This is a genomic window from Paludibacter sp. 221 (genome assembly GCF_010501035.1).
Lineage (GTDB): Bacteria > Bacteroidota > Bacteroidia > Bacteroidales > Paludibacteraceae > QVMH01.
Map to the genome: position 1 here is coordinate 1 of NZ_QVMH01000014.1, position 99757 is coordinate 99757.

At 42.1% G+C, this 99757-nt stretch carries 47 protein-coding genes, 1 tRNA gene and 1 pseudogene; 19 read left to right on the forward strand and 30 right to left on the reverse strand.

Annotated elements, in window-relative coordinates; all coding sequences use genetic code 11:
* On the forward strand, nucleotides 1–4558 hold a 4558-nt coding region (locus D0T49_RS04935; protein WP_163629482.1), incomplete at its 5' end, for a T9SS type A sorting domain-containing protein.
* Nucleotides 4559–4581: 23 nt separating this feature from the next.
* A complete protein-coding gene (locus D0T49_RS04940; protein ID WP_163629483.1) occupies nucleotides 4582–5280 on the forward strand; it encodes a hypothetical protein in 699 nt (232 codons plus the stop codon).
* A gap of 166 nt (nucleotides 5281–5446) precedes the next feature.
* On the opposite strand, the gene D0T49_RS04945 is transcribed toward D0T49_RS04940, so the two are convergent.
* Nucleotides 5447–5626 (reverse strand): hypothetical protein, encoded by a 180-nt coding sequence (locus tag D0T49_RS04945; protein WP_163629484.1) that lies wholly within the window; start codon nucleotides 5624–5626, stop codon nucleotides 5447–5449.
* Nucleotides 5627–6048: 422 nt separating this feature from the next.
* On the opposite strand from D0T49_RS04945, the gene D0T49_RS04950 reads away from it, so the two are divergent.
* The gene (locus tag D0T49_RS04950; RefSeq protein ID WP_163629485.1) at nucleotides 6049–8712 is read left to right on the forward strand and encodes a calcium-translocating P-type ATPase, PMCA-type; all 2664 of its coding nucleotides are present in this window, start codon (nucleotides 6049–6051) and stop codon (nucleotides 8710–8712) included.
* Between the two features lie 424 nt (nucleotides 8713–9136).
* Here D0T49_RS04950 and mnmA read toward each other — a convergent pair whose 3' ends face one another.
* From mnmA to D0T49_RS04965, 3 genes are all read right to left on the reverse strand, one after another.
* Complete coding sequence (gene mnmA, locus D0T49_RS04955; protein WP_163629486.1) at nucleotides 9137–10177, reverse strand: tRNA 2-thiouridine(34) synthase MnmA; 1041 nt, start codon at nucleotides 10175–10177, stop codon at nucleotides 9137–9139.
* A gap of 37 nt (nucleotides 10178–10214) precedes the next feature.
* Nucleotides 10215–10571 (reverse strand): DUF3127 domain-containing protein, encoded by a 357-nt coding sequence (locus D0T49_RS04960; protein ID WP_163629487.1) that lies wholly within the window; start codon nucleotides 10569–10571, stop codon nucleotides 10215–10217.
* A gap of 139 nt (nucleotides 10572–10710) precedes the next feature.
* Nucleotides 10711–11844 carry an aldose epimerase family protein gene (locus D0T49_RS04965; RefSeq protein ID WP_163629488.1) on the reverse strand — a complete coding sequence of 378 codons (1134 nt, stop codon included), beginning with the start codon at nucleotides 11842–11844 and terminating at the stop codon, nucleotides 10711–10713.
* A gap of 254 nt (nucleotides 11845–12098) precedes the next feature.
* Here D0T49_RS04965 and gap point away from each other — a divergent pair, with 254 nt between their 5' ends.
* Nucleotides 12099–13100 carry a type I glyceraldehyde-3-phosphate dehydrogenase gene (gap, locus tag D0T49_RS04970; RefSeq protein ID WP_163629489.1) on the forward strand — a complete coding sequence of 334 codons (1002 nt, stop codon included), beginning with the start codon at nucleotides 12099–12101 and terminating at the stop codon, nucleotides 13098–13100.
* A gap of 166 nt (nucleotides 13101–13266) precedes the next feature.
* Here gap and D0T49_RS04975 read toward each other — a convergent pair whose 3' ends face one another.
* The 5 genes from D0T49_RS04975 to topA form a co-directional block, all read right to left on the reverse strand.
* Entirely contained in the window at nucleotides 13267–13479 is a 213-nt protein-coding gene (locus D0T49_RS04975) for a hypothetical protein (RefSeq protein WP_163629490.1), read from the reverse strand.
* Nucleotides 13480–14035: 556 nt separating this feature from the next.
* Nucleotides 14036–14983: a glycosyltransferase gene (locus D0T49_RS04980; protein WP_163629491.1), complete on the reverse strand. Its 948-nt coding sequence runs from the start codon at nucleotides 14981–14983 to the stop codon at nucleotides 14036–14038.
* A gap of 132 nt (nucleotides 14984–15115) precedes the next feature.
* The gene (locus D0T49_RS04985; RefSeq protein WP_163629492.1) at nucleotides 15116–15892 is read right to left on the reverse strand and encodes a radical SAM protein; all 777 of its coding nucleotides are present in this window, start codon (nucleotides 15890–15892) and stop codon (nucleotides 15116–15118) included.
* 197 nt (nucleotides 15893–16089) lie between these two features.
* Nucleotides 16090–17148: a DUF4831 family protein gene (locus tag D0T49_RS04990; protein WP_163629493.1), complete on the reverse strand. Its 1059-nt coding sequence runs from the start codon at nucleotides 17146–17148 to the stop codon at nucleotides 16090–16092.
* A 158-nt stretch (nucleotides 17149–17306) separates the two neighbouring features.
* A complete protein-coding gene (topA, locus tag D0T49_RS04995; RefSeq protein WP_163629494.1) occupies nucleotides 17307–19646 on the reverse strand; it encodes a type I DNA topoisomerase in 2340 nt (779 codons plus the stop codon).
* Between the two features lie 361 nt (nucleotides 19647–20007).
* On the opposite strand from topA, the gene nspC reads away from it, so the two are divergent.
* On the forward strand, nucleotides 20008–21135 hold the full coding sequence (gene nspC, locus D0T49_RS05000; protein WP_163629495.1) for a carboxynorspermidine decarboxylase: 1128 nt from the start codon (nucleotides 20008–20010) through the stop codon (nucleotides 21133–21135).
* An 842-nt stretch (nucleotides 21136–21977) separates the two neighbouring features.
* On the opposite strand, the gene D0T49_RS05005 is transcribed toward nspC, so the two are convergent.
* Nucleotides 21978–23303 carry a deoxyguanosinetriphosphate triphosphohydrolase gene (locus tag D0T49_RS05005; protein WP_163629496.1) on the reverse strand — a complete coding sequence of 442 codons (1326 nt, stop codon included), beginning with the start codon at nucleotides 23301–23303 and terminating at the stop codon, nucleotides 21978–21980.
* Nucleotides 23304–23379: 76 nt separating this feature from the next.
* A complete protein-coding gene (locus tag D0T49_RS05010) occupies nucleotides 23380–24093 on the reverse strand; it encodes a M48 family metallopeptidase (RefSeq protein ID WP_163629497.1) in 714 nt (237 codons plus the stop codon).
* A 115-nt stretch (nucleotides 24094–24208) separates the two neighbouring features.
* Here D0T49_RS05010 and D0T49_RS05015 point away from each other — a divergent pair, with 115 nt between their 5' ends.
* Together D0T49_RS05015 and D0T49_RS05020 are read left to right on the forward strand one after the other, a co-directional pair.
* Entirely contained in the window at nucleotides 24209–24922 is a 714-nt protein-coding gene (locus tag D0T49_RS05015; RefSeq protein WP_163629498.1) for a ThiF family adenylyltransferase, read from the forward strand.
* A 325-nt stretch (nucleotides 24923–25247) separates the two neighbouring features.
* Nucleotides 25248–25901: an ABC transporter ATP-binding protein gene (locus D0T49_RS05020; protein ID WP_163629499.1), complete on the forward strand. Its 654-nt coding sequence runs from the start codon at nucleotides 25248–25250 to the stop codon at nucleotides 25899–25901.
* A gap of 146 nt (nucleotides 25902–26047) precedes the next feature.
* Here the strand turns inward: D0T49_RS05020 and D0T49_RS05025 are convergent, their stop codons facing one another.
* Both D0T49_RS05025 and D0T49_RS05030 read right to left on the reverse strand, forming a co-directional pair.
* The gene (locus D0T49_RS05025; protein WP_163629500.1) at nucleotides 26048–26785 is read right to left on the reverse strand and encodes a 2-phosphosulfolactate phosphatase; all 738 of its coding nucleotides are present in this window, start codon (nucleotides 26783–26785) and stop codon (nucleotides 26048–26050) included.
* Nucleotides 26786–26911: 126 nt separating this feature from the next.
* Nucleotides 26912–26984 (reverse strand) — tRNA-Pro (locus D0T49_RS05030).
* 148 nt (nucleotides 26985–27132) lie between these two features.
* On the opposite strand from D0T49_RS05030, the gene D0T49_RS05035 reads away from it, so the two are divergent.
* The 6 genes from D0T49_RS05035 (at nucleotide 27133) to D0T49_RS05060 (ending at nucleotide 32568) form a co-directional block, all read left to right on the forward strand.
* Nucleotides 27133–27855 (forward strand): HAD family phosphatase, encoded by a 723-nt coding sequence (locus D0T49_RS05035; RefSeq protein WP_163629501.1) that lies wholly within the window; start codon nucleotides 27133–27135, stop codon nucleotides 27853–27855.
* Between the two features lie 31 nt (nucleotides 27856–27886).
* Entirely contained in the window at nucleotides 27887–28222 is a 336-nt protein-coding gene (locus D0T49_RS05040; protein ID WP_163629502.1) for a TM2 domain-containing protein, read from the forward strand.
* 34 nt (nucleotides 28223–28256) lie between these two features.
* Nucleotides 28257–28577 carry a DUF2752 domain-containing protein gene (locus tag D0T49_RS05045; RefSeq protein ID WP_163629503.1) on the forward strand — a complete coding sequence of 107 codons (321 nt, stop codon included), beginning with the start codon at nucleotides 28257–28259 and terminating at the stop codon, nucleotides 28575–28577.
* A 5-nt stretch (nucleotides 28578–28582) separates the two neighbouring features.
* Nucleotides 28583–29863, forward strand: a complete 1281-nt coding sequence (hisD, locus tag D0T49_RS05050) for a histidinol dehydrogenase (protein WP_163629504.1) — start codon at nucleotides 28583–28585, stop codon at nucleotides 29861–29863.
* 394 nt (nucleotides 29864–30257) lie between these two features.
* On the forward strand, nucleotides 30258–31052 hold the full coding sequence (gene zupT, locus D0T49_RS05055; protein WP_163629505.1) for a zinc transporter ZupT: 795 nt from the start codon (nucleotides 30258–30260) through the stop codon (nucleotides 31050–31052).
* A 583-nt stretch (nucleotides 31053–31635) separates the two neighbouring features.
* A complete protein-coding gene (locus D0T49_RS05060; protein ID WP_163629506.1) occupies nucleotides 31636–32568 on the forward strand; it encodes a vitamin B12 dependent-methionine synthase activation domain-containing protein in 933 nt (310 codons plus the stop codon).
* 172 nt (nucleotides 32569–32740) lie between these two features.
* On the opposite strand, the gene D0T49_RS05065 is transcribed toward D0T49_RS05060, so the two are convergent.
* Nucleotides 32741–35014: a BamA/TamA family outer membrane protein gene (locus D0T49_RS05065; RefSeq protein WP_163629507.1), complete on the reverse strand. Its 2274-nt coding sequence runs from the start codon at nucleotides 35012–35014 to the stop codon at nucleotides 32741–32743.
* A 138-nt stretch (nucleotides 35015–35152) separates the two neighbouring features.
* On the opposite strand from D0T49_RS05065, the gene D0T49_RS05070 reads away from it, so the two are divergent.
* Nucleotides 35153–35911, forward strand: a complete 759-nt coding sequence (locus D0T49_RS05070) for an RNA methyltransferase (RefSeq protein ID WP_163629508.1) — start codon at nucleotides 35153–35155, stop codon at nucleotides 35909–35911.
* Nucleotides 35912–35923: 12 nt separating this feature from the next.
* Here the strand turns inward: D0T49_RS05070 and D0T49_RS05075 are convergent, their stop codons facing one another.
* The 3 genes from D0T49_RS05075 to D0T49_RS05085 all read right to left on the reverse strand — a co-directional run bounded on the left by D0T49_RS05075 (nucleotide 35924) and on the right by D0T49_RS05085 (nucleotide 40104).
* Entirely contained in the window at nucleotides 35924–36895 is a 972-nt protein-coding gene (locus D0T49_RS05075; RefSeq protein ID WP_163629509.1) for a Gfo/Idh/MocA family protein, read from the reverse strand.
* A 90-nt stretch (nucleotides 36896–36985) separates the two neighbouring features.
* The gene (locus tag D0T49_RS05080) at nucleotides 36986–39301 is read right to left on the reverse strand and encodes a GumC family protein (RefSeq protein ID WP_163629510.1); all 2316 of its coding nucleotides are present in this window, start codon (nucleotides 39299–39301) and stop codon (nucleotides 36986–36988) included.
* A 20-nt stretch (nucleotides 39302–39321) separates the two neighbouring features.
* Nucleotides 39322–40104, reverse strand: a complete 783-nt coding sequence (locus D0T49_RS05085) for a polysaccharide biosynthesis/export family protein (protein ID WP_163629511.1) — start codon at nucleotides 40102–40104, stop codon at nucleotides 39322–39324.
* Nucleotides 40105–40463: 359 nt separating this feature from the next.
* Here D0T49_RS05085 and D0T49_RS05090 point away from each other — a divergent pair, with 359 nt between their 5' ends.
* The 3 genes from D0T49_RS05090 to D0T49_RS05100 all read left to right on the forward strand — a co-directional run bounded on the left by D0T49_RS05090 (nucleotide 40464) and on the right by D0T49_RS05100 (nucleotide 43597).
* Nucleotides 40464–41825 carry a dipeptidase gene (locus D0T49_RS05090; RefSeq protein WP_163629512.1) on the forward strand — a complete coding sequence of 454 codons (1362 nt, stop codon included), beginning with the start codon at nucleotides 40464–40466 and terminating at the stop codon, nucleotides 41823–41825.
* Between the two features lie 109 nt (nucleotides 41826–41934).
* Complete coding sequence (locus tag D0T49_RS05095) at nucleotides 41935–42639, forward strand: rhomboid family intramembrane serine protease (RefSeq protein WP_163629513.1); 705 nt, start codon at nucleotides 41935–41937, stop codon at nucleotides 42637–42639.
* A complete protein-coding gene (locus D0T49_RS05100; protein ID WP_163629514.1) occupies nucleotides 42632–43597 on the forward strand; it encodes a hypothetical protein in 966 nt (321 codons plus the stop codon). The genes D0T49_RS05095 and D0T49_RS05100 overlap by 8 nt, the downstream gene beginning before the upstream one ends.
* Nucleotides 43598–43654: 57 nt before the next feature.
* Here D0T49_RS05100 and D0T49_RS05105 read toward each other — a convergent pair whose 3' ends face one another.
* From D0T49_RS05105 to D0T49_RS05130, 6 genes are all read right to left on the reverse strand, one after another.
* Complete coding sequence (locus D0T49_RS05105) at nucleotides 43655–44554, reverse strand: cation diffusion facilitator family transporter (protein WP_163629515.1); 900 nt, start codon at nucleotides 44552–44554, stop codon at nucleotides 43655–43657.
* Between the two features lie 469 nt (nucleotides 44555–45023).
* Entirely contained in the window at nucleotides 45024–46067 is a 1044-nt protein-coding gene (locus D0T49_RS05110) for a tyrosine-protein phosphatase (protein WP_163629516.1), read from the reverse strand.
* A 47-nt stretch (nucleotides 46068–46114) separates the two neighbouring features.
* Nucleotides 46115–47707 (reverse strand): glycoside hydrolase family 31 protein, encoded by a 1593-nt coding sequence (locus tag D0T49_RS05115; protein ID WP_163629517.1) that lies wholly within the window; start codon nucleotides 47705–47707, stop codon nucleotides 46115–46117.
* 386 nt (nucleotides 47708–48093) lie between these two features.
* The gene (locus tag D0T49_RS05120; protein ID WP_163629518.1) at nucleotides 48094–48819 is read right to left on the reverse strand and encodes a hypothetical protein; all 726 of its coding nucleotides are present in this window, start codon (nucleotides 48817–48819) and stop codon (nucleotides 48094–48096) included.
* A gap of 94 nt (nucleotides 48820–48913) precedes the next feature.
* Nucleotides 48914–56167: a choice-of-anchor Q domain-containing protein gene (locus tag D0T49_RS05125; RefSeq protein ID WP_163629519.1), complete on the reverse strand. Its 7254-nt coding sequence runs from the start codon at nucleotides 56165–56167 to the stop codon at nucleotides 48914–48916.
* Nucleotides 56136–69653 (reverse strand): right-handed parallel beta-helix repeat-containing protein, encoded by a 13518-nt coding sequence (locus D0T49_RS05130; protein ID WP_163629520.1) that lies wholly within the window; start codon nucleotides 69651–69653, stop codon nucleotides 56136–56138. The genes D0T49_RS05125 and D0T49_RS05130 overlap by 32 nt, the downstream gene beginning before the upstream one ends.
* 1390 nt (nucleotides 69654–71043) lie before the next feature.
* Here D0T49_RS05130 and D0T49_RS05135 point away from each other — a divergent pair.
* Nucleotides 71044–72042 carry an iron ABC transporter permease gene (locus tag D0T49_RS05135; protein WP_163629521.1) on the forward strand — a complete coding sequence of 333 codons (999 nt, stop codon included), beginning with the start codon at nucleotides 71044–71046 and terminating at the stop codon, nucleotides 72040–72042.
* Nucleotides 72015–73040, forward strand: a complete 1026-nt coding sequence (locus D0T49_RS05140) for an ABC transporter ATP-binding protein (protein ID WP_163629522.1) — start codon at nucleotides 72015–72017, stop codon at nucleotides 73038–73040. Before D0T49_RS05135 ends, D0T49_RS05140 begins: the two co-directional genes overlap by 28 nt.
* A 330-nt stretch (nucleotides 73041–73370) precedes the next feature.
* On the opposite strand, the gene D0T49_RS05145 is transcribed toward D0T49_RS05140, so the two are convergent.
* The 7 genes and pseudogenes from D0T49_RS05145 to D0T49_RS05170 form a co-directional block, all read right to left on the reverse strand.
* Nucleotides 73371–75098: an AMP-binding protein gene (locus D0T49_RS05145; RefSeq protein WP_163629523.1), complete on the reverse strand. Its 1728-nt coding sequence runs from the start codon at nucleotides 75096–75098 to the stop codon at nucleotides 73371–73373.
* A gap of 122 nt (nucleotides 75099–75220) precedes the next feature.
* Nucleotides 75221–75844, reverse strand: coding sequence for a hypothetical protein (locus D0T49_RS05150; protein ID WP_163629524.1), 624 nt, complete (start codon nucleotides 75842–75844; stop codon nucleotides 75221–75223).
* Between the two features lie 1219 nt (nucleotides 75845–77063).
* Nucleotides 77064–77768 carry a hypothetical protein gene (locus D0T49_RS05155; RefSeq protein WP_163629525.1) on the reverse strand — a complete coding sequence of 235 codons (705 nt, stop codon included), beginning with the start codon at nucleotides 77766–77768 and terminating at the stop codon, nucleotides 77064–77066.
* 87 nt (nucleotides 77769–77855) lie between these two features.
* Entirely contained in the window at nucleotides 77856–91031 is a 13176-nt protein-coding gene (locus D0T49_RS05160) for a choice-of-anchor Q domain-containing protein (RefSeq protein ID WP_370519608.1), read from the reverse strand.
* Nucleotides 91032–91241: 210 nt separating this feature from the next.
* Nucleotides 91242–95153: pseudogene (locus D0T49_RS13200) on the reverse strand (choice-of-anchor Q domain-containing protein); the annotation flags it as partial.
* A 1336-nt stretch (nucleotides 95154–96489) separates the two neighbouring features.
* Nucleotides 96490–98397, reverse strand: coding sequence for a long-chain fatty acid--CoA ligase (locus tag D0T49_RS05165; RefSeq protein ID WP_163629527.1), 1908 nt, complete (start codon nucleotides 98395–98397; stop codon nucleotides 96490–96492).
* A gap of 217 nt (nucleotides 98398–98614) precedes the next feature.
* Nucleotides 98615–99757, reverse strand: a 1143-nt coding sequence (locus D0T49_RS05170; RefSeq protein WP_203583419.1) for an FISUMP domain-containing protein, incomplete at its 5' end; no start/stop codon positions are given.

Sequence of the window (99757 nt, forward strand, 5' to 3'; positions counted from 1 at the left end):
AAAATTAGTATCTTCCGCTTTTCAGGCAACTGCCGGAGAAGGTGATGTATTCGAAATTTTGCCTATTTATTCAGGAGATTATGCCGGAAAAATAGCTATCAAGCGTAAAGCTACTACAGCTAAAAATGCCTTTAATCCAACAGGAGGTTCAAACGCAGGTAACCCAATCGGCGAGTTTCAGCTTTATGATGGTGGCTGTGCTATCAGATTCGTAAAAAAAGAAGAACCGATAATAGATGCTACAGTGTCAGATTTAAATTTTGGCAATGTGACTCTTAACTTGAATTCAGAAACAAAAGAAATAATAATCACAGGACTTGATTTAAAAGAAAATATTTCTTACGAAGTTACAGGTACCGATAAAGATTTGTTTACTGTGACCGAAAAAGCATGGGATGCAACAACAGGCGGAACGCTGGCTGTGAAAATTATTCCAATCGAGGAAAAAACATATACAGCCAATCTTGTTTTAACATCGGGAGAGGCTACTAAAACAATCGTTTTGAAAGCAGTAGGTGAAACATCTCCTGTAACAATAAGTCCTGCTGATGGAAGTGCAGATGTTTGGTATTATATCGAAAACGGGCATAGTGCCGACGGTAACTCCAGTAGCAAAGCAGGAAAATACATTGCAGACCAAGACGGACGGTTCTGTACTCTGCTTACTTATAATGGAACTGAAAAGCAGTGTGGCGACTTTTTGAGGCCTACAGGCACTCCTCGTAACGCACAATTGTGGAAAGTAGTTGCCGGCACTAATGCAGGTTGCTGCAAGTTGATAAATAAAGATGGCAATACATTTACATATGGAACTTCGGGAACAACCGACGAGTTCAAAATAAAGATGTTTAAGGCAAATGCCGATGGCGATGGCGTTATAACCGACATACCTATTAATACTACTTACACTACTATTCAACGATATGGAAGCACCAGCTATATTGGAGAAACAGGAGCAGCTGATAATTTTGTTCTTACAGAAGCAGCAGCTCCGCCTTACTATTGGTCAAGTACAGGATTGAATGGGAGCCCTCGTGCATGGCGTTTTGTGGAACAAGCCGAGTTGGACGATTTTTATGTAAATTCGTATGAATCCATATCAAGCACCAACGAAATTGTAAAATGGTATCGTATTAAAAGTTTGAATAAAGCAGGAGGTACCAATAACGGTTTGTACGAAAAATACTTAACATGGGATGGAACAGCTTTTGCTTTGGGCGATAAAGATGAAAGCGAGGCTTCTCAGCTATTCGGCTTTATAAAGAAAAACGATTATTCAACATCCGGTCTCAAAGGCACCACTTACAATATATACTCAAAAGAAGCTGATTCGTATCTCCGTGTGACTTCTACTACTGTTGCCGATTCGCCTCTCATTACGGGCGATGCTACCGAATGGATAATGGCACACGTATATTCCCCCGCTATAAGTAACTCCAAGGGGTCGAACCTACAGGCCAATATCCGCACAGGTTCCAGAGGTTCCAGTTCGGGCTTAGGTAGTACAACTTTCCTTACCAGTGCTTTAAAACTGGAAAAGCCTAATTATCCGTCTGGTGCTTCTAAAACAAATGAAAATACAAGCGACAGTAAATTTGCATGGGAATTTGAGTTGGCCACATTTACAGTGGAGGTAACAAAAGGAGACAATGCTACAATAACTTCTACTACTACATCCACAACATGTGATTCGGGAGATCCGTTTACTGTTACTTACAGTGTAACAAACGGATATATTCCGGTGATAACGATTAACAGCGAGCTAAGCTCTAATGTTGGTACTACTTCGGATAACATAAACTATACGTTTACAATAGATAATATTGCGGCAAATACCATTATCAACATTTCAGCCGAAGCACCGAACACCGTAACTTTCAATTTGACAAATGCACCCGGTGTTACAATAACATCTCCCACACCACTTACAGACAACAAGTATATTGCCGGTACTAGCTTGGGAATAGAGATTACGTTGGATGATGCTTACGAACAGTTGACAGTTGTTGGCGATGCTAATTCAACCGTAGAGCTACCTGTATTTTTAGGAAACAACAAATACACTGTTGCTGTACATAGCATAACAGGCGACACAGAACTTACGTTCACAACTAGTATGATTACATTCGATATCAGTACAAGCAAGCTTACAGGTGTTACCTTTGTAAATGCTCCTGCCACTGTGAATTATGATGATACATACGAACTTACATTCACATTGGAAAACGACTATCACCTGCCTCATGTTAGTGTTGACGGAGTTTTCGACCACAGCTTTACCGAACAATCGGGAACATATACCGTAACACTAAGCAATGTAAAAGCAAATAGAACAATTTCGGTAGGTGCATTCCCAAAAAATGTGATTCCGGTAACGGCCGACACCTATGTAAGTGGAACAAGTACAGGCTCTAACTATTTTACGAATAAAGAATTGAATGTTCAGCAATATCGGTCAGAGAGTGCAACTAGTAGCCATAATCGTAGAAGCTATCTGGAATTTAATACTCCGTCGGATATTTCGGCATATAACAAAGTTACATTACGACTATTTGTACAAAGGAGACAATATCTCTCTCAAACATCAAAAATAGAGGCAAGAACGGTTACCTCAAGCCTGCCTATTGCGGATATGACATGGACGAAGAATAACGAAGATAATCTCAATAAATTGGGCACAGTTCTTTCAAACGAAGTAACTATTGCTTCGGAAACAGCAGCCGGTTCTCCTATAAACATAGAGTTATACTCCTCTGTTTTTGAGAATTTAGGTAATACGCTTCGTTTGCAAGTTGCCGGAATTTACGTAAATGGGGGCGACGGATTTACTTATTTCCACTCGATGGAAGGTGCTGCTGAGACTGACTTAAGCTACATGCCTGTATTGATATTCGAAAAAGTAGAGGTAACAGACGAATGGATTGGTGACGATACTTCGGATGGTAATTTATGGAACGTTGCAAGCAACTGGAATTCAGGCACTGTACCTCCACCGGCAAGCAATATTACCATCGGCTCATCAGCTGTAGCCGATCTCCATATCAATGGCAAATATACAGCTGCCGACTTTACAAATGCTACAGATCGTAATATTGTAATTTTACCGGATGCAGCGTTTACCATTAGCGGCACTGTAAGCAATACCGGTAGCGGCAAGTTCATAATTAAAGCCGGAGATGCAACTGCATCTACTCCTACCAAAAACGGTAGCCTGATAGTGCCTCCTGCTACAAGTATAAATACCGATGTGGAATTTAAAGTACACCGTGCTACTACAGATGGAAAATACACCCAAAACGAACTTGTATGGCAATACTTCGGTATACCGGTACAGGGACCAGTGCCTGTAATTCCTACTCTGTACAACACTTTCGTACGTAGCTATAATAGCACCAACGACGAAGCACCTTGGACAGTGATGACGAACAGTGACCCTCTAATAGCGGGTATGGGTTATCAGATAGCCGTATGGAATAAATTCAACAACCAGCCATTTACATTTAGCGGCACGCTGAATACTTCGGATGTTGATGTTACATTGCCAAAAACCAATAGCGGATACGTACTAAGCAACCCATTCGCAGCAGGTTTGGATATCCAAAGCGGTATCGATTTTGGCAGTGAACTGGAAAAAGCTGTTTACCTATACCATAGCGGTAGCATGTTAGAGTGGCAAGCATTGGAAGGCCAAGGTCAAGGAACTATAGATGCCGGAGCTACAGCAGCTCCCGGTCAGTACCTCGCGCTTCCAAACGCAACTATGGGTGCAGGCTTCAAACTGCCATCGATGCAAGGATTTGTGGTGTTGCCAGTCAGCACAGGTATGACAGCTGCAAGCAGTGTTAAATTCAAATATAATGCTGTAGCACCTAATAGCACTCACCAACGTGTAGCCCGTGTAGACGACCAAGTGTACAGTAAAATAAGCCTGAGCAGCGACGACCAACTGAAAGACTGCGCATGGATATTTACCGATGCAGCGGCTACCTACGATTACGACAACGGTTACGACGGACGCAAAATGTTTGCTTCGCAAGACCGGGCTCAACTCTACTTCAGCGAAAGAGGAAATGATTGTCAGGTAAATGCACTGCCCAAAATAGAAAACAACGTGATAATGTTTAAACCTGAGGCGGGAGTTGACGAATATACGCTAACATTCAACCACAAGAATCTGGAGACAGAGTATGATGCCTTGTACTTAACCGATACGCAAACCGGCACTACTGTCGACATCACTGCCGAAGGTAGCCAGTACAGCTTTACAGCCGACGGACAAGCTACTGCAGCCAGTGCACGTTTCCAACTGAAACTGACCAACAGTAGCCAAACTACAGGGTTGATAGATGTTTATCAAAGAGATGGTAATATATACATCAACAACTATTCGGGTAAAAAAACAAAGTTGACACTATACGATATCACCGGTTTGCAACTTTACAGCTATACTATCGAAGGTAACGAGAATGTTATTCGTCCTAACCTTACTACAGGTGTTTACTTACTGAATACGGTACAAGGTGACATAGAGGAAACATTTAAAGTATTAATCCAGTAACAACATACAAATTTAATAACAACATGAAAAATATAATGATATTCATATTCGGTGCTTTTATAGGTTATGCTGTTTCAGGGATTCATCCGAAGGCTTATGCCGAAAAAACATCTTATCACAGCTCTGTAGAGCAACAACAGTATAATACATCTACAACGTTGCAGGGACCTCTCAGTACTTTTAAAAGTACCACTCCCTCGCCCGTTGTGGGCAACACAAATGATATGCCTATAGCTCCATCTTCGTCGCTTAGCAGCAATTCGGGCAGCACCATGCAGCTCGACTTCGCAGGAATGTTTTCGTCCGGAACTACCAATGGTGGTGGTTCCAGGCAAGGTGCCATTATTAGCAATGGTGCTGAACTTAATATAAATGTGAACAAAAAAAGGTCGCAGGATATACAGATTGCACAAGCCATGCAGCAAATTCCTAATCTGCCGCTCATTAGCCAGATGAGTTTACAATCGACCAAAGCAGCAAGCAAAGTTGTTAGTGAGAATAGCTATTCGCCACGCAATGAAAATTTCAGTACTATCAGCCAGAGCAATACAGCAGACAGGCTGCGCGATTTCAACACACAGACTAGTTTTTCTCCCGGTAATAGTGGTACAGGAGAAGTTGCCGTGATTACGATGACACAACCGGTAGGTGATGGACTGGTGCTGTTAGTAGTATTCTCGCTGCTGTTTGGTGTATTCAAAGCAAGGAAAATGCTTCGATAGGTTAATTATATACTACAAAGAGTATTAGTAAAAAAGCAAGTGGGAAAAATGGTAAATCATCCATTTTTCCCACTTTTTTTAGGCGTAACTCCGGCAAATTCCATGAGTGCTTAGTTATTATTTCCATCCGAGGGGAGCTGAAGTATTGAGGGGAGTGTAGATATATTTAAAACCGGTATTGTAGCCTGAGGGAGAACACATTGGCTTCTTTCGCATCTACACCGGCTACATTTGCCGTATTTTCAAAATCCACAATATCATAATAGGCTTGTATACGAACGCTTTTGGTAGCCTGCCACAAAATACCGAAACCTATCGTGTTTTTCCATCTTAGAGGTTGTTTCAAACAATAAATTTGTTTGTATAAATATTATATCACAAATATAGTGAAAGGTGAGAGCAATTGGAGAATACTTGTTTTCGCAGAATTGCCGAACCGCATCCTATATTCTACAAATATAGTTAAAAAACGACTTTTAAAACATTTTTAAAGCAAAAGGAAGTATTGAACATACTATAAAAGACATTTATATTTGCATATCTTAAAAAAACAAACTAAAAATACAGAATAGCAACAATTAACCACCTGCACTATGCCACCATAAAATATATCCGATTGCTTTTCTTTCCTATTAAAAAATTTGTAGTTAAATTTGGCTTAGATATAAGAGCTTGTCTAAATTTAGCTTACCTGATAAATTTAGACAACCTCCAAAACTATCCATGCCAATATATTGTTACAGTAAAAATATAAACCATATACAAACGATGGAAACAGATAAATTCTATAATTACTCTCCCGAACAAACCGAACAGCATTTCAAAACAAGCATACATTCAGGGCTCAGCAATAAGGAAGCAAAAGAACGGCTACAGAAAAACGGCTACAACGAGTTTGAAAAGAAAAAGCACAAAAGCCTTATTGCCAAATTCTTCGACCAGTTCAAGAGTTTCATGATTATTGTATTGCTCGTGGCAGCCATCATCTCAGGCGTGGTAGGAGTATTGCACGGCGAAGGATTCAGCGACGCAATCATTATTTTGATAATCGTGATACTGAATGCAGTGATAGGTGTATTTCAGGAAGCAAAAGCCGAAAAATCGCTCGATGCACTCGAAAAAATGTCGTCCCCGCAATGCAAAGTCATCCGCGATGGTCAAACACAGGTAATTGCATCGCGCGAATTGGTAGTTGGCGATATCGTAATACTCGAAACCGGAGATTCTGTCCCCGCCGATATACGCCTGATAGAAGCTATAAACTTAAAACTACAGGAAGCTGCGCTGACAGGCGAATCAGTTCCCGAAGAAAAAATTACACATAAAATAGAAGGAGAAGTATCCTTAGGCGACCGCGACAACATGGCTTATGCATCCAGCAGCGTAACTTACGGACGAGGCAAAGGAATTGTTGTTGCTACAGGCATGCACTCCGAAGTAGGCAAAATAGCCTCGATGATACAGTCAGTTCCCGACACTAAAACACCCATGCAGCAACGTCTGGATAAATTGGGAAAAATTCTTGCTATTGCCGCTTTAAGCATCTGTGTAATAATATTCATCGTTGGCGTATTGTACGGGCGTGATATACTGGATATGTTTATGACTGCGGTGAGCTTGGCTGCCGCTGCCATCCCCGAAGGGCTTCCGGCCGTATCCACCATTGTATTGGCAGTAGGCGTTCAACGCTTGGCCAAACGGAATGCAATAGTACGTAAACTTCCGTCGGTAGAAACATTAGGTAGCACCAGTGTAATATGCTCCGACAAAACAGGAACTCTTACCCAAAACCGTATGACGGTAACAAAAGTTTATGTAAACGGAGAAATACAGGATTTAAACAATATCTCAAAAGAAGAAATAGACACGGATAAAGAGCTGATGACTATATCCATACTTGCCAACGATGCTAAACTTAGCAAAAAGAACGGCAAATGGGAAAGCATTGGCGACCCTACCGAAACTGCCCTTTTGGATATGGGACTGAAATATAATGTGGTAAAAGACGAGATTGAAAAGAACTTACCACGTGTGGCCGAAATCCCGTTCGATTCGGAACGAAAACTGATGAGTACAGTTCATAAAAAAGGAGAAATTCTCACTGTAGCAGTAAAAGGAGGAGTAGACGAGTTGCTCGCGTGCTGCAACAGGATATACGACAGGGGGAAAATCCGCGAGATAACAACGAAAGACAAAAAAGAAATTGCCAATGCCAACCTCCAAATGGCAGAAAACGCATTGCGTGTGCTTGCTATGGCTACTAAAGAGATTAACTCACTTCCCAAGGAGATTACCCCCTCTACTATCGAAACGGAACTTGTATTCGTGGGTATGGTGGGTATGATTGACCCTCCGCGCGAAGAAGTAAAAGCTGCTGTTGAAAAATGCCGCAAAGCAGGCATAAAACCCGTAATGATAACGGGCGACCATAAAATAACAGCAGTAGCCATTGCTAAATCGCTCGGAATCATGGACGACAACGACAAAGCGCTGACGGGTATTGATGTAGAAAAAATGTCGGACGAAGATTTACAAGCCAATGCCAATCAAATTGCCGTTTACGCCCGTGTATCGCCCGAACATAAAGTGCGTATCGTGAAAGCGTTTCAGGCAAACAGTAATATCGTTGCCATGACGGGCGACGGTGTTAATGACGCTCCGGCTTTGAAACTGGCCGACATAGGCGTAGCAATGGGAATTACAGGAACCGACGTATCGAAAGAAGCGGCCGACGTAGTGCTTACCGACGACAATTTTGCCACCATAGTGTCAGCCGTGGAAGAAGGACGCCGTATATACGACAATATACTGAAAGCAATACAATTCCTGCTTTCGACTAATATCGGTGAAATTCTGGTGCTTTTCGTAGCTGTGATGGCAAACTGGGTATCTCCCCTCCTACCTATTCATATCTTATGGATTAACCTTGTGACCGACAGCCTACCCGCGCTTGCTCTAAGTGTAGAACCGGCCGAAGGAGATATTATGGAGCGTAAGCCCATCGACTCGCGTAAAGGCATCATGACAAGACCTTTCACCATACGTATTTTTCTGCAAGGTATACTGATAGCCTTATTGACACTTACGGCTTACAACATTGGGGTACACAGCAGCGTGGAGGTAGCTCAAACAATGACGTTCGCGACACTGGCTTTCTCGCAGATGGTTATTATATTCGGAATACGTACAGGCAACCACTCTGCATTCAAAGGCATATTTAAAAACAAGCACCTGCTTGGCGCTATTGCGATAGTATTTCTATTAATGCTGGTTGTACTCTTTATACCGTCATTAGGAGAGATATTCCATGTTGTAAAACTTACCGCCACACAATGGTGGTGGGTAGCAGGACTATCGTTAGCACCGCTTCCGGTTACTGAAATCGCCAAGTTGATACGAAAAATATTCAGCAAAAAACAAAATAGGAAGTAATCTACAGAGACTATAAAACACGTTTAGCTATCGGCAACAATTGAATGCTGATAGCCCTGAATAGACTAAAGAATCAAGATGAAAGAAATAAGAATGAGGAAAACGGTGAAAGGGAAAAGTATAAAGTTACTTAATTGACTCTTACTCCCTACTTCTTATCTCAAACTTGTAACTCGTAACTATTAACTTTTGTCTCATCGGATTTGCAATCCGATGATATACTAATAACGGATTTTAAAATCCGTAGATAATAGCTTTCGGATTGCAAATCCGAAAGTATAAAGGCATTACCCGTAAAGCGGACTTGAAGCCGCTATACAGAACGGAAACAAATAATAATTAAACATTAATAATTAACCCCGTGTCTTGGTGTCTCCGTGTTTAAAGAATAATAATTAAGCATTAACAACTAATAATTTATTGTTCACTCAATAAATCCTCCACCCAGCACTTTACCGTTGCGGTAGAATACGGCAGTTTGTCCGGGAGCAATGGATTCGAGTGGCTCAGCAAGTTCCACTTTCATCCGGTTGTTTCCGGCAAATATTATTCTACTCAAAGTGTTTTGTTTGCGGTAGCGTATCCGGGTGATGGTGTCGAAATTGGGAGAAAATAAATTTTTATCGACCACATTGAAATCGCGGACATAAAATTCGGTTTGGTACAGGCTTTTTAGCGGAGCAAGTACCACTTCGTTTGTCTGTGTACGGATTTCTTTTACAAACACGGCGCGATTGAGGTAAATAAGCCCCCGGCGTTGTCCTACAGTATAGAGCGGATAACCTTGGTGCTGTCCAAGTATATTGCCTTCCTCGTCAACGAAATTGCCGGGGAAAATGTATTTTTTATAATCTTTGAGGTATTCACGAAGGAAGTCGCGGTAATCGCCCGAACAGAAACAAACTCCGAGACTGTCTTTTTTATTTGCTACCGATTCAAATCCCCGTTCTTGAGCAAACCGGCGTACCTGTGTCTTTGTTAGGTTTCCTAACGGAAATATGATTCGTGATAATTGCTCCTGCCGCAATCCCCAAAGAAAAAACGACTGGTCTTTGTCCCGATCTACTCCTTCGGAGATAAAATAATGGCTGTTTTCTTTTACGATATTTACATAATGCCCCATCGAAACAAAGTCGCAACCAAGTCTGTCGGCTTCCTGAAAAATCAGTTCCCATTTCAACTCGTTGTTGCATTTTGCACAAGGAAACGGAGTACGCCCTGCAAGGTATTCGCCAACGAAATACTGTACGATTTTTTCTCTGAACACTTCTCTTGCATCGTAAACAATATGTTTTATTCCAAGCCGATGGGCAAGCGATATGGCATCTTGTAGATGTGTGTTTTCTTCCTCTTCCCAAAAGCGAAACGTGATTCCGGTGACTTCGTAACCTTGCTGTAATAAAATCATGGCAGCAACCGAGCTATCGGTGCCGCCACTCATGCCAAGCAAAACGCTTTGTTTCATATTGCAGTTACAGTCCCTGAATCTTGATTCTCAACCATTAAAAAGGCAGATCGCTTCCGTCGTTGCTGCTTGCATCTTCGGGGTTGAACGGAGGGAACTGACCTACAGGCGGTGGAGGTGCTACGTTTTGGTCTTTTTTTGCAACCTTCCATGCGCGGATTGTTGTGTACCAGCGTCCGTTGTACTCGCGGCTTTCGATGTCGAAACTAACTTCTACGTCGTCGCCTATAGCTATAGAGAATTGGTCGATGCGGTCGTTAAATAAGTTGAAGCATACTTTGCGCGGATATTGGTCGTAAGTTTCCAATACATAATCTTGCGAACGCCATGTTCCGTTTTTACCCTCGCCTGTTGCAAGAGGCAAAACGGCAATAATTTTTCCTGAAATTTCCATATCTGTCTAAATCTTTTTTTATAATCAAGCAAAGGTAATTATTAATTAAGAACTGACCAAGTTACTTCATATTTTGAAAAATATTTTGGAGTTTTTTTGAACGTATAATAATTTCTTTGTGAAAAAAATCAACAGTTTCTTACTCTATAATTGAAAACCGGAATTCGCAGATATGATAATACGTCTCGCCTGCGCGAAGTATATATGCGGGAAAAGCAGGTTGGTTAATGCCGTCGGGATAATGCATGGTTTCCATGCAGAATCCCGCACGGTTTCCGTATTCTTTTCCGCCTTTTCCTGTTTTTGGCGACGATGATTTAGATGTGTAAAAATGCAGGCAGGGCTGGTTAGTAAAAACATCCATTTTTCTTCCGCTATTAGGGTCGTAAATGCCGGCTGCAAAAGACAGTTCTTCTCCCCCTTTTTTATCGATTACCCAAGTGTGGTCGTAGCCTTTCGCATATTGTATCTGTGGGAATGAGCTATTTATACCATCCCCTACACGCTTGTATGTTCTGAAATCGAAGGGAGTGCCTGCCACCGTGTTTATTTCGCCCGTATTAATAGTAGTTGGCAATATAGGTAGGTAAGCGGCCGAATTGATTTCTAATATATGGTTTTCTACATTGCCGTTACCAGCCCCTGCCAGATTGAAAAATGAGTGGTGAGTCAGGTTTACAAGCGTAGGTTTGTCGGTGGTTGCGTCGTAGGTTATCCGAAAAATATTTTCATCAGTAAGTTCATACTTCATTATTGTTTTCAGTGTACCCGGATAGCCTTCTTCGCCATCGGCCGATGTGTATTGAAGCGTTATGCTATTCTTATTATGCTCCAGTACATCCCATACCACTTTGTCGAATCCCTTGTAGCCACCGTGCGAATGAAAGTTTCGTTCGTTAACCTGACGAAGTTTGTAAGCATTGCCGTCTATTTCAAACTGCCCGCCACTTATTCTACCAGCTACACGGCCTACCACCGAGCCTGTCATTTTTTTTATGGGGTTCAGATAGTCGGCTAAACTGTCGTAACCAAGTATAATATCGTCGGAATTGTTGTTTTTGTCTTTCACATAAAACGAAACCACTTTTGCCCCATAGTTGCACACGGTCATTTCCATTCCGTTTTTATTTGTCAGCAAGTAGAGATTTACAGGTTTTCCGTCAATTTCTCCGGCGAAATTTTCAGGATTTAATTTTGGTGCCTGAACAGGATTGTTGCACCCTGTAAAAACCAGTAACAGAATGAGGTAAGATAAGAGAATATATTGTTTCATATTGGTTGTGCGTGTCAAAATTATTTATCGTTTATGCCAGAGCTCTGTTTTACAAAAAAACAATGATTTGATTTTTTTAATGGGTAATTTCTGACAGAAAAAGGACATATTTAACCACAACCCTGCAAATTGTAATCTCCATTTTGCAATTCTGAGAAATTACATAATTAGTTTTAAAGTATTTTTGTCAAATAGGTATGAAATTTGTAATTTTGCAGCGGATTTCAGAAACTTAATTTTAAAACAAAAATAAAATGATTAAAGTAGGTATTAATGGTTTTGGTCGCATCGGACGTTTAGTATTCCGTGCCGCTCAAGAAAGAAACGACATTCAAGTTGTTGCAGTAAATGACCCATTCTTGGATCTTGACTATTTGATTTACATGTTGAAATACGATACAGTACATGGCAGATTTAACGGTACTGCAGAAAACAAAGACGGCAAACTTTTTGTAAACGGTAAAGAAGTTGCTTTCTACACTTCTATGAATCCTGAAGAAATTGCATGGGGAAAAGCTGGTGCTGACTATGTGGTTGAATCTACAGGTGTTTTCACTACTACTGAAAAAGCAAGCGCTCACATCAAAGGTGGTGCAAAGAAAGTAATTATCTCTGCTCCTTCTGCCGACGCTCCTATGTTCGTTTGCGGTGTTAACCTTGATGCTTACACTAAAGACATGGACGTTGTTTCTAACGCTTCTTGTACTACTAACTGTTTGGCTCCTTTAGCTAAAGTTATCAATGATAAATTTGGTATCGTTGAAGGTTTGATGACAACTGTTCACGCTGCTACTAATACTCAAAAAACTGTTGACGCTCCATCTAAAAAAGACTGGAGAGGTGGCCGTTCTATCTTAGGAAACATCATCCCTTCTTCTACAGGTGCTGCTAAAGCTGTAGGTAAAGTTATCCCTGCGTTGAACGGTAAACTTACAGGTATGTCAATGCGTGTTCCTACTGCTGACGTATCAGTGGTTGACCTGACAGTACGTTTGGAAAAATCAGCTACTTACGACGAAATCAAAGCTGCTGTAAAAGCTGCTTCTGAAAACGAAATGAAAGGTATCCTTGGTTATACTGAAGATTCAGTTGTATCAAGCGACTTTATCACCGATCCACGTACTTCTATCTTCGATGCAGGTGCAGGTATCGCGTTGAACGGTAACTTTGTAAAACTTGTTAGCTGGTACGACAATGAGTGGGGTTATTCAAACAAAGTGTTGGATCTTATCGCACATATGGATACTGTAAAATAAGTTTCTTATTTTATGATATAACGCAAAACGAGCCGGACTTCTCCGGCTCGTTTTTGTTTGTAATCCCAAAAGATAACTACTCGATACAGAGGCAGTTATCTTTTTTTATGTTTTTACTGAAAATAGTCAATCCCTTTGACATATCTTTCTTGGCTTCCTCAATGCCTTACAGTTGGGTTGTTAGTGCAGCACGTTCAGTATAATTTAGTTGCGGCAAACGTACTCCACCGGTATTACTTATCAGTTCTAAGAGAGAGTAATTCTCCGGTTCTTTATCAGCCCCGATAGTTACCTGTGCATTCGCATTAAAAATAAAAAACGAAAATTGAAAAATACAGACGAAAAAAAATGTCTGACGAAAAAATTGTTTTCTGTTCATGAGTTGATAATGTTTAATTGTTAGTTATTAATTATTATTTAGTTTTTAAAAACACGGAGACACTAAGACACTGAGATTGTTTTCTTCGGAAGCCGCTGGGTATGTGTAGTAAATATCCCACAAAGCCACACAAAGAAAAACACGGAGCTTCGCCAGAGGTAAAAAACTCTCTGTGAAACTCCGTGAACGGCTCTGTGTGGCTCTGTGAAACACACAACCAACATTCATTATACATGAATAGAAAACAAGGGAATACAAACAACGGTAGGGGCGAAAAATCTTTCGACCTATAATAGTTNCAAACATTTTAACGTTTGCAAAAGCATTTTTTTGAGGTGTTATTTGCTGAGAGAAAGTCATATTGCATTAAAAAAGACAAAAAGAACAAAAGATAAAGGACAAGACTTATAGCTTGTAGCTGATAACTTGTAGCTAACTAAATCATTCCTCTTTTTTGCTCGAAGAATGTGAAAACAAAAGTAAGACACTTACAAATCTATCACAAACTTTTAACGGTTAAACACATACTTTCGGAACTTAGGCGAAAACATTTTACTCAGAGTGTTAACCTATTAATATGCTGTGCAAGATACTCTTGTTCCGTTTGTCCGGGAGTAGGAATAAATTCGGCCTTATCCAAGCAACCCAATACGTGTAAATCCATGATGGTGGAATAGCCCGAACGTGATACAATCTTTTTAGCTCCCAACAGAATCGCGGCTAATTCTTCATCCTCTGTATGAGATACAATAGTTACACCGTTTATATGCTGTACAACCTTCTTTTCCTGCGGTTGTCCTTGTACAATTAAGGTCTTTCCCGACACGTTTGCAAAACGGGTAATCATGTTCTCCTCAAATATCGAGCGTTGTGGCTCTACTCCGGAAAGAATAACCACAGTTTCATATTCTCGGTTCGGGCTTATCCCATTTAGCAAACTAAAACGCGACAATGCTCCTATAAACCCGGCATTAGCCGGTAAAGGGTATTTATGCGACAAATCGCCTGAAAGATTCTTCTCGCCCCGTAAGTCGGGAATCCAACATTCATCGTATTTCAATATAAAAAAACGATGAAGCCGCCACACCACCGATTCCATAAACCTCAAAGCCTTTGGCATTTTAACCATTAGCTGGTGAGTAATGTAAACCGATTTTGTATTGCTGCTCCAAAGCCCGAAGCGATTATCTGAGATAACCATATCAAAATGCTCTGTTGCTTGTATTCTCTTTAGCCATTGGTGTTCGGCTACTATTTTACGTACTATCGCAGGGAAACACCGCAGCATAGCAAATACCTGCGATTTACCCTTTGAATAGGATATAGGATAAGAAGAATATTCGATATAAGGGAGATTGGGAAATTCTTGTTGAAGAAATTGGAGGGGGAAGCCATCAGCAGCTACCGTTACGCTATCACCCTTATCTATCAGCCGCCTGATGATTGGGACACAGCGTGTAGCGTGCCCTAAACCCCAGTTCAACGGACAAATAAGGACTTTCATATTCTCTAATAGTTACAAGTTACTTCGTCCTTCGGACAGTTACGAGTTACAAGGTAAAAGTATTTTTCCCTTTATCTTTTTACTCTATCTTCCCCTTCTTACTTTTACCTTTCAACTTACCAATAAACTCTTTCACCCTGCTACCGAAATATCAAAACCTCTCTGACGTACTCTGTTGGCAATAGAATTTAATTCGTCCAACGAGATACGCTCAATGTTCTCGATAGGCGTTTTACGGTCGAGCGTATAAATCATCACTTGCGAAGGGCGTATTTGCTCCAACGCGTTGAGCCAAGCCGTGATTTCCTCGTCAGTGGTATTATCAAACTTTTCGCCCTTATGCTCACCCCGTGTAAACATGGTTTGAATAATCAACTTACCATTAAACTGTTTAAAATGTTCAATCAGCCAATCTACCGTCAGGTTTTTATCTTTCCCTACAGGCTGGTCTAACAATTGGTAAGTCCTATCTATAGCCGAGTCGAATTTCAGTATATTATTATCTACTTTCAGAAGCGCATTGAATACCTCCGGCTTGCCAATACGCGTAGAATTAGACAGCACACTGACCTTTGCCTCAGGATAAAACTTATTACGCAATTCTATTGTATCATCAATAATACCGGCAAAATCGGCATGCAGGGTAGGCTCGCCATTTCCGGCAAAGGTAATGACATCCAAAGGCTCCGAAGATGCCCGCATATCCTCCAGTTTCGCCCCCAACATCTGCTTTACCTGCTCACGTGTAGGTATAGGAGCTTCGCGCATAGTGGTATTAAACCCGCACTCGCAATAGATACAATTATACGAACAGATTTTCGCATCAATAGGCAACAGATTAACCCCCAGCGAGATGCCCAACCTCCGGCTACGGATAGGCCCGAATATTACTTGGTCAAACAAAATCATCTTTAAATAATTATTAATTGTTAATTTTCAATGATTATCAAGTATTAATAAAAAATCTGATAATCATTACGACAACAATTTGTAGGTGTTTTTTAAAAGTATGCTCATGCCTGAAAAGGCTGACTTTTCAAGTCATTATACTTTTTAAAATGCATCCAACGATTTAATCATTAATAATTGATAATTAATAACTAACATCATTCTGCCCTGAGCAGCCGCCCTGTTTGTTCGTCAATGTATACCTTAGCATTTTCTTTTTGTAAATACGCTTGCGGAACCGGTACTACATGTCCGAACTGTGGCATAACAAACTCACCACTAAAGAAAATATTGCGTCCGTCGCCTACGTTTATTTTCGCTTCGGCAGGTAGCAACGAATATATTTGCAATGCTTCCGAAACACCTTTTTTCTTCGTTTTCTTTGTCTCCTCTATACGGTATGTTTTAATTGTCTGAGGTATTACGTCGATGTAATAAGGAGAGCCACTTAAATCTGCGGCCGACACCAATCCGCTTAAAGACGAAATACGGAACAGCACTTCACCTTTCATTTCGGCCGACGGAGTAAGGTAAATAGTATGTTTTTGCACCTCAGTAACAGACGTACCTGTAAAAAGTTCGGTCAACTGCCTTTCGAGACGATTCATCTCACTAAGCATTACTTTAAAAGATTCTCCATCGGCAGGAAAATGCTCCACATCGGCAGCAAGTAATGCCAAGCGGCTTTCTCTGATACGGTAGATTTGTTTGGCAGCACCCTCAGCCATTTTAGCGGTAGAACCTGCAAGCATATATTCCTCAGTCAATGGAAGAGGTTTTGTCGTTCTTTTCTTCGGCTCGGCGTTGTTCTTATTTTTATCACAATCCGAAACGCCCTCCTTACACGGAACATCCACTCCGCAAAGCAAGCCTTTTTCGTTTACCGATAGGCGGCTCAGCACTCCATTTTCTGAAGAAACGGCGTATGTCCTGTCGGGGTCGGCAATGGCACGTGTTTTTACATTCACGCTTTTCAGACGGAAAGAGTTTTTTTCTTCTGTAATCACATCTTTAGTAGCAAGATAGCGTTCCGAATAGCGAAAAAACTCACCCGGTTTCTGTAGCGTCTTTTCCAGTTCTACCTCAATGCAAAGTTCCGTTTTAGGAAGTGAATACACTATAACGGGCTCGTCCTGTGGCAACGAGAAACTTGCCTGCGAAAACATCATTGCACAGCATGTTAGCAAAAAAGCAAAAATAAAAAACAGCTTTTTCATATTTAGTCTATTTAAGTAAAAGGGTGAAAGTAGAAAGGAAAAAGGTGAAAGATAAAAGTAAAAAACATTTTTTACTCACATGACGCATAGTAGAAATTGCTTATAAGCTATGTGTCATGAAAATATGAACTTTCACCTTTTACCTTTCTACTTTTTACTTATTTTTTCTTCTTAGCCGGTGTTCTTTTTTTCTTTTTACCACCATCTTCCATTTGCTCCTTAATCATAGCCCTGATCTGCTCTTCGGTCAAAGACTTGGGGTCGGTGTCTTTAGGAATCTTGTAGTTGTTCTTTTCGAACGAAATATAAGGGCCAAAGCGGCCGTTCAAAACCTGAATCTCATCATTCTCGCCAAAAGAATTAATCAGGCGGTTTTTTTCCACTTCTCTTTTTTCTTCAATAATTTCTATTGCCCTTGCAGCCGTCACTTCGCCCGGCTCATCCGTTTTCGGCAAAGAGTAGAATTTGCCTTTATGCCGGATATAAGGACCAAAACGACCTATCGCTACCTGCATATCCTCGTTTTCATATTCTCCCAGACTACGAGGGTATTCAAATAGTTTCAACGCTTCTTCATACGAAATTGTTTCGATAGACTGGGTTTTAAGCAACGAGGCAAAAGTTGGTTTTTCTTCTTCCTCTACTGTACCTATCTGAGCAATAGGCCCATACTTTCCTATTTTCACTGAGAGCTGACGGCCTGTTTTGGGGTCGGTACCCAAAATGCGCTCGCCCACCTGACGTTCTGAGTTTTTAATAGTATCTTCGACCAACGGATGAAAATCCTTGTAAAACTTGTCTATCGAGGCTGTCCATTCTATATCACCTTCGGCAATGTGGTCAAACTCCTTCTCAACATTCGCCGTGAAATTGTAATTCAGGATGTTAGGGAAATACTCTATCAGAAAATCGGTTACTACCATGCCGATGTCTGTAGGGAAGAGTTTACTTTTCTCAGCCCCGTAATTTTCCAATTTGGTTTGGTCGGTAATTTTTCCTTTTTTCAGTGTCAACAGGTTATATTCCCTCTTTTCGGCCTGACGGTTTTCTTTTTCCACATATTTCCTCTGCTGAATGGTAGAAATTGTAGGAGCATAAGTAGAGGGACGCCCTATTCCGAGCTCTTCCAGTTTTCGCACAAGGCTGGCCTCAGTGTATCGCGGCGGATGCTGCGAAAACCGTTGTTGCGCCACCACCTCGTCAACGCTAAGTTTCTCCCCTTTTTTCATTGCCGGAAGCAGAGATTCATCTTGTGCGTCAGGCTCATCGTCGGTCGACTCTATGTAAACATTGAGAAAACCGTCAAACACGATAACCTCACCTGTTGTTATAAACTGGTATTTAGACCCCGAAATATCTATATGGATTATTGTTTTTTCAAGCTCGGCATCAGCCATTTGCGAGGCTATCGTACGCTTCCAAATCAACTCGTACAAGCGTTTTTCATTAGCATTGGCACCTACCGAGTGCTTATTCATATAAGTAGGGCGGATAGCCTCGTGCGCTTCCTGCGCTCCTTTCGACTTGGTGGTAAACTTGCGTATTTTTACATACTTCTCGCCCACCATGCTTATAATTTCGCTTTTGGAGGTATTCAGTGCCAAATCCGAAAGGTTAACCGAGTCGGTACGCATATAGGTGATGTTACCTTCTTCATATAAACGTTGCGCAATCGACATCGTTTGCGCAACCGAAAATCCCAGCTTACGGGATGCTTCCTGCTGTAGGGTAGAAGTGGTAAAAGGAGGTGCAGGTGTCTTTTTTATTGGTTTTTTCTCAATATCGCTAATGTTAAAATCAGACGACTGACATAACTCCAGAAATTTTAAGGCTTCTGCTTTTGTCGAAAAACGATTGTTAAGTTCTGCTTTCAACTGTACCGGATGCCCGTCTTTATCAACAGAGGTAAACACTGCATTTACGCGATACGATGCCTCAGGCTTAAAATTCTGAACTTCGCGCTCGCGCTCCACTATAAGGCGCACTGCAACAGACTGTACGCGCCCTGCCGAGAGCGATGGCCTGACCTTGCGCCACAAAACCGGCGACAGTTCGAAACCCACTATACGGTCGAGTACACGGCGTGCCTGTTGTGCATTCACCAGATTTATATCAATACTACGCGGATGTTCGATAGATTTTAAGATTGCATCCTTTGTTATTTCATGAAACACTATCCGGCGGGTTTTGTCCGGCTCCAGTCCCAATTCTTCGTACAAGTGCCATGCTATAGCCTCTCCCTCACGGTCCTCATCGGATGCCAGCCATACGATATCGGCTTCTTTTACTGCTTTTTTTAGTTCTGTTACAATCTTTTTTTTATCTTTGGATACTTCGTATTTAGGTGTGTAGTTGTTTTCAAAATCGATATTAATTCCTTTATCCGGGAGGTCCCGCACATGCCCAAAACTGGACATAACATGGAAGTTTTTTCCAAGAAACTTCTCTATGGTCTTCGCCTTTGCGGGCGACTCCACAATCACAAGGTTTTTAGACATAAAATTTTGTTCTCTATTACTGAATGAATGTTGTTGTTGGTGCAAAAATAAGAAAAATAGATTGTTACCTTCCAATTTTTCAAATCATTATTTTTTATTTTTATGTTTTCAGAAGTATATTTTTAGGTATTTCGGAAACCAATAGTACAAAAAAAACAAAATAACGACTACTTGTAAAGACAACAATACTTTTTTCACAAAAAGAAACAAACAGAACTCAAAAAACGTAAATATATATGAACACAAAATTAAACACATTAACATCACATATCATACTATTTAACTAATCCGAATAAATTTTAAAAGCGATATTGCCCCAATTCTTTATTTTGAATTATTTTTGTACAAACAATAACAAACAATGGACTATAACGAAATACCCTCGCCTGCATATATACTGAACGAAGTTGCTTTCCGCCGGAATCTTGAGTTAATCAAATCGGTAAAAGAACGCGCCAAAGTTGAAATAATACTGGCATTCAAAGCATTTGCCATGTGGAGTGCTTTCCCTATTGTACGCGAATATATTCCGCATTCCACCGCCAGTTCTTTAGCCGAAGCCCGGCTCGCTTTCGAGGAAATGGGCAGTAAGGCACATACCTATGCTCCGGTTTATACCGACAAGGAATTTCCCGCCATTATGGCTTGCAGTAGTCATATAACATTTAACTCCATAAATCAATTCAATCATTTTTACCCGCAAGTTACCGGAAACAATATTTCGTGCGGGCTTCGCATCAATCCTGAATACTCGGTAGTCGAAACCGACTTGTACAATCCTGCCGTACCCGGCTCACGACTGGGGGTTACCGAAAAAAATCTGAAAGAATTACCTCAAGGCATCGAAGGACTTCATTTTCATGCGCTCTGCGAGTCGTCGTCGTACGATTTGGAGAAAATGCTGAATGTAGTAGAAAAAAAATTCGGTAAATACTTCAGCCAAATCAAATGGCTGAATATGGGCGGAGGACACTTGATAACCCGCAAAGATTACGATGTGGAACATCTGATAAATTTACTGCTGAATTTCAACAAGAAATATCCTCACCTCCAATTAATATTAGAACCCGGAAGCGCATTTGCCTGGCAAACAGGGGTACTGCTGTCCACCGTTCAGGACATTGTGGAAAACGACGGGATAAAAACCGCTATGCTCAACGTATCGTTCGCGTGCCACATGCCCGACTGCCTGGAAATGCCTTATAAACCTAAAATAACAGGAGCTACCGACGAGGTGGAGGGCAAACCCACTTATCGCATGGGTGGAAATAGCTGTTTGGCTGGCGATTATTTTGGCTCTTGGTCGTTCGACAAAGAACTAAACGTAGGCGACAAGATTATTTTCGAGGATATGATTCACTATACTATGGTAAAGACCACCATGTTCAATGGTGTAACACATCCAAGTATAGGGATATGGACGAAGGATAATGAATATAAGCTAATCAGGGAATTTAGCTATGAGGATTATAAAAACAGAATGTCTTAATAGCAGTTAGGGGATTAAATCTGTCGAGTGTGAGACATTTATGTAAAGCGCAGGTTAAACTTAACTTGGGCTTACAGCCCGCTAAGTTTGCTATTGCAAACTAACCCAAGGCGACGCTTCGCTTGCCATTGGGCTGCGCTCGAACTTGTTCGCTTGGCTTGCCAAGAATTAAAACGGGCTTACAGCCCTTAAAATCAGAGTTATTTTAAGGGCTAAAATCTTCCGACCACGACTGGACCGAATCCCCCCCTGTCTTGCCTCTCAGGCAAAGTATAATTTAGAGGGCTGTAACCGCAAGCTGCGCTTCGCTTGCATGCGGTTATGCAAATATTGCCTTTCAGGCATGAAAAAATGCCCCATGATGCATGAAAAGAATAATTAAAGATATTTGATTAAATGATGAGAGCTATACTTCGCCAAGTATAGCTCTCATTTGTTTCTTATTACCAAAGCACGAAGAATGCTTTGATAATAAACCGGGTCTGTAAACAAACAAAGTGTGAACCGGTGTTATTTAAAGTTTTTAAAGACTGGGTTATTAGCTGTAGTTATTAGCTTGTGTGTTGTGTATTTCAGAAAAGGAATGCTTATAACTTTAAATAACATTTCAAAGATATGCTGAAATACCCATTTTTTTCACTTTATAATTATGTATTTGAACGTTTTTTATTGCTAATATTACGAATGCTTTCAGGCATTGTTTCGGAAAATGAAAAAATCCCATATGCTTTTTGACAAAAAATGTCTTTTTTTGTAGTGTTTTTAACAAATACCGTACTTTTTTTGTCAAATCAGAAATTCTTTTACCGTCACCGTTTTTCTACAAAAAGCTATCGTTTTGTTTATAAACTGGGCATGCTCATTCCGGTTATTTTACGGTACAAATCCAACGCATAAACATCGGTCATACCTGAAATATAGTCCAATACCGACATAATTTTGCAATAGGCACTCTCGCCGCTTATCTCAAACTGCTGCGGTATACGCATCAATAGCTGGCGGGAATAAGCCTTCTCCTGCTCAAGAACGGCTGTAACAAAATGCTCAAGCAAAGTAAGTATGATTTTGTACCCTCCAAGCTCCACATCGAGTACTTCGGTAGAGTTATATATTTTACGAACTGCTAAATCAGAACATTGTCTGTATGCCTGAGCCGATAAAGGTGACATTTGCTTAATGAGGGGCGAATTGAAAGTGCCGTTCAGAATATGTTCTTCATTCTCCACAAACACCTCTGTACATTCATGAATCAACAGCCCAATGAGCGACGAACGTAAATAAGCTATCTGCTCATTCGTATCGGTCACCATATTCATGGTTTTTATTCTCCGCCTTCTCCGTTCTTCATCAAAAAACGACAAAAACAGCTCCTTCGTCTCGTCGGTAGTAAGTATTCTGAGCTTATGGGCATCTTCTATATCCATTATCTGATAACATATATCATCGGCCGCTTCTACCAGGTAGACCAATGGGTGACGCATATATCTGTGTGGGTTATCCGGTTGACGCGAAATACCCAACTCCGTAGCTATCCTCTCAAAAGAGGCTTTTTCGGAAGCAAAGAAACCGAATTTCTGTTTTTTCTCATCGGCATGGATTGATGCGTACGGATATTTTACAATAGAAGCAAGAGTACTATAGGTTAATACAAAACCACCCGGACGCCTGCCGTTAAACTGGTGTGTAAGCAGGCGGAAAGCATTGGCATTACCCTCGAAACGAGTGAAATCTTTCCACTCTTCCGGCTTTAGCTTTTCTTCAAGCAGTTGCCCTTTACCCTCCGAGAAATAGCTGGCAATGGCTTTCTCGCCCGAATGTCCGAAAGGAGGATTCCCCATATCGTGCGCAAGGCATGCCGCCGAAACGATAGACCCCAGCTCGTTGATAAAAGGCACTTCGCCCTTATATTTTTTGTCGAGCATTTGCCCCACCGATGCTCCAAGAGAACGGCCTACACAAGCCACTTCCAGACTATGAGTAAGGCGGTTGTGTACAAACACGCTTCCCGGCAGCGGGAAAACCTGCGTTTTGTTTTGCAACCTGCGGAAAGGCGCTGAAAAAATAAGCCGGTCGTAATCGCGCTGAAACTCGGTACGGTCGTCTTCACGGTTTTCGTGATATGCTTCCAGTCCGAAACGCTTTGTTGATAAAAGTTGATTCCAATTCATATATATTAATATGCCAATTTATTAATGTGCCAATATGCCAATGCGTATAAACGTAAAATCGTTGAATTGTGAAATTTTACCTCGGTATATGAAAACTTTTTACTTCAGCACGCAGCTTTTTACTTTGCCCATCGGTCACTTTATCCATCCATTGCCAGAATTTCGGGCTGTGATTCATTTCCCTGGTATGACAAAGTTCGTGTAAAATAACATAATCTACCAAATGCTGAGGTAATAACATCAGGTAAAATGACAGGTTTATATTTTCTCCTTGCGAGCAGCTCCCCCAACGGCTTTTACTTGATTGTATCTTGACCGACGAAAAAGAAAATCCATATTTATCTGCCAGATATTTTGTTCTGCCGGGTAATACGCGCTTTGCTTCTTTTTTCAGAAAATACTTAATTCCTTCCCAAAATTTAGACTGTATTGCTTCGTCCGCAACATCAGTACCTTGCGGATATTCTATCGTCAGAACACCTTGCTGCAAGGAAATAAAGATATTCGTTCTTTCAGCAGACTTTAGTTTTACAGAGAAAGTCAGGGTCTGCAACCCGCTTTCATCAGTAAGCAACGTTTGGGCTTTTTGCTCGTTATCCTTTACCTTTTCCTGTTTTTTCAGTATTCGGGGACGAACGGAATTGATAAACTGCAATGCCTTTTCTTCGCTCGAATTTGGAGGCAAACTTACCACGAGTTTATCTTTCAGTATCCTGACGTTAATGTTTTTAGCGCGCTTACTGTAATTAAATTCTATTATTCCGAAATCGGGGTCGAATCGTGATGGCATGCAGAAGGAAACGAGTTAGCTGTTTTGTTTAAAGTATTACAAAGTTACTATTTTTATATCACAATTTGTATGTTTTATTACCCGAAACAAATAACTTTGCATTAAAATTGGCGGTATGGAAGATTGGCGGCAACGTACAGAATTATTAATAGGAAAATCAGGAATCGAAAGGCTTGAGAATGCTTCTGTTTTAGTCGTAGGCTTGGGAGGAGTAGGCGGCATGGCAGCCGAGATGATTTGCCGTGCAGGGGTTGGGAATCTGACCATTGTGGATTGTGACACGGTGAATGTGACGAATATAAACCGCCAGATTATTGCTCTCCACAACACTTTAGAGCAACCAAAAGCAAAAGTACTGGGCGAAAGGCTGTTGCAGATTAACCCCGATTTGAAGCTGACCGTATTGAATGAACTTTTGGATAGTGAAAATACAGAGCAATTACTCGATGGCAACAATTTTGATTTTGTGGTTGATGCTATTGATACCCTGTCGCCAAAAGTTTTTCTGATAAAGGCTTGTATTGACAGAGGCATTAAAATTGTTTCGTCGATGGGGTCAGGAGGAAAAGTAGACCCCTCGAAAATAAAAATAACCGATATTTCGAAAACTGAGGTATGTGCACTGGCAAGGGCTGTACGCCAACGCTTACGCAAAATTGGCATAAAGAAGGGCTTACCGGTAGTTTTTTCGACCGAACCGGCTAACAAAGAAGCTATTGTAGAAACCGACGAGAGATATAAGAAATCCACCACCGGAACAATATCTTATTTACCTGCTGTTTTCGGTTGCTATCTGGCATCGTATGTAATTAGGGAATTGACAGATTAGCACTCTACCTTTTTCGGAGTCCCTGCATAGGCAAGGGAACAAAGCAAAATGAATAAGCTAATTGTTAGCTATTACAAATCGCGGTGCAAAATAAGGTAATAAGGCAGGGGTACCTCTACTTGTATGATTACTAAGGTCTATCAAGAAAACAACAACCTTAGTAACCGATACAGGCTGATAATAATAACCTTATTACATTATTCTTGGATGATAATAATTTGAGAGTAGCAAGACTGATTATTTTACTTTAGAGCCATCTGCGCCGGCGAGATAAAAACAAATAATAAATTAATAAGATTCCCCCTTAGAGGGGAATAGAAATAATATGATAAAAGCAAAGGATATTCGTAAAAATTTCGGAGAACTTAAGGTGCTTAAGGGCGTAGACTTGCATGTAAACAAAGGCGAAATAGTGTCGATAGTAGGGCCGAGCGGAGCAGGTAAAACAACGCTATTGCAAATAATAGGAACGCTGGATAAACCCGACTTGGGAAGTGTGGCTATTAATGGCATCGAGTTTAGTAAACTGAGTGAGAAAGAACTGGCTGCTTTCCGCAATAAGGAAATAGGTTTTATCTTCCAATTCCACCAATTACTACCTGAGTTTACGGCACTCGAAAATGTGATGATTCCGGCTTACATAGCTCATACCGACCCACAGACAGCAAAAAAAAGGGCTTTGGAGCTATTGGATTATTTGCAGCTTAGCGAACGTACTGAACACAAACCTGCGGAGCTGTCGGGAGGAGAAAAACAACGTGTAGCGGTAGCGCGGGCATTGATAAACAACCCTTCGGTGATATTGGCTGATGAGCCTTCGGGCAGTCTGGATTCGAAGAACAAAGAAGAACTACACAAACTGCTTTTTGATTTGCGCGATAAATTCAACCTTACAATCGTGATTGTGACACATGATAAGGAACTGGCCGAATTGTCAGACCGCATCCTCGAAATGAAAGACGGATTGATTGTTAATTAGCCACAAACCTTAAGCATGCCACATCCATTAGGTTGTTTTTTGCTACATAGGTTCGGTTAGTTCACACATAGCTTTCCATGTAATTTCACACTAAAAAGGGACTGGTTCAGAGGTCTTTCCTTTTGAGATACTCTCTAACTCATGTCTTATTCTTCTCCTCCAGCCATCAGCTTTAACCTGGCGGTCGTTTTATCGTAAAAAGGGAGTGAATCTACCGTATCAAACTGAAGGCAAAAATCAATATCATCCTGTAAACCATGAGCCAGTAAGCGCGATATATGTTCTGATTTCATTAAAAAGCCCCGAATATCATTCTTAGCATCCTGCCACATCAGCAAAGCCACAAAAACCGCGTCCGATTCCGCTATATATTCTCCTGTACCTAATAAACTTTCGGTCAGAGCTGCGGCAAATAAAGTATCTTCTACATTAACACGCCCGTTCCAACCTGCACAAAGTATTATTACATCATTATTAATAGTCTGTAAGTAACTTAAAACGGTACTAAAATTAGCAAAAGAGCCAATAATAAGCATATCATTAGCCGAAGCCACCTCAATAGCCTGTGTGCCGTTTGTAGTAGTCATTACTATTTCCCTGCCTCCAATTTTTTCGTCCATGTAATCAAAAGGCGAATTACCAAAATCAGCAAAATCGCACCGCGCTACATTCCGTTCTGCCCCAACCAGAAAACCCTGTTCTTTAAGCTCTTTTGCCTTTTCGATATCTGCCATAGGGATGATAGACTTTACACCCGAATGAAAAGCCACACACATGCTGGTAGTAGCCCGAAATATATCAACAACTACAACACACGACTTTTTATCGGAATTATAAAACGGAAATAATTCCGGCGACAGACATATATCTATTTTCTTTTTCATTGTTTCTGTATAAGTTCACGAGTATTAATCATTTTAATTCTCTGTTTTTTCAGATTTACAGACTGTTATCAGGAACAGATTAAAAACAAAAAGAGGTCTGGTTTTCAACACCACACCTCTTATTTGTCGGGGTGACAAGACTCGAACCTGCGGCCTCTACGTCCCGAACGTAGCGCGCTACCAACTGCGCCACACCCCGTGCCAATGAGCGTGCAAATTTAAAACTATTTTTTCAAATAATGTATTACATTTTTCATAAAAAACGTGGTCAGACTTATATTCAATTCTCTGGCATAATACCCCATAGGGTTAAATATTTATTATTATCTTTGCAAAAAATAACATCTATGTACTCTTCTGCCATATCCAGCTTTATCAAGAAAAATGACTATCCCGGATTTTCGCCAAAAGCCATCCTTTTTGATATGGATGGCGTACTTTTCGACTCGATGGAAGGGCATGTTGTAGCATGGATAAAAGCAATGCATGAATACGGGTTGCCATTCACAAGGGAAGATGTGTATATGTGCGAAGGACAAACCGGAGCAACCACAATAAACAAAAGCTTTATCGAAACACATGGCAGAGAAGCTACCGAAGAAGAAAAACAAGAAATTTACAAATTAAAATCACATTACTTCGACGAATACGGCAAACCCGCCCCGATGCCGTTTGCACCGGATTTGTTGAAAGAAATAAAAAAACAGGGGCTACAGGCAATCGTTGTGACGGGTTCCGGTCAGCCCAGTTTGCTCAAAAGCATTGAGAATAGCTTTCCCGGAATTTTCGAACACGATAAAATGGTTACAGCGTTTGATGTAAAATACGGAAAGCCCCATCCCGAGCCATATCTTATGGCTGTAAAAAAGTCGGGTGTAAAGCCTTGGGAAGTTATTGCCATAGACAATGCGCCACTTGGAGTAAAGTCGGCCTCTTCGGCCAATCTTTTTACTATTGGTCTCAATACAGGCCCTCTCGAACCTGAAGTTTTGTTGGAATACGGTGCAAATGTGGTTTTAGACAGCATGGAAGACCTTGCAAAACAATGGGGTCATTTTACAAAAACATAAAGCAACTATTAAATTTAATACATACACACTTATGGAAAAAAATCACGTAAATATGTGGCTTGCCATGAATGCCGAAAACTTTGCAGCCGAAGACCTGATGATTGTAAAAGAGCGGCTTGAAAACATACCCGAAGATAAGCTTATCCTTTTGCAGGGAGCTAATTTCCAGAAGCCAAGCACAATACTTTTAATCGCTATTTTTCTGGGTTGGGAACGCTTCTGGCTGGACGATGTAACTTTAGGCATTGTGAAAATAATAACCTGCTACGGTTGCATGATATGGTGGCTTGTGGATATTTTCTCGGCAAGGAAAAGGGCTCAGAAATACAATTTTCAGAAATTTATCCAAATGGTTTCGTTTATGTAAAACAAACGTCCGAAACCTGTGTATAAAGAAAACGATGCATATTGCCTTATCACGACATACTAAGGCTTATAAACGGATAAAACTGACCGTTTTTCTGGTATTTCCGTTTTTGTTATACCTGATTCCGGTGGACTGGCTCAACCAACAACCTACTATTTGTTTATACAAAAACATATTCGGACACGAGTGTTTTGGTTGCGGCATCACAAGGGCTATTTTATCGGCCATGCATTTCGATTTTCATACAGCTTTCGGTTACAACAAGCTGGTTGTAATTGTACTTCCGCTGCTTATATATGCCTGGGCTCAACGAACAATAAAATTATGGAAGGAAGTAAAAACTGTTAATTCATAAAAACTATGCAAATAATAAAGTATCCATCCCGCGAAGAATGGGCTTCCATTTTAGCGCGTCCGGTTTTTGACAGTACAAGCCTTTTCGATACCGTACAAAAAATACTGGACGATATACGGCACAGAGGCGATACAGCCTTAAAAGAATATACTAAAAAGTTCGACCGGGTTGAAATAAATGATTTGTTAGTTGCCGAAGCCGAATACAGCGAAGCCGAGAAGCTCGTACCCGACAACCTGAAACAAGCCATTGAAATGGCACGCCGGAATATATGGAAATTTCACTCCGAACAGCAGCACGAATATAAAGAGATAGAAACTTCTCCCGGAGTTTTCTGCTGGCAAAAAGCCATCCCTATTGAGAAAGTAGGTCTTTATATACCGGGGGGTACTGCTCCGCTTTTCTCCACCGTGCTAATGCTTGCCATACCCGCCAACATTGCCGGATGCAAAGAGATAATACTATGCACGCCGCCGAATAAAGAAGGAAAAATACACCCTGCTATACTATATGCCGCAAAGGCAGCAGGAGTACACAAAGTATTCAAAGCAGGCGGTACACAGGCTATTGGAGCAATGGCTTACGGAACTGAAACAATACCGAAAGTTTACAAAATTTTTGGCCCCGGCAACCAATATGTAACGGCAGCCAAACAATTAGTCTCGCTAAAAGAAACAGCTATCGATATGCCCGCAGGCCCTTCGGAAGTAGAGGTATTGGCCGACGAAACTGCAAATCCCGCCTTCGTTGCAGCAGATATGCTGTCGCAGGCCGAGCATGGCGTTGATAGCCAATCTATTTTAATTACCGTAGATGAAGGACTTGTGGATAAGGTATTGGAACAAATCGACATACAGGTAGAAAAACTCCCCCGAAAGGAGATGACTAAGAAATCGTTGGAGAACAGCAAGATAATCGTTGTAAAAACGCTGGAAGAAGCTGTAGAAATGACCAACGAATACGCCCCTGAACATTTGATTATCTCCACACGCTACTATATGGGAGTAGCTGAGAATATTGTAAACGCAGGCTCTGTATTCTTAGGCAACTATACTCCCGAAAGCGCTGGCGACTATGCATCGGGAACTAACCACACGCTCCCCACTAATGGCTATGCCAAAGCATACAGCGGGGTGAATCTGGATAGCTTTATCCGCAAGGTTACCTTTCAGCAAATATCACAACAAGGGCTGGTTAACCTGAGCAACGCCATTACCATCATGGCCGAAAATGAAGAACTGACAGCACATAGCAATGCTGTAAAAATAAGAATAGAACGGGATTGATATCCTGTTCTATTTCGCACCACTCCCCCTTGCACAACAATGAAGCCGTACTTTTGCTCTAAATCATTCTTTTTAGGTATGTGATTTCAGAACAAATACAGTTAATTTTGTGTTTGAGTAAACGAGGTATCACTGTCATACCTCTGTTTCATCGGAAGATTATTTTCGCCACGAAGTGGCAGGTTATTTCAGCCCAATGGCAGAGCGAAGCGTCGCCTTGGGTTAAAGTAAATATTCATTCAGCGTGCTGCAAGCGCAGGTTAAATTTTAACTTGGGCTTTCAGCCCGCCAAATCATCTGTTACAAGCAACCCAAGGCTTCGCCATTGGGCTGAAATAAATCGGGCTTACAGCCCTTAAAAGCATGCTGAGTATAACAACAAAGTTTATCATTTATGGATTCTAACTTTCTTTTCGCACTCATAATCACGCTTCTTGCAGGGTTGAGCACCGGTATAGGAAGCGCCATTGCTTTTTTTGCAAAAAAGACAAATACAAAATTCCTCTCTACGGCATTGGGCTTTTCGGCAGGGGTAATGGTGTACGTATCCTTTGTAGAACTATTTCCGCAAGCACGCGAGTTAGTAACCGGCGGAGGAGCATCGCATCCCGAACTCAGTATTGTTATAGCCTTCTTTGTAGGTATCGCTTTTATATTCCTTATCGACATGCTGATTCCGTCGGCCGAAAATCCGCACGAAGTACACATGGTAGAAGAGATGCACGATAACTGCCAGAAAAGCCAGTTAAAACGTACCGGAGTGCTCATGGCACTGGCTATCGCTATCCATAACTTTCCCGAAGGTATCGCTACTTTTACATCAGCCTATGTCGACCCCGGCATTGCTATCCCCATTGCTATTGCAATAGCAATACATAATATCCCTGAGGGAATCGCCGTTTCAGTTCCTATTTACTACGCAACGGGAGACCGTAAAAAAGCATTTTGGTATTCGTTCGCGTCAGGTATGGCCGAGCCTGTTGGAGGCTTGGTAGGATACTTCCTATTGATGCCTTTCCTCACTCCTTTTTCTTTAGGCCTGGTGATGGCGGGTGTTGCCGGAATTATGGTGTTCATTTCGGTTGACGAACTTATCCCCGCTGCCGAACGCTATGGAGAGCATCATTATTCGATAGCCGGATTTGTAGGCGGAATGGCTGTTATGGCATTAAGTCTGCTATTGTTATAAGGCGGGTATTCTTTTGAGCAAAAAAACAGAAACACAGTAATCATTTCCGTATAGCGGCTTAAATAGATTAAAGAACCAAGAATCAAGACAAAAGAATCAAGATAAAAGAAATAAGAATGAGGAAAAAGGTGAAAGGAAAAAGTATAAAACTTACTTGCCTCTTACTCCTTACTCCTTATCTCTAACTTATAACTAAATAATAACTAATAATTAAACATTAATAATTAATGTCTCTTGGTGCACTTCTTCCCCTCGTTTGTAACGAGGGGTTAAATGGAGATTACGTTTGAAACGTAGAACAACAACCCCCAAATGGCGCAAGTTTAGCGTAGTGTAACTTGTGCCGAAAACAAATGCAGTTTAAAACTGCAAAAAAACATAGTCACAAGTCACAGACTTGCGCCAAATATGGGCAAACGAGAGGTAGAGAAAGTATTATCCGTAAAGCGGACTTTAAGCCGCTATACGGAACGGAAACAAATAATAATTAAACATTAATAACTAATAATTAATGTCTCAGTGTCTCAGTGTTTAAAAAGTAATAATTAAACATTAATAATTAATAACTGACAATTAACTAAACGTGTACAAACCCAACACAATAGGCATAACACGGCTATCCGGCATAAGCTTAACCGAAATAGCGCCGTTCATCAACTGGAAATTCTTTTTTCATGCCTGGCGTATAACGGGTAAATACGAGGGTATAGAAAGCGTATGCGATTGCACCTCGTGTAAAACTGCATGGCTACTGCAATTTCCCGAAAATGAGCGTGAAAAAGCAGAAGAAGCCCTGAAACTTTTTCGTGATGCACAGGAAGTATTACGGCAATTTTCGGAAGAAAAAGGCATTCGAATAAACGCGACATTCGGATTGTTCGGAGCGTACTCCGAAAACGACGATATCGTCATTGTTCACGAAGGGGAAAAAACGCGTATTCCTACCCTTCGCCAGCAGCACACCTCTACCGATGGTTTTTGTTATGCTCTTGCCGACTTTCTGAACTCCAAAGATGATTATATCGGGATTTTCGCCAATACGGTATCAGGCGCGGAGGAAATAGCTAAGAAGTACGAAGAAAAAAACGACTTGTATCATTCCATATTAGTAAAAACTGTGGCCGACAGGCTTGCCGAAGCAACGTCCGAGTGGCTGCACTTTCAGGTCAGAAAAAAATACTGGGGATACAATCCCGAAGAACAAGCTGATATAAATAATATACTGAGGAATGATTATCCCGGTATCCGTCCGGCAGTAGGCTACCCCTCCCTGCCCGACCAGTCTATTATTTTTGAATTAGAAAAACTACTCTACCTCAAGAGTATCGGAATCAGTCTCACCGAGAATGGTGCAATGTATCCAAACGCTTCGGTTTGCGGGCTTTATTTTTCGCATCCTCAGTCAAAGTATTTCATGATAGGAAAGATTGACAACGAACAACTGGAAGATTATGCACAAAGAAGGGAAAAAACTACAGCCGAAATGCGTAAGTGGCTTAGTTCAAATCTACAGTAATAATAGTTGCTTAGGCATGAAAATGACTTGCGAAAATGAATCGGAAAAAAATACAAAAGGTATACATAAAACTCAAATTTATTTTCACAACTCTTTAGTTATCAGCATATTACACATGGCTCATTTTCCAAAATCATAATAACCAACAATTTAGCAGTTCAACAGTTCAACATCAAAACGGATATCCGATAGCAAAGTGTAAGGCGAAATCATTCGACCCTAATTTCAACCTCCAACGGTCATCTTGGGGGAGTACAGGGTCGTATAGCTTTATCCCCAAGTCGAGGCGCACAACAAGGAACGAAAAATCGAGACGAAGCCCTATTCCATACGAGAGTGCTATTTGTTTATAAAAAGAATTGAAGTGAAACTCGCCTCCCGGCTGCGTATCATAAGGTTTCACAGTCCATATATTACCCGCATCAACAAACAACGCTCCATTCAATATACCAAACATTTTATAACGATATTCGGCATTTATGTCGAGCTTTATATCGCCCACCTGGTTGTAATCGCGTCCTCTTATCGTACCGTCGCTTTGGTATACACCCGGTCCCAGTTTACTCTCAGCCCACCCTCTTACGCTGTTTGCCCCTCCGGCAAAATAACGCCGCTCGTAAGGGATAACCGTACCGTTTCCATAAGGAGTGCCTGCACCCATACCAAAATGATATACAAAACGGTTGTTCTCATCTACTATCTGATGATAGGTGATATTATAGTCAGCCCTTGCATATTGCGAATATGGGATATTTCCTATTACAGTATATAAGCCATCCTCATTCTTCTTACTGTTAAGCATATTATTAAAAGCATACAACAGATTGCCCGCTGTCTCGATACTATATCTCATCGATAAATGGTTTCGCAACGGGCGGTTCGGGTTGAAAGTAGAAAACGAACCTATATACCCGATACGTGTAATCAGATGGTCTTCGTAATTATAACGGTTGAATTTATTAGTTTCGATAAAACTATTCCAAAACTCATCCTCCACCCTAAAGTCCACATAGCTTATATCCAGAAGTTCAAGAGTATGCCTGTAGCGCGATTGAGTCCAGCCATACTTCATTCCTAAACCGAAATTTTTCACTTCAAATTCGCGCGGACGGTCTTGAAAATTCATATTTGCCGTAAATTCGGTATTTGCCCGTATGCTGTGCCTAAAATCGCTTGAAGTAAAAGGCATTAAAAAATTTGGGAAAAGCAGACTTGCCTGCCCACCCAATTCACGAGCCAACACCCCCTCTCCTTGCCACTCGTATGCCAAGCGTCCTTGCAGAGATAAAGACTCAGCACCCTTAAACACATTCCGGTGAACAGTCCCAAGATTGGTAGCTACGCCCCAATAACCTTCGGTGTAAGTAGCTTCCACTTCGGCCGTAAGCGACAGATATTTAGCAGGAGCAATCGTTATAAGACAATCCAACGAGTCTGTACCTACTTCACGGAAATTTATATTTACATATTTTACAGGAGGTAAGGCATTTAACGCAGTATAAGTTCGCTGCACCGCGGCATCAGAATAATGCTTATGCGGCTCGATAAATGTATTCTCAACCAATGTATTGATTTTGAGAAAACGCTCCTTGTCGCCCACCAAGATATATTTATCCTGAGTCTCAACCTGAAAATCATCCCGCTCACGGTTAAAATTAGTACTTATCGTCCCTACATCCCTGCTGGTAAAAAACACAACATTGCGGATATAGTACTTATTAAAAACAGCGTTATAGATAGAATCGGAATTATCCTGCTCTATATCAAGCAGCCGCATCTCCAAATCTATCTGATTGGAACGGAAAGCACTATCGGCCAGATAAGTGAGCAGCTCTTTATTGAATTTGTAATATCCTTCTTCCCTGAAATTGGTTGTAATCCGCTCGCGCTCGCTATTCAGCACATCAACATCAAACAGCATATCCCGCCTGACGAGCGTATTCACCGAATCGGCAGCCAACGCCTTCAATGATTCGTTCTGAAGGTCGACACTATAGTCACGCAAACGATAGGGGGTATTCTCTTTTATGAAGTAACTGACACGGGTTTTTTTCTTATCGGTGGTAACAACGCTGCTCACTTCGGCATGCATGTAGCCTTTATTTTCCATCGCTTTCTTGAGCGATTGCTCCGAAAGGTAAGTTTGCGCTTCGTCGTAGATAACGGGAGCTTCGCCGGCACGCATCAGTACCCGGTTTACCCATTTTGTAGTATCCCGTCCGGCGGTACTGTAAAGGCGCAGTTGCATACGCCAAATACCAAACACCGATGAATTCGGCGTCTGACGTATGTATCTCTCCAAATCTTCTTTTTTTACTTTCTGCTGTTCAGTCTTAATCTCGACCTTATCCAGCAGATACTCTCCCTCAGGAACAAACTTTGTTACCTTACATGATGAAAAAACCAAGAGAAACACAATGCAGAACCAGCAAAAACGTATCCTCATGTCCGCAAAGGTAGATGTGATATTAAAATAATCATACAAAGATAATCTTTTATCATTTTGTTTACTTAGTTTTGTATATTAATTTTTACCCTACGAAAGTTTATAAAACTTAATGGATTAAACACTATTGAAGCTCTCATGTTGTCAAAAAGTAAAATAAAATTAATTACAAGCCTTGCGCAAAAAAAATACCGCGACGAATACGGGTTATTTATTGCCGAAAGTACAAAACTGGTATTGGATTTACTGCCCTTGCTCGATTGCGATTTGCTGGTTGCAACCCCTGAGTGGCTACTAAAAAACTCTGCAACAAAAGCACAAGAGACTATTGAAGTTACCGAAAACGAACTTCGCAAAATATCAAGTCAGAAAACACCTCAAGGTGTCCTCGCCGTATTCAGAAAACCGGTTTACACATACGATATTAACGCAACAGGCAGAGAGTTAAGCCTTGCTTTGGATGATGTACAAGACCCCGGAAACCTGGGCACTATCATCCGCATAGCCGACTGGTTTGGTATCGAAAACGTTTTCTGCTCGCTTCATACCGCCGATGTTTTCGGAACAAAAGCTATCCAAGCCACTATGGGAGCCCTTGCACGGGTAAAAGTACATTACGTTGACTTACCCGCTTTTTTGCAAAAATGTGCCGATAAAACTGCTATTTACGGCACTTTTATGAATGGAGGAAGCATCTATAACGAGCAAGAACTGTCGCCAAACGGAATAATCGTGATGGGAAACGAAGGAAACGGTATTTCAAAGGAAGTGGAAAAACACGTTTCCAAACGCCTGTTGATACCCAATTTCCCTGAAGGGAAAGCTACTTCCGAATCGCTTAATGTAGGTATAGCTACAGCCCTTGTGTGCGCCGAATTCAGAAGAAGGATGATTTAAGAAGGTGATGGATTAACTAAATATTTGGTCGATAACCTTCGACGTTCTTGCTCCGCTTATCCCTGTTGATGGACACTCTCCTACGCCCCGTAGCTCGTCCACTATAGTCTGTATCAAGGGCTGCTGTATATGTTCCGGTTGTGGAGTATCAAACAATAGTTTTCCTTTAGCAGTAGTAAGCGCTATGGATTCAAAGCTAAAAGTGTTAAACAAGATACTTCCCTCGGTGCCAATAATTTTCACCGAATCTTCGGTCTGCATTTGGGAACTGACAAAACTCCACTGTCCCGTACCTAAAACACCTGACTTAAACCGAAAAACGGCAGATACCGTATCTTCTACATCATAAAGCCCCGCAATGTTTCCGGTAAAACCCCTTGCCTCAGCTATTTCGCCCAACAGGAAATCAAGAATATCCAGCGTATGTGGCGCCATATCGTAAAAATATCCTCCCCCTGCCTGCGATTTTTGTACTCTCCAGTTCTCTTTCCGCTGCAAATCGCCCTCCGAAGGTGCACGATAAAACTTAACTTCCACATTCTGTATCCTACCGACCGCCTGACTATCTAACAGTTCTTTCACTTTCAGAAAATACGGTAAAGCCCTGCGGTAATAAGCCACAAATAGTTTCTGATTATTGTTCTCAGCCGCCTGAACCATTTCCATACACTCGGCATAATTCATAGCCATTGGCTTTTCCACATATACGGGTTTACCCGCATTCAATGCCTGTATAGTATATTCTTTGTGCAAGGCAGGCGGGGTAGCCACATAAATGGCATTTATCGAATCGTCGTTGATTAAATCTTCGGCGTTGGTATAGAATTTCGGTACATGATGCCTCCGCGAAAAATCGGCAGCTTTTTCGCCATCGCGACGCATGACAGCCTCCAAACGAGAATGTTCTATTTTGTAAAAAGCAGGGCCACTCTTTTTTTCACAAACATCGCCGCAACCGATAATTCCCCAATGAATTGTTTTCATAATCTATACCTTATAAATAATAAAGAGAGATAATTAAAACAAGTATAAATTATCTCTCTTTGTAGTATTTTCATCTAAATACGTTAATGCTTATTTCATACGTTTCTTATTACCATAACCATAATAAGTATCGGGAACGCTCGTTCCATTCAACACGGTTGACATATTATTCAGTTTGTTGTTATCATAAATGTCATTTATTAAACCTGTCAATTCGCGGGTTGTATAGCCTTGTCGCGAAACATAGATTGTGTTATCTACCAAACGGTTTATCTGGAAAGTATCGGACACCATACCCACCGGAGCCGAGTCGATAATGATATAATCAAACGTTTCTTTCAATTCGCCTATCATTTCGTCCAGTCGTTTGTTTGCAAGCAATTCCGCCGGGTTTGGAGGAGTTGGCCCTGCCTGCATCACATACAGATTCGGGGTAACGACCGATTTTTTAATCATATCCTTCCAATTCAGGTCAGAATCAGACAAATACATTGTAATACCTTGTCTGTCTTTTTCCATGTCCATATAGTCGGCCAGCATAGGATTGCGCAAGTCCATACCCAGCAATGCCACTTTTTTATCCAACATAGCCAAAGACAATGCCAGATTGATAGCTACAAATGATTTTCCTTCTCCCGCTACACTTGATGTTACCAAAATCACAGGATGCTTTTTTCCTGCTATCTCAAATTGAAGATTGGTACGAAGCTGTCTGAACATTTCTATAACAGGGTTGGCTTTACCTTCTTTTACTACCACCGGGGCGGACTCTTTACTAATCCCTATTTCTCCAAGTAGTGGAGCTTTCACCAACTTCTGAAATTCTTTTTTGCCTGTTATTTTATCATTCAACAAATCTTTCAGATAAATCACCACTATTGGAAAAATCAACCCAAGCATAACCGCTACTACAAGAATTATCATTTTCCTTGGCGACACAGGATCGATAGAGGCATATGCCGAATCCAGTACTTTGGTAGGAGGAACAGCAGCCATCAGATTAAATTTATTCTCTTCTTTCTTTTGCAACAAAAACAAATAGAGAGCTTGCTTCACCTCTTGTATACGCTTTATTTCGATATACTCACGTTCTTGCGTCGGCATATCATTAATTCTCGCATTAAGTTGCGAATCTTTTCCCTCCAAATCAGCTTTTGCGATATTCAATCCGTCCAGAATACTTTTTACACTCATCACTATGCTGCCTCTCAAAGCATCAAGAGTGCTTTCCAATTGTGCAACAATAGGGTTCTGTTCATTAGTAGTACGCAAAAAGGTCATCCGTTGCAACAAGGCATCATTATATTCTTTTGATAAAAGAATCAAAGATTCATCTTCTATCCCAAGGTTGGCAGGTATAAGCCCGTACTTATTTTTTTCATCATTTACATACTCGTTTATATACTCTACCAAGTTTATTTGCGTCTGTATTTCGGCCTGTCTTTTATCATACTCGTACACCGACTGTAAAAACAAGGCAGCTTCAGAAGAAATATCTGTCAGGCTATTTTGTATTTTATATTTTTCTACTTCTGCTTCTACTTCATACAACTCTTTTTCAATTATATTGACTCTTTCATCAATGAAATTATCAGTGCTGGTTGTTATCAAGTTTTTTTCTTTAACAGTTTCTTCATTGTAAAAATCGACCAAAGTATTCAAAATTATTTTTGCTTTTGACGGCACACCCGACTCTGTGGCAATTCTTATTCCACTCGACCGTTTACTTATCGAGGCTATAGTTATATCTTTAGAATACCTCTCCGACAAAATCCTGACAGGATATGTAACGATTCTATATTTAGCACCCTCTTTCAGCGGAGATAGCTGTGTAAATGTCATCACTCCGTATGGAGTATTAATTGAGGTGTTTAAATTGTCAACTTTATACTTCTGTTTAAAATCGCGTGCTTTAAGTTCTATTTCAAATCCTTTTTTTTGCGGAGAGATATAAAACCCCAAAACATTAGCCGAAGTATCGTTGAATGATTCTGGCACAGTCAGTTGAATCGGATTATTAGAATATAACTCACGAGAACGCTTAACACCTTCTTTTATAAAGTACTCTGTTTCTAAATTAAGAGTTTTAATTACAGTAGACATCATTGTTTTAGATGTCAGAACCTGTATTTCGTCTTCAATCTCTTTCGACGAACCTGAAAGTCCGAAAGCATCCAGCATTGCCAATTGAGAAATGAGCCCGGATTGTTTCTCGTCTTTAAGCAAAAAAGTAGTTTCTACCTGATACTTAGGCAGTGTTACCATCAAGAAAAAAGCAGCAATAGCAACACATATAAAAACCGATATTAAGAACCAATGCCAGTTTTTTATATACTTTACAATCAGCTCCTTTATATCAAAAAAATCATTGCCGGCTGTATTGGTATTTCGTATATTATTATCCATCGTAGATATTCGTTGAAGTATTATTTTCTCGTAACAGTGAAGATTACACTTAAAAGTGACGCTAATGTAGTGATAGTTGATAAATAAAGGTTCAGGTTGAGCCCTGAAATAGCTTTTACATTGTTAGGCTCAACATACAAAACATCGTTCTGCTGCAAATAGTAATACGGAGAAGTAAATATCTCTGTCGAATTCAGGTTCAAACGTGCCACTTCGCCCGAATTTTCTCTTATAACCAAAACATTATTCCGCTTACCGTAAACGGTCATATCACCAGCCAAAGCCAGTGCATCCAGAATCGTAACACGCTCGTTATTTATCACATATTTTCCGGGCTTTGCCACTTCACCAATTATCGTAACGTTATAATTAAGAAACTTTATAGTTACAATCGCATCTTTCAAAAACGGCGATAATCTATCATTTATACGTGCTATTGCCTGCGACTTTGTCAGGCCGGCTAATTCTATTTTACCCACAACGGGAAAATTTATAGCTCCGTCCACATCTACCAGATACGACTGAATGGTAGGAGACGAATACAACTGGTCGCTTCCCGGATTCTCATACCCTACCACAGGAAGGTTGAAGGGAGCTATTACCTTAGGGTCGATGCCCGAAACTACAATAGACAACATATCGCCCACACATATTTTAGTTTCATGAGCATCGCTAAACATACTGCGGATAGAATCGGCAGGCAAAGTTTCTATATCATGGAAATAAGCTATTTTTTTTTGCGAAGTACAACCAATAAGCGAAACAAGGAGTACTATGGTGAAAAGAAAATTTATTTTTTTCATACAACTTACAAAAGTGATACAATCATTTTTTAGCTCCAAAAAAACTATTTTTTGACGAAATTCGTTCGGGATATACAGAAAGCGCAAACTTGCTCATCGGCTCCCCCCGAACCACCTCGTTATACTATGCAAATATTGACAAAAGTACTGAAAAACTTAAAAACAAACAAACCGATTGCCAACTTACCAAAAAATGCAATAAAAGCAATTTATCTTGTCTATATTTTCCTTATATTTGCTGAATATAGGATGCACCTCAGCATAGTTCAGGCAAGCTTGACTCTGTATTCGGTTTTCACTATATTTGCGAGTATTAGTCATATAAACAGAAACGTATATTTTTAAATAAAATTATTAATATGAAAATTCAAGAATACATCGGACAACACAAAAACAGGTTTTTGGAAGAACTTTTTTCTCTGATTCGCATCCCCAGCATTAGTGCCCATACCGACAAGCTCCCTGAAATGAAAAAGTGTGCTGAAAGATGGAAAGAGTTACTGTTGGAAGCCGGAGCCGATACCGCCGAGATTTTACCAACAAAAGGAAACCCCGTTGTATATGGCGAGAAAATATTGGATAAGAACTTTCCTACCGTTTTAGTGTACGGCCATTATGATGTGATGCCCGCAGAGCCGCTTGAGCAGTGGGAATCGAAACCATTTGAGCCCCAAATAAGAAACAACAAAATATATGCACGTGGGGCCGACGACGATAAAGGGCAGTCATTCATCCATGCCAAAGCATTTGAATATCTGGCAAAGACAAACCAATTGAAATGCAATGTAAAATTTCTGTTGGAAGGGGAAGAAGAAATCGGTTCGCCCAACCTCGAAGCCTTTTGCGCAGCTAACAAAGAATTGCTTGCCTGCGACACCATATTAGTGTCCGACACCAGCATGCTGGCAAAAGACACGCCAAGCATCACAACCGGATTGCGGGGGCTGGCATATTGGCAAATTGAGGTTACCGCTGCTTCGCGCGATTTACATTCGGGGCTTTTTGGCGGTGCTGTGGCCAATCCAATTATCGAACTGTCAAAAATAATAACACAACTAATTAATAATGACGGGAAAATCACCATCCCTCATTTTTACGACGATGTGGAAGAAGTATCGAAAGAAGAACGCGATTTGATAGCACAAATTCCTTTTGATGAAGATGCTTACAAGAAAAGTCTGGACATAAAAGAAGTTTTTGGCGAAAAAGGATACAGCACTATCGAGCGTACGGGAATACGCCCATCGCTGGATGTGTGCGGTATATGGGGCGGCTATACCGGCGAAGGCAGCAAAACCATACTGCCGGCAAAAGCGTATGCCAAGCTATCAACCCGCTTGGTACCAAATCAGAAACCGGAGAAAATATCGAAAATAGTAGCCGATTATATCACCAAGATAGCACCGGAGTATGTAGATGTAAAAGTATCGTGGCTGCACGGTGCCGAAGGCTATGTATGCCCTATCGACTCTGATATATACCGCGCTGCCGAAAGAGCGTACGGAAAAGTATTCGGCAAAAGGCCACTTCCGGTACGTAGCGGAGGCAGTATCGGGGTAATACCTGTATTTGAAAGAGTACTTGGTGTAAAGCCGATACTAATGGGATTCGGGCTCGAATCGGATGCAATACATTCTCCTAACGAGAATTTCTCGGTCGAGTTGTTCGAAAAAGGAATTGAGACAATTGTTGCTTTTTACGAAGAAGTAGCTGCGTTGTAAAAAACGCTGAATTGTTAAACCGTCGAGATGTTGAATCAATGGCTTAAACGCCGATTCGCTAGTTTAACAATTCAGCAGTTCAACAACTTAACATTAAAAGCATTCCCGCTTGGTACAATATTATTCAAACGAAAATCTTCCGGAGACGAATACAGAAAAAAAACATTTTCTGTATTCTTTGGTAATACCCTTCTTGTTGGTATTAGCCATATTTTTATGTTTCATTCTGGAGAAAGGAATGGGATGGGATTTTCACACGGCAGGAGTATTTCCCCGCAAAGCGGGAAATATATGGGGAATTTTCACAATGATTTTTGTCCACGCCGACTGGGGACATTTATTTAATAATATAATCTCATTATTTGTTCTATCCTCCACTTTATATTATTTTTACAACTCTATTGCCACCAAAGTACTGTTGCTATCTTATGTTACAAGCGGAATGCTGCTTTGGATTATAGGCAGGGAAAACTGGCATATAGGTGCAAGCGGGCTTATTTATGCTTTGACATTTTTTTTGTTTGTAAGTGGAATTATACGAAAACACATCCCGTTAATCGCTATTTCATTAATTGTTGTATTTTTGTATGGAAATATCGTATGGCATCTTCTGCCTTGGCAGCCTTACGACCCTGTCTCGTGGGAGGGGCATTTGTCCGGCGCTGTTTCGGGAATAATACTGGCAATAATTTTCAGAAAACAAGGCCCGCAAAAACCTGTGAAAATATGGGATGACGAAGAAGATGACAATGAAGCAATAAAAGCAGAAAAAGAAACCAATAATACAGATATAACGTTAAATTTTTATGGATAAGAAAGACGAAAAAGAAATGAGCTTACTGGAGTTAATCAAGAGTTTTTTCAATTGGTTAAAAAAAATCGGACTCGGCTTATTAAATTTATTGGGAGAAGTAACACGCTTACTCTTCCGCCACAAAATACTCACATCCATAATACTTATATTGTGCATCCTATGCGGTTTATACCTGAGCCGCCACTCGGTAAGGAGATATGAAGCCGATGCGATGGCCATACTCAATGGCAGTTTAGCACAAACAGTAAAAGAAGTATCGTCGCAACTGGAAACTGCGTCTCCCTTGAGTAATTCTTCCACATTGTCGGCCAAATTATCATTACCCGATAGCATAACACGAAATATCTTGGAAATAAAGTCGTTCTATGTCATTGACTTTTTGAACGACAGCACTCCTGACGTGGTGGATTTTAAACATAAACACGACCTGACCGACACTATAAATATCAGAATGCATAACCGCTTATATTTCAGGATAAAAACAAAAAATGTAAGCCAACTTCCTGTATTTGAAAGTGCATTTGTAAACTACTTCAACACGAACGACCGCCTGCAATACGAGTTTCAGACGAAGAAAGCAAATTTGGCAAAGAAAATAGAACTTACCGACGCCGAAATAAACAGGCTCGACAGCCTTGCCAAATTCTCTTATTTCAGAAACAGCGATTTACAATTACAAATGGCTTACAACAGGCTATATGTAGGCGACCAAAGGAAACAACTGTTTTACGAAGACATGCTGGGACTTCAAAATCAATTGCTGAAAGATGAAATAGAATTTGTAAACTTCACAGAGCCGGTAGTTCTACCCACAGGCTTCGTAGTGAATCCTCAGGCAAAAAACAACCGCACGAAATGTTTATTAATAAGCATTAGTATCGGAGTTGCCTTATCCATACTTCTTAGCTTAATGGTTGAAAACAGAAAGCGTATATTCAGCTATTTATCAAAAAAATAAAAAGAAAAAATACTATAAAAAAAATGCACCGGCTTTCTCGAAAACCGGTGCATTTTTTTATTCGTCACTACAATTCTCAAACACGCATTGCTCATCAAGAGTCTCAAACTCAATAGTAGCATGCTGAATATTCTCTTTATTTAAGAGCGAACGTATCTCTATTTTTAACCCCACTAACTTATCCATAGCCAAAGCCTCTTTCAACGTTACGTGTACCGTAAGTATATTGTACTCGCCATCCATCGACCATACATGCAAATCGTGGATATTTTCCACATCCTTTATCTGTTCAATAGCTTTTACCACATGCTCCATATCTATATTTTCGGGAATCCCCTGCAACACTATACGCATTGTTTGGCGGATATTCCTGAAAACATTATAAAACACAAAGCATGCGATAGCTATCGACAAGATAGGGTCGATAATGGGAACATCAAAGAAATACATTACAACAGAACCAACCAATATGGCAGCCCAGCCTAACACATCTTCGAGCAAATGCAGTGACACGACACGCTCATTTATCGAACTGCCTTTGCGCAAACGCAAAACGGCAGCGCCATTTACCACCACCCCGAAAATAGCTAAAATAAACATACCACCTGCATGCGTTTCCTGAGGCGAAAAAATACGGGGAATAGCTTCCGAAAGTATATAAACACTTCCCACAACTAATACAATAGAATTGATTATAGCCCCAAGCAAAGAAAAGCGTTTATATCCGTACGAGTACGAATTAGTCCTGCCCCTTTTAGCCAAGCGCTGAAAATACCAGGCCAGACCAAGCGATAGGCTATCTCCCAAATCGTGTATAGCATCAGAGAGTATAGCAATACTATTGGTTAATATCCCTCCTATTATTTCTATAATGGTGAAAGACAGATTCAGGAAAAAAGCTACTTTGATGTTTTTTACATCCTTATGGTCGTGGCTATGATTGTGATTGTGCGCCATACAGAGAAATCATTTATCTGTGAATAACTGTTAGAAAATTGATCTAATGTTTTTAATTTAGTACATGACAAAAAACTGAATAGCAACCAGTATTTTACTGATATTTAATATTTTTGTTTAAATCATCTACTTCCTTTTGCCTTGATGCAAAAGGAACAAAAAATCAAGACTATGCCCGCTTCGCACGAAAAATTAGCGTTTGACGGCTAAAANAATCTTCCAAACTCGCTCCTCACGTCGCTCAAACAGGGAAGATTTTTTAACGCCGCCTGCTCTTATTTTTCGGCTCACCGGACAAGGTCAGAAAAGTGCCTATAACAGGTTGAAAAAACATTCGACATTTTTTGCCATGTATTCAGTGTTTTTAATTATTCTTTTATGTATAATAGCAAGCTATTTTTTCATGCCTGAAAGGCAGGATTTTTAAAAAGCGATCTAATTTCCTTACAGTTACTAAGAATAAAGAGGACTAATAGAGGAACATCTTTTTCATCTTATTCAAATCAACTTTCAGAACATCTGTCAGGTAATTTTCGACCGAGCCGTAATCTTCTTTTATCTTATCAATACCCGCTTGCAAAAACTCAGGCTTCACAGTCATCAGTGGTTCAATGTTTGGATAAAACTCCACATATTTTGCATATTTATCTTTCAGATACTCTGCCGACAACAGGTAATCATTCAGAATGGCACCTTCATCCACTCCCAACGAGAAAAGGATAAGCGCAGTAGCCATACCGGTACGGTCTTTTCCTGCCGAGCAATGATACATAAGCGGAATAACATCCTCGTTCTGAAGCAAATGGAAAAACTCGGTATATCGTACAATGCTCATACTATCGCCCACCAGAGCGCGGTTCATTTCCAGCATCAATTGGTCGAAATCTACCGTATCTACATCAAATTCCAGATTGCTTGCCATTATATTTCCGGGCTCAATATTCAGATTGCGGTATAGCGTAACAGTCTCAAGCAACTTATCTTTTGCCATATCAATTTCGCTCTGCGACCGAAAATCAATAACCGTACGTACGGGAATACTTTGCAAATAAACAAGGTCGCTATCAGTCAGTGTAGAAAGGTCATCCGAACGTAATATCTTGCCCCATTTCACATATTTACCGTCTTTCGTTTTCAAACCTCCAATATCCCGAAAATTAAAACCTCCGGTCATAGGCAAATGCCTTTCAGCTAAAATAGCTTTTCCGTCATCCGTCGCAAACTGAAAATAACTTCTTTCCGTGTTACTCACATTCAATGGGAAAACCCCGCTACCCTCACCTTCCAGCAAAGGCTTGGAGAAATCAATAGTTTCAACACTCTTTCCGGCATAAATTTTCCACTTCCCTTTTGTACTTACCTCTAAGGTTGCAGCCTTTGTCTGTTTGTCACGCAGAATCTTAGCCTCATTACTAATGTCATTTCCTTCGTACATAGCTTTAGTTGTTTTTTGGGTACAGGCAGCAAAGCCACACACACCCAAAATCATAAAATAAATTACTACTCTTTTCATAATCAGGTTGTTTTTCAAAAAGTTTACAGAAACAGTTATTTAAAGTACTATTTCAATTTCTCAAAATACAGGAGCCTGTTCATCGGGATATTAAACTCAATAGTTTTCCCTCCTTTATACACTTTTCCTTGTTCATCTTTCCATCTTCCCTTTGGCAACTTAACCTGCCTTACGTTTTCGGCACCCACTACAGGGGCTACCATGTATTTATCGCCCAGCATAAACTGGTCTACGCAAGTAGCAAAGCCCTCGTTAGGAAAAGCGTACTCCATGTGGCGCACTATAGGCTCTCCGCTATGCGACGACAATTTAGCCTGTGCTATAATATAATCGCCCATTTTCACATGCAGTTTAGCCGCCTTGCGAACTGTTTCAAGATTTTCTTCGTTCAAAATTCTCCAAGGCGCAACCGAGAACTGCATCATTGGCATCAACGTATGTACTTGGGTAGAACGCACTATTAAATCCTGATCAAAACCGCTATCGTCAATTCCCAGAAAAGAAGTAAACTGCCCTCCTCCTATCATATCGGGGCAAGCATAGGCGTAGCCAAACATTCCGGCAGCAAGCATCTCGGATATTAACGACCGAACAGCTTTCCACGAATAATCCTTGTCGCCCAGTCGTTGTACCAACGCCTCACCTCCCATTCTCCATCCTGCACGATACTCATTGAATGGAAACTCCAGACCCAATTCTGCCCATGCCATTGTATGGTCTACCGATATAGCATCTTTTTTATAACTATCGATATAAGCAGGATTATAAAACTGATTATCCCCTGCATCAAACTTGAATCCGTCGACACCATACGTTTGCTGCATCTGTTTCAACTGGGCGATGAAATAATCCTTTGCAGCAGGGTTTGTCAAATCGTAACATGCGCTATACCCATTCCACCAGTTTATTACAGCAGGCTCATTAGTCCCTTTCCTCTTTATCAAATATCCTTTAGCCGCCAAATCGCGATACTCCGGACTATCAGCGCTAACAAAAGGACATATCCAAAGCATAACTTTGAATCCCATAGCATGCAATTTGTCTATCATCGCTTTAGGGTCTGAAAATTTTTCAGGCTTAAAATCAAAATTACCGTAATACTTTTGCCAATTGTCGTCTATCATCAGCACCCCTACCGGAAAATCATTATCAACAATGCTTTGTGCATAATTCATGATGTCTGTTTCGTTCTGATTATACATCAGCTCAATCCATGTATTATACTGAGGCATTGTAAAGAACAGTTCGTCAGGAAGAACTCCCGAAGGCGGAAAGTATTTTCCCGAAGCTGCCAGATATGCGTCCTTTAGAGTTTTTCCCGCTTTTTCCACGGTTATTTCCTCATACTGAGATTTCACGATAATAGAATTATCTTTCACCTCAAACTTAAACGGCAAATTGCTCCAAATAAACCGTCCTTTGTTCGACAGAAAAAATGGAACTACCTGATTATTATTATTCTGCAATGCCAAATCAAATTCAGCCAAAGGCTGAGTATATGGCATTTTTGCCCCTAAGCCAACAGCCCCTCCCCACCAATACTCATCTTTTTCGAATGTGATTTGAGTTTCATAAACATTTTGTGCCAACAACGAAAAAGCGACTAAGCCCGCACAGAAAAGTAAAACGAGTTTTTTCATGAAGTACCAATTATTAAATTTATAAAATGTTTGTCTATCCTACAAACTTACATAAAAAAACAAGATTTTCATTCGGATTGTTTGAGATAACATCTTAAATATCATTTAAAACATCATAAAAACACGGAGGATAAAGTGTAAGTGTTAGACAAGGCCATTAGTACCAAAAGCAAGAACCGCCTTGTAAATCACTACAGGGCGGTCTCAGTTTATGAACAGAATACTTATAAAAAAAGAATAACCAACTATTCTTATAAGTCGAATTGAATGAATTATGAAACTAATAAAGAATAGACATTAAAAATATCATTATCTTTATTTGTCTGCATAATAGGGTTTTGTGTATAAAAATTATGTTATAACCATAATTTTATTTCTTAATCCTCTTACTTATCACTCTTCTTAAGAAGCGTTTTACGGGAGAATAAATTAATCATCAGATATATACCTGCAAACAACAACAATACTCCCATTGCAGGGGATAAAGGACCTTCTATCTCGTTGAGAGGAGGAGTGTAACCGGGGTCAACATAATCTCCGGCAGGGGGAGGAGTGTCATCCGCCAGAATATTGTGACTGCTACGAACAGCAGCAAAAGCTATATTAGTAGTTACAATTTCTGTTGGAGAGTCCTTTCGTGATGAACGAGAAAGTACAACAGGAGAGGCTGAGCCTATTATCTCCTGATTCTTGATTTTCTTATATCTATCAGATGTTGGCTGATAGGTATAGTCGGCTACAGGGGAGTCATAGGTTTCTATCGCTACGTCGTATTTAGACGATTGCTTTAAAAGCGATATACTACTGGTAGACTTCATTGTCGTATTCAACTTGTTACCCCTATCTCCATTGGAAGCGGAAGACGAACTCTTTTCCGATTGTCTGCTATAAACAGGCAAAGCATTGGAACCACCGGACTTAATTTTCTTTTCTGTAGGTTTCGATGCGTACACAGATATATCTACCGGATTTGTAGAGACGTCTGATTTGCTGAGAACAATTAATGATTCTGTCTCGCTTGTCCGGATTTCTTTATCTGAATCGAAAATTAACTTGCTTATCAGAAAAAAACAGATTCCTGCTAATACAAATACTATTAATGTCTTTTTCATTGTTTCTTTTTTTGTAGTTAATGGGTAGTTGCCAGGCATCTGAGGGAGAGGAATAAAATTCTTACTCCCCCCGGATGCCTGAGTTACTACTATTCTATTTTATAATAACTTTTTCGGTTACTGTTTCACTGTCATTTTCCATCACTGCTTTTACGATGTAAACGCCATCTAATGGATAGCCTGAGATTACGGTGACACCGTAAGGGCTTATCTTGCGTGAGACAATAATGCGTCCCGAAAGGTCATACAGATAGAGGTCGCCACAACTATTTCCTTTGTTATATGCATAGACTGAGCGGTTCTCGGTGTAAATGTGAAGCACATTGTCATTGTCCGAATCTGCTGTGTCTTGTGCATTAGTTACAATACGGAAGCGTTTCTGCATATCGCCGTCACCCGATGCGGTGAATTTATACTCTGTACCGCTGGCGGTTATGTCTGTGACAACACCAAGTTGCAAGTCCACTAAATAAAACACATTATAGGTTTCTTCTACATTTTCGTGGCTGAAGCGCAAGGTATATTCACCTTGTGTTGCCGGAGCAAATCCTATCAATGTGTTGTTTATATCGGGAACTGTATTAACCTGATAATTACCATCGGTTTCCGAAGCATAAATTTGAGTGGATTGGCTACCGCCGAACATTTTGCGTCCATCCCAACCGTTATCGTAACCACGGGTACTGTTCGCCTCAGTGAAAATCCAAAGACGGTCGGCCGAAGTGTCACCCAGAACATCAACAATGGTATAGACTTTCTGCAATGATTCCGAATCGTTTACCAATATCGGCGATACGCGTTGCGGAGCTGTATTGCGTCCTACTACATCGGCATAATCGAAAGACAAGGTTCCGCTATCTTGTCCGTCTTCCAGTTTCACCAGATAACCTTGCATCGACGGAATGTTGCTAAGCAGTCCGGCTGTACCTGCATGGTTTTTCGGAATAGATACAAATTGTCCGGCAACTACCGGGTCAACACCACTGGCTGATGTACCATCGTTGTTCTTCCAGTCTGCATACGAGCCTGTATTGTAAATGTAAACCGTTTCTTCCAAACCTCCGTCGAAAGTCATCTTAGAGATGTCAATTCCGGCAGTATATGGGTTACTTATTACATGCTGTCCTTCGTACTTACCGCCAGTGGTACGGGTGAAGGTTTTACTGTAATCATCGTTTACCAATTCGCCACGGAAAGTGTATTTACGGTTAGCAGTTTTGCTGGTAACTTCGTAACCTGCAAAAGGCTCCATCACATCAGTACCGGTCATCTCTGTCCAGTAATAGTTAGAGGCTTCGTCTGTACCACTCTCGTTCCAACGGCGTAAGTAGCTTCCGGCGAAAGAGGCAGAAGCGGCAGTACCTTTTACAGGAACACCCATGTATTGCCATTTGTATTTGCCACTATCTGTGTCAGGTTTTTCTGTGTCAACAGACGCTACACTGAACATCTCAACGGTAGCCGATATGGATACCCCCTGAGGGTACAAGAAAGTACCGTTAGGAAGACCCGAAGCCGAACCGATAACCAGAGAAGTCTGATTCTTAAGGAAAACGCTGCCTTGGGTTTCAAGCAAGCTGCCTGCTCCAACGTATATTTTCTTATTCGTCAGGTTTTCTATGTTCGACACAGTATGTGTCTCGCCCGACACTAATACCAAGTCATTAACAACTTCCTCGTCGAAAATCAAAGCTTCATTTTCTCCAAGAATCACATCCATAGCCCAGTTGCCAGACGTACTCCAACTTGTATTAACAGTACCAATCCATTTGTTCTCGGTATAATACTCATAAGCTCCCAGGTCTATCTCGCTTCCTCTGAAACGGAGATTAGCAGCCAGGTCAAGAGTAGTAAGCGGTTCCAGTCCTACGTACAGCGATTGTTTTCCTGCATTAACGGCAGGGCTTTCGCGTTGCAAGCGATAGTTACTGTTTGCCGCGTCGACAAACATCGGATCTCCATTCAGGATAATCTGGTCTGCTATAAGAACAGCATCTACTACCAAACAGTTATTATAGAATACCGTATTCTTGGTTGCACTTACTTTACCGTTAACAATGCTATTATTCAGTGTAACTGTTCCCTGATAACAGTAGATAGCATTTGATGCCTTAGCGCCCAGGTTATCTACTATAGTTACGTTTGTCAGTTCCACTGCCGACTTAGCGCCACCGGAATAAATACCACTACCTGCACTTGTAGCATTATTGCCCGTTATAAGCGTATTGGTTATTCTCGGAGTAGAGTTGTTGGTATTATAAATACCCGCACCTTGCGAAGTCTTGTTACCTACAAACGAGCAAGCGTCGATAACTGCTGCCGAAGCATTCAGATAAAGTCCTCCACCATAGCTCGAAGCCGTATTATTCGCGATGTTCAGATTACGCAATACAGGCGACGATGTTGTCACAAAAAGACCTGCACCGTAAGTTCTGTATATGTACTGGTTATTCACTTTAATACTACTTCTACCGTTAGCATTTCCTTTGGTGATAGTAAATCCATCCAATACAGCGTCTTTCACATCGCCAACCGAAATTACCACGTGATAAGCATTAGTTTTTCCGTCTTTCCTTATTTCACCACTTAATACAGAACCATTCTGAGGTTTGTCCGGTGTCGATACAATACGTTTATCATTCAGCGTACGGATACCATTATCAGGGTCGAAACCTCCATAAATCTTGATATCAGGAAGCAATGCGAATGTACGGTCGCGTTCAGTCCGTCCGTTTCCGGCTCCATACAGAGGAATATAAGTACCTACTGCAACATATATTGTTGTAATATCGGTGTTGCCTCTTGTTATAGCCAGCAGCGGGTCGCTTAGGTTAGGATAAGCCAGTTCCCACGAGCTACCATCAGCAGCATCAGGTACAACGCCTGTTCCGTAATCCTTCACATACACAATGCCGTTAGCGTCAGGGGCTACCGCACGTCTTTGAACTTCGTAAGCACCCAGGTCTACTATATTATTGTAAATACGAGGATTACCATCCAAATCGGTACTCATGCCTGCCGCATAGGTATTAAGGCCTACGTTAACTGCAGGGCTCATCGGCACTAAGCGATAATCACGTCCTTCGTCGTTCACAAACAATGGGTCGTCGATAGATATAATGGTATTATTTGTACCAAGCGTTCCACCCTGAAGCAGACAGTAACTATAAGTCACGCTTCCGGCTACTTTTCCTGTAACAACACTGTTGCGAAGAGTTACCGTACCACCGCCACGGTAAAGTGCGGTCGAAGCGGTTGCTCCCTTATTATCAGCAATAGTTACATGAGTCAGAGTTACTGTAGTTCCGGCAGCATACACGCCACCACCAACAGACGTACCGGCACTATTACCCGCTATCAAGCTATTGTCGATATTGGACGATGTATAACTTCCGATATAGATACCACCTCCATAAGCGTTAGTTGTACTATTTTCCATAACCGATACATGGCTCAAATTCAATACAGATGGTTTAGCACTGGTACCTATAGCATAAATACCTCCACCATACGATTTCGAAGCATTAGATTCAATATTCAGATTACGCAACACAGGTGCAGAGGATGTTATATACAGACCTCCTCCATACGTGCGGTTCACAGTAAAGCCATTAATACTAATCGTAGAGTTCGTTCCATTAGCGTTTCCTCCCATGATAGAGAAACCATCTAATGTAGCCGTACCTACGTCGCCCGACGAGATTACTACGTGACGCGCTACCAAAGTGCTGTCTGAATTCAGATAACCACTCAGAATAGAAGTCGATTCCGCATTGAAAGGTGTAGGAAGGATACGCTTATCTTCCAGTGTACGGATTCCGTTATCAGGGTCGAAACCTCCATATAGTTTCACATTTGGTTCTAACACGAAACTACGGTCTTCATCCTCAGTTCCTGTTCCAACCTTATACAGAGGCCTGTATATACCTACTGCCACGAATATACTATCTATATCGGATGTTGGTTTTCCTGAATCCTGCAATGGGTCGCTCAGGTTAGGATAAGCACGCTCCCACGACCTACCATCGGCATCAGCAGGAACTGTATTTTCGCCATAATCTTTCACATACACAATACCGTTAGCGTCAGGCACTATAGGCAATCTGCGCAATTCGTAAGCACCTAAGTCTACTATGCTATTATATATACGCTCGTTACCATCCAAATCCAACTCAATTCCGGCCGACAGGGTATTTTCTCCCAAGTCAATCGCTTCGCTACCAGCCAATAAACGATAGTTATAAGCCGGAGCATCCACAAACTGAGGATTAGCGTTCGACACTATCGTGCCCGCAGCAATAGTTCCGTTTTGGAGCAAGCTATGATTATACACTACTGTACCGGACACTCTACCCCAAACAATACTGTTGTTTACGGTAATTGTTCCCTGAGCACGATAAATTGCAGTAGAACTTGCCGAGCCTTTATTGTCGGCTATCGTTACGTTGGTAAATACCGGCATCGAAGTAGCACCGGCAGTATATACACCACCTCCGACAGCTGTACCTGTATTGCCTGCAATCAGCGTACTGGTCACTTTAGGCGAAGAATTACCTACATTATATATAGCTCCTCCATAATATGCTTTGTTATTCACAAACGAGCTCATGGTAACAAGCGGTGCGGACGATACATCCAAAGATAAACCTCCTCCATATGTACTTGCCATATTGTCTACTATATTCAATCGGCGCAAAGTAGGAGAAGATGCGCTCAGATTAATCGCGGCACCAGAATACCTATAAAAGTTCTGATTATTAATCTTCACAACACCACTACCATAAGCATATCCCTTAGTGATGGTGAATCCATCTAATAATGCTTCACCAACATCACCTGCCGAAACTACCACGTGGTAAACCATGTTCTTTTTATCTTTTTTGTAGTCGCCACTAAGTATCGAACCTTTTACGGTATTTCCCGGTGCGGCAAAGATACGTTCGTCGTCAAGCGTACGGATACCATTATCGGGATCGAAACCTCCATACACACGCAGATCGTTTACCAAACGGAATGTACGGTCTTTCTCCTGCAAGCCATTTCCCGACCTGTATAGCGGCACATAAGTACCTACTGCCACAAATATGCTATCAATATCCGAGTTGAGTCGGCCTGCTGCCAGCATTGGCATAGCCAGGTTAGGATAAGCCTTTTCCCACGAGCTACCGTCGGCATCGGCCGGAACAGCACCTGTGCCATAGTCTTTTACGTATGCTATACCCTTAGCATCAGGAACAACCGCACGTATTTGCGATTCGTAAGCTCCTAAGTCTACCACATTATTATAGATACGTGGATTACCTTCCAGGTCGACCGGAATATTGGCTACATAATCATTGTAACCCACATCCACAGCCGGACTATGAGGCATCAGGCGATAATCGCCCGCTTCATCGCTTATAAATTCAGGGTCGTCTACCGATATAATAGTATTATTTGCTGTAAGAGTACCTCCCTGATGCAAACAATAACTATAAGTAATGCTTGCACCTGCAAGTTTTCCACGGATAATACTATTGTAGAACTTGACTGTTCCACCTGCACGGTAAAGCGCAGTGGATGCCGCAGCACCTACGTTATCAGCAATGGTTACATGGGTTAACTCGGCCGAAGTACCTCCGGCATATATACCGCCTCCGGCAGCCGTACCTGAACTGTTACCTGCAAACAAACCGTTCTTTATATTAAACACAGTCTGAGTTGTAAGGAACAATCCTCCACCTGAACTATTGGTTGTAGTATTGTTTACAATCGACACCTTACTCATGTTCAGAGTAGACACAGCACCCGATGCTCCTATGGCATACATACCACCACCATACGACTTGGATGCGTTAGAGTCGATATTCAGATTGCGCAATACAGGTGAAGAGTTTATAACATGCACTCCACCACCATACGTTCTGTTTACATTCAGCAGGTTGATTGCCGTATTACCTGTTCCATTAGCATTTCCTCCGGTAATAGTAAAGCCATCTAACACAGCCGTACCCACATTGCCCGAAGATACTACAACGTGATATGCCACCAAAGTACTATCGGCATTCAAATATCCGCTAAGCATGGATGTTTCATCGCCATTGCCCGGAACCGGAAGAATACGCTCATCGTCCAGAGTGCGGATGTCGTTATCAGGGTCGAAACCTCCATAAACTTTTACATTCGGAGCCAAAACAAACGCACGGTCTTGTTCAAGCAATCCATTTCCGGCCTTATATTCCGGAGCATAGTTTCCTATGGCAACGAATATGCTGTCGATACCCGCAGCAGGTCTTGCTGATGCAGCCAGCGGATAACTTAAGCCTGGGAATGCAAGGTCCCAAGAGCTTCCGTTAGCGCCATCAGGAACGGTATTTTCACCGTAATCTTTCACATACACAATACCGTCGGCATCGGCTACCAAAGCTGGCACATTGGCCTCGAAAGCGCCTAAGTCGACTACGCTATCGCTGATGCGGGCATTACCATCCAAATCTAAGTTGATACCGGATGCCAATGCGTTATTTCCTATATTTATGGCTGGGCTACCGAATACCAAACGATAATTGTCGGCAGCCACATTCATAAACTGCGGAGGATAATTCGATATAATAGTTCCGGCAGCTAAAGTACCTCCCTCAACCAAACAATGGTTGTAAAGCACCGTATTGGCAGCAGCATATACTTTACCTTGCACAATACTGTTTTTCAGAGTTACAGTACCCTGACTACGGTATATAGCTGTAGAAGAAGCCGAACCTGTGTTATCCGAAATAGTAACATTGGTGAACTCCATAGTAGAAGTAGCCCCTGTTATAAACAAACCGCCACCACTGCCCGAAGGAGCATTTTTAACAATCAGGCTGTTCTTCATTGTCGAAGTCGAATTTACATCCATATAAATTCCACCTCCATTACTGTCAACCTTATTACGTATTATCGTTACATGGCTAATGGCCGAAGATGATGTTTTCATATAGATACCACCACCATACGCAGTAGCTTCATTCGCTTCTATTTTCAGATTGCACAACGAAGGAGACGAACTTATTATGAAAAGTCCACCACCGTAACGCCGGTGTATATCCTGGTTGTTTATTTTTATGCTGTTGTTAGCACCCCTTGCTTTAGCACCTGTAATGGTAAAGCCATCAAGCACGGTTGTACCTACATCGCCTGCCGACACAATCAAGTGATAAGCCAAAGTTTTGCCGTCACCATTCAGGTCACCGCTAAGGATAGAACCTTGTGTAGCATCAGACAGAGGAAGTACCCGCTTATCAACTAAAGTCTTAATTCCATTGTCAGGGTCAAAACCTCCGTATATCTTAACGTCTTTAGGCAATACGAATGTACGGTCTTGTGCCATTGTACNGTGCCATTGTACCGTTACCATAGCGGTAAAGCGGCTTATAAGTTCCCACAGCTACGAATATACTGTCGATTTGGGAACCTGTACGGCTTGCCGACAACATGGGGTCGCCCAGGTTTGGATACGCTTTTTCCCACGAGCTACCATCAGCATCGTCAGGAATGGTGTTAGTTCCATAGTCTTTTACATACACGATACCTTCGGCATCGGGCACTACAGCGCGTGTTTGAGACTCGTAAGCACCCAAATCCACAGCTCCGTTGTAAATACGCGGGTTATAAGCCAAGTCTGACAGTAATCCTGTTGCATAACTGTTATTACCTGCATCTACACCCGGGCTCACAGCCTGTAAGCTATAATCGCCCGCTTCCTCGTTCATATACAATGGGTCGTCCACCGATATGATGCTTGGCGGATTTATCACTCCCCCTTGATGCAGACAGTTATAGTACGTTACTGCGCCGCTTACTGTTCCGCTTATGATACTGTTGTACAAGCTCACGGTACCAGCATTACGGTAAATAGCCGTAGATGCTGTTGCACCCTTATTGCCTGCAACAGTAGCATTTGTCAACTTCAATGAAGTACCATAAGCAAACAAACCACCACCATATGAAGTACCTGAGCTATTACCTGCGATAAGGATATTAGTCATAGTGGTGTTAGTGTTTGTCGCAAAATAAGCACCGCCACCATAGCTTACCGATGTATTATTCAGAACAGACACCTGAGCCATTTCGGCTGAAGATGCGCCGTCTATATAAAGCCCGCCACCATACACGCGCGATTTGTTGGTATTTATACTAACGTTGTGCAATAATGGAGACGATACACTCACGTAAACACCACCACCGTTTCCACGGTCAATAGTCTTGTTGTTCACCACAATAGTACCTGTACCCTTAGCATAACCACCTGTGACGCTGAAACCATCTAACAGGGCTGTACCTACTGCATCCGAATAGATTATTACGTGATTAGCCATTACTGTGCTGTCAGCACTCAGATAACCGCTCAGGGTAGATGTCTGATCCATATTGTCAGAAGTAGGCAATATGCGTTCATCCAACGCGGTGACACCATTATCGGGGTCGAAACCACCATATATTTTTACATTTGGCGATGCCACAAATGCGCGGTCTTCTTCCGTCAGGCCGTTACCGGCTTTGTAAAGAGGGGTATAAGTACCTACAGCTACAAATATGCTGTCGATATTGTTTATTGCACGGTTGGCGGCTGCCAATGGGTCGCTCAGGTTAGGATAAGCCTTTGCCCATGAGCTACCGTCGGCATCAGCCGGAACAGTTGCTTCTTTGTAATCTTTTACGTAAACAATTCCGTTGGCATCAGGAACGATGATAGTCTTTTGCGACTCGAAAGCTCCCAAATCTACCACCTTGTTGTGAACACGTGGATTGCGGTCTAAATCAACCGTTGCACCATCCATCAAAGTATTATCACCCGAATCGATAGCAGGGCTACCTGGCAATAAACGGTAATCGCTGCCTGCAGCATTCACAAACTGTGGATACTCGTTGGATATAATTGTATTAGGAGCAAGAATACCTTTCTCTACCAAACAATACTTATATTCATCCATAGCTGCGTTCACGCCACCCCACACAATACTGTTTTTCAGTTTCACAGTTCCCTGGGCGCGATATATAGCCGATGTAGTCAATGTTGTATTATCTACAATTGTCACATTCAACAGCTCTACTGCAGATGTTGTTCCGGTTGAGAAAATGCCACCACCATTGTATACTATCGTATTTCTTGCAATCAAGCTGTTCTTAACCGTTGGTTGCGAAGACAGGTTATAAAGCGCGCCACCATCGTTGGCTTTGTTCTTCATTATCATAGCGTGGCTGATAACAGGAGCCGACAGGTTCATGTACATAGCGCCACCATACGTAGTTGCTTCGTTCGATTCTATTTTCAAATTGCGCAACGAAGGAGATGATGTATGCAAGAAAAGCCCGCCACCATAACGACGGTGTATATCCAGATTGTTAATTTTGATGCTGGTACTAGTTCCTATTGCCTTTCCTCCGGTTATAGTAAAACCATCAAGCACAGTTGTACCCACATCGCCTGCCGATACTACTACGTGATAAGCCAAGGTCTTGCCATTACCGTTAAGGTCGCCACTAAGCACACTACCACCTACACCGGAATCAAGATAGATACGTTCGTCTGCCAGGGTTTTAATACCGTTGTCGGGGTCGAAACCACCGTATATCTTAACGTCTTTAGGCAATACGAATGTACGGTCTTGTGCCATTGTACCGTTACCATAGCGGTAAAGCGGCTTATAAGTTCCCACAGCTACAAATATACTGTCGATTTGGGAACCTGTACGGCTTGCCGACAACATCGGGTCGCCCAAGTTTGGATATGCTTTTTCCCATGAGCTACCATCAGCATCGTCAGGAACGGTGTTAGTTCCATAGTCTTTTACATACACAATACCATCAGCATCGGGAACCACCGCACGTGTTTGAGACTCATAAGCACCCAAATCCACAGCACCGTTGTAAATACGCGGGTTATAAGCCAAGTCTGACAGTAATCCTGTTGCATAACTATTATTACCTGCATCTACGGCCGGACTTACAGTCTGCAAACTATAATCGCCCGCTTCCTCGTTCATAAACAAAGGATTGTCTACCGATATGATGCTTGGCGGATTTATTACTCCTCCTTCGTGCAAACAGTTGTAATAAGTTACTGCACCGCTTACTGTACCACGGATAATACTATTGTATAAATTCACTGTACCTGCGTTGCGGTAAATAGCAGTAGACGCTGTTGCAGCTTTATTATCTGCAATAGTAGCATTCGTCAGGTTCAATGAAGTACCATAAGCAAACAAACCACCACCATATGAAGTACCTGAACTATTACCTGCAATAAGGATATTAGTCATAGTGGTGTTAGTATTTGTCGCAAAATAAGCACCGCCACCATAGTTCACTGATATATTATTTAGAATAGATACCTGAGACATCGCGGCAGAGGAAACTCCATCGATATAGAGCCCACCACCGTAAACTCTCGATTTGTTGGTATTTATACTAACATTGCGCAACAGAGGAGACGATACACTGATGTAAACACCACCACCGTTTCCACGATCAATGGTTTTGTTGTTCACTACAATAGTACCTGTACCATTGGCATTACCGCCTGTGATACTGAAACCATCTAACAGGGCTGTACCTACTGCATCCGAATAGATTATTACGTGATTAGCCATTACTGTGCTATCAGCACTCAGATAACCGCTCAGGGTAGATGTCTGATCCATATTATCAGAAGTAGGCAATATGCGTTCATCCAACGCAGTGACACCATTATCGGGGTCGAAACCACCGTATACTTTTACATTTGGTGCTGCCACAAAGGTACGGTCTTCTTCCATCAAACCGCTACCGGCTCTGTAAAGAGGGGTATAAGTACCTACAGCTACAAATATGCTGTCAATATTATTTATACTCTTATTAGCTGCTGCTAATGGATCGCTCAGGTTTGGATATGCCTTTGCCCATGAGCTACCGTCGGCATCAGCCGGAACTGTTTCTTCTTTATAGTCTTTTACGTAAACAATTCCGTTGGCATCGGGAACGATGATAGTCTTTTGAGACTCGAATGCTCCCAAGTCCACCACATTATTGTGGATACGAGGATTGCGGTCTAAGTCCTGAGTAATATCGCCCAACAGGCTATTATCTCCGGCATCCACAGCCGGGCTACCAGGCAATAAATTGAAATTGCCTGCGGCTGCGTCTACAAACTGAGGATACTCGTTAGAGACAATAGTTCCGTCCGAAATTGTGCCACCTTCTACCAAGCTATATTTGTATTCGTCTAAAACAACATTTGTTTTTCCCCATACGATAGTATTTTTCAACTTGATAGTACCTTGGGCACGATATATAGCCGCAGAAGCTACTGCTGCCGTATTCTCTGCAATAGTAACACTTTCGAGTTCTATAGCCGAGCCTGTTCCGGTAGAATAGATACCACCACCATTGTACGAAGTAGTAGTTGTATTACGGGCAATCAAAGTATTTTTAATAAGCGGCTTGGAATCGCCCATATTATAAACACCTGCTCCGTCGCGTTCCGATTTATTATTGATAATCGAAGTATTGCTGATAACAGGCGACGATATGTTCAGATACACACCACCTCCGTACATGGCAGCCTCGTTCGAACTTATCATCAGATTGCGCAATGCAGGAGACGACGTATGCAATGAGATACCACCTCCATAACGGCGGTCTATAACCTTATCGTTTATAGTAATAGTAGTACCGCTTCCGTTTGCCTTACCATTTATGATGGCAAAACCATCCAGCGTAGCCGTACCAACTTCGTTGGCAGACACCACTACGTGGTAAACACGTGATTTACCATCACCATATACGTCTCCGTCAAGAATACTTCCGCTTCCGTCAGAAGCAGGCATGATACGTTCGTCGGCAAGGGTTTTGATTCCATTGTCAGGGTCGAAACCACCATATATTTTAGTGTTTGGCGCTAATACAAATGTCCGGTCTTGTAGCAACGTTCCTGTACCATATATGTAAAGAGGCTTATATGTACCTACAGCTACAAATATGCTGTCGATATCGGAGTTTGCCCTTCCCGCTGCAATTAACGGGTGAGAGAGATTTGGATATGCTTTTTCCCATGAACTACCATCGGCACCATCAGGTACTACCTTGTTGCCATAGTCTTTCACATACACAATACCCTCCGCATTGGGTATAACTTCACGTTTTTGCGATTCGTAAGCACCCAAATCTACAGCCCCGTTGTGGATACGTGGAGCACCACTTAAATCAACTGTAATACCACTTGCGTAACTGTTGTTTCCTTCATCTACAGCCGAACTCATCGACAATAAACGATAATCCGATTTATCGTTATCGTAGAAAAGCGGGTCGGATATAGATATGATACCTGCGGTAGTAATATTACCACCTTGATGCAAACAGTTGGTATAAGTGAATGTTCCGCTTATTGTTCCGGTCACGATGCTATTGCGCATAACCGATGTACCGGAGCTACGATAAATCGCTGTTGATGATGCTTCGCCCGTGTTATCGGCAACAGTTGTTTGAACCAATGTTACTGATGTGCCGGAAGCATATATACCACCTCCGGAAGAAGTTCCTGCGCTGTTTTTTGCTATCAAACTGTTTTTTATGTCCAAAGACGTGTACGCCCCTGCATAAATACCGCCACCATAATAATTCGTAGCAGTATTTTCGAGTACCGATACATGGTCGAGTTCAAGAACAGACGGCGTAGTCGATATTCCAATTACATAAATACCACCACCATAGCGGATAGCCTTATTAGCTACAATCTGCGTATTGCGGATAGCGATAGAAGAGTTTACTACATATACCCCTGCACCATAATGGCGTTCTACAGTCAAAGCATTAACTTTAATGTTGGTAGTGAGGTTGGCATTTCCACCTGTAACAGTAAAACCATCCAAAGCGCTACCTGTATCGCCTGCCGAAATAACTACGTGATGAGCAAAGAGAGTTCCATCACCTTTCAGGTCGGCACTAAGTACAGAACCCGAAATTTGCCCTTGGTGATTAGGCAGGATGCGATTATCGGCCAATGTGCGGATACCGTTGTCGGGGTCGAAACCGCCGTATACGCTCACATTCGAAGGTATAACAAAAGCACGGTCCTGGTCGGTAAGCCCACCTCCGGCACGATGCAACGGACGGTAAGTACCAACTGACACATAAATGCTATTGATTCCCGAAACCGAAGGTACTGCAGCCATAATCGGATCGCTCAGGTTAGGATAAGCCTTTTCCCACGAGCTACCATCGGCATTATCAGGCACTATACCAGCACCATAGTCTTTTACATATACGATACCCGAAGCATCAGGCTTAACCGTACGTGTTTGTGCCTCGAAAGCACCTAAGTCTACTATAGTGTTGTAAATACGCGGATTACCGTCAAGGTCTATGTCGAGCCCATTTGCCAGCGTATTAAGTCCTGCATCCACAGCCGGGCTCACCGGATTCAGACGGAAATCGCCTCCTTCTTCGTCCACAAACAAGGGGTCGTTGATAGAGATGATACCTGTGGTAGCAATGTTACCACCCTGATGCAGGGTATTATTATAATACAGGTATCCTCTGCTAACTAAATTTCCTTTATTATCATAATAAACTGAATAAGTTACAGTACCGGCAATTATACTATTACTCATAGTAACGCTTCCATACCCTGCATGAACGGCCGTAGAACTTGAAGAACCTATATTACCTGCAATGGTCAGGTTAATCAGTTGTACCGCACCCGAACTTACATAAACACCGCCTCCAACACCTGTGCCGCTATTGTTTTCGGCAATAAGACTGTTTTTTACAGTCAGAGCAATGTTGGAAAAAAGACCCGCTCCCGAAGTTGCTGTATTACCTGTGATAGACAGGTTGTTCATAAGAGTAGGCGTACTGCCTACATAGATACCACCACCTGAACCTGTTGCTGTATTAGCAGTTACCAACACATTATACACAGTAGGCTTACTATTAGTAACCATATACATACCACCACCTTGGTTAGCTGTGTTGGAAGTAATCTTCAGGTTACTCAACTCAGGCGACGAGGTCATTAAATAAATACCACCACCATAATACCTGCTTACATTCAGTGTATTGATTATAACATTCTCGTTCGAAGTGAACGTACGGCCATCTTTTATGGTAAAACCATTCAACACAGTACTACCTACATCGCCTGCCGAAACCACTACGTGGAAAGCCTGAAGGCTACCATCACCTTTCAGGTCGCCGCTAAGAATACTACCATCTGTATCTGAAGAAGGAAGTATACGCTCGTCGGCCAGTGTGCGGATACCGTTATCCGGGTCGAAACCTCCATATATCTTTACATTTTTAGGAAGTAAGAATGTTTCGTCACCGCTTTTTATACCATTTCCGGCCTTGTAAAGAGGGGTATAAGTACCTACTGCAACAAAAATGCTGTCGATATCGGTAATTTCCCTGTTTGCAGCTATCAACGGGTCGCTCAGGTTAGGATAAGCCTTTTCCCACGAGCTACCATCAGCATCGTCGGGCACAATTCCCAAACCATAATCTTTTACATAAACAATGCCTTCGGTATCGGATGTTATCAGGCGCTTTTGTGATTCATAAGCACCCAAATCGACCATACCATTGAATATACGCGGATTATTAGCCAAATCGGTATTAAATCCGGTAATATATGAGTTATTACCTGCATCGATAGCAAGACTTTGGGATTGCAGACGGTAATTATTGTTATTTTCGTCCACAAACATCGGGTCTTCGGACAGGATAATACGAGGATAATTTATCGTAGCCCCTTTGTGCAGGTTATAATTATGGGTAAAAGAACCTCTTGAGCTTTCGCTGGAAGAATATCCTAATGTACCTACAATGATACTGTTATTGAGAACCACATTCGTATAATTAGCATGAATAGCAGTAGCAGTTGAGCTTCCCGCATTACCAGCTATGGTAGCATTGGTAAGAGTCAATGTACCCGAAGCATTACATACACCACCGGCATATCCTGTACCTGCATTATTTTTTACAATCAGCGCATTCTGTATGCTCAGGGTACCTGAATTGTACAAACCTGCCCCAGGAGCATTTAGCGTACTGTTGCCTATAATGGATATATTGTTGATAGTAGGAGTTGAACTTACGATATACATACCGCCACCATAGCCGCTTGTGGTAGTAGTAGCATTATTACTGATTATAGTTTGTGTAATAACCGGCTTACTGGTAGTAGTTATATATATACCACCACCATATGTCGTAGCTTTATTCGAATCTACTTTCAGATTTTTCAAAACAGGAGATGACGTCATTATATGGATACCACCACCATAACGACGATGTACATTAAGCCCATTAATGAGGGCGTTAGTATTGTCGGCAGAAGTGCTTCCTCCTGTAATGGTAAAGCCATCCAGACAAGCCGTACCGACATCAGCTGCCGATACCACCACGTGGTAAGCATTAAGCGTTCCATCACCTTTCAGGTCGCCGCTAAGGATACTACCATCCGTATCAAAAGAAGGAAGAATACGCTCATCAGCCAATGTACGGATACCATTATCGGGGTCGAAACCGCCATATATTTTCACATCCTTCGCCAGTAAGAAGGTACGGTCACTCGCATCCGTCAGGTTTTTAGGCAGATGGGTAGGAGTATAAGTACCTACTGCAACAAAAATACTCTTGATACCAGACGAAGCGCTTATAGAAGCAGCCATTGCTCCACTAAGGCTTGGGAATGCTTTTTCCCACGAGCTTCCGTCAGCATTAGCCGGAACTGCTCCTGTTCCGTAGTCTTTCACATATACAATACCAGCGGCATCGGGTGTAAGAGCTACTTCTTGCAACTCGTAAACTCCTAAATCGACTGTAGTACTATAAATACGTGGATTCCCGTCAAGATCGGTCGCCAGCCCATCGGCCAAAGCATTATTTCCTCTATTTACAGCAGGGCTCTCAGGAGTTAAGCGGTAGTCGCCTCCCAATATATCCTTAAACAAAGGGTCGTTGTTTGAGATAACTGTGCCCGAAGCAACCGTGCCATTTTCTACCAAACAATATTCATACGTCAGCGCATTGGTCACAGTACCCCAAAGGATACTGTTTTTCAACGTGATAGTACCCTGATTACGATAAACAGCCGTAGAAGCCGCTGTACCTTTATTATTGGCTATAGTAACATGGGTCATCTCCATAGCCGAAGTTGTTCCGGTAGAGAAAATTCCACCTCCCGTAGAAGTTCCTGCATTATTTCCGGCTATCAGAGTACTGCTTAGCTTGGGCGAAGATGTGGCATTGTAAATACCTGCGCCCGACGAAGCGTTCGTAACGTTATTTATGATTGAAGTATAACTGACAACAGGAGACGAAGCATTCATGTAAATACCTGCACCATAAGCGTTACCCGCGTATGTAGTGCGGTTGCTGCTAATAGTAGTATAGCTGATTACCGGATTGGATGTATCCATATAGATACCTGCACCATGAGAGCTTGAACTACTCGTTGTGTTACTGCTAATGGTAGCATTATTAATAACCGGACTGGAACCCTTCATATACACTCCCGCACCAAAAGCTGAGCTTCCGGTAGTTGTATTACTCCTTACAGTTAAGTTCTCTATATTGGAATTGTTCTGGTCCAAATACATTCCGGCACCATAGGCCGATGTTCCGGTAGTTGTGTTATTGCTTACAATTAAGTTTTCAATATCTGAATCACTTTTCTCCAGATACGCTCCCGCACCCAAAAGAGCTGCCGTATTCGAATGTATTTTCAGATTCTTCAGTGCAGGCGACGAGTTTGAAAAATAAATACCCGCACCATTACGGTTGTTTACCGTATATCCGTCAATAACAAGATTCGTATTCTGGTTGGCATTACCGCCAGCGATTGTAAAACCATCTAAAGCGGCAGTACCTGCATCGCCCAGCGATATTACCACGTGATACACATTGTCGGTTATAACAGGGTCATTTCCGCTCAGGTCGCCACTAAGTACAGAACCTTGCAACGTACTTCCAGCCACAGGTAGAATACGATTATGAGCTAAAGTACGGATGCCATTATCGGGGTCGAAACCTCCGTATATTTTCACATTTTTAGGCAATACGAAAGAGCGGTCTCTTGCCGTAATACCATTACCAGCTTCGTACAAAGGATTGTAAGTACCTACGGAAACAAAAATGCTCTTAATATCCGACAAATCCTTACTTGCTGCACGGATAGGCTCACTCAGGTTAGGATATGCCTTTTCCCATGAACTTCCGTCGGCACCCGCAGGTACTGTACCTGTGCCGTAATCTTTTACGTACACAATACCCGAAGCATCAGGAATAACTCCACGCTGTTGCGATTCAAAAGCCCCTAAGTCTACTATATTATTGAAAATACGGGAATTACCAATCAAATCGACCGATAAACCGGATGCAAAATTATTGTTACCTGCATCTACCGCCGGACTATTGAGTTGTAAACCATAATCAAAAATCTGGTTGTTTACAAACAGCGGGTCGCTTATCGATATGATACTATTATTAAGACCAATTGTACCGCCTTGGTGTAAACAATATTGATACGTTGGTGTAGTATTATTCATTGTACCATTGACAATACTGTTACGAAGCGTCAATGTTCCACTCCTAAGAGCTGTAGATGCAGCAAGACCTTTATTATCGGCAATCGTTACCTGATTCATCGTGAGCGTGTTGCCTGTACCTACGGCATAGATACCACCACCCTCGCCCGAACCGGCATCGTTGGCTGCTATCAAGCTGTTGCTTATCTCAGAAGTTACATAATTACCGGCATGAATTCCACCACCAGTATAATTTGCGGTTTTGTTCCTTATTACCGAACTGTTGCTCAAGTTCAGTGCCGAAGGAGTAGCCACAACACCTATTGCATAAATACCGCCTCCATAAAGCGTTGATGTATTAGAATCGATATTCAAATTACGCAAAACAGGGGCTGAATCTACGATGTAGATACCACCACCTTGCCGCCTATTGACAGACTTGTTATTAATCACTAAGTTAGAATTTACATCGGCAACGCCACCAGTAATGGTAAATCCATCTAAAACGGCTGTACCAACATCGCCTGCCGACACAACAACGTGATATACATTATCGGTTACAACAGGGTCGTTACCGTTCAAATCTCCATTAAGAACCGAACCGCGCGAAACATCACCCGGAACAGGAAGAACACGATTGTCGGACAAGGTACGGATACCATTATCAGGGTCGAAACCGCCATATATCTTCACATCCTTAACCAACATAAAAGAATTGTCTCTACTAGTAGCTCCTGTTGCTGATTTCACAGGAGTATAACCAGGCTTGTATGTTCCTACGGCAACATAAATGCTATTAATACCGGAATTTCCCCGTTCAGCAATCCGGATAGGAACACTTAAATTTGGATATGCTTTTTCCCAAGAACTTCCATCAGCACCAGCTGGAACGCTTCCTTCTCCATAATCTTTCACATATACGATGCCCGAAGCGTCGGGTACAATCTCAGACTTTTGTACCTCATAAGCTCCCAAATCCACTACATTATTGTACACACGGGGATTACCATCCAAATCGAGGGATTCGCCAGAGAGATAAGCATTATTTCCAACGTCTATCGCCGAGCTCTGAGGCAACAAGCGGTAATCCATATTACCGTTATCCACAAACGCTGGACTCTTGACTGATATAATACTATTGTCAGAAGCAAGTGTTCCACCTGTAAGCAGAGAGTTATTGTATATAACAGTACCACTTACCTTATTATCTGCAACAATACTATTATTAAGGGTAACCGTACCTACATTGCGGAAGAGTGAAGCCCCCGCTGCCGAACCTGTATTGTCGGCAATGGTAACGTTAGTTAGCGTCACAGTAGTACCCGTAGCATAAAGGCCACCACCATCAGCAGTGCCCGAACTGTTTTTTGCAATCAAGCTCTGGTTAATCGTAGATGAGGTATAAGCAGCTATATAAATACCACCACCGGCAACATTAGTAGTTTTATTGTTCACTACTGAGCTATGGCTCAAATCAACAGTAGAAGGAGTTGCTGCAACACCTATTGCATAAATACCACCTCCATAAAGCGTTGATGTATTAGAGTCGATATTCAGATTACGCAAAACAGGGGTTGAATCTACGATGTAGATACCACCACCTTGCCGTCTGCTGACTGACTTATTATTAATCACTAAGTTGGAACTTACATCGGCATTACCGCCTGTAATGGTAAATCCATCCAAAACCGCCGTACCAACATCGCCTGCCGACACAACAACGTGATGCACATTATCGGTTACAACGGGGTCGTCACCGTTCAAATCTCCATTAAGAACCGAACCGCGCGAAACATTACCCGGAACAGGAAGAACACGGTTATCGGATAAGGTACGGATACCATTATCAGGGTCGAAACCACCATATATCTTCACATCCTTAACCAACATAAAAGCACGGTCTCTGTTAGTATCTCCCGCCGCAGTTTTTAAGGCAATATGAAGAGGTTTGTATGTTCCTACGGCAACATAAATGCTATTGATTCCGGAATTTCCCCGTTCAGCTACCCGGATAGGGATACTTAAATTCGGGTATGCTTTTGCCCAAGAGCTTCCATCGGCACCAGCCGGAACACTTCCTTCACCGTAGTCTTTTACATATACGATACCCGAAGCGTCGGGTACTATTTCAGACTTTTGTACCTCGTAAGCTCCCAAGTCCACTACACTATTATATATACGGGAATTACCATCCAGGTCGACCGATTCGCCAGAGAGATAAGCGTTGTTTCCAACGTCTATAGCCGAGCTATGAGGCAGCAAACGGTAATCCATATTATCACGGTTCACAAATGATGGATTCCTTACCGATATGATACTATTATCTGCCGCAAGCGTTCCACCTCTAACCAAATTATAATTATGTGTAACAGCACCGCCTATTTTATTATCGTCAACGATGCTATTGCGAAGAGTAACCGTACCTACATTGCGGAAAAGCGAAGCTCCCGCTGCCGAACCTATATTCTCGGCAATGGTAACGTTAGTTAGCGTCACGGTAGTACCTGTAGCATAAACACCACCACCATCAGCAGTGCCCGAACTGTTTTTGGCAATCAAGCTCTGGCTAATTGTAGATGAAGTATAAGAATTTATATAAATACCACCACCGGCATAATTGGCAGTTGTATTATTCACTACCGAACTGTGGCTCAAATTCACTACCGAAGGGGTAGCTGACACACCTATTGCATAAATACCGCCTCCATAAAGCGTTGATGTATTGGAGTCGATATTCAGGTTGCGCAAAACAGGAGAAGAGTTTATTATAAACACTCCCCCTCCATAACGCCGGTGTATGCTCAGGGCATTCACTGTTATATTACTGTTAGTACCTGTGGCCGCACCACCTTTTATGGTAAAACCATCTAATGTGGCTGTACCTACATCGCCTGCCGAGACGACTACGTGATAGGCATTATCGGTCACAACAGGGTCATTACCACTCAAGTCACCACTTAGGATGGTGACATTTGTTTTCCAATCGCGCTGAGAAAGCAAATTCTCAGTACCGGAGAAACCACCGTAAATTTTTACATCTTTCTTCAATACAAAGGATTGGTCGCGTGATTCAGTGCCATTACCAGCAATAAGGCTTGGGGTATAAGTACCAGCCGATACCCAAACCTCATCATCCGCCGAAGCGGCATTTATTATAAGCTGTAAATCGCCCGAAGCATTGGCCCAAGAACTCCCCGAGCCGACACCACCCTGCTTCACATACCATGTATCGGCATGCAAAAATGAGAAACCAAGCAATAACATTAACGTCACCGCTACGATTCTTAAATAGTTGTTCAAACTTTTCATAAAACTGTCATTTTGTATATTCTTTTTCGTTATTTATTATTCTTCTTTATATTTTTTCCTATTCTTTCTACGCTCGTGAAAATCAATTTCCATATCACACAAAATATCTATAAAAAAGCGTTATATACACCAGAAGCAAAAGACCCTGACATAGGAAAACGCACCATACATCACATGCCCTGACCTGTGTATCAATCCGCATAGATAAAAGAAGAGAATAAAGTCAAGAAGAGAAACTAAAGAGGACGGGGGTTTTTGTGTTGAGTGTTTTGTGTTTGTGTTTAAGAAAGGGTTTTCTTAGGGGGTTGTCCTCTTTAGTTGACTGCTTCTTGTTTTATCCTTATATGTTATGTAATATTCGTTTTTATATCATTTTTTTTCGAAATAAGTTATCGGTTATTCAACTTTGGGATTATATTTTTTTCTCTTACGTTTTTATAATTAGCAGAAGAGATTAAGGGCCGGGTAAATTATTCTCTTTATGTTTTTGAGTAAACAAAAAATGGTCATCGAAAGAGCCGTCTCTTCCAATGACCACACAATACATATTCATAAAATAGAAAAAGAAAAATATATTAAATGCAATACATATACTTATAGTATATATAAACACCGGATATAAATGCTGAGGGAAATTAACAAACAATCCGCAAGATGATATGCCAGGATATAAAATATGAAGGAAAGTGGATACAAAACATATAAAAGGAAACAAAAAGACATAAAACCCCTTTCTTTTTATATGTCCCCATATAAAAAGATAACATGACTTTTCTAGTAAATGCTGAAAATTTAGATTATTGTCTCTCTCTCTCTCTCTCTCTCTCTCTCTCTCTCTCTCTCTAATAAAAATAAAGAGTTAACCAACAAATTATTGTTAATTAATTTTAATACTAATTCTTTATTTAAATATAGAGCAAACATTGAGATTTCTTTTCCGAATATATACACATCAAGTTTCTGCTTTGGCAAGAACCCTAAATAAATTCTGTTAATCAAACTTGATTACCTTGAGAATATCCTCACCTTTTACAAAAACTCCTGCAAATATAGAGGCTTTTTTATTTTAAACCAACTTTTTTAACTAAATAGAAAAATCACAGCCCCTCGAATAACCATTCAACCACTACTAAATACTATATATCATCCATAAAAGAATGTTAAATCACGAAAATGTTAAATTCGTAATATTCTCCTCCCCGCTGATTTTATAAACAAAAAACGCTTTGTTCATATATATAACTGAAATCAATCAGATGCTCTGTAAAAAACAGCTTTTAATTTAATCGAAAACATCACAAAATAAGAAACCAACATTAAAACATCATCCTATTTCCGTATTTTTGTTGTCGATAAAAATTTTTCCGGCAACCACATTGCTATAAGTAAAATGAAAAAAAACTCCTACATCATATTCCTGATATTAGCGATACTGACAATCGTTTTATTTTTTGCCGATTTGGTTTTCGGAAGCATCCGAATCCCTGTTCAGGACATACTCTCAGTTTTCACCGGAAATAAAAAAGACATTATTACATCCGAGATTATACTCAACCTGCGTATCCCGAAAGCTATTACCGCCGTACTCACAGGCTCTTCGCTTGCAGTGGCAGGTCTTATGATGCAAACCCTCTTCCGCAATCCTTTGGCCGACCCGTATATCCTTGGAGTTAGTTCCGGGGCAAGCCTTGGAGTAGCCATTACCATTATGGCAACCTCCATTTTGCCCATTGCATTTACCCACAACGGTTGGCTATTAATCATTTCGGCCACTATAGGGGCTTTGCTGGTGCTACTTCTGGTTATTGCTGTTTCGTTCAGGGTAAGAAATGCAGTATCGCTGCTTATTGTAGGCATCATGTTTGGGATGATAGCCGGTTCGCTGGTCAATGTGTTGCAAAATTTCAGCAACCCCGATTCTATAAAATTATTCGTCATGTGGACATTTGGAAGCCTGAGCGCCGTTACATGGGAGTATATGAAAATACTGTTTCCAGTTGTCCTTATCGGGTTGGCAATGGCTTTCTCCCTTCAGAAAAGACTTGACGGGCTTTTATTGGGCGAGAACTACGCCCGCTCTCTAGGCATTCCTATTACCGCCACCAGAGTATTGATAGTTATAGCAACCGGACTGCTTGCCGGAGGAGTCACTGCATTTGTAGGGCCTATCGCCTTTGTGGGTATTGCTATTCCGCATATTGCACGGGGGTTATTCCGCACGGCAAATCATAGAGTGCTTCTACCCGCATGTGTACTTTGTGGGTCGTCGCTACTGCTCGTATGTGATTTAGTATCGCAAATCCCCACACACCATCTGCCCATCAATACAGTTAGCGCCTTATTTGGCGCTCCTATAATTATATGGATAATTATGAAAAGAAGCCACTAACCCCCTATTCCCCCTACCCGAAAATGAAAAATCTTCTATCTGCATATAATTTATCCATTGGCTATTCAAAGAAAAAGAATAACTACACCGTACAGTCAGACCTCAACCTTGAGCTGAAAGCAGGAGAACTGGTGTGTTTGATAGGGCCTAACGGAAGCGGGAAGTCAACTCTGATGCGCACACTGTCGGGTTTGCAAAAAGCATTGAAAGGCGATGTACTTATTGATGAAAAGAATATAACCACCCTATCCCAAAATGAAAAGGCGCTATTAATATCAATGGTACTTACCGACCGTGTAGACATTGATAATGCAACCGTATACGATATTGTTTCTTTAGGGAGATACCCCCATACAAGCTGGTGGAACGGGATATCTAAAAATAATGACGAAGCTATTAGTAACGCTATCAGGATGGTTCATCTGGAGCATAAAACGCTCAGCCCCCTGAGTGAACTGTCGGACGGAGAACGCCAACGTGTGATGATAGCCAAAGCCCTGGCACAAGATACCCCTATCATTCTGCTGGATGAGCCTACAGCACACCTCGACCTGCCAAACCGTGTAGAAATAATGCTCTTACTACACAAGCTGGCTCACCAGACCCAAAAGGGTATTTTGCTCTCAACCCACGAGTTAGACCTTGCGCTACAGGCAGGCGACCGCATTTGGCTGATGGATTTACAAAAAGGGGTAAAATCGGGGATACCGGAAGATTTAGTACTTAACGGCAGTTTCAATGAAACATTCGAGAGCAAAAACTATTTCTTCAATCCCTCCAATGGTAATTTCTCGATGAATTATGACTTGGAGAAAAGCGTATCGGTTTCGGGAGATAAAACCCGTATGTACTGGACTTTAAGGGCACTGGCACGGGCTGGATACAAAGTAATTCCGGAGGCAGCAATCAGAATTGTTATAACTGAAAACGAATGGGTCGTTCAGGATAAAAAAGTAAGCAATATCGAAAATTTGCTCAACGTGATGAATACCTTATAACACACTCCATACATAGCAGCTCCAAATGTGACAAAAGGTCTACATACACGAGCGCATCAAAACAACCTAATACACTGATAATCAGATGCTTATCTAAAATCACGAATCTCTGATTACCAAGTTCGTAAAACGAATTTCCTCTCCTGTCCCTCGTTTGCAACGAGGGGCTAAATGGGAACCACGTTTTAAACGTAAAGCCATTAACCTCTCGTTATAAACGAGAGGTAGGAATTGCGCAAATAAACACAAATTTACGCAAAATCCTATTTTATTGAAATAAAGCAAGTTACAAAAATAAAATTTGCGTAATCTGCGTAACTTGCGTTCATTTTACTTCTGAAAATTACTCTGATACAAATAGCGTTTTATGCTCTTTTTAGGAGTCTTTTCAAACTCGTGCGGATAAAGCTGAATTTTAATAATCTTCTCGTAAGCCCCTAATATAGCGTTTACAGCTTGGCGGTTTTCTTCCATTTTAGCCTCCAACTGTTCCTGGCTAAGATGCTGTGAATCTACCGCCTCATAGTCGGGATATACCAGCGCTACCAGTTTCCCCTGATTTTCCACTACTAAACTTTCCATCACATACGGCATATTGTCCAGCTTCGCCTCTATCTCTTCCGGATATATATTTTGTCCGCTACCGCTAAGTATCATTGTCTTAGCCCGTCCGCGGATAAAGATATTGCCTTTTTCGTCAACAGTACCCAAATCGCCTGTTAGCAACCATCCATCTTCAAAAACTTGATTGGTAGCTTCTTCATTCTTATAGTAGCCATCCATCACGTTTTCACCCCGAACACATATTTCTCCCGTTCCCGTTTCAGGGTCAGGGTCTTTTATTTTCACCTCCATTATATCCAATATCTTACCGCACGACTTCACGGCAAAGTCTTTTTTATTGGCATAACTTATCAGGGGAGCACACTCGGTCATTCCGTAACCTACCGTGAACGGAAATTTCATTTTATAGAAAAAGTCTTCTACTTCGGCATTGAGCGGCGCGCCACCAATAACGATTTCGCTGAATTCGCCACCAAAAGCGTCAATCAGTTTCTTACGTATCTGCGCCAATATAGTTTGGTCCAGCAATGGGATGCTAAGCACCCATCGCATGGCAGGTTTAGCTATCAACGGAAGTATCTGCTTCTTATAAATCTTCTCAATAATCAGAGGTACAGTAAATACCACACTTGGCTTCACTTCGGCAAAAGCCTTCAACAGTATCTTAGGCGAAGGTGTTTTCCCGATAAAGTGTATATGACAGCCGGCACAGGTAGAGGCCAAAAAGTCGAAGGCACAACCATAAGCGTGTGCCAAAGGCAAAAACGATACGATACGGTATCCGGGAGCCACAAGTTTTGTACGGAACCCGAAAGTTATGTTTCCGGCAAGCGCATTACCGCTCGTTAACACTCCCTTACTGAATCCGGTAGTGCCCGATGTGTAGTTTATCGACACTATTTCCGTATTCGGTTTGTCAACATAGCGCACACAATCGCGAAAAAATCCATTAGGATATTTACCGTAAAACAACTCCTTAATACTATCAGGTTGCAGGCGATGCCTGTCGAGTATATCAGCAGGCTCTACAGGAGCACTGTCTTCTGTATTATCTTTAGTAAATTTTTTCTGGTTAAGTATAGCAATACAATTAAAATCGCGCAATGAGAAAACAGCTTTTATATGAGCCAGTTTCTCTTCTTCAAGCGATTCCCAGATATTTTCGCCGGTGAACAATAGTTTTGATTCCGAATGGTTTGCAATATGATGCACATCATTCGGGTTAAAATCCTGCAGGATAGGAACTATTATTGCTCCATAAGTAATAGTAGCAAGATATGTGATAGCCCAGTTGGCTGAGTTTCTGCCTATTAACGCTATTTTATCGTTACGTTGGATATTGCATTGTTCAAATAAAACATGCAGCTTAGCTATTTTCTTAGATATATCAGCATAAGTCAATGTTTTATCTTCGCCATAATCGCTATAACCGGGCAAATCCCAATTACTGCGGAAACTGTCCTCAAACAGTCTTATCAGATTTTCTTTAACCATAAGTTCTAAAATAAAGCCATTTTATTACGGTTGCAAAGATATAAAATTACACGAAATCAGCAAAAATGTGCAATTATTTTTCGTTTAAAATCTGTAAAAAAAATCTATAAACAACCTCTTACTTATTTTGATTGGAATTGATACATAATTCCAATCTGCCCGCGATGATGGGTTTTATTATAAAACGAACCGAATGAGTATTCTCCGTATATACCAATAGCATAAGTAAACATATAGGATACACCGATACATATACTATATTCAAAAAAACTGATTGCCATTTTTTTACTTTCAACATTCTCCCAAAGCTCGGTAGCAACACCAAGGCATAAACCATAATATGCATCGAAACCTAAAGGGAGTCTTAATTCCAACTCATCGGGCAATGAATGATATGTAAATTTCAGACCATAGTAAAACGAATCAGAAACTGAGCGTGCATAGCCAATTTCATACTGCCTATCATTGTAAACGAAATACCATTCTTTGTCATTATGAAATATTTTTGCATACGACCAATACACACCTGTTTTAAAGTTATCGAATAATTCGCAATCACCTTCCAATCTGATTGCAGGTTTCACATCATGATATTCTTTTTTCGAAAACTCGTAGATTTCCACAGGTCTACAAGCCGCAGTTCCAACACCTAATTTCACCGAAGAGAATAATTTTTCCTGCCCAAACAAATAATTTGACAATAACAGAAAAAGCACAGTAAACAAAACAGAATTTCTTCTCTTCATAAAACTTGTATTAGTACAATTATTCTATTTTGAAAAAATCCGTATCCCATGGAATAAGTTTTTCACCACAAGATACGGATAAGTTTTATTTGAATTGTATTTTAAAATGTAAATATGCAATTACCACTGATGCGTTAAAACGCAATTATTTTCAGCAATTCCCTATTTCACAACCACATACAGAAGCATATCGTTTTTCCGATTTAAAAATTTACGTTAATATTTAAAGTCCCATAGAGACGGGGGGTTGGTAATGACCGGCTTTTAGTACTGCCTCTGCGTGCCGTAGGTACGCTACTTGCCACAAAGGTTTCGTACCTACGGCACGAATAATGCCCGTCATTATATACTGTTACCAAGCTTATACTCCTACGGAGCACATGGATAATATTTCAATCTCCAAAAAACATTTAACGCATCAGTACTAATATGCAATTAATTGTTGCGATACAACCGCACAGAAGCAAGGGCTTACTTTTACCTTTGATTCGTACATTTGGGGTATTTTCTAATAGTTACTAAAAGTAAGAACCGCCCTGTAAATCACTACAAGGCGGTCTCAGTTTATGAACAGAATACTTATAAAAAAAGAATAACTAACTATTCTTATAAGTCGAATTGAATGAATTATGAAACTAATAAAGAATAGACATTAAAAACATCATTATCTTTATTTGTCTGCATAATAAGGGTTTGTGTGTAAAAACCATGTTGAAATCATAGTCTTATTTCTTAAATCCCCTGTCTTGCCGGAAGATTCTTTTCGCCACGAAGTGGCAGGTTACTTCAGCCCAATGTGTTGCATTGGGCTGAAGTGAATAGCTCCACTCTACGCGCTGAAAATGTCGATTAATCTGAGAACAGATTCAAACTTGTTTAAAATCTGTCGAATGTGAGACATTTATGTAAAGCGCAGGTTAAACTTTAACTTGGGCTTACAGCCCGCCAAGTTTGCTATTGCAAACTAACCCAAGGCGACGCTTCGCTTTGCCATTGGGCTAAATTAAAACGGGCTTACAGCCCTTAAAATCATGATTCTTCTAACGCTTAAAATCTTCCGGCCACCTGTCTTGCCGGATTTGTAATCCGGCAATTGATTAATAGCGGATTTAAAATCCGCAGATAACAGCTTTCGGATTGCTGCTCAAACTTGTTCGCTTTGCTTGCAAAGAAATCCGAAAGAACAAGATATTATTACTTATTTTTTATCCTCTTCACGTTACTCATGCTTCTTAAGAAGCGTTTTACGAGAGAAAAGCCTTACAAGGTAAAGGACTGAAAACAACAACAATACTCCTATTGCCGGAGAAACAGGCCCTTCTATCTCGTTCATAGGAGGATTGTATCCGGGGTCGACCGATTCGCCCGGGTCTTCGTCGTTTGTCGACAACAGGTTTACATTGTTTCGTACAGCAAGAAATAGCCCGGCCGATTCGCTTACCGACGAATATGGACGTGCCGAAGCGTACATCTTCAGTTCCGGGCCCCCATACACTATTTGTTCTTGTCGCTTTTTAATGTTCCGATTGGGTGCTTGATATACGTACTGAGCAGTTGGCGATTGAAGCTCGTCCACTACAACATTGTAGCCCTGTTTGGAATTAAGAAGCGATATGGTACTGGTAGACTTCATTGTTACACCCAAGCGCACATCCATGTCTTTTTGCGATTGGGATGCCGGATTTTTATCTGTCGATACATAATTAGGCAGACTTACGTCGTCCGACTTTTTCTTGCTTGCAGAGGTATCCGATTTCTTTAGTGATATATCTACCGGTTTTTCCGATACGTCCGAATAGGTAAAAACAACAACCGATTCGTTTCCTATCGTACGTTTTTTCTCGCTTTTATCAGAAAGCAGATTATTTATCAGAAAGAAACCGCCTCCCGTTGCTATAAGTATTATTAAAATAATTTTTTTCATTGTTTCTTTTTATGTTTTGCATAACCGAGCTGCCTATGGGGCTGGCCGGGCAATCTCTTGCTTGGCCAAACCCCGGCGGCTTCAGTACTATTTTATAATAACTTTTTCGGTTACTGTTTCACTGTTATTTTCCATAACTGCTTTCACAATATATACTCCGTCGAGCGGATAACCCGAGATAACGGTCATTCCGTAAGGAGTTATCTTGCGCGAACCTAAGATGCGTCCCGACAAGTCGAACAGATACAATTCGCCTTGACCATTGCCTTTGTTAAGAGCATAGATATTACGGTTTTCAGTATAAATGCTCAATACACTTTGGCTATCCGACAAATCGGTAGTTTGCTCGTTGGTTACTATGCGGAAGCGTTTTTGCAAACTATCGCTGCTCGTAGCTGTAAATTTGTACTCGGTTCCGCTGTCGGTAATGTCGGTTACAGTACCACGTTCCAAGTCGAGCAGATAAATAGCCGCATATATTTCCGCTGTATTCTCGTGAGTGAAACGCAAGGTAAACTCGCCTTCGGCTCCCGGTACAAACGCAAGCTGCGTATTATTGATGCTTGGTACGGTATTTACCTGATAGTTACCATCGGCTTCGGCAGCGTAAATTTGTGTAACGTTATTTCCGCTAAGCACTTTGCGGCCGTCCCAACCGTTGTCGTAACCACGGGTGGTATTGGCTTCGGTAAATATCCACAAGCGGTCGGCAGCAGTTTCGCCTATCACATCCACCACAGTGTACACTTTGGCCGGCAACTCGGTTTCTTCTGCCGTAACAGGTGCTACCCGTTGAGCAGCCGTGTTATTTCCTACTGCGCCGGCGTAGCCAAACGACAGTGTTCCTGTGTTTTGTCCACTAAGCAGTTTTACCACATAACCTTGCATCGAAGGGATACGGCTCAACAATCCGGCTGTTCCCGCATGGTTTTTCGGGATGGCTACAAACTTACCTGCTACAATGGCATCGGAAGCCGAGGCCGACGAACCGTCGTTTGCTTGCCAGTCGGCATGCGAACCTGTGTTGAACAGGTAAACTGTTTCTTCCAGACCTCCGTCGAAGTTCATTTCGCTTATTTCCAGCCCGGCCGTGTACGGGTTACTTATTACGTGTTGTCCCTCGTACTTGGCTCCCGAAGTACGTGCAAATGTTTTGCTGTAATCGGCGTTCACCAGTTCGCCACGGAATGTATATGTTTTCGACGCTGTTTTGCTGGTTACTTCGTAGCCCACAAATGGCACAAGGTCGTCATTACCGGTCATCTCTGTCCAGTAGTAGTTGGCAGCATCATTTGTTCCTGTTTCGTTCCAACGGCGCAAGTAGCTTCCGGCAAACGATGCCGAGGCTTTTGTTCCCGATACGGGTACGCCTATGTATTGCCATTTGTACATATCGTTAGGCGAAGCAGCCTGGTCAACATACGCCTTGCTGAACATCTCTACCGTAGCATTTACAGTTACACCTTGCGGATAGATGAATGTAGCATTCGGAACAGTTGCGCTGCCGGCACCTACAATCAGACTTGTATTGTCTTTCAACGACACGATACCTGTAGTAGTAAGAGCCGCGCCTCCGCTTATACGAAGTTTTTTATTCGACTGGTTCACTATTTCGGCTACAGTGTAGCGTTCGTCCTTCTTAATAACAAGGTCGTTCACAGCATTCTCGTCAAATTCCAACTCTTCGAAATTTTCCAACGGAATGTTCATCAACCAGTTTGTACCTGTTTTCCAAGCGGTATTGGTACGGCCAATCCACTTGTTTTTCTCGTGATACTCGTAAGCTCCGAGGTCTATCTCAAGGCCACCTACACGAGGTTTACCACTTAGTTCACGTGTTGTCAGAAGGTCTAAACCGGGATAAAGCGCTTTTTGACCCAAGTCGATAGCCGGACTTTCGAACAACAGACGATAGTTACCTCCTGCCCTGTCTACAAACATCGGATCGACATTCGAAATCACGTTCACTCCATCTATTGTTTTGGCAAGCTCAACCAAGCTGTGGGTATAAGTAACATAAGATGCACTACCACTTACTCTACCAAATACAATACTGTTGGTCATGCTTATTTTTCCCGAAGCACGGTATATCGAAGCCGAAGCCGTAGCGCCTACGTTGTCGATAATAGTAGCATTGTGAAGCGTCATTGTCGATTTTGTACCCGACAGATAGATACCTCCACCGGCTGCTCTTCCCGAACTGTTTTTCGCAATCAATATGTTTTTCAACACCGGCGACGAGTTTCCTACATTGTAAATACCTGCACCGGAATAAGAAGTTTTATTTCCGATTACCGCCACACTGGTAATAGCCGGCGACGATGCCGTCATGTATATACCTGCACCATAATAAGTAGATATATTCGAAGCTACATTCAGGTTGTTCAGGTTTGGCGACGATGCTGCCATGTAAACTCCTCCACCATAACGACGGCGTACAGTTTGTTTATTCACCGTGATGTAAGAATTGTTTCCGTTAGCCTTACCGTCGGTAATTGTAAATCCGTCCAATACTGCCGTGCCCACATTGCCCGTCGAAATCACTACGTGATACGAGTGGGTTTTGCCATCGCTTTTCAATGCACCGCTAAGGATAGAACCCTGCGTAGCATCGTATGCCACAGGCAGAACACGTTTGTCGGCCAGTGTGCGGATATCATTTTCGGGGTCGAAACCGCCGTAAATATGGATATTGGGCAACAATACAAATGCACGGTCGCGTTCGGTTTTTCCGTTTCCGGCTCTGTAGTGCGGGGTATATGTACCTACAGCTACAAATATACTGTCGATGTCGGTATTAGTACCTCTTGTTATTGTCAGCAGTGGGTCGCTCAAGTTAGGATAAGCCAGTTCCCACGAGCTTCCGTCAGCCTCATCAGGTACAGCCGCCGATTTATAATCCTTCACATATACAATACCGTTGGCATCGGGTGCTACTGCACGACGCTGTACCTCGTATGCTCCAAGGTCGGATTTCACGTTGAAAATACGCGGGTTACCTGCCAAGTCAACAGTAGCAGTAGTATACGTATTATCTCCCTTATCAACTGCGGGGCTCAAAGGCAACAGGCTGTAATCGCGAGCCTCGTTGTTGGCAAACATCGGATCTTCGTTCGCCACTACTATTCCGGCCGGATTTCCCACTGCTGTAGCACTGCTGTACATACTGTTTTTGTAAGTTACCGAACCTCCTACTCTACCTATGATGATACTGTTTTGGAATGTCACAGTACCGCCACCACGGTAAAGGGCTGTCGAAGCAGTTGCTCCCTTGTTGTCGGCAATAGTCACATGGTTCAGCGTAAGCGTTGTAGAAGTATAAATACCGCCTCCGGCAGCCGTACCCGAACTGTTGCCTGCTATCACACTATTACTTATTTCAGAAGTTGTGTAACTGCTGATATAAATACCACCGCCGGCAGTTCTGGTTGTAGCGTTATCCACTACAGAACTATGACTTAAATTAAGCTTGGAAGGGCTTCCGCTCGAACCTATAACATAAATACCTGCACCATACGATTTTGATTTATTGGTATCAATGTTCAGATTGCGAAGCGTAGGCGCAGATTCTCTGATATAGATACCGCCACCATAAGTACGGCTAATTGATTCGCCTTCGATATTAACGGTAGAGCTTCCTTTTGCATTACCTCCTGTAATTGTAAACCCATCGAGTACTGCAGTACCTACGTTGCCCGATGATATTACTACGTGGTATGCCATCAATGTACTATCGGCACTCAGGTAACCGCTAAGGACAGAACCTGATTCGGTATCGCCCGTTACAGGCATAATACGCTTATCAGCAAGAGTGCGGATATTGTTATCTGGGGCAAAACCTCCATATACTTTTACGTTTGGAGCCAACAGGAACGTACGGTCTTGCGCCTGAGTACCTGTACCCACCCTGTAGAGTGGAGTATAAACACCCGTTGCAACAAATATGCTGTCGATACCCGAAGTAGTTCTTGCAGCCGCGTGCAGCGGTTCGCTCAGGTTAGGATAAGCCTTTTCCCAAGAGCTACCGTTGGCATCATCAGGAACTATAGCATCTTCGTAGTCTTTCACATACACAATACCGTTGGCATCGGGCACTACTGCAACTTTACGCAGCTCGTAAGCACCCAGGTCTATCACATCATTAAATATACGGTCGTTTCCGTCCAAGTCTACTGCAATTCCGGCTGCCAACGTATTATCTCCCAAGTCGATAGCCGGGCTACCCGGTTCGAGACGGAAATCGTTCGACGTAGGAGCTATAAACTGTGGTGTTGCATTCGATACAATTCCGGCAGTAGTAACCGCAATGCCTTCGCGAAGCGTGTTGCTATATGTTACTGTACCGCTTACTGTACCTACAATGATGTTATTTTTCAGTGTCACCACACCGTTGCCTCTATAAATAGCAGTTGTAGACGACACAGCCTTATTATTCGCAATAGTAGTATTTACTGTTTCGAATGTAGATGCTGCTGTACCCGAAGTATAGATACCACCACCATAAGCCGAGCCGGTTACGGAGTTGTTAGCTATAAGGCCGTTTATAATTTTCACGTTGGATAGCCCTGTATTATAAATACCTGCTCCGTGGCTTCTTGATTTGTTGTTCACTACAGACACATGGCTCAACACCGGCGACGATGCTGTAAGGTACATACCTCCACCATAGTTGCGTGCTTCGTTGACACGTATATTTACATTGCGTATTGCAGGCGATGATGATACCAAATACATACCACCGGCATAACGGCGGTTTAATGTCTGACCGCTTACCTTAATGGTACCGCTTCCGGTAGCCAGCCCTTTGGTTATTGTAAATCCATCGAGGGTAGCAGTTCCTACATCGCCTATCGACAACACCACGTGATGTACCCGTGCTTTACCGGTTCCGTACAAATCGCCGCTAAGTATCGAACCGCGTGTAGCATCGTCGGGACGTGGCATAATACGCTTGTCGCCAAGGACACGAATACCGTTGTCGGGGTCGAAACCTCCATACACATTTATATTTTTTACCAGTGTGAATGTACGGTCTCTCTCCAATTTTCCGTTACCCGAACGGTAAAGCGGTATGTAAGTTCCTTTTGCTACATATATCGTATTAATATCGGTAATAGCACGGCTTGCCGCTATAAGCGGGTCGCTCAGGTTAGGATAAGCCAGTTCCCACGAGCTACCGTCAGCTTCTTCGGGCGCGGTGGTTGTTCCGTAATCTTTCACATACACGATACCGTTGGCATCGGCTTTAACCGCACGTTTTTGCGATTCGTAAGCACCCAAATCCACTACGTTGTTGTAGATACGCGGGTTACCTTCCAAATCTACCGTACCTACGGCGTTGGCGTTATTACCCGCATCCACTGCCATACTTACCGGAAGCAGGCGATAGTCGAACGCTTCGGAATTGATGAACATTGGGTCATCTATCGACACAATACCCACAGGGTCGCCCACAGCATTGGCTCCGGTGTACAAACAAGTGTTGTAAGTAACCGTACCACCTACTTTGCCTACAATGATACTGTTATTGATAGTAACCGTGCCTGCCGAGCGATAAAGAGCTGTTGATGCAGCTGCACCTGTATTGTCGGCAATAGTTACCTGATTCAGCGTAGTTGCTGTAGCTGCTGTAGCAATACCGCCACCCGAAGCTGTGCCCGAAGCGTTACCCGCTATCAAGCTATTGCTTATGTTGGCTGTAACATTTGTGTTAACCCTGATACCACCACCCAAGTTGGTCGATGTATTACCTGTAACCGAGCTATGGCTCAGGTTAAGAACTGAAGGTGCTTCCGCGCTTCCGGTTACATACATACCACCACCATAAGTAGCTTTATTCGAATCGATATTCAGGTTACGAAGTACAGGCGAAGCATTTTGTATGTACATACCACCACCATAACTTCTGTTTACAGACAGCCCATTAATATTATTGTTTGTAGTAGCCGAGGCATAACCTCCGCTTATGGAAAATCCATCCAAAGCAGCCGTACCTACATCGCCCAAGGCCATTACTACGTGGTATGCCATTGCCGTACTATCGGCTGTAAGGTATCCACTCAGTACCGAACCCAACTCGGTGTCGCCCGGTACAGGCATGATGCGTTTATCGTCGAGCGAGCGAATGTCATTATCGGGGTCGAAACCGCCGTATATTTTCACATTCGGAGCCAGCAGAAACGTACGGTCTTTGCTTGTAGTAGTAGTTCCTACCCTGTAAAGCGGGCGGTAAACACCTACAGCTACAAATATACTGTCGATATCAGAAGCCGGACGCGATGCCGCGTGCAGCGGTTCGCTCAGGTCAGGATAAGCCAATTCCCACGAGCTACCATTAGCATCGGCCGGAATCGGATTGGTTCCATAGTCTTTCACATACACAATACCTTCAGCGTCGGCCACAATCGGCACTTTGCGTACTTCGTAAGCACCCAAATCCACTACGCCGTTGAACACACGCTGGTAGCCATCCTGATCGAGTTCTATTCCGGCTGCCAAAGCGTTATCACCCAAGTCGATAGCCGGGCTACCCGGTTCGAGGCGGAAATCGTTGGAACTCGGAGCCATAAATTGTGGATCGGCATTCGATATAATCGTTCCTGCACCCAATGTTCCACCCTGATACAAGCTGTTGGTATAAGTTACCGTACCGCTCACTTTACCTGTGATAATGCTGTTTTTCAGCACCACTGTACCACTGGCACGGTAGATAGCTGTAGAAGCAGCCACACTCGTATTGCTTGCAATAGTCACTTGAGTTAAGTCCACAGCCGAAGTAGTACCCGTAGTATAGATACCACCACCGTTGTAAGACGCACCGGAGGTATTGCGTGCAATCAGACCGTTGGATATTTTCACAGCAGAATTACCTGTGTTATAAATACCTGCACCATCGCGGGTTGCAGTATTATTCACAACTGACAAGTGGCTTGCCGTGAGAGACGATGCAGATGCTAAATAAGCACCACCGCCATATAGGGCTGCCGTATTCTTGTTTATCATTACATTGCGCAATGTAGGAGCCGAAGCAATGATGAAAATACCGCCACCGTAACGGTTGGTTATTGTATTTCCGTTAACAACATTAGTACTGTTTACATTAGCGTTTCCACCTGTGATGCTGAAACCGTCGAGTACGGTAGTACCTACATTGCCTGCCGAAATCACCACGTGATATACATTGTCGGTTATAGTAGGGTCATTAGCATTCAGGTCGCCACTCAGGATTGAACCACGTTCAAAATCGTCCGGGCGCGGAAGAATACGTACACTATCTAATGTGCTGATACCATTATCGGGGTCGAAACCGCCGTATATTTTCACATCCTTAGGCAACAGGAACGAACGTGTGCGCGCTACTGTACCGTTTCCGGCTCTGTAGATAGGCTTGTAAGTACCTATGGCTACAAATATGCTGTCGATTTCGGAACCAAAGCGGCTTGCCGACAGCAAGGGGTCGCTCAGGTTAGGATAAGCCAACTCCCACGAGCTACCATCGGCATCTTCGGGAACGGTGTTGTTGCCATAATCTTTTACATACACAATACCGTCTTCGTCGGGCACAACGGCACGTTTTTGCGACTCGTAGGCTCCCAAGTCCACCGCATTGTTGTAAATACGGGGATTACCCGCCAAGTCGATATCCATTGTAGCATAAGCATTATTACCCGCGTCTACAGCCAAACTTACAGGTTGCAAACTGTAGTCGTAAGCCTCTTCGCTCATAAACATCGGGTCGTCGATAGCCACAACACCCGCAGGACTACCTACAGCCGTAGCTCCGGTGTACAAACAAGTGTTGTACGTTACCGTACCGGCTACTGTACCCGTAATAATACTATTGTTTAAAGTAACAGTACCCGCCGAACGGTATAGAGCCGTAGAAGCTGTAGCACCCTTGTTATTTGCAATAGTCATATGGGTAGCTACCAATGATGTACCGGCATAATAAACGCCACCACCTGCTGCCGAACCGGATGTATTATCGGTTATTAAGCTGTTATGCATTTCGGAGGTTGTATAACTTCCAACATAAATACCACCTCCCGAATTAGAAGCTGTATTGGCTATAACCGAACTGTAGTTCATATCGAAAACAATAGGTGTAGCTGAGCTACCTGATACACAAATACCGCCACCATAAGTTGTTGCTTTATTGGAGTAGATATTCATATTCCGGAACAATGGGGATGCGTCTTTTATCAATACGCCGCCACCATAAGTTCTACTCATTGTTTTTCCATTCACGCTATTAGAGCCACTGCCTGTAGCACTACCTCCGGTTATGGTAAACCCGTCGAGCATAGCCTTACCTACATCACCTGCAGCCATTACTACGTGATATGCCATCACGGTGCTGTCGGCACTGAGGTATCCGTTAAGAATAGAGCCTTGCGAATCGTCACCCGGAATAGGAAGAATACGGTCGTCGCCCAAAGTGCGAATGTCGTTATCAGGATCGAAACCACCATATATCTTTACATCAGGAGCCAACAAGAAAGTACGGTCTTGGCTTACTGTACCTGTTCCCACGCGGTAAAGCGGAGTATAGCTACCTACAGCCACGAAAATACTGTCGATTTCCGAAGCAGGTCTTGACGCTTCGTGAAGCGGGTCGCTCAGGTTAGGATAAGCCTTTTCCCACGAGCTACCATCCGCTCCCACAGGAACGGTTTCTTCTCCGTAGTCTTTTACATATACAATACCGTCGGCATCGGGTACTATCGGGTTCTTAATGACCTCGTAAGCTCCCAAGTCTACCACATCGTTGTATATACGTCCGTTTCCATCTTGGTCAACTTCAATTCCTGTAGCCAAAGCATTACTACCCAAGTCGATAGCAGGACTACCCGGCTCCAAACGATAGTTGAGCGACGAAGCATCTACGAATTGCGGATCGGCATTGGATACTATTGTTCCATCGGCCAGTGTTCCACCCTGCAACAAGCTATAACTGTAACTTATCGTACCTGTTACTTTACCCATAACGATACTGTTGTACAAACTGGTAGCACCACCGGCATGATAAATGGCAGTAGAAGCCGCCGTGCTTGTATTATCAGCAATAGTAACGTTGGTCAGGTCAACAGCCGAAGTTGTTCCGGTTGTATAAATACCACCACCGTTGTAAGATGTACCAGCACCATTACGTGCTATCAAACCATTGCTTATTTTCACTGCAGAATTTCCTGTGTTATATATACCTGCACCATCGCGGGTTGCAGTATTGCTTATCGCCAACAAATGGCTTGCTGTGACAGACGAAGCTGATGCTGAATAAATACCACCACCATATAGAGCGGCTGTATTCTTATATACTTTTACGTTGCGTAATGTAGGAGCCGAAGCACTAACATAAATACCGCCACCATAACGGTTGGTAATGGTTTGCCCGTTCACTACATTTGTACTGCTTACGTTAGCGTTTCCACCTGTGATGCTGAAACCGTCGAGCACGGTAGTACCTACATTACCGGCCGAAATTACCACGTGGTAAACATTGTCGGTTATAACAGGGTCGTTTCCGTTAAGGTCGCCGCTAAGGATAGAACCGTGTATCTCGTCCGGTTTCGGAAGAATACGTGCGTGCTCCAATGTACGAATACCTTTATCGGGGTCGAAACCGCCGTATATTTTCACATCCTTAGGCAACAGGAACGAACGTGTGCGCGCTACTGTACCGTTTCCGGCTCTGTAGATAGGTTTGTAAGTACCTACGGCTACGAATATGCTGTCGATTTCGGAACCAAAACGGCTTGCCGAAAGTATCGGGTCGCTCAGGTTAGGATAAGCCTTTTCCCACGAGCTACCATCGGCATCTTCGGGAACCTCGGCTGTACCGTAGTCTTTTACATATACGATACCATCGGCATCATTAACAACAGCGCGTTTTTGCGATTCGTAAGCTCCCAAATCCACCGCATTGTTATAGATACGCGGATTGTCGGCAAGGTCGAAAGGCATCGTTGCATACGCATTGTTTCCTGCATCAACAGCAGGGCTTATCGGCATCAGACTATAGTCGTACGCCTCCTCGCTTACAAACTGCGGATTGTCGATAGCTACAATTCCCGCCGGATTGCCTACAGCCGTAGCACCGGTATACAAACAAGAGTTGTAAGTTACCGTACCACTCACTTTATCAGTAATGATACTATTGTTGAATACAACTGTACCTGCCGCACGTATAACACCTGTTGAAGCAGCAGCCCCTATATTATTCGCGATAGTAACATGAGTCATTGTCAACGATGTACCACCTGCATAGATACCACCACCTGTGGCAGTACCTGAGCTGTTGCCGGCTATCACACTATTGTCAATAGTTAATAAAGCGTTAGCGTTTATATAAATACCACCACCCGAGTTATTACCCGAAGCATTCGCCAAAATTAGGTTGTTACTCATTGTCGAGGTAGTATAAGCAGCGATATAGATACCGCCACCTAAAGCACCCGACGTATTGTTGGTTACCGAACTACGGCTCAAATTGAGTGATGCAGGCTCAGCAGCAGTACCAATAGCAAAAATACCTGCTCCGTAAGAAGATGAGTTATTGAAGTCGATACTTAAATTGCGTAAGGTTGGTGCTGAATTAGTGATAAAAATACCACTACCATAATTTCTGTTTACGGTTTTTCCATAAACGGTAATTGTTCCGGTACCTTTGGCACTACCTCCGGTTATGGAGAATCCATCCAAAGCGGCTGTACCCACATTGCCTACCGATACCAATACGTGATATACCATAACCGTACTGTCGGCAGTCAGGAATCCACTAAGTACAGAACCTTGCGAAGCATCGCCCGAAGTAGGCAAAATGCGTTGGTCGGCAAGGGTACGGATGTCATTGTCGGGGTCGAAACCTCCATATACTTTTACATCGGGTGCCAGCAAGAAAGTACGGTCTTGCTCCAAAGTACCTGACCCTACTCTGAACAACGGAGTATACGTTCCTACTGTGACAAATATGCTGTCGATACCCGAAGTAGAACGGGCAGCTGCAAGCAAGGGCTCGTCCAAATTAGGATATGCTTTTTCCCATGAGCTACCATCGGCATCAGTCGGAACTGTTTTGTCTTCGTAGTCCCTTACGTATACAATACCTTCGGCATCGGGAATGATTATTGTTTTTTGCGATTCGTACGCTCCCAAATCCACCACACTATTATGAATACGCGGATTGCCTGCCATGTCGGCTGCTATTCCGGCTATCAGGGTATTATCACCCATGTCGATAGCAGGACTTGCAGGGTCTAATCCGTAATTATTGTTGGTCGGGTCAGTAAATTGTGGATAATCGTTGGCAACGATAGTTCCGGCTGCCAGCGTACCGCCTTCGAGCAAGCTGTAGTTATAACCAACCGTACCACTCACTTTGCCCATAACAATGCTGTTCGATACGTTTACCGTACCACTGGCATTGTGAATAGCTGTGGAAGCTGCTATTGCAGTATTGTCGGCAATAGTTACACTTGTCAGTTCTACCACCGAATTAGCTCCGGTAGAATAAAGCCCTCCACCATTGTATGATGTACTGGTAGTGTTTTTGACTATTAATCCGTTCTTTATTTTCAGCGAGGAATCGCCCGCATTGTATATACCGGCTCCGTCGCGACCTGCCGTATTGCCTACCACTGCTATATGGCTCGCATCCAACGAAGATGAAACTCCCTGATAAATACCTGCTCCAAAATAACTTGCGGCATTAGCGCTGATATTAATATTACGCAATATAGGTGAAGAACCACTAATGTAAATACCACCTCCGTATAAGTTATTTACCATCTGAGCATTAACCGTAATATTTCCACTTACATTGGCATTACCTCCTACAATACTGAATCCATCCAGAAGTGCAGCGCCTACCTCTCCGGCAGATATTACCACGTGATATACATTATCAGTTATAGTAGGGTCATTACCATTCAGGTCGCCACTAAGGATAGAGCCTTGGGCTATATGCCCCGGAAGTATACGCTTATCGGCAAGGGTACGGATATTATTATCGGGGTCGAAACCGCCGTATATTTTTATATCCGGAACCAACACAAAAGCACGTGTGCGTTTAGGAGTACCATTACCTGCCCTGTAAAGAGGCTTGTAAGTACCTTTAGCTACAAAAATACTGTCGATATCAGTTCCTACACGGCTTGCAGCACGCAATGGTTCGCTCAGGTTAGGATATGCCTTTTCCCAAGAACTACCGTCAGCATCGGCTGGTATAGTTGCAGTACCATAATCTTTCACATATACAATACCTGTTGCATCAGGTGTGACAGCACGTTCGGCAAGCTCGTAAGCTCCTAAATCAACTGCTCCATTAAGTAAACGCGCGTTTCCTGCCAAATCCTCAGTCATACCATCGGCGTAAGTATTATTACCGGCATTTACTGCCGAACTTACAGGCATCAGCGTATAATCATACACCGACTCGTCTACAAACTGTGGTTCGTCGATAGAAACTACTCCTGCCGGGTTTCCAATAGCGGTGGCTCCTGTATACAAGCTACTATTGTGAGTTACCGTTCCGCCCACTGTTCCACTCACAATAGTGTTGTACAGGCGTACTGTACCCGCTGCCCTATTGACAGCAGTTGAAGTAGCTGCTCCCGCATTGTCGGCAAAGGTAACGTGAGTAAGATTGAGAGTAGTTCCGGCCATATGGATACCGCCACCTGTAGCTGTACCTGCACTGTTTTTAACTATCAAACTGTTGTTTATAGCTGATGTAACGTTTGCTGCAACATAAATACCCCCTCCGGCACTATTAGTAGTTGTATTGTTGCTTACAATACAGCGGTTCATATTAAGTGTCGAAGGTGTAGCTGCAGCACTACCCACCACATAAACACCTGCACCATAAGTAGTGGATGTGTTCGAAATAATATTTAAATTACTTAGCTCAACAGGCGAATCGACGATATGAATACCGCCACCATAACGCCTGTGCACCGTTTTTCCATTAACCGTAACCGTATTATTTGCACCTGTAGCTTTAGCTCCCGTAATGGTAAAACCATCTAAAACAGCGGTTTCTGTATTTCCTGAGGATATCACTACGTGATAAGCTGATAGTGTTCCATCGCCATTTAAGTCTCCGCTCAATATAGAACCTTGCGAAGTTTTACCCGGAACAGGAAGAATACGTTTGTCTGCCATGGTACGAATGCCATTATCAGGGTCGAAACCGCCGTATACTTTCACACCCGAAGGTAGAGGGAAAGCACGGTCTTGCTCCATTGTGGCATTGGCTCCCTGCATAAGCAGAGGCACATACTTACCTATAGCAACAAAAATGGTGTCGATGCCTGAAGCCGAACGGCTTGCAGCCAGCAGAGGCGTGCTTAACTCAGGATATGCTTTTTCCCAAGTACTACCATCAGCATCGGCAGGTACAGGATTCACTCCGTAATCTTTAACATAGACAGCTTTATTGGCATTGCCTGTCATTATATTCCTTTGCACTTCGTAAGCGCCCAAGTCTACTACATCGCTATATATACGAGGATTACCATTCAAGTCCACTGTTTCTGTAGCAAGCACATGCGAGTTATCTCCTGCATCAACAGCCGGACTTATAGTTTGCAGACTATAATCGTTATTATCAGGATCGGTAAACATAGGGGCTGACGTGAAAATTATTCCACTACCAAAACTTCCACCCTGATGTAAAGTGTTTTTATAGCTGAATGAGCCATAATATGTATATGTAGTACCTCCTGTTTCCGAAGTATAACTTGTATAACGTCTGTATAATGCACCCTTTACAACACTATTGCGGAAAGTGACTGTACCACCAGAGTTATTCTGGTAAACAGCAGCACCCGTACTTGCAGTATTATCTGCCATAGTAACATTGGTTAATGTTGGCGACGATTTAGCTCCTGCAAAGAAGCCACCACCATTGGTACCTGTAGTATTTTTCGCAATTAAGCTATTTCGTATCGTTGGAGAACTGGCCGTAATGTAAAGGCCACCACCTTCGGTAGTACTTTTATTATTCATAATAACGGCGTAGCTGATAGCAGGATTACTGGTTGCTGCAAGATAAAACCCGCCACCATCGTCAGCACTTATATTATTGGTAACATACACATTACTGATAACCGGATTACTCTTGTCATTCAGATAAAGCCCACCACCATAGGAAGATGCCGTATTCGAATCAATTTTCAGATTCGATAATTGAGGCGACGAGGCATCTAAATAAATACCCCCACCATAATTCCGGTAAACGGTTTTAGTATTAATTTTAATATTGCTACTAACATTAGCATTACCACCTGTAATGGTAAAACCATCGAGCAAAGCTGTACCTACAGCCCCAGCCGATACTACTACGTGATAGGCATTATCGGTTATAGCAGGGTCATCGCCATTCAAATCGCCACTTAGTACCGACCCTTTCAGGGTAGCGTCCATATCCGGCAGGATACGTTCGTCGGCCAATGTACGGATACCATTATCGGGGTCGAAACCGCCGTATATTTTCAGGTTGGGAACCAGTACAAAACTCCGGTCGCGTTCGGTTTTAGCATTATCTTTACCAAACAAAGGCACATAAGTACCTACGGCAACGAAAATGCTGTTGATATTAGAACCGGCCTGCTCTGCAAAACGCATAGGCGTACTCAATTCGGGATATGCTTTTTCCCACGAGCTACCATCGGCATCGTCAGGAACACTTCCCAAACCATAATCTTTTACATACACAATACCATCGGCACTGGGAACTATAGCTATACGTTGAGTTTCATATGCTCCCAAATCCACCAGACTGTTGTAAATACGTGTATTGCCGTCCAAGTCTGTCTCACCTTCGGCAACATATGTATTATTACCCACATCGACAGCCGGACTTGAAAGACTTAAATGGTAATCATCATTGTCTGAGTCCAGAAACATCGGATCCTGAATTGAAATAACGCCGGTACTGATAGCTGTAGCATTGGTATATAAACAGTTGGTATAGCTAAAGGATCCATAATATGTATAAGTGGTACCTCCTGTTTCTGAAGTATAGCTTGTACTGTATCGACTTAAAGCACCTTTAATAACACTATTGCGGAAAGTAACAGTACCGTTAGTAGCATTACGCTGATAAATAGCTGCTCCCGAACTTGCCGTATTATCTGCAACAGTAGCATTGATAAATACGGGATTACACACGGGCGATGCTATATAAAAACCTCCCCCTGAAGTACCTTGGTTTTTCACAACCAAGCTATTGCGCATAGTTGGAGCACTGGCAGTCATATACATACCACCACCAAAAGAGGAACTGGTATTATTCCTAATCACAGCATGATTGATAACAGGCTTACTAGTTGCTGCAAGGTAAAAGCCCGCACCATATGAGGTACTGGTGTTGCTAATAACAGATATATTGTTGATAGTAGGGCTACTGCCTGTCATATAAAGCCCTCCACCTTCAGCAGCAGTAGTGTTATTAGCAACATGTACATTATTCATAACAGGGTTGCTGGAAGCCAGGTAAAACCCACCACCTGAGGTATTAGCACTGTTATTAACAACATATACATTATTGATAGCAGGACTACTGGCAGTCAGATAAAGTCCTCCACCCGAAGTAGTAGCAGTGTTCGAGTCTATTTTCAAGTTAGACAGTTGCGGAGACGAAGTATGTAAAATAACACCTCCACCCCAACGCCTATTGATAGCTTTTGTATTAACCGTAATAGTACTGCTTGTTCCTGTAGCTGCACCATCTTTGATGGTAAACCCATCTAATACGGCCACACCCACATCGCCAGCCGAAATTACTACGTGGTAAGCCTTTACGCTACCATCGCCATTCAAATCGCCACTTAGTATCGAACCTTGCGCAGTACTATTCAAATCGGAGAAAATACGTTCATCCGCCAATGTGCGGATGCCATTGTCGGGGTCGAAACCGCCGTATATTTTCACGTTTGGGACTAATGCAAAAGCACAGTCTTGTTCGGTAGCACCACTACCCTGCCCATACAAAGGCACATAGGTGCCCACAGCCACAAAAATGCTGTCGATACCTGAGTTAGCCCGTTCAGCAAAACGAAGTGGCGTACTCAATTCGGGAAACGCTTTTTCCCACGAGCTACCATCTGCATCAGCAGGAACACTTCCTACACCGTAGTCCTTTACGTACACAATACCTTCGGCGTCGGGAACTATGGCTATACCTTCAGTCTCATAAGCTCCCAAATCCACCACATCATTATAAATACGTGCTTTACCACTCAAATCAGTCTCGTTTTCGGCAACGTATGTATTATCACCCATATCAATTGCCGGGCTCAAAACATTCAAGCGGTAATCATTATTGTCCGCATCTAAGAACATCGGGTCCTGAGCTGAAACAATGGCGGCGCTAACCGTACTGGAATTTACATATAAACTTTTTGTATGGCTAAATGAACCATAAGTTGTAGTAGCTCCTGTTTCACTATTTGTTACTGAATACCTATATAAAGTTCCTTTTATAATACTATTGCGGAAAGTTATAGTACCATTGGTAGCGTTACGCTGATAAATAGCAGGTCCCGAACTTGCTGTATTATCCGCAATAGTAACATTAATCAATACAGGATTGGCCACAGGAGACGCGACATAAAAACCTCCTCCCGAAGTAGTAGCTTTATTTTTCACAATTAAGCTATTGCGCATGGTTGGAGCACTACCTGCTATATACACACCACCTCCTAAAGAAGCACTGGTATTATTTATAATAGATACATAGCTGATAGCAGGGTTACTTTTATCATTCAAGTAAAGCCCACCACCCTGAGTAGTAGCTGTGTTCGATTCAATTATCAAATTGGAAAGTGTTGGAGAAGAGGTAAATAAATACACACCTCCACCAAAACGGCGGTTTATCGCTTTCGAGTTAACAGTAATAGTACTGCTTGTTCCTGTAGCTGCACCACCTTTGATGATAAACCCATCTAATACGGCAGTGCCTACATCGCCAGCCGATATAACTACGTGGTAAGCATTATCGGTAACAACAGGGTCGTCACCATTCAAATCGCCACTTAAGATAGTGACATTTGTTTTCCAGTCGCGCTGAGAAAGCAAATCCTCTGTACCGGAAAAACCACCGTAAACCTTTACCCCTTTTTTCAATACGAAGGCTTTATCACGATTTGTAGTACCGTTGCCAGCCAGCGTATTAGGAGTATAAGTTCCGGCTGCGACCCAAACTTCATCATCTGCCAAAGCAGATTTTATAATAAGCTGTAAATCGCCCGAAGCATCGGCCCAAGAACTCCCCGAGCCAATACCACCCTGCTTCACATACCATGTATCGGCATGCAAAAATGAGAAACCAAGCAACAACAAAAATGTCATCGCAAGGTGTCGATAGTAGTTTAAAATTTTCATAAGTCTGTCATTTTATATTTCCGTTGCATTTATTTTTCTTTTCTTTTTTCGTTGTCATTGTTTTTATTACATTGTTTTATGAGTTCATACTTTTTGAATTATGATTCTTTTATTTATGATTCTTTTTCTGATTTTTATTTTTTGATGAAAAGAAGAAGAACTAAAGAGGACAGGGTTTTTGAGTTGAGTGTTTTGTGTTTGTGTTTAAGAAAGGAATTCTTAGGGGGTTGCCCTCTTTAGTTGACAACTTCTTTTTTTTTATTTTTGTTAGTCTTTATTCGTTATCCGACAAATGGCTATGTTACGGACCGGGAGTGTTATTCATTACATACTTTGATGGATAAAAAAAATGGCCTTCGGTGGAAAGGGTTATGATTCCACCAAAGACCATAGTATATATATGGAAATAGATATATATATTAATAAACAAAAAGCATGTGTATATACATGCACTTATAGTAGCAACCGGAAGTACACTACTAAACAGAATAACAGAACCAAACAGAAAATAATACAGGGTTCCTGCTATTAATAATATTATGGAAAGGGAAATAAAGCCGGGAAAGGATAAAACCGATAAAACATGAAAGGTATGGACACAAAGCCCTCTTCTTTTTATATGGTACCATATAAAAAGATTATTGTATAGCTTTTCTAGTAAATGCCGAAACGTTAAGAGGTTAGTCTCTCTCTCTCTCTCTCTCTCTCTCTCTCTCTCTCTAATAAAATAACAGGATTAACCAACATATAAATGTTAATTAATCTTATAAAGATACTATTATTAGAGATTGCTGCAAACATCGCTATCTTTTTCTGAAATATACACCCTTTTGTTAAAAAAAATTGAACTCTAAAACAAGGGAAACTTTTTGGTTAATTCCATAAAACAAGATTACCCTTTGTTCATTTTTTTACAAAAACACATACAAAGATAGACTCTTTTTTATTTCAAACCAATTTTTTTAACTAAATACAGAATCTACCATAAACAAAAAGAGCAAATACAACCCTCACATAATTCCTTTGTAACAAACAGTTACATGCAGATAAAAGTTATATTTACTCAAATAAAAATGGCTTGCGAAAATAAATCAGAACAAAAAAATGGATGAACATAGAGCAAAGTAAAACAAAAAAAGTTGAAGATAAGGATTGCATGCACCCTCATTGTTCTTTCTCCTATCCCTCGTTTACAACGAGGGAGTAAATGGGAATCACGTTTTAAACGTAAAACCATTAACCTCTCGTTTATAACGAGAGGCAGGTATATCCTTTACTCAATATTGTTCCTTTGCTCAAAGAGTTCGCCATTCAATTCAACTTAAGTATAAAAACATTAACTTAACGCTTTAATATTTTCAGCGTTCACTATTTCTTTTGCACCCGGCTCATACAGAGACTTCAATCTGTCTTCGTAAAGCTTCTCTACCTTGCCACGAACCACCTTCATCGAACTGTTTATCAAGCCGTTCTTTTCCGAGAAAGGTTCGCCTATCACAGCCACAGCAGCAGGGAGCCAACGCTCGGGGAACATCCCTTCGTATTTTCCGCCTTTCTTGTAATCGTCTATTTCGCTTTGCAGTTTAGTTAATGCCATTTTTTTAGCATCTTCCGATTCCCAATCCAGACTTGGGTCTGTGTTTTTAACAAACGACTTTAAAGCCTCCTTGTTCGGCACAATCAGTGCCGAGGTATAAGGGTCTTGATTATTATGGAGCACAACATATTCGATAAACTTTGAGTTGTCGGCAAACGATTCTTCAATACCTTCGGGGCTGTACTTCTCGCCATCGCTCGAAATAAGCAGGCTCTTGAAACGCCCTACAACATACAAAAATCCGTCGTTGTCCATATATCCCATGTCGCCCGTATAAAGCCAACCGTCTTTAACGGTTTCGGCAGTAGCCTTTTCGTTGCGGTAATATCCTGCCATCACGTTCTCGCCTTTTATCACAATCTCGCCTTTCGTGTAGTTTGGCAGTTCCTTACCATCTTCGTCGCAAATTTTCAAATCCATCGGGGTAACCAAAAATCCGGATGAACCCAATTTATGATGCTTCTCACTGTTGGACGAAATAATAGGGGTAGCCTCCGACAACCCGTACCCCTGATACATCGGTATTCCTATAGCATAATAAAAACGCTGCAATTCGATATCAAGCAGCGCACCACCACCGATAAAAAAATCCAATTCTCCGCCAAATGCCTGACGAACCTTCTTGAACAGTATTTTATCGAAAAGAGCCAAAATAGGCTTTTTCAAAATCTGAAGCCCTTTACCTTTATTATATCCTTCCTTATTATAGGAATAGTTCATCTTCAAAGCAGTATTAAACATCCACTGAACAAATTTTCCTTGCGACTGGATATTGCTTTCGATGCTTTTACGGAAATTCTTTGCCAAAGCAGGCACACTTAGCAGCAGGTTTGGTTTCAGTTCCTTTATATTAATCGGGATATTTTTCAAAGTCTCCATTCCCGTTTTACCTGTCTGAACAGTTCCCACACTTGCGCCGCAAGCCATAAAACTATAAAAACCTGCCACGTGGGCAAAACAATGGTCTAAAGGCAGAATAATAAGCGTGCGGTAAGTTGGCGGAATAGTCATCAGGGTAAGTGCCTGTTCCACATTAGCCGTATAATTGCGATGCGTCAGCATGATTCCCTTAGGGTCGGCAGTAGTACCCGACGTATAGCTAATGTTTGCCATATCGTCCGGCTTAATAGCTTCCGCCGCTTTTTTCACCGAGTCGGGGTAATTTTTCAGATACTCCTCGCCCCATGCCATAAGCTCTTTCAGGCTCATTTCCAATGGTTCGTATTCCGGCTGTTCATCAAAAACGATTACCTTTTTCACCAATGGAAGCGACCCTATAATCGAACGGATTTTTTTCAACTGCCCGCCCGATACCAATATATATTTAGATTCGGAGTGTTCCAAACGGAAAATCAGGTCATTGCTTTCTTCCAACTTTATCGAGAGCGGCACATTCACAGCACCCGTATGCAAAATTCCTAACTCGCCCACAATCCATGCATTACGCCCTTCGGACAGAAGCGCAATTTTATCGCCCTGCTTCACGCCCAGTTTTATCAGCCCTGCCGCTATCCGGTGAGCTTGTTCTTTTGTTTCTTTATAAGTAGTAGGAACGAATTTATCTGTTTTCTTCTCCCACAAAAACGGGTTATCTGCATATTTGTCTACACTGGTATTCAGAAAGTCTATAATAGTCGGTCTATTCATTATCTATTAGTTTTTAATAAAAAATTCCTTTTCTTAAGCGCGACAAATATAATGCTTTTTCAGTCCAATAAATAAAATCCTTTTTATTTCATGCTCAAAAACATAAAAAGTGAGCAAAAAAAAACAACACCAAACCGAATAAAACAAAAATCCGCCGGGCTTCAATACCCGGCGGAAAAAAGCTCCTATATCTGTATTTTTGATAAAGAGCGGGATTTTACAGCTCCGCAATACACCGCACACTTAGGCCAAGTGCACGGCCGTTATTGTTTGCAGGGTACACATTACTGTCATTGAAGGTCAAATAGTATGAGTACACGCTGCTAAGGCTACCACTCCAGTAATAACCGTTAGCACCTACATTGTAGAGTTCGCTATTACTGGGGTCGCGGAAGCCTGCAGCGGGCAAAAAGAGTGTGGTAGTTTCACCGTCAGGTCTAATTTCATAACCATTAGTGCCACCAGTATACCAACTCCAAGTGTTGGCAACAGCAGTACCCGAAGCACCGGGAGCCGAACCGCCACGAAAAATATCGCTCCATTCGCCTTGAGCAGGAACACGCCATCCAGCGGGACAGGGATCGTAAGTACTATTTTTCTGATTACGCCAATTGAGGTCAGCCGAAACTGCTGACGTCCAATTGTGAGGGTAAGAAGGGGAAAGTATAAAAGTTTTTGTAGTAGCGTTAGTACTTTCACCATTAGTAACTGTACCACCAGTAGTAACTGTAGTAAGAATAGTAGTACTGATTCCGCTTGTACGTTTTTCGTGACCATCTCTCACACGTCCCCATTGGTACAAATCACCATAAACTACCATATCATTATCTCTTGCAATAGGAGTATAGATAAGATTTATATAATTAAACACAGGACTATTATATGCCTTTTGGGCTTCTATGCTTTGGTCGGTCGCTCCAAGATTATAACACATAAATGTACTCCAACCTCCTGATACGGTTTTAGCACCACAGCCTACTGCCACTTCGGCTATGTCGCTATTTATGCTGTTGCCGTTAGCATCGGTAACTTGACAGTAATAACGGCGCATGCCCAATACTGATAAATCGGGAGCGAAAGCTGCTTCTGTTTCACCAGTTATAGAGGCAGGAGCGGCGTTGGTATTAGCTGTCACTTCGTACCATTGGTAAGTAAGCGTACCGATACCGATAGCCGATACGCTGACAGTAGCCGAACTGCCACCAATACCTGTAAGAGCAGTTGCATTTTTAGTTTCTGCCCAGTTGAAAGCACGAGGCTGTGTGGTGATTTGCGGAGCTACATTACTACCGCAATTCGAAATCCAAGCAGTACCATTCCAAGTGTCGGTACATTTAGTAGTAATGTTGTAAATAGTAAG

Coding starts and splice junctions, on each gene's coding strand:
- D0T49_RS04940 (WP_163629483.1), top strand. CDS start 4,582: ATGAAAAATATAATGATATTCATATTCGGTGCTTTTATAGGTTATGCT.
- D0T49_RS04950 (WP_163629485.1), top strand. CDS start 6,049: ATGGAAACAGATAAATTCTATAATTACTCTCCCGAACAAACCGAACAG.
- mnmA (WP_163629486.1), bottom strand. CDS start 10,177: ATGAAACAAAGCGTTTTGCTTGGCATGAGTGGCGGCACCGATAGCTCG.
- D0T49_RS04960 (WP_163629487.1), bottom strand. CDS start 10,571: ATGGAAATTTCAGGAAAAATTATTGCCGTTTTGCCTCTTGCAACAGGC.
- D0T49_RS04965 (WP_163629488.1), bottom strand. CDS start 11,844: ATGAAACAATATATTCTCTTATCTTACCTCATTCTGTTACTGGTTTTT.
- gap (WP_163629489.1), top strand. CDS start 12,099: ATGATTAAAGTAGGTATTAATGGTTTTGGTCGCATCGGACGTTTAGTA.
- D0T49_RS04975 (WP_163629490.1), bottom strand. CDS start 13,479: ATGAACAGAAAACAATTTTTTCGTCAGACATTTTTTTTCGTCTGTATT.
- D0T49_RS04980 (WP_163629491.1), bottom strand. CDS start 14,983: ATGAAAGTCCTTATTTGTCCGTTGAACTGGGGTTTAGGGCACGCTACA.
- D0T49_RS04985 (WP_163629492.1), bottom strand. CDS start 15,892: ATGATTTTGTTTGACCAAGTAATATTCGGGCCTATCCGTAGCCGGAGG.
- D0T49_RS04990 (WP_163629493.1), bottom strand. CDS start 17,148: ATGAAAAAGCTGTTTTTTATTTTTGCTTTTTTGCTAACATGCTGTGCA.
- topA (WP_163629494.1), bottom strand. CDS start 19,646: ATGTCTAAAAACCTTGTGATTGTGGAGTCGCCCGCAAAGGCGAAGACC.
- nspC (WP_163629495.1), top strand. CDS start 20,008: ATGGACTATAACGAAATACCCTCGCCTGCATATATACTGAACGAAGTT.
- D0T49_RS05005 (WP_163629496.1), bottom strand. CDS start 23,303: ATGAATTGGAATCAACTTTTATCAACAAAGCGTTTCGGACTGGAAGCA.
- D0T49_RS05010 (WP_163629497.1), bottom strand. CDS start 24,093: ATGCCATCACGATTCGACCCCGATTTCGGAATAATAGAATTTAATTAC.
- D0T49_RS05015 (WP_163629498.1), top strand. CDS start 24,209: ATGGAAGATTGGCGGCAACGTACAGAATTATTAATAGGAAAATCAGGA.
- D0T49_RS05020 (WP_163629499.1), top strand. CDS start 25,248: ATGATAAAAGCAAAGGATATTCGTAAAAATTTCGGAGAACTTAAGGTG.
- D0T49_RS05025 (WP_163629500.1), bottom strand. CDS start 26,785: ATGAAAAAGAAAATAGATATATGTCTGTCGCCGGAATTATTTCCGTTT.
- D0T49_RS05035 (WP_163629501.1), top strand. CDS start 27,133: ATGTACTCTTCTGCCATATCCAGCTTTATCAAGAAAAATGACTATCCC.
- D0T49_RS05040 (WP_163629502.1), top strand. CDS start 27,887: ATGGAAAAAAATCACGTAAATATGTGGCTTGCCATGAATGCCGAAAAC.
- D0T49_RS05045 (WP_163629503.1), top strand. CDS start 28,257: ATGCATATTGCCTTATCACGACATACTAAGGCTTATAAACGGATAAAA.
- hisD (WP_163629504.1), top strand. CDS start 28,583: ATGCAAATAATAAAGTATCCATCCCGCGAAGAATGGGCTTCCATTTTA.
- zupT (WP_163629505.1), top strand. CDS start 30,258: ATGGATTCTAACTTTCTTTTCGCACTCATAATCACGCTTCTTGCAGGG.
- D0T49_RS05065 (WP_163629507.1), bottom strand. CDS start 35,014: ATGAGGATACGTTTTTGCTGGTTCTGCATTGTGTTTCTCTTGGTTTTT.
- D0T49_RS05070 (WP_163629508.1), top strand. CDS start 35,153: ATGTTGTCAAAAAGTAAAATAAAATTAATTACAAGCCTTGCGCAAAAA.
- D0T49_RS05075 (WP_163629509.1), bottom strand. CDS start 36,895: ATGAAAACAATTCATTGGGGAATTATCGGTTGCGGCGATGTTTGTGAA.
- D0T49_RS05080 (WP_163629510.1), bottom strand. CDS start 39,301: ATGGATAATAATATACGAAATACCAATACAGCCGGCAATGATTTTTTT.
- D0T49_RS05085 (WP_163629511.1), bottom strand. CDS start 40,104: ATGAAAAAAATAAATTTTCTTTTCACCATAGTACTCCTTGTTTCGCTT.
- D0T49_RS05090 (WP_163629512.1), top strand. CDS start 40,464: ATGAAAATTCAAGAATACATCGGACAACACAAAAACAGGTTTTTGGAA.
- D0T49_RS05100 (WP_163629514.1), top strand. CDS start 42,632: ATGGATAAGAAAGACGAAAAAGAAATGAGCTTACTGGAGTTAATCAAG.
- D0T49_RS05105 (WP_163629515.1), bottom strand. CDS start 44,554: ATGGCGCACAATCACAATCATAGCCACGACCATAAGGATGTAAAAAAC.
- D0T49_RS05110 (WP_163629516.1), bottom strand. CDS start 46,067: ATGAAAAGAGTAGTAATTTATTTTATGATTTTGGGTGTGTGTGGCTTT.
- D0T49_RS05115 (WP_163629517.1), bottom strand. CDS start 47,707: ATGAAAAAACTCGTTTTACTTTTCTGTGCGGGCTTAGTCGCTTTTTCG.
- D0T49_RS05120 (WP_163629518.1), bottom strand. CDS start 48,819: ATGAAAAAGACATTAATAGTATTTGTATTAGCAGGAATCTGTTTTTTT.
- D0T49_RS05125 (WP_163629519.1), bottom strand. CDS start 56,167: ATGGCACAAGACCGTACATTCGTATTGCCTAAAGACGTTAAGATATAC.
- D0T49_RS05135 (WP_163629521.1), top strand. CDS start 71,044: ATGAAAAAAAACTCCTACATCATATTCCTGATATTAGCGATACTGACA.
- D0T49_RS05140 (WP_163629522.1), top strand. CDS start 72,015: ATGGATAATTATGAAAAGAAGCCACTAACCCCCTATTCCCCCTACCCG.
- D0T49_RS05145 (WP_163629523.1), bottom strand. CDS start 75,098: ATGGTTAAAGAAAATCTGATAAGACTGTTTGAGGACAGTTTCCGCAGT.
- D0T49_RS05150 (WP_163629524.1), bottom strand. CDS start 75,844: ATGAAGAGAAGAAATTCTGTTTTGTTTACTGTGCTTTTTCTGTTATTG.
- D0T49_RS05155 (WP_163629525.1), bottom strand. CDS start 77,768: ATGAAAAAAATTATTTTAATAATACTTATAGCAACGGGAGGCGGTTTC.
- D0T49_RS05160 (WP_370519608.1), bottom strand. CDS start 91,031: ATGCAGGGAGCCAATGCCACAATGGAGCAAGACCGTGCTTTCCCTCTA.
- D0T49_RS05165 (WP_163629527.1), bottom strand. CDS start 98,397: ATGAATAGACCGACTATTATAGACTTTCTGAATACCAGTGTAGACAAA.